90 protein-coding genes, 2 tRNA genes and 2 riboswitches are annotated in these 95,828 nt (G+C 43.6%); of the genes, 71 read left to right on the forward strand and 21 right to left on the reverse strand.

Features of this window, described 5'->3' with window-relative positions; translation table 11 throughout:
* Window positions 1–43: 43 nt before the first annotated feature.
* From D4N35_RS05475 to D4N35_RS18365, 4 genes are all read left to right on the forward strand, one after another.
* Window positions 44–1,348, forward strand: a complete 1,305-nt coding sequence (locus D4N35_RS05475) for a type III PLP-dependent enzyme domain-containing protein (RefSeq protein ID WP_120071234.1) — start codon at window positions 44–46, stop codon at window positions 1,346–1,348.
* A 23-nt stretch (window positions 1,349–1,371) separates the two neighbouring features.
* Window positions 1,372–2,328 carry an ATP-grasp domain-containing protein gene (locus D4N35_RS05480; RefSeq protein WP_120071236.1) on the forward strand — a complete coding sequence of 319 codons (957 nt, stop codon included), beginning with the start codon at window positions 1,372–1,374 and terminating at the stop codon, window positions 2,326–2,328.
* 43 nt (window positions 2,329–2,371) lie between these two features.
* Entirely contained in the window at window positions 2,372–2,704 is a 333-nt protein-coding gene (locus D4N35_RS05485; RefSeq protein WP_120071239.1) for a helix-turn-helix domain-containing protein, read from the forward strand.
* A gap of 498 nt (window positions 2,705–3,202) precedes the next feature.
* Window positions 3,203–3,439 (forward strand): Uma2 family endonuclease, encoded by a 237-nt coding sequence (locus D4N35_RS18365; RefSeq protein ID WP_235870303.1) that lies wholly within the window; start codon window positions 3,203–3,205, stop codon window positions 3,437–3,439.
* A 158-nt stretch (window positions 3,440–3,597) separates the two neighbouring features.
* On the opposite strand, the gene D4N35_RS05495 is transcribed toward D4N35_RS18365, so the two are convergent.
* A complete protein-coding gene (locus D4N35_RS05495) occupies window positions 3,598–4,557 on the reverse strand; it encodes an MBL fold metallo-hydrolase (RefSeq protein ID WP_430722742.1) in 960 nt (319 codons plus the stop codon).
* Between the two features lie 141 nt (window positions 4,558–4,698).
* On the opposite strand from D4N35_RS05495, the gene D4N35_RS05500 reads away from it, so the two are divergent.
* The 7 genes from D4N35_RS05500 to D4N35_RS05530 all read left to right on the forward strand — a co-directional run bounded on the left by D4N35_RS05500 (window position 4,699) and on the right by D4N35_RS05530 (window position 12,205).
* Entirely contained in the window at window positions 4,699–6,573 is a 1,875-nt protein-coding gene (locus D4N35_RS05500) for a glycosyltransferase (RefSeq protein WP_120071241.1), read from the forward strand.
* Between the two features lie 67 nt (window positions 6,574–6,640).
* On the forward strand, window positions 6,641–7,015 hold the full coding sequence (locus tag D4N35_RS05505) for a cytochrome-c oxidase (RefSeq protein WP_120071243.1): 375 nt from the start codon (window positions 6,641–6,643) through the stop codon (window positions 7,013–7,015).
* A gap of 352 nt (window positions 7,016–7,367) precedes the next feature.
* Window positions 7,368–8,426, forward strand: a complete 1,059-nt coding sequence (locus tag D4N35_RS05510) for a YeeE/YedE family protein (protein WP_120071406.1) — start codon at window positions 7,368–7,370, stop codon at window positions 8,424–8,426.
* A gap of 12 nt (window positions 8,427–8,438) precedes the next feature.
* Complete coding sequence (locus tag D4N35_RS05515) at window positions 8,439–8,663, forward strand: sulfurtransferase TusA family protein (RefSeq protein ID WP_120071245.1); 225 nt, start codon at window positions 8,439–8,441, stop codon at window positions 8,661–8,663.
* A gap of 143 nt (window positions 8,664–8,806) precedes the next feature.
* Window positions 8,807–9,382: a Uma2 family endonuclease gene (locus D4N35_RS05520; protein ID WP_120071247.1), complete on the forward strand. Its 576-nt coding sequence runs from the start codon at window positions 8,807–8,809 to the stop codon at window positions 9,380–9,382.
* A 326-nt stretch (window positions 9,383–9,708) separates the two neighbouring features.
* Complete coding sequence (ltaS, locus tag D4N35_RS05525) at window positions 9,709–11,652, forward strand: lipoteichoic acid synthase (protein ID WP_120071249.1); 1,944 nt, start codon at window positions 9,709–9,711, stop codon at window positions 11,650–11,652.
* A 139-nt stretch (window positions 11,653–11,791) separates the two neighbouring features.
* Window positions 11,792–12,205 carry a VOC family protein gene (locus D4N35_RS05530; RefSeq protein ID WP_120071251.1) on the forward strand — a complete coding sequence of 138 codons (414 nt, stop codon included), beginning with the start codon at window positions 11,792–11,794 and terminating at the stop codon, window positions 12,203–12,205.
* 53 nt (window positions 12,206–12,258) lie between these two features.
* On the opposite strand, the gene D4N35_RS05535 is transcribed toward D4N35_RS05530, so the two are convergent.
* Entirely contained in the window at window positions 12,259–14,340 is a 2,082-nt protein-coding gene (locus tag D4N35_RS05535; protein ID WP_120071253.1) for a molybdopterin oxidoreductase family protein, read from the reverse strand.
* Window positions 14,341–15,226: 886 nt separating this feature from the next.
* Between D4N35_RS05535 and D4N35_RS05540 the strand changes: the two genes are divergently transcribed.
* From D4N35_RS05540 to D4N35_RS05595, 12 genes are all read left to right on the forward strand, one after another.
* Window positions 15,227–15,613 carry a DUF4870 domain-containing protein gene (locus D4N35_RS05540; RefSeq protein ID WP_235870298.1) on the forward strand — a complete coding sequence of 129 codons (387 nt, stop codon included), beginning with the start codon at window positions 15,227–15,229 and terminating at the stop codon, window positions 15,611–15,613.
* A gap of 108 nt (window positions 15,614–15,721) precedes the next feature.
* Window positions 15,722–15,840: riboswitch (SAM riboswitch) on the forward strand.
* Window positions 15,841–16,193: 353 nt separating this feature from the next.
* Complete coding sequence (locus D4N35_RS05545; RefSeq protein WP_120071255.1) at window positions 16,194–16,343, forward strand: YezD family protein; 150 nt, start codon at window positions 16,194–16,196, stop codon at window positions 16,341–16,343.
* 183 nt (window positions 16,344–16,526) lie between these two features.
* Entirely contained in the window at window positions 16,527–17,066 is a 540-nt protein-coding gene (gene msrA, locus D4N35_RS05550; RefSeq protein ID WP_164876295.1) for a peptide-methionine (S)-S-oxide reductase MsrA, read from the forward strand.
* Window positions 17,067–17,083: 17 nt separating this feature from the next.
* Complete coding sequence (locus tag D4N35_RS05555; protein ID WP_120071257.1) at window positions 17,084–17,914, forward strand: MetQ/NlpA family ABC transporter substrate-binding protein; 831 nt, start codon at window positions 17,084–17,086, stop codon at window positions 17,912–17,914.
* Window positions 17,915–18,916 (forward strand): methionine ABC transporter ATP-binding protein, encoded by a 1,002-nt coding sequence (locus D4N35_RS05560; protein WP_120071259.1) that lies wholly within the window; start codon window positions 17,915–17,917, stop codon window positions 18,914–18,916.
* Window position 18,917: 1 nt separating this feature from the next.
* Window positions 18,918–19,559, forward strand: coding sequence for a methionine ABC transporter permease (locus D4N35_RS05565; RefSeq protein WP_120071412.1), 642 nt, complete (start codon window positions 18,918–18,920; stop codon window positions 19,557–19,559).
* Between the two features lie 26 nt (window positions 19,560–19,585).
* Window positions 19,586–20,611, forward strand: a complete 1,026-nt coding sequence (locus tag D4N35_RS05570) for a CoA transferase subunit A (protein WP_120071262.1) — start codon at window positions 19,586–19,588, stop codon at window positions 20,609–20,611.
* A 3-nt stretch (window positions 20,612–20,614) separates the two neighbouring features.
* Window positions 20,615–21,373 carry a CoA-transferase subunit beta gene (locus D4N35_RS05575; protein WP_120071264.1) on the forward strand — a complete coding sequence of 253 codons (759 nt, stop codon included), beginning with the start codon at window positions 20,615–20,617 and terminating at the stop codon, window positions 21,371–21,373.
* Between the two features lie 18 nt (window positions 21,374–21,391).
* On the forward strand, window positions 21,392–22,192 hold the full coding sequence (locus D4N35_RS05580) for a CoA transferase subunit A (protein WP_164876296.1): 801 nt from the start codon (window positions 21,392–21,394) through the stop codon (window positions 22,190–22,192).
* A complete protein-coding gene (locus tag D4N35_RS05585; protein WP_120071268.1) occupies window positions 22,170–22,901 on the forward strand; it encodes a CoA-transferase subunit beta in 732 nt (243 codons plus the stop codon). The genes D4N35_RS05580 and D4N35_RS05585 overlap by 23 nt, the downstream gene beginning before the upstream one ends.
* Window positions 22,902–22,920: 19 nt before the next feature.
* Complete coding sequence (locus D4N35_RS05590; protein WP_120071270.1) at window positions 22,921–23,373, forward strand: OsmC family protein; 453 nt, start codon at window positions 22,921–22,923, stop codon at window positions 23,371–23,373.
* Between the two features lie 173 nt (window positions 23,374–23,546).
* Window positions 23,547–23,759, forward strand: coding sequence for a YjzC family protein (locus D4N35_RS05595; RefSeq protein ID WP_120071272.1), 213 nt, complete (start codon window positions 23,547–23,549; stop codon window positions 23,757–23,759).
* Window positions 23,760–23,931: 172 nt separating this feature from the next.
* Here D4N35_RS05595 and D4N35_RS05600 read toward each other — a convergent pair whose 3' ends face one another.
* A complete protein-coding gene (locus tag D4N35_RS05600) occupies window positions 23,932–25,323 on the reverse strand; it encodes an NAD-dependent succinate-semialdehyde dehydrogenase (protein ID WP_120071274.1) in 1,392 nt (463 codons plus the stop codon).
* Between the two features lie 249 nt (window positions 25,324–25,572).
* On the opposite strand from D4N35_RS05600, the gene D4N35_RS05605 reads away from it, so the two are divergent.
* On the forward strand, window positions 25,573–26,259 hold the full coding sequence (locus tag D4N35_RS05605) for a M23 family metallopeptidase (protein WP_164876297.1): 687 nt from the start codon (window positions 25,573–25,575) through the stop codon (window positions 26,257–26,259).
* 181 nt (window positions 26,260–26,440) lie between these two features.
* On the opposite strand, the gene D4N35_RS05610 is transcribed toward D4N35_RS05605, so the two are convergent.
* Window positions 26,441–27,400: a LysR family transcriptional regulator gene (locus D4N35_RS05610; protein WP_120071278.1), complete on the reverse strand. Its 960-nt coding sequence runs from the start codon at window positions 27,398–27,400 to the stop codon at window positions 26,441–26,443.
* 144 nt (window positions 27,401–27,544) lie between these two features.
* Here D4N35_RS05610 and D4N35_RS05615 point away from each other — a divergent pair, with 144 nt between their 5' ends.
* The 7 genes from D4N35_RS05615 (at window position 27,545) to D4N35_RS05645 (ending at window position 34,939) form a co-directional block, all read left to right on the forward strand.
* Window positions 27,545–28,861 (forward strand): flavin monoamine oxidase family protein, encoded by a 1,317-nt coding sequence (locus tag D4N35_RS05615; RefSeq protein WP_120071279.1) that lies wholly within the window; start codon window positions 27,545–27,547, stop codon window positions 28,859–28,861.
* Window positions 28,862–28,946: 85 nt separating this feature from the next.
* Window positions 28,947–29,585 (forward strand): GNAT family N-acetyltransferase, encoded by a 639-nt coding sequence (locus D4N35_RS05620; protein ID WP_120071281.1) that lies wholly within the window; start codon window positions 28,947–28,949, stop codon window positions 29,583–29,585.
* Between the two features lie 63 nt (window positions 29,586–29,648).
* Entirely contained in the window at window positions 29,649–31,010 is a 1,362-nt protein-coding gene (locus D4N35_RS05625; RefSeq protein WP_235870300.1) for an APC family permease, read from the forward strand.
* 143 nt (window positions 31,011–31,153) lie between these two features.
* Window positions 31,154–31,624, forward strand: a complete 471-nt coding sequence (locus D4N35_RS05630) for a DUF2935 domain-containing protein (protein ID WP_120071283.1) — start codon at window positions 31,154–31,156, stop codon at window positions 31,622–31,624.
* Between the two features lie 172 nt (window positions 31,625–31,796).
* The gene (locus D4N35_RS05635; RefSeq protein WP_120071285.1) at window positions 31,797–32,714 is read left to right on the forward strand and encodes a DMT family transporter; all 918 of its coding nucleotides are present in this window, start codon (window positions 31,797–31,799) and stop codon (window positions 32,712–32,714) included.
* Window positions 32,715–32,916: 202 nt separating this feature from the next.
* The gene (locus D4N35_RS05640; protein ID WP_120071287.1) at window positions 32,917–33,879 is read left to right on the forward strand and encodes a 2-hydroxyacid dehydrogenase; all 963 of its coding nucleotides are present in this window, start codon (window positions 32,917–32,919) and stop codon (window positions 33,877–33,879) included.
* Between the two features lie 232 nt (window positions 33,880–34,111).
* Window positions 34,112–34,939, forward strand: coding sequence for an STAS domain-containing protein (locus tag D4N35_RS05645; RefSeq protein ID WP_235870301.1), 828 nt, complete (start codon window positions 34,112–34,114; stop codon window positions 34,937–34,939).
* Window positions 34,940–34,973: 34 nt separating this feature from the next.
* On the opposite strand, the gene D4N35_RS05650 is transcribed toward D4N35_RS05645, so the two are convergent.
* Window positions 34,974–35,462 (reverse strand): QueT transporter family protein, encoded by a 489-nt coding sequence (locus D4N35_RS05650; RefSeq protein ID WP_120071289.1) that lies wholly within the window; start codon window positions 35,460–35,462, stop codon window positions 34,974–34,976.
* 7 nt (window positions 35,463–35,469) lie between these two features.
* A riboswitch (PreQ1 riboswitch) is annotated at window positions 35,470–35,514 on the reverse strand.
* A 141-nt stretch (window positions 35,515–35,655) separates the two neighbouring features.
* Here D4N35_RS05650 and D4N35_RS05655 point away from each other — a divergent pair.
* Entirely contained in the window at window positions 35,656–36,903 is a 1,248-nt protein-coding gene (locus D4N35_RS05655; RefSeq protein ID WP_120071291.1) for an MFS transporter, read from the forward strand.
* Window positions 36,904–37,083: 180 nt separating this feature from the next.
* Window positions 37,084–37,293 carry a Fur-regulated basic protein FbpA gene (locus D4N35_RS05660; RefSeq protein WP_120071293.1) on the forward strand — a complete coding sequence of 70 codons (210 nt, stop codon included), beginning with the start codon at window positions 37,084–37,086 and terminating at the stop codon, window positions 37,291–37,293.
* A gap of 212 nt (window positions 37,294–37,505) precedes the next feature.
* Here D4N35_RS05660 and D4N35_RS05665 read toward each other — a convergent pair whose 3' ends face one another.
* Window positions 37,506–38,975 carry an alanine/glycine:cation symporter family protein gene (locus tag D4N35_RS05665; protein WP_120071295.1) on the reverse strand — a complete coding sequence of 490 codons (1,470 nt, stop codon included), beginning with the start codon at window positions 38,973–38,975 and terminating at the stop codon, window positions 37,506–37,508.
* 309 nt (window positions 38,976–39,284) lie between these two features.
* Window positions 39,285–40,621 (reverse strand): IS3 family transposase gene (locus D4N35_RS05670; RefSeq protein WP_235870302.1). Its coding sequence is split into 2 segments (ribosomal slippage): window positions 39,285–40,249 and window positions 40,249–40,621, totalling 1,338 coding nucleotides; the frame shifts between segments, so codons are not numbered across the junction.
* A gap of 255 nt (window positions 40,622–40,876) precedes the next feature.
* Between D4N35_RS05670 and D4N35_RS05675 the strand changes: the two genes are divergently transcribed.
* Window positions 40,877–40,987 carry a DUF2332 family protein gene (locus tag D4N35_RS05675; RefSeq protein ID WP_120071297.1) on the forward strand — a complete coding sequence of 37 codons (111 nt, stop codon included), beginning with the start codon at window positions 40,877–40,879 and terminating at the stop codon, window positions 40,985–40,987.
* A gap of 67 nt (window positions 40,988–41,054) precedes the next feature.
* Here D4N35_RS05675 and D4N35_RS05680 read toward each other — a convergent pair whose 3' ends face one another.
* On the reverse strand, window positions 41,055–41,279 hold the full coding sequence (locus D4N35_RS05680; RefSeq protein ID WP_120071300.1) for a hypothetical protein: 225 nt from the start codon (window positions 41,277–41,279) through the stop codon (window positions 41,055–41,057).
* Between the two features lie 230 nt (window positions 41,280–41,509).
* On the opposite strand from D4N35_RS05680, the gene D4N35_RS05685 reads away from it, so the two are divergent.
* The 8 genes from D4N35_RS05685 (at window position 41,510) to D4N35_RS05720 (ending at window position 52,830) form a co-directional block, all read left to right on the forward strand.
* Window positions 41,510–43,165 (forward strand): AMP-binding protein, encoded by a 1,656-nt coding sequence (locus D4N35_RS05685; RefSeq protein WP_120071302.1) that lies wholly within the window; start codon window positions 41,510–41,512, stop codon window positions 43,163–43,165.
* A 780-nt stretch (window positions 43,166–43,945) separates the two neighbouring features.
* A complete protein-coding gene (locus tag D4N35_RS05690; RefSeq protein WP_120071306.1) occupies window positions 43,946–45,319 on the forward strand; it encodes an NAD(P)-dependent oxidoreductase in 1,374 nt (457 codons plus the stop codon).
* 30 nt (window positions 45,320–45,349) lie between these two features.
* Complete coding sequence (gene preA / locus D4N35_RS05695) at window positions 45,350–46,618, forward strand: NAD-dependent dihydropyrimidine dehydrogenase subunit PreA (protein ID WP_120071308.1); 1,269 nt, start codon at window positions 45,350–45,352, stop codon at window positions 46,616–46,618.
* An 80-nt stretch (window positions 46,619–46,698) separates the two neighbouring features.
* Window positions 46,699–48,126: a dihydropyrimidinase gene (gene hydA, locus D4N35_RS05700; protein ID WP_120071310.1), complete on the forward strand. Its 1,428-nt coding sequence runs from the start codon at window positions 46,699–46,701 to the stop codon at window positions 48,124–48,126.
* 73 nt (window positions 48,127–48,199) lie between these two features.
* Window positions 48,200–49,669, forward strand: coding sequence for an NCS1 family transporter (locus D4N35_RS05705; RefSeq protein ID WP_120071313.1), 1,470 nt, complete (start codon window positions 48,200–48,202; stop codon window positions 49,667–49,669).
* A 29-nt stretch (window positions 49,670–49,698) separates the two neighbouring features.
* Window positions 49,699–49,923 (forward strand): hypothetical protein, encoded by a 225-nt coding sequence (locus tag D4N35_RS05710; RefSeq protein ID WP_120071315.1) that lies wholly within the window; start codon window positions 49,699–49,701, stop codon window positions 49,921–49,923.
* Between the two features lie 390 nt (window positions 49,924–50,313).
* Window positions 50,314–51,555: a Zn-dependent hydrolase gene (locus D4N35_RS05715; RefSeq protein WP_120071419.1), complete on the forward strand. Its 1,242-nt coding sequence runs from the start codon at window positions 50,314–50,316 to the stop codon at window positions 51,553–51,555.
* Between the two features lie 132 nt (window positions 51,556–51,687).
* Complete coding sequence (locus tag D4N35_RS05720) at window positions 51,688–52,830, forward strand: HAD family hydrolase (protein WP_120071318.1); 1,143 nt, start codon at window positions 51,688–51,690, stop codon at window positions 52,828–52,830.
* A gap of 58 nt (window positions 52,831–52,888) precedes the next feature.
* Here the strand turns inward: D4N35_RS05720 and serA are convergent, their stop codons facing one another.
* A complete protein-coding gene (gene serA, locus D4N35_RS05725) occupies window positions 52,889–54,502 on the reverse strand; it encodes a phosphoglycerate dehydrogenase (RefSeq protein ID WP_120071320.1) in 1,614 nt (537 codons plus the stop codon).
* On the reverse strand, window positions 54,495–55,652 hold the full coding sequence (locus D4N35_RS05730; RefSeq protein WP_120071323.1) for a pyridoxal-phosphate-dependent aminotransferase family protein: 1,158 nt from the start codon (window positions 55,650–55,652) through the stop codon (window positions 54,495–54,497). The genes serA and D4N35_RS05730 overlap by 8 nt, the downstream gene beginning before the upstream one ends.
* 472 nt (window positions 55,653–56,124) lie before the next feature.
* On the opposite strand from D4N35_RS05730, the gene D4N35_RS05735 reads away from it, so the two are divergent.
* Together D4N35_RS05735 and mgsA are read left to right on the forward strand one after the other, a co-directional pair.
* Window positions 56,125–58,863, forward strand: a complete 2,739-nt coding sequence (locus D4N35_RS05735; RefSeq protein ID WP_120071325.1) for a GTP-binding protein — start codon at window positions 56,125–56,127, stop codon at window positions 58,861–58,863.
* A 16-nt stretch (window positions 58,864–58,879) separates the two neighbouring features.
* Window positions 58,880–59,287, forward strand: coding sequence for a methylglyoxal synthase (gene mgsA, locus D4N35_RS05740; RefSeq protein WP_120071328.1), 408 nt, complete (start codon window positions 58,880–58,882; stop codon window positions 59,285–59,287).
* 609 nt (window positions 59,288–59,896) lie between these two features.
* Here the strand turns inward: mgsA and D4N35_RS05745 are convergent.
* The gene (locus D4N35_RS05745; protein WP_120071330.1) at window positions 59,897–60,808 is read right to left on the reverse strand and encodes a nuclease-related domain-containing protein; all 912 of its coding nucleotides are present in this window, start codon (window positions 60,806–60,808) and stop codon (window positions 59,897–59,899) included.
* A 251-nt stretch (window positions 60,809–61,059) separates the two neighbouring features.
* On the opposite strand from D4N35_RS05745, the gene D4N35_RS05750 reads away from it, so the two are divergent.
* The 5 genes from D4N35_RS05750 to D4N35_RS05770 all read left to right on the forward strand — a co-directional run bounded on the left by D4N35_RS05750 (window position 61,060) and on the right by D4N35_RS05770 (window position 67,307).
* Window positions 61,060–62,787 carry an AAA family ATPase gene (locus D4N35_RS05750; protein ID WP_120071332.1) on the forward strand — a complete coding sequence of 576 codons (1,728 nt, stop codon included), beginning with the start codon at window positions 61,060–61,062 and terminating at the stop codon, window positions 62,785–62,787.
* Window positions 62,788–63,433: 646 nt separating this feature from the next.
* Window positions 63,434–64,399 carry a LolA-like protein gene (locus D4N35_RS05755; RefSeq protein ID WP_120071334.1) on the forward strand — a complete coding sequence of 322 codons (966 nt, stop codon included), beginning with the start codon at window positions 63,434–63,436 and terminating at the stop codon, window positions 64,397–64,399.
* Window positions 64,399–65,073: a response regulator transcription factor gene (locus D4N35_RS05760; protein ID WP_120071336.1), complete on the forward strand. Its 675-nt coding sequence runs from the start codon at window positions 64,399–64,401 to the stop codon at window positions 65,071–65,073. The genes D4N35_RS05755 and D4N35_RS05760 overlap by 1 nt, the downstream gene beginning before the upstream one ends.
* Complete coding sequence (locus tag D4N35_RS05765) at window positions 65,070–66,473, forward strand: sensor histidine kinase (RefSeq protein ID WP_120071338.1); 1,404 nt, start codon at window positions 65,070–65,072, stop codon at window positions 66,471–66,473. The genes D4N35_RS05760 and D4N35_RS05765 overlap by 4 nt, the downstream gene beginning before the upstream one ends.
* 84 nt (window positions 66,474–66,557) lie before the next feature.
* Entirely contained in the window at window positions 66,558–67,307 is a 750-nt protein-coding gene (locus D4N35_RS05770) for a FixH family protein (protein WP_120071340.1), read from the forward strand.
* Between the two features lie 54 nt (window positions 67,308–67,361).
* Here the strand turns inward: D4N35_RS05770 and D4N35_RS05775 are convergent.
* The 5 genes from D4N35_RS05775 to D4N35_RS05795 form a co-directional block, all read right to left on the reverse strand.
* Window positions 67,362–67,451: transfer RNA gene (locus D4N35_RS05775), tRNA-Ser, on the reverse strand.
* A 39-nt stretch (window positions 67,452–67,490) separates the two neighbouring features.
* Window positions 67,491–67,563: transfer RNA gene (locus D4N35_RS05780), tRNA-Thr, on the reverse strand.
* 136 nt (window positions 67,564–67,699) lie between these two features.
* On the reverse strand, window positions 67,700–68,611 hold the full coding sequence (gene thrB / locus D4N35_RS05785) for a homoserine kinase (protein WP_120071342.1): 912 nt from the start codon (window positions 68,609–68,611) through the stop codon (window positions 67,700–67,702).
* Window positions 68,608–69,669: a threonine synthase gene (gene thrC, locus D4N35_RS05790; protein WP_120071344.1), complete on the reverse strand. Its 1,062-nt coding sequence runs from the start codon at window positions 69,667–69,669 to the stop codon at window positions 68,608–68,610. Before thrC ends, thrB begins: the two co-directional genes overlap by 4 nt.
* On the reverse strand, window positions 69,666–70,970 hold the full coding sequence (locus tag D4N35_RS05795) for a homoserine dehydrogenase (protein WP_120071347.1): 1,305 nt from the start codon (window positions 70,968–70,970) through the stop codon (window positions 69,666–69,668). The genes thrC and D4N35_RS05795 overlap by 4 nt, the downstream gene beginning before the upstream one ends.
* Before the next feature lie 196 nt (window positions 70,971–71,166).
* Here D4N35_RS05795 and D4N35_RS05800 point away from each other — a divergent pair, with 196 nt between their 5' ends.
* From D4N35_RS05800 to hisIE, 21 genes are all read left to right on the forward strand, one after another.
* Window positions 71,167–72,135: an alpha/beta hydrolase gene (locus D4N35_RS05800; protein WP_120071349.1), complete on the forward strand. Its 969-nt coding sequence runs from the start codon at window positions 71,167–71,169 to the stop codon at window positions 72,133–72,135.
* 17 nt (window positions 72,136–72,152) lie between these two features.
* A complete protein-coding gene (locus D4N35_RS05805) occupies window positions 72,153–72,425 on the forward strand; it encodes a YmzC family protein (RefSeq protein WP_120071351.1) in 273 nt (90 codons plus the stop codon).
* Between the two features lie 22 nt (window positions 72,426–72,447).
* Window positions 72,448–73,044 carry a DNA-3-methyladenine glycosylase gene (locus D4N35_RS05810; protein WP_120071353.1) on the forward strand — a complete coding sequence of 199 codons (597 nt, stop codon included), beginning with the start codon at window positions 72,448–72,450 and terminating at the stop codon, window positions 73,042–73,044.
* 567 nt (window positions 73,045–73,611) lie between these two features.
* Window positions 73,612–74,394 carry a hypothetical protein gene (locus D4N35_RS05815; RefSeq protein ID WP_120071355.1) on the forward strand — a complete coding sequence of 261 codons (783 nt, stop codon included), beginning with the start codon at window positions 73,612–73,614 and terminating at the stop codon, window positions 74,392–74,394.
* Window positions 74,395–74,396: 2 nt separating this feature from the next.
* A complete protein-coding gene (locus D4N35_RS05820; RefSeq protein ID WP_120071358.1) occupies window positions 74,397–74,777 on the forward strand; it encodes a GntR family transcriptional regulator in 381 nt (126 codons plus the stop codon).
* On the forward strand, window positions 74,767–75,477 hold the full coding sequence (locus tag D4N35_RS05825) for an ABC transporter ATP-binding protein (protein ID WP_120071360.1): 711 nt from the start codon (window positions 74,767–74,769) through the stop codon (window positions 75,475–75,477). The genes D4N35_RS05820 and D4N35_RS05825 overlap by 11 nt, the downstream gene beginning before the upstream one ends.
* Before the next feature lie 5 nt (window positions 75,478–75,482).
* Window positions 75,483–76,406 carry an ABC transporter ATP-binding protein gene (locus D4N35_RS05830; protein WP_120071421.1) on the forward strand — a complete coding sequence of 308 codons (924 nt, stop codon included), beginning with the start codon at window positions 75,483–75,485 and terminating at the stop codon, window positions 76,404–76,406.
* Window positions 76,399–77,355: an ABC transporter permease gene (locus tag D4N35_RS05835; RefSeq protein ID WP_120071362.1), complete on the forward strand. Its 957-nt coding sequence runs from the start codon at window positions 76,399–76,401 to the stop codon at window positions 77,353–77,355. The genes D4N35_RS05830 and D4N35_RS05835 overlap by 8 nt, the downstream gene beginning before the upstream one ends.
* Window positions 77,356–77,567: 212 nt before the next feature.
* Window positions 77,568–79,238: a peptide ABC transporter substrate-binding protein gene (locus tag D4N35_RS05840; RefSeq protein ID WP_120071364.1), complete on the forward strand. Its 1,671-nt coding sequence runs from the start codon at window positions 77,568–77,570 to the stop codon at window positions 79,236–79,238.
* A gap of 112 nt (window positions 79,239–79,350) precedes the next feature.
* Complete coding sequence (locus D4N35_RS05845) at window positions 79,351–80,280, forward strand: ABC transporter permease (RefSeq protein ID WP_120071366.1); 930 nt, start codon at window positions 79,351–79,353, stop codon at window positions 80,278–80,280.
* Complete coding sequence (locus D4N35_RS05850; RefSeq protein WP_120071368.1) at window positions 80,280–81,212, forward strand: ABC transporter permease; 933 nt, start codon at window positions 80,280–80,282, stop codon at window positions 81,210–81,212. Before D4N35_RS05845 ends, D4N35_RS05850 begins: the two co-directional genes overlap by 1 nt.
* A gap of 17 nt (window positions 81,213–81,229) precedes the next feature.
* The gene (locus D4N35_RS05855; RefSeq protein WP_120071370.1) at window positions 81,230–82,225 is read left to right on the forward strand and encodes an ABC transporter ATP-binding protein; all 996 of its coding nucleotides are present in this window, start codon (window positions 81,230–81,232) and stop codon (window positions 82,223–82,225) included.
* A gap of 14 nt (window positions 82,226–82,239) precedes the next feature.
* Window positions 82,240–83,232, forward strand: coding sequence for an ABC transporter ATP-binding protein (locus D4N35_RS05860; protein WP_120071372.1), 993 nt, complete (start codon window positions 82,240–82,242; stop codon window positions 83,230–83,232).
* A 250-nt stretch (window positions 83,233–83,482) separates the two neighbouring features.
* Window positions 83,483–84,607: an ATP phosphoribosyltransferase regulatory subunit gene (locus D4N35_RS05865; protein ID WP_120071374.1), complete on the forward strand. Its 1,125-nt coding sequence runs from the start codon at window positions 83,483–83,485 to the stop codon at window positions 84,605–84,607.
* Window positions 84,604–85,224, forward strand: a complete 621-nt coding sequence (gene hisG / locus D4N35_RS05870) for an ATP phosphoribosyltransferase (RefSeq protein ID WP_120071376.1) — start codon at window positions 84,604–84,606, stop codon at window positions 85,222–85,224. The genes D4N35_RS05865 and hisG overlap by 4 nt, the downstream gene beginning before the upstream one ends.
* Window positions 85,221–86,504, forward strand: coding sequence for a histidinol dehydrogenase (gene hisD / locus D4N35_RS05875; protein ID WP_120071378.1), 1,284 nt, complete (start codon window positions 85,221–85,223; stop codon window positions 86,502–86,504). The genes hisG and hisD overlap by 4 nt, the downstream gene beginning before the upstream one ends.
* Complete coding sequence (locus D4N35_RS05880; RefSeq protein WP_164876298.1) at window positions 86,501–87,574, forward strand: pyridoxal phosphate-dependent aminotransferase; 1,074 nt, start codon at window positions 86,501–86,503, stop codon at window positions 87,572–87,574. Before hisD ends, D4N35_RS05880 begins: the two co-directional genes overlap by 4 nt.
* Window positions 87,558–88,145, forward strand: coding sequence for an imidazoleglycerol-phosphate dehydratase HisB (hisB, locus tag D4N35_RS05885; RefSeq protein ID WP_120071382.1), 588 nt, complete (start codon window positions 87,558–87,560; stop codon window positions 88,143–88,145). Before D4N35_RS05880 ends, hisB begins: the two co-directional genes overlap by 17 nt.
* A 33-nt stretch (window positions 88,146–88,178) precedes the next feature.
* Window positions 88,179–88,877 carry a 1-(5-phosphoribosyl)-5-[(5-phosphoribosylamino)methylideneamino]imidazole-4-carboxamide isomerase gene (hisA, locus tag D4N35_RS05890; protein WP_120071384.1) on the forward strand — a complete coding sequence of 233 codons (699 nt, stop codon included), beginning with the start codon at window positions 88,179–88,181 and terminating at the stop codon, window positions 88,875–88,877.
* Window positions 88,878–88,880: 3 nt separating this feature from the next.
* On the forward strand, window positions 88,881–89,636 hold the full coding sequence (hisF, locus tag D4N35_RS05895) for an imidazole glycerol phosphate synthase subunit HisF (protein WP_120071386.1): 756 nt from the start codon (window positions 88,881–88,883) through the stop codon (window positions 89,634–89,636).
* Window positions 89,626–90,276, forward strand: coding sequence for a bifunctional phosphoribosyl-AMP cyclohydrolase/phosphoribosyl-ATP diphosphatase HisIE (hisIE, locus tag D4N35_RS05900; RefSeq protein WP_120071389.1), 651 nt, complete (start codon window positions 89,626–89,628; stop codon window positions 90,274–90,276). The genes hisF and hisIE overlap by 11 nt, the downstream gene beginning before the upstream one ends.
* A gap of 503 nt (window positions 90,277–90,779) precedes the next feature.
* Here hisIE and D4N35_RS05905 read toward each other — a convergent pair.
* On the reverse strand, window positions 90,780–91,046 hold the full coding sequence (locus tag D4N35_RS05905; RefSeq protein WP_120071393.1) for a hypothetical protein: 267 nt from the start codon (window positions 91,044–91,046) through the stop codon (window positions 90,780–90,782).
* 144 nt (window positions 91,047–91,190) lie between these two features.
* A complete protein-coding gene (locus D4N35_RS05910; protein ID WP_120071395.1) occupies window positions 91,191–92,324 on the reverse strand; it encodes a zinc-dependent alcohol dehydrogenase in 1,134 nt (377 codons plus the stop codon).
* A 119-nt stretch (window positions 92,325–92,443) separates the two neighbouring features.
* Between D4N35_RS05910 and D4N35_RS05915 the strand changes: the two genes are divergently transcribed.
* Complete coding sequence (locus D4N35_RS05915; protein WP_120071423.1) at window positions 92,444–93,034, forward strand: DUF421 domain-containing protein; 591 nt, start codon at window positions 92,444–92,446, stop codon at window positions 93,032–93,034.
* A gap of 81 nt (window positions 93,035–93,115) precedes the next feature.
* On the opposite strand, the gene D4N35_RS05920 is transcribed toward D4N35_RS05915, so the two are convergent.
* The 3 genes from D4N35_RS05920 to D4N35_RS05930 form a co-directional block, all read right to left on the reverse strand.
* Window positions 93,116–94,006, reverse strand: coding sequence for a YitT family protein (locus D4N35_RS05920; RefSeq protein WP_120071398.1), 891 nt, complete (start codon window positions 94,004–94,006; stop codon window positions 93,116–93,118).
* Between the two features lie 688 nt (window positions 94,007–94,694).
* Window positions 94,695–95,075, reverse strand: a complete 381-nt coding sequence (locus tag D4N35_RS05925) for a VOC family protein (RefSeq protein WP_120071400.1) — start codon at window positions 95,073–95,075, stop codon at window positions 94,695–94,697.
* A gap of 24 nt (window positions 95,076–95,099) precedes the next feature.
* Window positions 95,100–95,828, reverse strand: a 729-nt coding sequence (locus D4N35_RS05930) for an AlkZ-related protein (RefSeq protein ID WP_328591064.1), incomplete at its 5' end; no start/stop codon positions are given.

The following is a 95,828-nucleotide window of genomic DNA, read 5'->3' on the forward strand; positions in this document are numbered from 1 at the left end:
AGTAAATTTACTTTCGTAATTTGGGATAATTGGAGGTAATTTTGTGGAAAGGTTAAATGCATGTACAGTCACAGATGCCCCGGGCTTGGAACATGTACTTTTGAAACACGATCAAATTCAGCGGCTGGAGGCTGAATTTGGCTCTTCTTTCTATATATTGGATGTCAACAAATTAAGGGAAAATTACAGAAAAATTAATACGGCTTTTAAAAGCAGGTATGAAAATTTTATCATCGGTTACTCCTATAAAACGAATTATCTTCCCTATTTATGCAAGGAGTTATCAAACCTGGGGGCATACGCTGAAGTCGTGTCACGCCTGGAATATGATTTGGCCCTGAAAATAGGAGAAGATCCAAAAAGAATCATATTTAACGGCCCTTTAAAAACGATGGATGATATCAATTTGGCATTGACAAATAATAGCATTCTCAATATTGATTCATTGTATGAAATAGACTTTGTCAAAAGATTTGCTTCAAAAAATCCGGAAGTTGAAGTGCCCGTAGGGTTAAGAGTGAACTTTGAGATTTCCCAAAATGGTGTCAGCGCTCTCCAGGAAGGCTATAAATACAGCAGGTTTGGAATATGTGTCAACAATGGGAACCTGGAACACGCTTTAACGGAATTAAGGTCAATGGAGAATATACGGATTGTAGGGTTGCACGGACACTTTTCAACGAAAAATAGAAGTTTGGAATCGTATAAAATCATTACCCAAAATCTCTGTACGCTGGCTAAAGAAAATATTTTGGACAGTCTGGAGTACATTGACATTGGCGGCGGAATATACGGAGAATTGCCGAAACCTTATGATATGCTTGTTCCGGCATTTGACGACTATGCTGAAACGATATGTGGAATCATGAATACAGAATTCGGAGATTTTCACAAAAAGCCGTTATTGATATTGGAACCGGGAGTAGCAATGGTTGCCAATGTTTTTTTATTTGCAGCAAAAGTGATTGAAAGTAAAAGAATCAGGAATGACTATTTTGTATTGGTTGACGGAAGTGTTCATAATGTAAAACCGACCATGCACAAAAACAATCTGCCGATGAAGATTGTGAGGCAAGAACATGATCCAAGCGAAGAAAAGCAAACTTTTCATATCGTTGGATATACATGTATGGAGAAGGATTACCTGGCCTCTGAAATAAAAGGCAGGCTGCCCATGAAAGACGACTATATTATTTTTGAAAATGTCGGCGCCTATACAATCGTTTTTAATCCGCCGTTCATTAAAGAACGCCCCGGCATTGTAGCCATGGATCATCCGGAATTTACTGCAGCCCGGAAAAAAGAGACGATCCGGCAGTTTTTCAACGAAGAGATTTATGTTTTTTAAGAATTTTATAGAAGGAGATGTTTATGAACATATTAATTTGCAGTGTCGGACGCAGGGTTAAGCTGATCCAATATTTTAAAGAGGAACTTCATAAAGTTGGAGGAAAAGTCATCGCGGCAGACTGCGATGAGACAGCAGCAGCCCTTTACCACGCAGATATGTACGAGGTGGCGCCTCGTATAGACCATCCTGACTACATTCCATATATAAAAAAATTGTGTGAAAAATACAGCATCAAAGGCGTTTTGTCTTTGATTGATCCTGAATTATCGCTGCTGACCGGCGTCAAGGAAGAGTTTAAAAAGGATGGCATCATGGTCATTGTAAGTGATAAAAACGTGGTCGATATCTGTTTTGACAAATATTCAACATATGCATTCCTTCAGGCCAATAACATACCGTCAGTTCCTACCTATATTGATATGGACGCGGCACTGATGGACCTGAATAAAAACCAGCTGAAATTCCCTCTGATCATAAAGCCGAGAAACGGCAGTGCAAGTATGGGAATCAATAAAGTGAATAATTTAAAAGAGCTGGAACCGTTTAAGGCAGGATACCAAGATTATATTATCCAGCCTTATATGGATTGCGAGGAGTATGGTGCTGATTGTTATATAGATGTAATTTCGAAGGAGACTATAAATATTTTTCTAAAAAGAAAAGTAAAAATGAGGGCAGGTGAAACGGATAAATCCATCGCTGTAAAAGATCCAATGTTCAAACAGGTCGTCGAAAAATTAATTGGTGCATTAAATCCTTTGGGGCCAATCGATATTGACTGCTTTAAAACGGAAAACGGCTATGCGGTATCGGAAATTAATCCAAGATTTGGGGGAGGATACTTGCACGCACATGAAATGGGTCAGAATTTCGTAAAAAACATCATTAATAATATCCAGGGAGCAACGAATGCTGCCGGAGGTGACTATGAAGAAGGAACGACCATGGTAAAGTATGACCATGTCATGGTGATTTAAGCAAAGTCTCCCCAAAATTTATAGAACATTGAGGTATTGATCTATGATAGGAAAAAAAATTGCCGAAATACGAAGAAAAAGAGGAATGTCGCTGTCCGAACTGGCAGAAAGAGCAAATGTTTCAAAGTCATATATAAGCGGACTTGAAAGAAGTATTAACGAAAACCCGTCCATTCAGGTGATCAATAGAATAGCGGATATATTGGAAGTGAATGTAACCACGCTTATCAGAGCAGAGAGAGAACCTGAGGAGTGTCCGGAAAAAGAGTGGCAGGAATTTGTCAGTGAACTGAAGGAAACAGGAATTGACAAGGAGCAAATTGGGGAATATAGAACTTTAATTGAATTCATTAAATGGCAAAAAGAAAAGAATTAAAAGATAAGTGGTGAAGGAATGATGATCTGGGGGCATCTCAAAAGTCCCGTTTATTGATCTGTGGTTTCAATAAGATGTTATATAATGAATACAATAAGACCGGAAATAGACCGGTTGTTTGCTGGAGTCCCAATCGAAAACAGGCAAGGGGGAGGAAAGCAATAGCATTGTCAGAAGAAAACAATTCTTTAACATATGCTGAATACTTGAAATTAGATGACGATGTTCAGTATGAGGTGATTGATGGTCAAATTTATAATATGTCCCCATCCCCCCCAGTGTAAAACATCAATCAATTGCCACGGACCTTTTAACTGAGTTTAACATATATTTACGAAATAAATCCTATAGAGTTCTGGCTGAGATTGATGTTTGTTTTAGTGAGGAAAAAGATGCCGCTAAAGTGAATGATTGGTTGAAACCAAATATTGTGATTATATGTGATATAGATAAAATGCAAAAAATTATATTGCAGGCTCCCCAGACTTAATTGTTGAAATATTATCAAAATCTACTGCAAAAACGGACAAAATGATTAAATTTAACCGATATCAAAGAGCAGGTGTAAAGGAGTATTGGATTGTCGACCCATCCCACGAAATAATAGATGTTTATTTATTAGAAAATGGATTTTACAAACATGGTGGCGCGTATGCGAACGATGAAGCTGTTAAAGTCAATATTTTTGATGATTTGTCCATTGATCTTAAAAATATTTTCAGAGATGAATTATAGACCCATGTCCGAAACTTGAGTTAATAAAAGTTGAATAAGCAGCGACATACGCAAATTGAGCGAATTATGCGATCTGGTGGTTGAATAGCCCGGTACTTGTTAAACAAATAAAGTCTTACCAGTAGTCATCCTCCAAATGGATGGCTTTTGAATTAAGATCATGTTGATCTATACTCCAAAACTCCCTCCTTGAACTCTCCTCTAATTCGCCCCCTCTCCTCCAAATAATCCAAATGCCCAATCACTTTTGACATAACAAGTGAAAATTGCTTCGCATATGTATCCTTATAATAAGCCTGCGCAACATCGCTTGCAGTTTCATATCCATCCTCAATCAAACGCAGGAACTTCTCCGCCTTCCTCTCAATTCCTGCAATTCTTTTTTCAATCAATTCATGAGGATTTTCAATCAAAATTCCATGTCCGGAAAATACAGTATTCATTGGAATGGACAGGCATTTTTTTAATGAATCGACATGGGCAGGGAGCGATCGGATTCTTTTTCCGTTTTCGTCCGGCTCAACCAAGGCATTGCTAGATATATGGCTGATCAACAGATCACCTGAAAAAAGCCATTTTTTGTTCGGGAGGAAAAGGGCTATTTGGTCCGGCGTGTGCCCCGGAACCTCAATGACTTTCAAATTTTCAAATTGGCCTGGTGTCAACTCTTTCAGGTCACATTCAATTTTTTGTGATTCATTTTCTTCAGCTGCTCTTCTTAGATGCTCCACCTGCTTTCTCCCGGATTCTCCGCACCCCATTTCATTGTAAAGTTCTTCAAAGAACTCAATTCTCATTTGAATAAATTCCGGGTCCCTTTTTAAACGAGGAAAAGAGAGCGGGTGGGCGAATACTGGAACCGGATTTGCCGACACCACTCTGTTTACAAGCCCGGCATGATCGATATGATGATGTGTCAGGATCATATGGGTGATATCGTTTATGCCAAATTTATTTTTATTTAATGTATCGTTCAAAGCGTTCCAGCAATCGTCATTGTTTAAGCCTGCATCTATTAACATGAGGGATTGATTTGTTTTGAGCAAGTAAAAATTGATACTTTTTAAGGATGATTTGACTGGAACGATGATTGGAAATACTTCTGACAAACCTGTCACTCCCACAGCTCTGATAACTATATGATAGCAAAAATCTGGTTTAATCTGCTCGCTTTTTAAGTATATTTTTTCCAAAACTGTTTAATCGCGTAGTCATTTGGCCATCCCTATAAAAGAAAGAAGCCAAAAGGGTGAACTGCTTTGAATGATTACGCGGTTTATTTCATGCTGCATTCTATTGAAAAAGCAAGGGGCGGGTTGACGAGAGCAGCGATACAGCGGGCCGACATGTTAAGTCGGCTTTATCATGATATTGGTTTGATCACCTTTGATTTTAATCCGGATTACGATCATGTGATAAAACATTATCAAGGGACAGGGCTTTGGAGTGATAAAATCAAGCATTTTAATGTATATGAATTTCTGATGAATCAACAGGAAACCGAGAAAACGGATGAATCCATACGCCCCTTCTATCACGATGGCTCCCTCCATCAGCATATTCTCTTTGACCTCGAAGGCCGGCCAAGAAAAGTGACGCAGTATGATCAAAAGAATGGGAAAGCAATAAAGGAGCAATTGCTTACGAAAGAAGGGAAGTGCTTTTTTGAAAGGTGCTTCCAGTCGGGAAAGTACAATCTGCTCGACCGAAATGGCAATATGGTTAAATCATTTAAAACAGTGAAAGCCTATCGCCGGCATTTTATTCAATCGCTTTTTGAGAACAAGGAAGCAATTTTGTTGTCCGACAGCCGCTTTACAGACAAAATACTTATGGGAATCAAGAATGAACAGGCAGTTAAAATCGCTGTTTTACATAGCAACCATCTGCAGTCGCCGTATGAATACGGCAGTACGCTTGTAAAAAGAAATGAATTATTATTTGATCGAATGAACCAGCTTGATGCAGTTGTAACTTTAACGGAGAGCCAGGCGAAAGATATCGCCAGCCGCTTTGGCCGCAGGTCTACAATTCATACCGTTGGCCATCCGGCTTTTAAACGGGGCGACAGTGCGGAAGAACATGATCCGTACACAGCCGTCATGCTTGTAAGGTATGAAGGAATCAAGCAAATCCATCATGCCATTAAAGCATTTAAAAGAGTGGTTAAAAAAGTGCCGGAAGCGAAGCTTGAGATTTGGGGATTTGGAAGGGAAGAAGAGCGATACAGAAGGCTTATCAAGCGTTTAAGGATCGAAAATCATGTTTTTATAAAAGGATTTACCCATGACGTTGAAAATACTTTCCGGAGGGCTGCCTTTTCATTGATTACATCCAAATCCGAAGCTTTCGGCATGTCCATTATTGAAAGCATGAGTGTTGGAACGCCTGTAATTTGCTATGCCTGCAAATATGGACCGACTGATATCATCACACACGAAAAAAATGGGCTCCTCATTGAACCAGGGGATATAAAAGCTTTGGCCGATGCGATGACTGATCTTTTCTCGGATAAAGAGAAGCGGCGGGCTTTAAGCAAGGAAGCAAAGAAGATTACTGAAGTGTTCGGGGATAAAAAGTTGGAGGAAAGGTGGAAGGCCATTTTTGATGAGGCAAGAAAACAAAGCAGGCAAAGGGTTCATCTTGAAGGGATCTTAGCGGATATTACCAATATGGCATTAGATGGGGAAGCAGGCATTAGAGTAGAAGGCAGGGTCTCATTTAAAAAAATGGAGCCGGTTTTCCGGCACAGGATTGTTCTTTTTTTACAGCTGCGCAGACGAAAGGAGATGGAGGATGTATATGCTCCGCTGTCAATTAGATGGGAAAATCCAAGCACCTTGATATTTAAGGGCAGGTTCTCTGATGTTTCAAAGCTCTATAAGGGCCGCTGGGACGTGAAATTGAGCGTTTCCTGTTTGAATTTCCATCAATTTGTCCAACCGATGCCGGCATGTGCCAAGGTTGGAGGGCGAACTACTGACCTGAAAATATGCGCAAGAGGACAGCGGATTTTTGTGAAGGTCTATCGGCCAAAGAAAAAAAGGCCAATCAATTTATATTTTTTTCTTGAAAAATCTAAAGCAAAAATCAGGGACAGGGTCCGGATCCTCAGGAATTGGCGAGAAAATTAATTTTTCGGCCAACGTATACATGATATACGCCCCTCATATATTTATTAACGAAAAGAGGGGGGTTTTTATGGGGATTAAACTGATCAAAATAGCTGTCGTGTATTTCCTGATTGGCATCTCCCTTGGTCTGTATATGTCGGTTACGCATAAGTTTGTTTTGTCGACAGTTCATGTGCACATGAACTTGCTTGGCTGGGTGTCGCTTGTAATTGCCGGTATTTTATATTTGTTATTTCCCCATTTACCATTGACATCCGCCGCAAAGGCCCATTTTTGGCTTCATAATATCGGCCTGCCCATTATGATGATCAGTATTGCACTCGCCATTTTAGAAGTCAGTCCTGTGTTCTTCCCGATTGCAACGCTGGGCGGAGCCGTTACAGTCTTGGGGGTTTTCTGTTTTGGGTACAATGTTTTAAAGAATTTAAGGGCGAAAGCATAGTTCTTCAGTGTGAAAAAAATGACTTGCAATACAACGAGTGCAGCGGGATATCCGCTGCACTCGTTTTTAAATGTTATTTTTTTGTTTTTTTGAATTGGTTGGAGGCTTTTGGGTTTTCCCTTTTTGCGGCGTCCCGTTTAAATAATTCCCTTGCTTTAACGAAAATATTGCTCAATTTCAGCGCCTCCTTTCATGTTGTTATTATTCCTTTTTCCGCTTTTCATTAAATAAAACTTAAATTTTATACCAGAACATTCTCCCCTTGACGACGGTATATGAAACATTTAAAATAAGTTTATAAAACCAATGAGTTTACTGTGGTTTAAAAGGAGTGGATAAAGGAATGTTTCAAATGATCGTCACGGGTCTTTTATGCGGAGCGCTGCTCGGTTTTGTCATGCAGAGAGGCCGCTTTTGTTTAACCGGCGGATTCCGTGATATGTATATTGCGAAAGATTACCGCATGTTCTATGCGTTGTTGATCGCCATTGCTGTCCAAAGCATCGGCGTCTATACATTGATCCAGTTCGGGGCCATTGAGTTTACGGCAGGAGGATTTTCCTGGATGGCCACCATTATCGGATCTTTCATTTTTGGAATCGGGATTGTGCTTGCAGGAGGCTGTGCGACAGGAACGTGGTACCGTGCGGGAGAGGGGCTGCTTGGCAGCTGGATCGCTTTGTTCGGTTATATGTTCATGAGCGCTGTGATGAAGTCAGGAGTCCTGGTTCCCATCGATCAATCGATGAAGTCTGTTCAAACAAAGACGAACTCTATTGCAGAGTCGACTGGAATTTCCGTTTGGGTTTATATCGCTATATTTACTGCAATTGTCCTTTGGCTCATTATAAGGGAGTTGAAAAAACCTAAAATTGCCATTCCGACAATGAAGCCCAAAAGGACAGGATTGAGCCATTTACTTTTTGAAAAACGCTGGCATCCATTTTTTACAGCCCTTCTCATCGGGGGAATTGCCATTTTGGCCTGGCCGCTCAGTGAAGCGACCGGAAGAATGTCCGGCTTGGGAATTACAACGCCGTCCGCGAATATTCTTCAATTTCTTGTGAGTGGTGACCAGCAATATATTAACTGGGGCGTGTTCCTTGTTCTGGGAATCTTTTTGGGCTCTTTTGCTGCGGCCAAAGGAAGCAGGGAATTCCGTTTCAGAATGCCTGACGTAAAAACAGGGATATCCAGCTTTATCGGCGGTAACCTGATGGGATTCGGCGCAAGCCTTGCAGGTGGATGCTCCATTGGAAACGGACTTGTTATGACCGCCATGATGACATGGCAGGGCTGGGTCTCGCTATTATTCATCATTTTAGGAACTTGGACAGCATCGTACTTTGTCTTTGTCCGTCCAAAAGCCAAAAAGAATACAGTTGTCGCCGATACAACTGTAACAGCATAGGAGGATGTTAAAATGACTACAACATTGGATGTAATGGGGCAGGTTTGCCCATTTCCGTTAGTGGAAGCAAAAGACGCAATCGAGAAAATTTCCGCAGGCGACGAGTTGATCATCAATTTTGACTGCACGCAGGCGACAGAAAGCATTCCGCGCTGGGCGGCTGAATCCGGGCATGAAGTCACCAATTTCGAACAGCTCGGCGAAGCAGCGTGGACGATTACTATAAAAAAGAAATGAGCATCAATTTGTAGACATGGTCAAAGCATTTGCTTCGATCATGTCTTTTTTTGACACCAGGGAATTATAAAGCGTTTAAGTGGTTAAGGGAAGGGTCTGGATAAATGGTATACTATAGTAAAGAGTTCGGGGGGAATTTGATCATGCATTTATATGTAAAAGGAATTCACTCATTAGAACAGTACTGGCAAATTCGCGAAAACAATGACTCGTTATTGGAGTATATCGATGGATTTATATACATGTCTCCATCGCCTTCGACCAAACATCAAAGGGTTTCACGCAAGCTGGGGAGAGCATTTGAGGAATTTCTCGATGGAAAAACATGCGAGTTATTTTATGCTCCTTATGATATTGAATTAAATAGCAAAAAAATGGAAGGCACAAGAGTTGTGATTCCGGATATCACGGTTATTTGCGATCCAAGTGGTTTTACAGATGCAAGATATGTAGGTGTTCCAGATTTGATTGTGGAAATTCTCAGTCCCACTAACCAGTCGCTTGATCTAGTCACAAAGCTTAATCTCTACATGGATTATGGGGTAAAAGAATATTGGATTGCAAACCCTATGCTTGATACAATAACGGTCTATACTTTGAATGAAAAAGGAATGTATGAGCAGCATGATAACCGGAGAGATACTGGTCCCATCACCTCCAAGCTTTTCGATGGTTTCCAGGTGGACTTGATAGATATTTTTAAAATTGAAAAAGCGTAAGGGAGCTCCCTGCGAAAAAAAATCGACAATCGCTTTATATGGGCCAAGCATTGATTATTGGGGGGCTAAGTGGCAGCTGCATCCAAGCTTCCGCGTTCTTTCCTTATATTTCCACAATTTTATTTTACATGGGAACGGTTCCATTTTGCCTTTTGGGTTTACTGTTTGGCAAACATGTGGTTTAATAATTAAGTATCAATTTTCAATAACGAGTTTCATATAAAGTAAAGTGAACCAGTTAACAACTCCAAGGCAGAATATTCGGTATCTCTGTTTTGGGTTATTTTTTGTAAATTGACAGCCCTAGAATATTTGAGGTGAGAATGATGAAGAAATTCTTGAGTACAAAAACGGGCTTTTTTATAGTGATGGTATTTTTCTTCTGGATTAAAACGTATATTATCTATCAAACTGAATTCAACCTGGGAGTCAAAAATGGATTACAGCAATTTCTGCTTTTCTTTAACCCGCTGAATTCCGCACTGATTTTTCTTGGCTTGGCCTTGTTTGCAAAAGGAAAACGGATGGGCGTATGGTTGATTTCGATTTATACTGCGCTAAGTTTCCTATTATATGCCAATGTAGTTTTCTACCGCTTTAACAGTGACTTTATAACGATCCCGACTTTGACCCAGACAAGCAATTTTGGAAGTCTCGGAGGAAGCATTGCTAATCTGGTAGCTTGGCACGATATTTTTTATGCACTGGATATTATCATCATGATCGTCTTTTTTATAAAAGCAAAAGGAAATTGGTCCGCGGATCGAATCAAGCTTCGCAAGCCTTTGATGGTTTTGACATCAGGCGTTATATTGTTTGTTGTGAACCTTGGACTTGCCGAAATTGACCGTCCGCAGTTATTGCAGCGGACTTTTGACCGAAATTATATTGTCAAATATCTTGGAGCCTACAACTTTACCATTTATGATGCTGTCCAAAGCGTAAAATCTTCGAAACAGCGGGTAATGGCATCAAGTGATGATATGACGGAAGTTGAAAATTACACGAAGAGCAAGTATGCCCAGCCAAATCCTGAATACTTCGGCAAAGCGAAAGGGAAAAATATCATTAAAATACATTTGGAATCTTTCCAAACGTTCTTAATAGATTATAAGCTTCACGGGGAAGAGGTCACTCCTTTTCTGAATTCATTAGTGCGCGATCCTGAATTTACGTATTTTGATAACTTTTTCCATCAAACCGAGCAGGGTAAAACGGCCGATGCAGAATTGATTATGGACAATTCTTTATATGGATTGCCGCAAGGTTCCGCGTTTGTCATGAAAGGGAATAACACATATCAGGCATTGCCTGCGATTTTGCATCAGCATGGATATACAAGCGCGGTACTGCATGGCGATTATAAATCATTCTGGAACCGCGATGAAATTTATAAAGAGTTTGGCGTAGACGAATTCTTCGATGCCAGCTATTATAATATGTCCGATGAAAATGTGATCGGCTATGGCTTGAAGGATAAACCGTTCTTTGAAGAGTCCATTCCGATGCTGAAATCCTTGAAACAGCCGTTTTATGCCCACCTCATTTCGGTGACCCATCACCATCCATATTTGATTGATGATGAGGATGCAACGATTGCACCTGCCGAAACGGGTGATGCATCAGTGGACAGATATTTCCAGACAGCTCGCTACCTGGATGAAGCTTTGGAACAGTTTGTTAACGATTTGAAGGCAGAAGGCTTATACGATGATTCTGTCATCTTGATTTATGGCGACCATTACGGTATTTCCGATAACCATAACCGGGCAATGGAGGAACTGATCGGAGAGGAAATCACTCCGTTGAAACACGCTGAATTGCAGCGTGTACCATTGATGATCAGAGTGCCTGGTGTAAAAGGCCAAGGCGTGAACCATGAGTACGCAGGACAAGTCGACGTCATGCCGACATTGCTGCACTTGCAAGGCATCAAAGCACAGGATTATATCCAAATGGGTACTGACCTTTTTTCAAAAGATCATAAAGCGTATGTACCGTTTAGAAACGGCGACTTCATGACTGAGAAGTTCAGCAAAATCGATGGTGTATATTACGACAATTCGACGAAAGAAAAGATTGAAGAACCAACGAAAGAAATGCTGGAAGTCAATGAGTCCGTCATCCGTGACCTTCAGTTATCCGATAAGGTGATGTACGGAGACTTATTGAGGTTCTATACACCTAACAAGGACTGGACTCCTGTAGACCCGAAACAATATACGTATGGAAAACAGGAACAGGAAAGGCTTCATGAGAAAGGGAAATAAATAAGTGCTGAAATCCAGGCGAAAGGAAACTATATGTTACCTTTCGCTTTTTTTTGTGTTCGTTTTGAACCGGTTCTTTTTTGTGCTGAGAAAATGAATGGTATATAATTTGTCTAACAATTGAAAGGGAGTGGTTCACGTGGCTGTTGATGTTTATCTTATGTTTAATGGAAATTGCAGGGAAGCGGTGGAATTTTATGCTGAGGCATTTCAAACCGAAACACCGCATATTATGACATTTGGAGACGCTCCATTGAATCCGGAGCACGCTGTTCCCGAAGAAGCCAAGGACAGGGTTATTCATGCACGGTTGAATATTGAAGGGAGCAATGTAATGTTCTCGGATACTTTCCCGGGGAGTGAGGTAGAAAACGGGAGCAATATCACACTTGCTTTTGTCAGTAAGAATATGGATGATGTAAAGTCCACTTTTCATAAACTGAGTGAAGGCGGGACTGTAGAAATGGAGCTTCAGGAAACGCTCTTCAGCAAATGCTACGGTAAACTGACGGACAAGTTCGGCATTGGCTGGCAGTTCAGCCACGAAGAATAGGGCAGTGAAAAAGCGGAGACCCATGAGGTTACATAAGTCTCCGCTTAACCATTTTATTTGACTGCAGCAGCTTCCTTCCCAGTTTCCGCAGAGCTTTTATTTGCCAGCTCCACATTTACCCTTCCTGAGAAAAATACTGCTCCGCCTCCCATGTCAGCTACCCTGTCAGGGGTAAGGGAATTGACGAGGTGCTTGTTTCCAAATTGATCGGACCAAAGCCCTTGGCTGACAACAACACCCGGCAGGACATGCTCGCCGACAGAAGCGGCCATTTCACATTCGCCCCGGCCGTTCCATATGCGGACGGACGAGCCGTTTTCGATTCCGAGTTTTTCAGCATCCAATCGGTTCATGAACAATTGGGGAGCCTTTTCGAGCTTTGCATGCTTTTCATTATTTGAAAATGTCGAGTTCAAAAAGTTATGGTTCGGCCCAGGGACAAACAGAAATGGGCAATCGTTATCTTCCACAAGCGATATATGCGTTGGAAGAGCAGGGTATCCGGCCAGTTCCATTTGCTTCGAATATAATTCGATTTTCCCGCTTGGTGTGTTTAAATTTTTCCAGTAGCCGTCTTTATTCTTTGCCTTAACAAATCGCTCTTTCTTCAATTGGTCAAGATCGGTATCAGGGAAGTATGGATTTGCCACATCACTTATAGCCTGCTCGATCAGTTCTTCATCGCTATCCTTAAGTTCAGGATCCTCAAAACCCATTGCCTCCGCAAGCAGCCTGAAAACATCGGAATTTGACTTGCTTTCCCCATAGGGAGGAATGACCGGCTCCTGTAAGTGGAGATACTGATGCCAATAAGATGTATAAAAATCAGTATTTTCATAGGATGAAGTTGCCGGCAATACAATATCCGCATATTTTGCGGTTTCTGTCAGAAACAGGTCGTGTACAACTGTAAAAAGATCTTCCCGTTCCAGGCCTTTGCGAACTTTTCCGGCACTTGGAGCAACGACGGCAGGGTTGCTGCAATATACGAAGAGCGAACGGATTGGCTGCTCCGATTCGTGCAGGGCATCAGCCAATTGAATCATATTGATGGTCCGAGCCTGTTTTTTTCGAAGTTCAGGCCGCTGCAGCGCCCTTGTGTTAAAAGCCAAATATCCGCTGTTTGATTTGACGGCACCGCCGCCTTTCAGCGGCCATTGCCCTGTAAGGGCAGGGAGGCAGGAAATGGTACGGACAATCATTCCGCCGTTGTCATGATGCTGCAGCCCGTTCCCAATCCGGATCATGGAAGGGGAAATTTCGCCATACATGCGTGCGAGTTTATAAATATCATCAACGGGTACTCCCGTAATCTCCGACACTGTTTTTGGGTCATAAGATTTCACATGATTTTCAAGCTCCTCATAACCGACTGTATATTCCTTTAAAAATTCACGGTCCACCAGGTTTTCTTCAAATAAAATATGCATAATTCCGAGTGCAAGAGCGCTGTCTGTTCCCGGAAGGATCGGAATGAACCAATCCGCCATGCGCCCGGTCTGATTTTTATGAACATCAATGACAACGAGCTTTGCTCCTGTTTTCCGAGCTTTTTGGGCAATCATTACCTGGTGCATGTTTGTGCTGGCGGCATTGATTCCCCAGAAAATGAAAAGCTTTGTTTCCGTCATATCCTCAGGGTCAGTACCAAAGCCGCCGCCCATTGTGTAGTTGTAACCGACGCTTCCTGCCGAAGAGCAGATCGTCTGCTCAAGCTGGCTGGCGCCGAGGCGGTTGAAGAAACGCCTGTCCATACCTTCTGATTGGATCCTGCCCATGTTCCCATAAAAGCTGTATGGAAGAATGGATTCTGCCCCTTCTGCGGAAATCAATTGTTTCCAGCGGCCTGCAATCGTTTCAATCGCTTCGTCCCAGCTGATTGGTTCGAATTTGCCATCTCCTTTGGGGCCCACTCGTTTTAACGGTGTCTTCAAACGGCTTGAATCATACAGGCGTTCAGTCATATTCCGAACCTTGTTGCAAATGCTCCCTTTTGTCACAGGGTGATCCGGATCTCCGTCGATTTTTACAATTTTTCCGTCCTTTTTATGGACAAGCAGTCCGCACTGATCGGGACAGTCCAAAGAACATACGGAAGGGACCACACCGTCTTTTATATTGATCCATGACTCCATTTTCCAGCAACCCCTTGCAATAAAAATAATTTCATAGATTATAACATAATCAATCGTTCTCCGTCTTTGTTTAAAGGAAAGGAAGCATAAGTTTTTTCAAAGATATTCGTATAAAATTATTGTGCTTTGTTCAGCTCCAGCGCCCAGCGACTCCAAACTTCGCACTCCTTTCCTCGAAAAAGCTTCGCTTTTTCTGCATGGATATTTATTCGAGGAAGAGGGCTCAGAGCACTACGATAAGTCAACATCGGCTCCGCCGCACAGGATGTGCTAGTGCAGGCGAAGCGACAGGAGGTCGCGACCTGAGCCTGCCTTCGTCGCCGTGTTGTCCGGCTGCGAGTGCCATCGGTGCAAGGATTAAGCCAATCGCTGCTGAAGGCAAACTACGCCTTCTTCAGCGCTTGTCTAGCTTTGCGCCGATAAGCAGGCACTCTCGCACTTCCTTATCCTTTATCTCATTGCGGAGTGCTCCAGTGTCTAGCTTCAGACGGCAGGGGCTCGAGGTCGCTTCGGTCAATCCAATGAAGTCAAAGAACGACTTCATTGGATTGCCCTCCGACGGACAGGATGTCCTAGTGCCACCGACGCCACAGGATGTGGCGTTTGTCGGCGGCCAGCGCTTGTCGCCCCTAAACAGCCGTCTTCCGCATTTCTGTTTGTACGTCGCTAAACGGGCGCTTGCACTTTTCTTAAAGGAAAATTATTGAGACAATTGCCCCTTTTTATGAAAGCTTTCGTTTTGATTCTCATTTCAATGGTTTTGTCAGCCACCTGCCATTTTTTGCAAAAGGGGAAGCAATTAGAAATTCAGGTCTGACTTTTCTTAGTTTTCGATCGTCCGATTTGTTATACTCAAAGCAAATGAAGCTAGAAAGGAGGAAGGAATTTGGACGATAAACATGAAATCGAATCCAGTGGAAACGAAGTGCCGCCAAAATCATCCACTGGCCTGGATGAGAATATTGCGGGGCTGCTATGCTACCTTGGAACGTTTGTCACAGGCATCATTTTCTTTGTATTGGAAAAGAAAAGTACTTTTGTAAAATTCCATGCAATGCAGTCAATTGTCCTTTTTGTCTCGCTGTGGATTCTTGGTTTGGGAGTCGGCTATGTTCCGTTTGTCGGCTGGCTATTGAAGTCGCTTATTTCTTTGACAACATTCATCTTGTGGATTGTGCTAATGGTCAAAGCTTATCAGCGGGAACGGATAAAGCTTCCGGTTGTGGGGGATATTGCCGAGAATCTGATGGGAAACTTTGATGATCATCCCTGATGGATACATGACCAATGTCCTGATTTGAGAAATCGCCAAAATACGGTTGACAATTCATTCCATTCCGAATAGAATAGGTTTTACATTTACAAATTCATATTTTCATAACTCTTATGCAGAGAGGTGGAGGGACTGGCCCAGTGAAGCCTCGGCAACCATTGAATATTTTTTCATATTCAAACGGTGCCAATTCCAGCAGATTTTTTTACAAATCTGATATATAAGAGGCAAAGCTTGATTTATATTCTTAAAAAGCGGAGACCTCTTATTGTTAAGGGGTCTTTTTCTTTTGTCTGGCTCCAGCGCCTATCGACTAGCAGACTTCGCGCCTGGTGTGCTCCTGCGGCGTAGCTTATTCGAGGATGTTTGGCGAACATCATAGCAAAGCTGCACGACGCCAACTCGAGGAAGCATCACACGAGGCCATTTCAAGTAGTAGCTTTCCTACGATAAGTCAACATCGGCTCCTTCGTCGCCGTGTTTCCTTTATCTCGTCGGAGGCACTCCAGTCTGTACGCCGATGAACAGGCGCTTCCGCTTTTCTTGTATATCGGAACTACTTTCAAAGGAGATGAGGGGAATGAGTGTTAAAGAAAAAGTGGACGATGAAAAGCTGAAAGTGATTGTGGAAGCACTAAGCAATTTGCGTTTCGGTGAATTGCAGATCACAGTGCATGAAGGGAAGATCGTTCAGATCAACCGGATTGAAAAACAGCGGTTTCCGGCATGATACATAAGGAAAGTCAACACGGTCCTTTAGCGCTGGATGCCATACGTCACTTAAAAAAACTTTATATACGGAAGCTGACCGGACAACCGGAGGCCTCTTGATTTCAACGCAACTTTGCTTGTTTGTTCAGGCATTTATGCGTTGATCAAGGGGCCTTTTTTATTGAAAAAAGGAGAAATGAACATGTCAAAACTTGAATGGGCAACATTTGCGGGAGGATGCTTCTGGTGCATGATCGAACCATTTGACTCACAGCCTGGAATTGAGCAAGTCATTTCCGGCTATACCGGCGGGAAGAGTGTGAACCCGACGTACGAAGAGGTTTGCACCGGAACAACCGGCCACGTGGAAGCAGTACAAATTTCGTTTGATTCCCGATTATTTCCATATGAAAAGTTATTAAATTTATATTGGCAGCAGATTGATCCTACAGATGCCGGAGGCCAATTCAGAAGCAGGGGACCTTCCTATCAAACTGCCATTTTTTATCATACGGAAAAGCAAAGGCACCTTGCAGAAGAATCAAAAAGAAGGTTGGAAGCAAGCGGGAAATTCAATCGTCCGATTGTCACTCAGATCCTGCCCGCTGCTGCATTCTTCCCGGCGGAAGAGGAGCATCAGAATTATTACAAGAAAAATCCGGATGCTTATGCAGCCTTTAAAGAAGAATCGGGGAGAGCACCTTTCATCCGAAAATATTGGAAAGAAAAAACACATCGTTAAAAAAGGAGAATGGAGACATGAAGAAAACATTGCTTTATATCACTTTAATTCTTAGCTTATTCGTTTTAGGGGCTTGCGGAGGCACTTCGTCGGCAAGTGGGGAAAAGAAAGAAATTACAATTGGGGCAACAGCGGGACCATACAGTGACCAGTTAAAAGAAGGGGTCATTCCGATTCTTGAAAAAGAGGGCTACAAAGTGAAAATCGTCGAGTTCAACGATTACATTCAGCCAAACATTGCTCTAAACGAAGGCGAAATTGATGCTAACCTGTTCCAAAACAGAAATTACCTGAAGCAGTTCAATAAAGACCACGATATGGACTTAGTGGCTCCATATGCAGTGCCAACTGCACCAATTGGTCTTTATTCTGAAAAGCATACATCCCTGGATGATATCAAAGAAGGTACGACAATTGCTACGCCGAATGATCCGACCAACCTGGCAAGATCGCTTAACATGCTTGAGGATTTTGGGCTGATTAAAATAAATGAAGATGCCGAGCCAACAACGGTCTCAGAGAAAGATATTATCGATAATAAGCTTAATTTAAAAATCAAACCGGTTGATCCGGCACAAACGCCGCGTTCATTGGGAGATACCGACTTTGCTTTCATTAACGGAAACTATGCACTGGCTTCGGGGTTGAAATTGGATGAAGCTGTAGAAATTGAAAAAACACCTGAGAGCTATTTAATTTATGTGACTTTGAGAAAAGAAGATGTAGATAAACCATTCGCAAAAGCCTTGGAAAAGGCCTATAGGTCCGACGAATTTTTGGACTACACGAACAAGAATGCTAAAGGGTATGTGAAACCTCCATATCAATTGGAGAAGGAGGGCAAATAAATGATCGACATTCAGCATGTCACAAAGCGATACAAAGATGTGACAGCGGTGGATGATGTGAACTTCACCATCCGCCAAGGAGAGATTTTCGGCATTATCGGCTACAGCGGCGCAGGTAAAAGTACGTTGCTCCGATGCTTGAATTTGCTGGAAAGGCCGACAGAAGGGAAGATCCTCATTGATGGAAAAGATTTAACTTCTCTTTCGGACAAAGAAGTGCGTAAAGAGCGCCAAAAAATAGGAATGATTTTTCAACATTTTCATTTAGTCAGTTCCAAGACGGTTTTTGATAATGTGGCCTTTTCTTTAAAAGCAGCCGGAAAAACGAAAGAGGAAATTCAAAAACGGGTGCCGGAGCTTTTAGAAATGGTCGGGCTTTCTGATCGGAGCAGGCACTATCCAGCCCAGCTTTCCGGAGGACAGAAACAGCGGGTCGGCATCGCCAGGGCACTTGCCAACGACCCGAAGGTCCTCCTATGTGATGAAGCGACATCGGCTCTGGATCCGACGACAACAAAGTCAATTTTACAGCTGTTGAAAAAAATCAATGAGAACCTTGGAATTACCGTTGTGCTGATCACCCATGAAATGGAAGTTGTACAGGACGTTTGCCACCGGGTGGCTGTCATGGAAAATGGAAAAGTTGTTGAGCTTGGCGAAGTGTATGACATTTTTGCTGCTCCCAAAACCGCATTGGCCAAACAATTTGTCCGAACCGTCCATTCGCTGGAGCTGCCTGAAAGACTATTGGCGGGAAGGAAAGGCCCAATTGTACAAATCACTTTCCAGGGAGAATCTGCCGAGGAAGCAGTCATCTCCGAGACATTGAAACAATTCAACGTGAGTGCCAATATCCTTCATGGACAAATTTCCTATATCCAGGACCGTCCCCTTGGAACGCTGATCATTGAAATGATCGGCTCTAATGCAGACGTCCAGCAGTCGATTGACTACATTACGAAACGGACTAACCAATTGGAGGTGCTTGCCGGTGTTGCCTGAGATGATAAATGAATTTGGAAAAGCGTTCGTGGAAACGTCCTGGATGATGGGGATTGCCGTCGCCTTTGCGGTGGTCATCGGAGTCCCTTTAGGGATAGCCCTCTTTGTCACAAGCGAAGGGATGTTTTGGCAAAACCGCTTCATGCAAAATGTGGCAGGAACCATTATTAATATCATCCGTTCCATTCCCTTCATTATATTGCTTGTTGTCCTTATACCATTGACTAAACTGATTCTTGGAACAACGATGGGGCCGGCTGCAGCCAGTGTTTCGCTTACTGTAGCTGCCATCCCTTTTTATGCAAGGCTGGTTGAAACATCCTTAAGGGAAATCGACAAAGGCGTAATCGAAGCGGCCGAATCATGCGGCGCTTCACCATGGTTGGTCATAAAAGATGTTCTTTTGCCAGAGGCAAGATCCGGAATGATTGCAGGGCTCACTGTTACTGTGATCAGTCTATTAAGCTACTCGGCCATGGCCGGAATCGTTGGAGGCGGAGGAATAGGAGACTTGGCCATCCGATTCGGATATTACCGTTTCCAAAATGATGTCATGATCGCTACGGTTATCATTTTGGTCATACTTGTCCAGTTGATCCAATTTGCCGGAGACCGTGCGGCCAGGGCCGTGGATAAAAGATAAGAAGAACTGTTGAGGAGGAAAATGAAATGTCTCAAACGATTATAAAAGAAGAGGTATCTTCCAAGCTTTACGGATGGGAACACCCGGACAAAATCAGGGAATTTCGAGGAGAAAATAAATCCTTTGCTAAAAAAGATAAACGAACCACGTTAAAAGAAGCGGTATCCCGTGGTGTCAAAGAAGGCGACTATATTGTCTTTGGCGGTATGGGTTCTGTACGGAACCCGATTGCTGCTGTTCATGAAATCATCCGCCAAAAAACAGGAAATCTCACAATTGGAACAAAAGGTTCCCAGCACGACTGGCAGTTGCTTGCGGCCGCCGGGAACATCACAAAGGCGGAAGTCTCTTATGGTTTTGCAGATGAAGTTCGCGGATTGTCACTCCCCACAAGAAGGGCGGTCGAATCCGGTCGTCTGAAAGTTTTATCTGAAACAACCAATGCAGGATTCCAATGGCGTTTTACTGCGGCGATGAAGGGTCTTTCTTTTTACCCGACAAGGTCTTCCCTTGGAACGGATACGCTGCATTACAGCGGATCCAAAACAATCATCGATCCGTTTACAAATGAACCGGTTGAGCTGTTGCCTGCCTGTTATCCGGATGTAGCCATCATTCATGTTCATCGGGCAGACAAATACGGCAACTGCCAGATCGACGGGAATATCGCCGAAGATGTCGAGCTGGCCCATGCAGCAAAATTTGTGTTGATCACCGCCGAAGAAATTGTCCATGATGAGGTGTTCACAAGCCGTCCGGACCTGACAAAGATTCCTTATTTTGTTGTCGATGCAGTTGTAGAAGTGCCGTACGGTTCTCATCCAAATCAAGTACCCACCCTGTATTCCTTTGATGAGGATCATTGGCAAATTTGGCTGGATGCCTCTGTCAGCGAAGATAGTGTGAAGGAGTACCTGCGGGAGTATGTGTACGGAAGCAAAGACCATTATCACTACCTTGAAAAAATCGGCGGCGTCCGTGTCCTGAAGCAATTGGAAAAAATAGAAAATAAATTGGCGCCATATCCAAAAGTGGCCAGAAGGAGAGGGTAAAACATGGCAAACGATACGGAAAAAATGATTATTACTGCTTCACGGCTGTTGCCCCAAGATACTGCTGTTTACGTTGGAACAGGAATGCCGCTGCTCGCTTCTGTGCTTGCATTGAACACACATGCACCGGACTTGCTGCTTGTCTATGAAGGCGGCGGTGTTGGCGGGAAGCCGACAGGGCGGCTTCCTATTCAGGTCAGTGAATCGTTGACCTATGAAAACGGCGTAACGGTGGGCTCCATGGATTATGTCATGAGTTTGGCACAGGCGGGATGGATCCAGTATGGCTTCCTTGGCGGCGCCCAAATTGATCAATATGGAAACCTGAATACGACTGTCATCGGGGATTGGGAGAAACCGAAGGTGAGACTTCCCGGATCCGGCGGAGGAGCGGATATCGCTTCTTTATGTGAACGGACAATCATCATTATGGGACAGGATAAAAGGAAATTCGTTGAGAGGCTCGACTTTTTAACAAGTCCTGGATATTTCGATGGGCCGGAAGGACGGGCGAAAGCAGGACTCCCTGCTAATACGGGGCCTTATCGTGTCATTACTCAGATCGGAGTATACGGATTTGATGAAGAAACACGGAAAATGACGTTGCTTCATCTGTTTGAAGGGTACACATTGGAAGATGTTCAAGCAAACAGCAGCTTCCCAATCGCGGTTTCCGAGGATTGGTCCTATATTGAGCCGCCTTCTGCGGAAGAGTTGGAAACCTTGCGTTCACTTGATCCGGATGGTGTGGTTATAGCGTAAAAAAGGAGGAGACGACTGTTGTCAAAACAAATTAATTTGCGGGAAGCCGCTTCCAACGTTTCAGATGGAGCCTTGCTGGCACTTGGAGGAAATGCGCTTCACCGCTCCCCCATCGCTTTTGTACATGAGCTGATTCGCCAAGGGAAGAAGAATTTGTCCGTCATTAAGACTGCTGGTGCATTAGACGTCGATCTGTTGGCGGCCGCCAACTCTCTTGATTCTGTATACGGCGGCTATATCGGCTTTGAAATGTTTGGTTTGGCCCAAAATTACCGAAAAGGGGTACAGAAACAAGAGATTGTTGCCCATGAACATGCATGTGCCAGTGTCATTGCCGGCTTGCGGGCAAGCATTTACGGAGTTCCCTTTCAGCCGATCAACGGATTCCAGGGCAGTGAGCTGCCTGAACTGACTGGACAGGTAAAATATGTGGACTGCCCTTTTACAGGGAAAAGGACAGCTGTCGTTCCCGCACTTCGTCCAGATTACACCGTCATCCATGTAAACATTGCCGATGAGAAGGGAAATGCCTACATTGAGGGTGCGGTATTTGAGGATCTGATCATGGCAAGGGCAGCGGAAAAAGTCATTGTGACCGCTGAAAAAGTGATCTCATCCGAGAGCTGGGCCGTCAGGCCTCAAGTACCGGGTTTTCTGGTGGAAAGTGTGGTTTTGGCTGAACAAGGTGCATCTCCGGGAAGCTGTGCACCGTTCTACTCTATCGATAAAAAGGCGTTATTGGATTATTTGAAAAACCCGGAAGAATATTTAGAGGAAGTAAGGGAGGCTGGGGTACATGTCCAACACACAAGCGGCTGATTATATTACGGTGGCAATGGCCCGCCTCATTCAGGACGGCGAGCGGGTTTTTCACGGGGTTGCCTCCCCGATGCCTGCCGCCGCTATTCAATTGGCAAAAAAGCTTCATGCAAAAAATGCCGTCTATTTAAGCATACCGGGTGGTGTAGATGCGGAGCCAACTTCATTTTCCGGCTATTCCAGCGCTGATCCAGCTTTAAGAGAAGGTTCGATCTCTGATTTTCCACTATCAGATATCTTTGACTTATCTGCCCGTGGAGCTCTTGATGTAGCATTTTTAAGCGGAGCCCAGATTGACGGATACGGGAGACTGAACTTAAGTGCGATCGGATCTTACGACAAACCGAAGGTTCGCTTGCCGGGCGGTGCTGGAAGTGCAGCATTGCTCCCTACTGTTAAAAGAGGGATTTTATGGAAGACGAGTCATGACAGGCGTAGTCTTGTAGACAAGCTTGATATCATTACAGCTGCTGGGAATACGGAATTTGTTATCACCCCGCTTGGTATTTTTAAGAGGGGGGAGAATGATGGGCACTTGCGTCTTTATGCAGTGTTTCCAAATAGCTCGGTAGAGGAGATTATAGATAATACGGGATTTGAAGTAGAAAAACACGAAGAGTATACCGAATTCCCGCCTATTACGGATCAGGAATTTGAGTTATTGAAAATGATTGATCGAGATGAAACCAGGTACAGTGAATTCCAATAATAAAATGGAGTGATTAGTAATGACAACAGCTCAACTAATTAAAGTAGCTACAGAAGGAAAATGGGAAAAGGGATTGCAGACTTCTATAAATATCAGGGAATTTGAACCGATTATTGTAGATGAACCCAAATCACTTGGCGGGACAGACAAAGGCCCGAATCCGGTTGAATTGGTTCTGGCTGGTCTGTCAAGCTGTGCATCCGTTATGATCGCATTGATAGCCAAGGAACAAGATTTTTCCTACACGGATGTGAAGTTTAAAAATGAAGGCACGCTTGATTTAAGGGGCCTTCAGGGAGTGGAAGGCGTGTCACCGCATTTCCAATCAGTCACATTCGATGTAATTTTCGCTACGGAGGAAAGCAAAGAAAGAATCGATGCGCTGAAAGAAGAAGTGGAAAGAAGATGCCCTGTTCTCAACCTTTTGGCAGATGCCGGAATCAAAGTCGAGGGTAACTGGGTGAAAGCATAATTTTACTATCCAATGGATGGGCAAGAAGGTCCTTTATTTTTTGGAAAGCCGGGTTGTATGCGGGTTGCCTGTGAAAAACATTAGTTTTTTTTGCTGTAATGTCCCACACAGCGTGTTTTTTTGTTATAATGATTTTTGTGTATTTGTAATTTACTTAAGGAGAGATATTTCATATGAGCAATTTTGTTAAATCAGGCGAAGCAGCTCCAGTTGCAGGCACTTATGTTGAAGCGGGGCACGGCGGCGGCAAAGTGAAAGGCGGCCAGCGCGTTCAGGTTGAACAAGGTGAAGCATTGCCAGAGCTTAAACCTTATACTGTGACAATCACTCATAAAGGTGAAGAAAAAACAAGAGAACGCCAGCACGTATGGTTGTTGGAAAAGTAATAATGTAAAAGGCGCTTGGAATTCAATGAATTCTGGGGGCCTTTTATTTTTTATCGGGAGTGCCGGAACGGCACTCCCGATAAAATACCCGCGGATAGCGAAAAATACCCGCGGATAAAGAAAAAAATCCGGCTGACCGCAAAAAAGGGTCAGCCGGATTTTTTCTTCCTTCTTACAGCCCACCGATAGAAACATATTTTGTTTCCAAGTATGGCTCGATACCTTCGATACCGCCTTCGCGTCCTAGTCCGCTCTCTTTCATACCGCCAAATGGCACGTGAGCTGCAGATGGTGCACCGTCGTTCCAGCCGACAATACCGAAGTTAAGGTTTTCGTGAAGGTATGTTCCGGTTTTAATGTCATTTGTGAAGAAGTAAGCCGCAAGTCCGTATGGAGTGTTGTTTGCAATTTCAACTGCTTCTTCCAAAGTTTTGAATGTAACGATTGGAGCTACAGGTCCGAATGTTTCTTCCTGCATGATGTCCATGTCGTGTGTCACGTTTTTAAGGACAGTTGGATAAACGAAGTAAGAACCTTTTTCTTCATCTACATCAAACTGGTTTCCAGCAAGTACTTCCGCGCCTTTTTCGATCGCGTCATTGATTTGGAAAGCAATTTTTTCATAGCCTTTTTTGTTGATGACCGGTCCTACATCAGTACCGGCATCCAAGCCGTTTCCAACTTTAAGCTGTTTTGCACGCTCAGCAAATTTTTCGGCGAATTGGTCAGCAATGCTTTCATGAACTAGCAGGCGGTTCGCACATACGCAAGTTTGGCCGGCGTTTCTGAATTTGGTTAACATTGACTGTTCAACAGCAATATCAAGATCTGCATCTTCCGCAACGATCAATGGGGCGTGTCCGCCAAGTTCCATCGTTACGTGTTGTACGTTATTTGCGGAATCTCTGATCAAAGATTTTCCAACTGGAGTGGAACCAGTGAAAGTGATTTTTCTAACATGCTTGCTGCTTGTGAAAAGTTCACCCATCATGCGTCCGCTTCCGTTGACCACTTGAACAGCGTCTTCAGGAATTCCTGCTTCGTGCGCAAGTTCAATCAGGCGGATTGTTGTCAATGGTGTTTCAACTGCAGGCTTTACGATAAAAGTACATCCGGCTGCAAGAGCAGGAGCCGCTTTTCTTGTCATCATTGCTGCAGGGAAATTCCATGGTGTGATCGCAGCGACAAGGCCAATTGGCTGTCTAGTAACCAGAATTCTCTTAGATTCGGTTGATGCAGGAACAGTGCGTCCGTAAATGCGCTTTGCTTCTTCTGCATACCAAAGGACATAGCTTACTGCGTAATCTACTTCACCCAAAGATTCATGGAGTGGCTTTCCATTCTCTTTCGTCATGACCTCCGCGATGCTTTCTTTATGCTCCTTGATTTTATCTGCCCATTTAAAAAGTAATTCAGATCTTTTGTGGGCATTTACTTGAGACCATTTTTTAAAAGCCTCGTGGCCTTTTTCAAGCTTTTTATTTACTTCCTCGGCTGTATCGACCTTCACTTCTTGGATGACTTCGCCTGTAGCCGGGTTTTTTACCTGAAATGTTTCTGCCATGATCAAAACTCCTTTATGTAAAATTATTTCCAATCATTTTGTAACAGGAGGTTCCTGTTGACAAACGATGAAAACGAAAATAGGTAAACCTTATATTATTTTAACACAAACTCTTCAAACTACCACTTACAAAAATATGTACTTTTAAATAATGGTATCCAGATTTGAAATGGGAGCTATATAAAAAGGCAGGGACTTATTTTATAAACCGGTCCAAATACACATTCATGATATGAAGGAGTGATCATAGTGAAAGTTTTTGATGGTTATCGAATTTCGTCCCCTTATGGATGGAGGGTGGATCCCTTTAGGGGCGGAAGGGAATTCCACGCGGGGATTGATTTGGTAAAAGCAGATCAGGCCCCCATTCATGCTTTTATGGAAGGCTCCGTTTTATTTGCCGGTATGGGGCGGGCAGGAACAGGGTTGGGCGGATATGGGAATGTTGTTGTTATCAAAGACAAAAACGGTCGTGCCCATCTTTATGCTCATCTTTCAAGAACTGCGGTAACAAAAGGCGCGATTGTGAAAAAGGGCCAAACCATCGGCTGGCAGGGAGCAACAGGAAGGGTGACAGGGTCGCATTTACATTATGAGATTAGAAAAAAGACGACCCCAAAATACGGCTGGACGGTCAATCAAGGATTATCGACTATGGATCCAACGGCCTATCTGCAATCGTATGTTCTAAAGCCGCGGCCAAAGAAACGGCAAAAACTGATTTTACCTTCGCTATCTTCATCCTGGCGTGTATACCCAACGAATAAAAAGCCGGTCAAAGGAAATGAAACCGGGTTTCTGAATCCAAAAAAATTTGGCGGATTACAGTATGACATCATCGGAAACCCACAGAAAGATGTTTATACCATTCAAACGAAGGATTTCGGCGAGGTCAATATCTATGCGGCGCCGTCTACCGGGGCGAAAATCAAATAACCATGTAAGCTTCGAGAAATGAAAAAGACAAGTATTCATTGTCAAAAAAGTCCCAACCATTGTGACGGCTGGGACTTTTGACGTGAATCAATAGATGAACATCTATCGATTCTATTAAAAATATATATTTAACAATAATTAAATATTATAATAAAATATATACACAGTTTCACAATTATCGCTATTTTTCTACAAGTTGTAAGGGCTTTCCTTGTTCGTGGATATCGGGTAAATCATCTCCACTGCCGAATTTCTTGGTCAGCTCAACAACCTGTTGCAAAAACATGTCTGTCGCTTTACTTCTAAACCGGCCTTTCAATGTGATAAGTTCCAGGCTGGTTGTTAATTCGGGCGAATCAATTTTTCTGAAGACTGGCAGTCCTCCGCAAAAAGGCAGATATTTAAAGGATTCAGGCAAGAACGTGACCCCGACGCCTTTACTAGCTAATATGGCCATAGGCAGTCCCTGGCTTCCCCAGTACTTAACATTGGGAGTAAAACCTGCTTCTTTACATTTTTTGATCACGTAGTCGGACAAGCCGGAACCCGTTGTGGTTGTATTTAACAGGAAGTTTTCATCGGCAAAGTCTTTCAGGGTTAAATGTTCTTTTTGGGCGAGCGGGTGCTCTTTGTGCATGCAGGCTACAACCGGCTCCGTAATGATGGAGTATGTATCAAATATATCCTGCGTAAAGGTTGTTCGTACAATGGCAGCATCGAGCTGATGTGAGACCATTTGTTCACAAATATATTTGGTGTCCCCTTCAATGACACGGATTGAAACATGGGGAGCGGCCTTTTGCAGGTTCTCGACAATGTTGGGAATGATGATCAAATTGGCAGCTGTTGAGCATCCGATTTTAATTTCGCCCCGCAGTCCCTTTTTCGCTTCATTCAGTTCGGTGACCATATCGTTCATCGAAACTAAAATATTTTTAGATCTTTTATATAAAAGTTCTCCGACATCAGTCAGAATCATGGTTTTATTTTCCCTTGTGAAAAGTAAGGCATCAAGCTCCTGTTCAAGCTTTTTGATCATAATGCTTAAGGAAGGCTGGGAAATATTGAGTTTTTTGGCAGCAGCTGTAATCCCGTTCTCCTCAACAACAGCTACAAAATATTTTAGGCGATTGGTATCCATATATGCTGTCTCCCTTCGAAGTTGATCGCCAATTTAATAATATTCAAAAAATATAGAGTGGGTTAACTGTGAATATTTAACTATCATTGTAACATAGGCAGGTTCAATTAAATGGAATCGTGATTTTTCATGGAGGTTTTATCAATGCAAAAACAAAATCAAACAACAGACTTTGATGTCATTATTGTAGGGGGCGGTTTTGCTGGTCTTACTGCAGCACGGGAGTTGAATATGCTGGGCCGCAAGGTCCTGCTGCTGGAAGGGAAGGATCGATTGGGAGGCCGCACTTGGACAGATCACCGATTAGGCTGCGATCTTGAGATGGGTGGCACCTATGTTCACTGGTATCACCCGCATACATGGGCGGAAATTTCCCGTTATGGATTGGAAATTAGTGAGGCTCCAGGGGCCAAAGAGGCGTATTGGATCACTGACGGACAGGCGTATTCCGGAACTCCCGCTGAATTGAATTCTATCGTTAAAGAAAGCTTTGAATACTTTTTAACGAAAGCCTATGAATATCTACCTCAGCCGTTCAATCCATTGCAATCCTCTTCATTCACGGAGATGGACGGAAAGTCAGTTTATGATTTCTTGAATGACTTTTCTTTTACAAATGAGCAAAAAGACTTTTTAAGCAGTTTGCTTGCGATTGATTTCAATGGAGATCCAAAAGAAGGGGCCATTACCCAGATGTTCCGCTGGTGGGCTTTTTCCGGCGGTAACCGCTATGTTTTTGCGGATACGGTGGCAAGATACAAAATTAAAACAGGGACAAAGTCTTTGGTTGAAGCGATTGCATCAGATGTGAAGGCAGAAATAAAAATGTCCGCTATTGTGGATTCCGTTGAAAGCGGTAACGGTTCGGTCCGGGTAACGACCCGAGACGGAGAGTCTTACCGTGCGACAGCAGCCATTGTTACGGCACCGCTTTCAACTTTGGACAAAATTGATTTTCAACCGCCGCTGTCAAAAACCAAGCGGGCTTTTATGCAAGAAAAGCAGGTGGCCAAGGGAATTAAAGTATGGGCGCGCATCAAAGGAAAGGTCGAACCGTTTGTTTCCTATGCGCCCGAAGGGTACCCGCTGAATTCCGTTCATTTGGACAATTATGTTGATGGAGACAGCATCATCGTGGGATTCGGCTCTGATGCCGGGCGTTTGGATGCGAATGACCCGAAGGCAGTGGAAGCGGCATTAAGGCATTGGCGTACAGATCTGGAGGTCATTGATAGTACCGGACATGATTGGGCGGCGGATGAACTGGCACAGGAAACATGGCCAATGCTGAAACCGAATCAATTGACCAACTATATAGAGGAAATGAAACGCCCGGAACAGGGAGTGTTTTTGGCCGGGACAACCTACGCCAATGGATGGGGCGGCTTTATTGACGGCGCTATCGAAAATGCAATCAAAACAAGCCGAAAAGTCCATGAATACCTTGGCGATTGTAAGTAAATCGGGGGCCTGACCCTCTTTAATGTGCTAAAGAGGGTCTGACCCCCGATCGACTAATCCGTTGCAAAGAAAGGGGAATACGCGCATGGCAGCTATAAGTCATCGAGAAGTGAATATTCAAAATATTGGACCTAATGATATCGAGGAAGTTGTTGAGCTTTCAAAAATCGTCTACGATCCAGGTATTGCCTACGAAAGAGACCATTTGGAGAGCCAATTGGACATTTTTCCTCAAGGTCAATTATGTATCAGGTATAAAGGCAAGGTGGTAGCTGGCTGTTCAAGCTTGATGATAAACATTGAAGATTATGGTGAGAGCCACTCTTTCGATGAAATCACAGATGAAGGTTATATACGCAATCATGATCCAAATGGGTTAACTCTGTATGGCTTTGATGTGACCGTTCATCCTGATTTCAGAGGGATGCACCTAGGTCGGAGGTTGTATGATGCGCGCAGGGATATATGCCGGAACTTGAATTTGAAGAATATCATGTTTGGCGGCAGAATCCCCCATTTTTATAAATATGCTGACAAACTATCAGTCAATGATTATATTGATCAAGTGGTGGAAGGGGGAATTTACGACCCGGTGCTTACCTTTCAATTGAAAAACGGTTTTACCGTTAAAACGGTCATGGAAAACTACCTTCCCGATGATAAAGAATCCCTGTCCTATGGAACATTGATGGAGTGGAAAAACGATCAATATGTTTCCAAATAGATTAATAACATGGAAGAAGGAAGCGGCTGCTGCCGCTCCTTTGCTTAAAGGAGAAAGAGCTTATTGGCATCAAATGATTTTTCCCTGAAAAGGACGCTGAAGCTGAGACACATTGTTATCCTTGGACTGGCATATATGTCACCTTATGCCATTTTCGATACATTCGGCATCATTACCGAATTGACCGATGGACATGTCCCGGCTTCTTATATACTTGTCATGATTGCGGTGCTCTTCACAGTCTTCAGTTATAGAAAAATGGCCCGTGTATATCCTACGTCAGGTTCGGCCTATACGTATACAAAAAAGACGATGAGTTCAGGATTAGGATTCCTTATCGGATGGATTGTGCTATTAGACTATCTTTTTCTTCCAATGATTAACGCAATGTTCACTAAGATTTATCTTTCGGCCGTCTTTCCTTCCGTTCCGGGATGGATCTGGATTGTGGGTATGATCATCCTTATAACAGGCATGAATGTTGCCGGTGTAAAAGTGGCGGTTTCTGCAAACATGCTGATGGTTGCCTTCCAATTCCTGATTGCAGCCATTTTCGTTATCTTGACACTCAGAACAACCATTACGGGGGAAGTGGGATACTTCTCATTGGATCCGTTCTACTCCGTATCAATGGACTTTTCTACCGTTTTCGCGGGGGCATCCATATTAATGCTTTCTTTCCTCGGATTTGATGCGGTCACGACTTTATCCGACGAGACGGAAAATCCAAAAAAAGATATTCCGCGAGCTATTTTTCTAGTTGCTTTCCTTGGCGGTATTTTCTTCTTGGCTGTTTCATATATTATGCAAAGTCTGTTCCCGGATTTATCTGCACTTGCTGTAGTTTCGCCGGATCTTGAAGAAGCGTCGCCAAACATTGCCCTTTATATAGGGGGAACATTATTTCAAGCGATTTTCCTTGCTGGGGCTTTAACAGCGTGTATCGCATCTGGATTAGCAGGACAAACAAGCGGTTCCCGGTTACTCTATGCCATGGGAAGGGACGGCGTATTAACTAAAAAGATATTCGGGTTTGTTCATCCGCGGTATGCGACGCCTGTCTATAACGTTATCTTGACTGGATTATTGGCATGTTCCGCATTGTTTCTCAGCCTTCATGCAGCGACATCTTTGATTAATTTTGGAGCTTTTACCGCCTTTTCCTTTGTAAATTTGTCGGTGATCTTTTACTTCTTACGGGTCAAAAAAGACAAAACTTATACAGTTGGTTCTGTAATCGGTTACATGATTGTTCCGTTTATAGGTTTCCTGTTTAATGCCTATTTGTGGCTCAATCTTGACTCTTCGGCTATGACGCTTGGGCTCTGCTGGTCCGCCGCGGGTCTCGCTTACCTGATTTATCTTACGAAAGGGTTTACAAAGGCTCCGCCTGAAATTGATTTTAGCGAATCGGAGGCGAGCTGATTGAAGAGGCTGAAGTGGGCAGGCGGCCCCTTTTTAGCCCAACATAGGAAAACAAGAAGCTTGCCGTGCCCTCGAGAGGCTATTATCATATCCTTGTCCCCCTGGCCATATATTTAAAATAGATTGATGATGGGGGGAGACAAATGCAGTTTTATTATGGGCATCAGATGCCGCTGCGGATTTTGGATGAGGCCGAGTTCTGGAAACACCAGGAAGAGGAACATACAGTCGTTATTAGGGAATTGGTAACCGGGTTGGAAAAGGAATATGTTGACGCCTTGCACGAGTGGGAAAAAGCATTGGCAAAGACCCATCAGCAGGTGGTCAGTTTTATAGAAACGGTCATTCGATCCAATTATTATCTTCATTACCAGCTCTATCAGCAGGTCATGCAGCTTATCTCTTTTTGCCTTGAGGAAAGTGAACGGTTTATCGAATTGTGCAGACAGATTAAAGATGAGAGCAAGGTTGTCAGTAAAAACCAGACAGCGAAGGTGGTCATTGTTCATATCATCCGTGAATCTGAATATTTCATAGGGATCGCAAGAGCACTTCTCTCTCAAAGTTACGGGCAAAGTTACGGGAACATGGCGGTTCCTCCGCAGCAAAGCTAAGGGCTCCTTGATCAGGAGGCTCTTTTTTTTAAAACACTTAGCCGAGCCTCTGGAGTCACTGCTCATCAAGCAGGCTCTGTTCCCAAGATTACTTTAAGTTGGTCATGGGAGGTCCAAACCATGATATGATAAAGTAAAGGAAGGGAGATTGTCATTAAAAGGAGAGCCCCATATGTACGCATACATCATCATGATTTTTGTAGTGATCTTTTATGCCGGAAATATCCTGGTAGGCAAAGCCATCAATGAGCTTCCGCCTTTGACAATGTCGTTTTTCAGGCTGCTAATAGCATTCGTACTTTTGCTTCCCGTCGGCTTTCGAAGTGCTTGGACGCAGCGGTCAACCTTTTGGGAATATAAAAAGCCGTTGCTAGTCATGACTTTTACGGGTATTTGCTTTTTTAATGTCTTTTTGTACGGTGCCTTGCAATTTACGAGCACTACCAAAGTATCTGTGCTGGAAGCAGTAATTCCTGTTGTGACGGTTTTGTTAAGCTCCTTTTTGTTAAAAGAAAAATTGGGAGGCACACAATGGACAGGCATTCTTTTATCTTTGGCCGGCGCAGTTTGGGTAATTATGGATGGCAAGGTCCTGCAGCTGGCGGGCAGTGGCTGGAATATGGGAGATGCCATCATGCTCGGAGCCATTATAACGTGGTCTGTCTACTCTATAGCTGTTAAACAATACATGCACCTATTTCCAGATTATGGAGCGGTGATGGTGATGTCGGGCATTTCGGTTATCGCTTTGTTTCCTGCCGTATTATTGGAGTGGTACTTTATAGGAGTACCATCATTAAACGGCCTTAATGTGGCGGGGCTCTTCTACTTGGGGGCTTTCCCGTCGGTTGTTGCATTGGTCCTGTATAATCGGGGAGTAGATCTTCTCGGCCCGTCAAGAGCATCTGTATTTTTGAATTTTCTTCCTGTTGCCACGATGGCCGGTGCCTATCTGTTACTTGGGGAATCCATTTCGATCAAGCAGGTGTTGGGGGCTTTGGTTGTTATATGCGGTGTCATTTTGACAACCCGCCCTTCCCGGCAGCCGCTGGCGGAAAAAGTTAATTTGAATGAGGGAAAGTGCTCGTAGTTGGATTGCAGCCGGTTACCGGATTTTTTTCGGTTATCCTCAATATGATTCCTCCTGCAGTAAATGCTTTCGTCGGCAGATGCATGATCTGGAAACATCCATATTTGGGGGGTTGCCTCTATTGTCATTTTCCCTTTGAAAGCGGTACAATGAGAGACGTGTAAACGATTCAGAATATACTGCAGCAGAGGAGGAACCGGCAATGAAACCGAAAGTTTACGTGTCCCAGCCAATATGCCAGGAAGCAAGAGATTATTTGGCACAGTATTGCGATTTTAAGGTATGGGAGCAGGGGGAACCAATTAAAAGGGAGGAACTTTTAAAGAAAATTGCGGATGTGGACGGGTTGATCACATCTGGAAGAAGAATCACGGAAAACCTTTTGAATCACGCGCCCAAACTGAAAGTGGTCAGCAATTTGTCCGTAGGATACAATAACTTTGATCTGGAAGTGATGAAAAAGCGGAATGTGATTGGAACCAATACACCGGGGGTATTGGATGAAACGGTAGCAGACCTTGCTTTTGGGCTTATTTTGGCTTCAGCGAGACGGATAGCAGAACTGGACCAATTTGTAAAAGCAGGCAAATGGGATCAGGCTTCAGGCGACGATCCATTTATTGGAATAGATGTACATAGTGCAACGCTCGGCATTATCGGCATGGGAAGAATTGGTGAGGCGATTGCAAGGAGAGGGAAGCTTGGATTTAATATGGATGTCCTTTACTACAACCGGAATCGTAAGCCCGAAGCGGAGGAAGAGCTGGGAGTGGAGTACAGGGACTTGGAGTCACTTTTAAAACAATCCGATTTTGTGTTGTTGATGACGCCGCTTACTCCGGAAACAGAGGGGATGATCGGTGAGAAAGAGTTCAAGCTCATGAAAAAGTCAGCCATTTTCATCAATGTGTCACGCGGCCAGACAATTGACGAGCAGGCTCTTATTCAGGCGCTTGAAAAAAAGGAAATTTATGGCGCTGCCTTGGATGTATTCGAGCAGGAGCCGGTAAACAAGGATAATCCGCTTTTAAAAATGCCGAATGTGGTGACAACTCCACACATTGGGTCGGCCACCAGGAAAACTACTGATGCCATGGCCATGAAGGCCGCTAAAAACATGGTGGCTGCATTAACAGGGGAAGAGCCTGAGAATCGGGTAGTATAAGGGAAGTGAGAGCAGGATCCAAACAAAAGGATACCCTGCTCTTTCTATTTTACCTGGACATTATGGGTCGGGATAAATTACGAATTCGGCTCCTTTGAAGGAAAGTGCGAATCCCCAAGTTGAACCAGTTTACCGTTAGTAGGGATTTTGATACGATAGAAGCGGATGAATTCATTTCAAATTTTCAGTGATCTTTTATAATTCCAATTCTATTATAAGTGGGTGATGTTTTTTGGATATTGTCTACAAACCAAATATGAGTTTGAAAGATTTTTTTAAACAAAATAAAGACTCGTTTGAAGAAAGATTGTTACAAGAAGCTGTAACTGTACGCGATAAAATAGAAGAGATACGGATAATCGGAAATATTAATCTATTGGATAATGCACATAAACTTGTCATGTATGTAATAGAGGAACGTGAAAAGGAGCTGGTAGACTTTGCCGCCCAGGAAGGGAAGGCCTGGGCCATGCATTCTTTGACACTGGCTTTCAAATTGGAATGGGTGCAGGCGATTCGGCGGACACTATGGGCTTTTCTCCACTTTTATGACAGCAAAAGCGGAGAAGTCGATCATGTAGAGAGGTTTTACCCCCTGGAAAAATCCATCAACCAGGGAGTTGATCAGTTTCTGAACACCTTCTTCCTCAGCTATTCCAAGTATAAAGATGAATTGATTGAAGCTCAAAGAGAGATCGTTGAAAATCTTTCCGTACCGATCATACCGATTAATTCAACCATCTGCGTTCTTCCTTTAATTGGTGAAATTGATGAGTCAAGGGCCTTAAGAGTAGAAGAGAAGGCGTTGAAGGAAATTTCCAAGCTGAGAATTCGGACATTGATAGTGGATTTGTCGGGAGTCGCCAATATGGAGCCGGAGGTCATTGACCGGTTCTTAAAAATTATCGATGGCATCAAATTGATGGGATGTGAAGCCGTTCTGACAGGCCTTCACCCTATCATTGTGAGAAAAATGATCAATCTCGGCGTTTCTTTCGGAAACAGAGCCATCATGAAAGGGACTTTGCAGCTGGCGTTAAAAGATTATTTGACTGAATGAAATAAGCTGCCGTTCATTGAAACGGCAGCTTTCCTTATGATATAAGCCGGTCAAAGCGGATTCGCTTGTTCAAGTAATAGACAACAGGGGCGCCCGCAGCCATGACAACAAATTCGCCGACAGCTACCGTAAACCATGTGAGGAAAAACGGAAAGCCAAGAGCCAATTTTAACTCGAAGGCAATGATGAACATTGTAAAAGTGAAAACGATGGTATTAAAAACCATTCTTGGCCAAATATTTTTAATGAACTTGGCTGAGGCGATTGTGATCAAAAGGGCGATTCCCGACTGGGCTACACCAAAAACAAGGTCATATACGCCAAGCGGCGAAAAAAGTAAATTCGTTAAAAATACCCCGATGACAATTCCGAAAATGTATTTTTTGTTAAAGACAACCAAATGGTTGAACATTTCCGAAACCCGGAACTGGATATTTGTGAAGCCGAATGGCTGCACAAAAAAAGAAACGGCAATGTACAATGCTGCTAAAATGCCGTTTACAGCAAGCGTTCTGATCTTCATGATGAATCTCTCCCTAGTTTTTTTTCGTGGGATGGTCTCGAACCACGTCTTACCTAGCCTATCATACCAGTGTTTGCATACGTTTGTAAAACATGTGTAAAGTGTTTTACATTATTTTAAATGTTTTTTCTTCATCTTGTTTTCGAATTATTAAAGGATGATATCAGAGTTGCAATTTGGGGGGTTTCCTATAATGAAAAACTTGAAAGACTGGAAAGATCCAGCAATATTACTCTCATCAATTGGGATTTCGAGTATTGGAGACTTCATTTATCTGGTTTCAATTAACATTATTGTGTATCAACTTACGGGATCTGCAGCAGCAGTAGCTGGACTATGGATAATCGGACCATTAACAAATATTGTAACGAAGTTTTGGACAGGAAGCTTTATTGATTATCGAAGCAAGAGAAGGGTAATGATCGTAACGTACATACTAAGAGCTGTGTTCATCTGCTTAATTCCATTCGCACCAAACATGACAGTAATCTATGTGATTCTTATTGTTTTGAGTGCCGCAAAAGCGTTTTTTAATCCGTCATCAATGACCTATGTTGCCATTCTTGTTCCAAAAGAAAAAAGAAAGCGTTTTAATTCAATTCGTTCATTTGCGGATTCTGGAGCGTTTATCATCGGGCCTGCAATTGGGGGATCGCTAATCCTATTAACTTCCATCGAAGCTACGCTATGGATGAATGCAATATTCTTTGTAATCTCAGCCATAATGTTATTATTTCTTCCTGAAAAAGAAAACATTGATAAAAAAACGATTCCAGCATTAACTTTTTCACAAGTGATTAGTGACTTTACGGTTGTACAAAAATTCATTTCCAGTAATAAATATGTGTCTTTTATTTACCTTGGTTTCATTATGATCATGATTTTTTCATTTGCCATGGATGCGCAAGAAGTAGTTTTCACACAACAAGTGATCGGTCTTTCTGAATTTGATTACAGCTTATTAATTAGTATTACAGGAATCGGATCTGTTATGGGCGCTGCTTTATTGTCGTTATTTTCAAATAAGCTATCGCTTCGTTATATGATTGTGATCGGTCTGAATATGATGACGGTTGGTTATGTAATTTACGCATTTTCTTGGTCTTTTACATCGATTGTAGTCGGATTTGTCCTCTTGGGGTTCTTTAATACATTCCTAAACGCAGGGATCATGACCTTCTACCAAAACAATGTACCTGTAGATGTGATGGGAAGAGTAACTAGCATTTTTCAACTTATCCAAAGTGCAATTCAAGTTGTATTTATTCTGGCGATTGGTATTACAGCAGATTTGGTTTCCTTGCGGCTAACCATTGTTGTTTTGGCACTTTTCATGTTGATATCGGCTATAATATTTTCAATTTCAGTATTGGGTGCAAATAAAAAATCATTTTATCGTGAAGGCGAGAATAATGAGGAATTAAATATAACAATAAAATAAAACTCTTGAACCCAGCAGCCCCTTGCAGAATTATCTGGAGTTCCAAAATCAACAATAGGCAGATGTGCAAAATATGCTAAAGAAATTTTAATTCATAGTTGACTTATAGGGATTATATGTTTTAATGTATGTATAAGATATAGATCGGATTAAGTTCATCAATGAGAGGAGAGAAGACGGTTGAGCCAATTAACACAGACAGTTGAAAACAGGCGGAAAGAATTGATTGATAAACTTGTAATTATGGGAGTATACAAGCATGGGGAAAAACATCTTTTTGAATTATCATTAAGGGAATTAGAGTATAAATATCGTAGAGTTAAATCAAACTGCCATCCACACAGTCAAACGGGTTCCATTCGTTGGGTGGGAAAAAAGATTAACGTATAGTGAGTGTGTTTTTGTTGAGCGCCCACGCTGGACGCTCAACAAAAAAAGGGGTGTCCAGAAAGTCATTTTTTTGACTTTTGGACCTCCCTTTTCATATTCTAAAAACCTTGATATATCAGCATTTTTAATTATTGAGTATTAGGGGATTTCCACTTTTTCGAACAGCCCCTTTTCTAATTAAGTGTGATTTCCAAACGGATGCCCGTTTCACATTATGAAATGTTCTTTTCTTTCTCTTTTGTTTTTTCATACCCATTTACCCAGAAATCAGCATTCTTAATTCCATATTTAGATGAATTGAATTCTGGATCTTTACCTTGCTTGAGCTGCTCTTCGTAATCCTTTAAAGCAATATTCGCTGGTTTAAATAACAATAGAATCGCGATTAAGTTCAGCCATACCATAATTCCGAGTCCGATATCGGCCATTGCCCATGCTGTTGTTGCGGTTTTTACTGCCCCATAGAAAATGGCAGCCAAAAAGATGATTTTAATGGCAACAAAAGCAAAGCCCCTGATTTTACCACGTAACAAGTATGCAAGGTTTGTTTCTGAAATATAGTAATAAGCATAAATGGTTGTAAAGGCAAATAAGAATATGGCAATGGCAACAAATCCCGAACCGAATCCCGGGAGAAGCGTATCAACGGCCGCTTGGGTGTAGCCGGCTCCCGGTTCGACTCCTGCAATGTTTTCAGTTATGAGTTCACCGGTTTTTTCATTTATGACATTGTATTGATTTGTAAACAAAATCATCAATGCAGTCGCTGTAACAACCAAGAATACATCCAAATAAATGGAAAACGCCTGTACAAGCCCTTGCTTTGCCGGATGGGATACCTCGGCAGCTCCTGCATGGTGAGCACCGGTACCCTGTCCGGCTTCATTCGCATAAAGACCGCGTTTTACTCCCCACATAACGGCTGAGCCAATAATGCCGCCAAACAATTCTTCAGAGCCAAAAGCGCTTTTAAAAATGAGCCCAAATACCGCCGGAATATTTTCAAAATTAATCATTATGATTGCAAGTGCAATTAACACATAACCGGCTGCCATAAAAGGCACGATAATTTCAGCAGTTCTAGCGATACGCTTAACACCGCCAAATATAGTAAAACCAACAAGTGCAATAACGATTAAACCAGTGATGGTATGGTTAACGCCAAAAGCATTATGAACGCTGTCTGCAATTGCATTAGCCTGTATCCCCGGCATTAAAACAGCCATAGCGAGCAGTGTTGCCACCGCGAAAACAACAGCAAACCATTTCCATCCAAGCCCCTTTTCTATATAGAAGGCAGGACCACCCCGATACTGTCCATCCTGCTTTTCCTTATAGATTTGAGCAAGAGTCGACTCCACATAAGCCGAGGCTGCGCCGATAAAGGTTATGACCCACATCCAAAATACGGCACCTGGCCCTCCATAAGCAATACCTGTTGCGGTTCCTGCGATATTTCCTACTCCGATACGGCCTGATAAAGACATTGCCAATGCCTGGAACGAAGAAACCCCCGCATCGGAACCCTTCCCTGAGAATATTAGTTTAACCATTTCCTTAAAGTGACGGATCTGCATGAATCTGGTGCGGAAACTAAAATATAAACCGCAAAAAACGATGAATGCAACCAATACAGGGCTCCACAGCCACCCGTTAACGGTATTTACAATTTGATCTAACACAAAAATCCCCCTTTTAAAGTTTATTTATTAGACGAATTTTAATAGAGACAAATTTCTGCAAGAATCAAATAATATTACTTGACTCTTGCAGTTTATGGAAAGCGCCCCTAAAAAAAGCCGAACTAAAGAAGTTCTGTACTCTACACAATTTTTAGACGAATTTCGATATGACAGTTTTTTGCAAAATAAGTAATATTACTATATTAATATACACGCAAGCGCTTACAAAAGAATTATATATCGGTTAAAAAAATAAAACAATACTTATTGCATAAACTGTACCCTTTGTAAAGGACAATCATAAAAAAGCTAGGCAGACTTAAGAAGGTGATCTCTGTATTGAATAGGGGTCATCTTTTTTAGGTTCCATTGATATCTGTAACGGTTATAGTAAATCATGTATTCCTTAATTTCTTGTTTGAGTTCCTCAAGTGTTTCACATGGCTTGATATACGCCTCATCCTTGAAATGGCCAAAAAAGGACTCCTGCGGGGCGTTGTCCCAACAATTTCCTCTCCTGGACATAGATTGGCCCAATCCCATTTGCCTTACCCTTTTCTGATATTTCGGACTTGTGTAATGACCACCCTGGTCGGAGTGGATAAATGCACCTTTAACTACCTTGAATCTTCGATTCCGCTTCAGGTTTTTTAGCGTATCTGTAGCGATATCAAGGGTGACACGGTCTGAAACCTGGTAGGCCAGAATTTCATTTGTCGAAGCATCTTTAATTGTTGATAAATAAGCCTTTTTCCCATTTCCATAAAACAGATAGGTAATATCAGTAAGCAGGACTTTAAACGGTGTTTCCTGCTTGAATTCCCTGTTTAGGAGATTCGGTAAAACCTTATGTTCTTGTGTGGCTTTCATAATGCGTTTGTACGGATTTGCCTTGCGGATAGGGCAGAGGATACCATATTTTTTCATGATCCTTCTAATACGTTTGAGGTTGTAGACAACATTAAATTGACCTGCCAAAGTCATCTTAATCTGGCGGGCTCCTTTCTTGCGGTTTTTGAATTTGAATGCCTTCAGTATGACATCTCGAAGGGCTTCGTCCTTCTTTTCGTTTTGTATTCTCTGTTTAGTGGCCTTCTCTGAAAAATAGTTATAGTAACCGGAACGAGAAACTCCGGTTACTGCACATAGATAGCTAACCATATTCTTAAGCCCGTATTTTTCAATGACAGAACGGATCAGTACATATTTTTGGTTGGGTGATAATATTATTTTTCCTTCCTTAGCCCCCTCTCGGCAAATCGTATCTTTTTTAACAGTTCGTTCTCGGCTTTCAATAGGTTTATCTCTGCGAGAAGCCTTGCATTTGTTTCTTCAGCTGTCAGCTCCCGTTCACGAGGTCTCCCGGAATTTCCAGCCCTGGTATCACGCAGCCCTAATATTCCATCTTTTTGGTAGCCATTCCGCCATCTATTTGATGCAGAATGAATGCGTTGTATTCCTACTACCTCTACATCAAACCCACAATCTTCAAAGATATGCTTTGGAAACTTTCCGGCTTCATATTGCTTTATAAAGATTTCCTTAAACTCATCCGTATAGGTAATCCCTTTAGGACTAACGGATTTTACATAAGGATTTTTGGATAACTCTTTTACCTCTGTCTCTGTGAATATTTTTTTACTCATAGGCTTGTTCTCCCGTTCCGTTTTCTTAAGTGTACACAAAAAGACCCTGTAGGGTAGTCTTTTTTAAGTGTCTACTCTACAGGGTACAGTTTAGCAAATCCTGTATTTTTTAATTTTATAGAGACATGTTCAAAAAAACTCTTATTCTTCATTAAAATATAGTACGTCCTGCTATAATTTTCGTTTTGGATTGGAGGATAACAATGGGAAATCAATTATTTCTGATCGATTTATAAACTCCTTTGCAATTAAAGAATGAAAACAAGTGCCGGGCTACATCTATTTTGGGATAAGTATTGTTACTCTTACGGAACTGGCGAGATTTACGGGAACCACAACTCGGATGTACATATAAAATCCGTATAAAAGGTGAAAGGATCTCATTTTTATTACCAACAGCCCTTCCCAATTCGGGAAAGGGCTGTTCGTAAAATCAACTTTTATCCAATGCGTCCCCGCGCAGCAACTTCTCGAATTCTTCCATGTCCTTATTTTTTGTTTTGGACAGTTGGAAAGGATTTTGCTCCCTTGCTTCATTATCGATGAATACACCCGTTTGCGGACTTTCCGTTGCCGTCGGGTCGTTGATCACACTTTCATATTTTCCGTCGGAGTGGGGAGTGGCGTTTGAATGGACATCTTCGGTTTTTCTTGGCACAAAATCATCTCCTTTTTTATATCTTTGGAAAAACGAAGGATTTTATGTGTCAAATATTCCAATGGTATTAGTCATTTGAAAACAACGCATTTAAAATTTTTCGAAAATATTGATTTTGCCGGCCGATCCCCTATATAATAAAACGTAAAATAAAGGAAATTATTTTGTAAGCGCTTTAATAAGGAGGGTGCTCGGAAACGGCCGCCAATAAAGATTTAAAGGAGGAAAGCATGCCTGATTTAATGAACAAAACCATTGGTCAGTTGTTGGAGGAGGTTGCCGGAAAATATCCAAATAACGATGCAGTTGTATTTCCCGGCCGGAATCTTCGTTATTCCTACGAAGCCTTTGATCGACATTGCCGGCAAGTGGCGAAAGGCTTGATGAAGCTCGGAATAGAAAAAGGGGACCATCTTGCCGTATGGACATCCAATCAGCCCGAATGGCTGTCCGCTCAGTTCGCTACAGGCAAAATGGGGGCCGTACTTGTTACGGTAAATACTAATTTTCAAACAAGTGAACTCGAATATCTGCTGTCCCATTCAGATGCCACAACACTTATTTTGATGGAATCATATAAAGGAACTTCGTATGTGGATATGCTATATACAATTGTTCCCGAACTCAAAACATCCGAGCCAGGAAAACTCCGGTCCGAATCATTGCCCTATTTGAGAAATGTCATCATTTTGGGGGAAAAGCGTTTTCCGGGAATGTTCCTATGGTCGGACATACTGAAACTTGGACTCGAAGAGGATGATCAAAAACTGGATAAAAGACAGTCGGAACTGCATCCGGATGATGTGATCAATATGCAGTACACTTCAGGAACAACAGGTTATCCCAAAGGAGTAATGCTCAGCCATTATAACCTGATCAATAATGCAAATAGCATTTCGGCCTGCATGAAATTAACTGAAAAAGATCGTTTGTGCATTCCGGTCCCTTTTTTTCACACATTCGGCTGTGTCCTTGGTACGCTGACAAGTGTGACGGCAGGCACGACAATGGTAGTCATAGAAGAATTTCATGCCAAACAAGTGCTGGAAGCGGTTGAAGCAGAAAAATGCACTGCCCTTCATGGTGTTCCAACGATGTTTATCGCAGAATTGAATCATCCTGATTTTGAAAAATATGATTTGAGTTCGCTGCGGACCGGAATAATGGCAGGCTCAACGTGCCCGATTGAAGTGATGAGGGCGGTAACAGATAAGATGGGGGCAAAAGAGATTACAATAGCCTACGGGCAAACAGAATCCTCTCCTGTCATCACACAGACAAGGACAAATGATCCACTGGATATCCGTGTTGCCACTGTTGGAAGGGCCTTGCCGAATGTGGAAGTGAAAATTGTTGAACCGGGGACGAATCGCGAAGTTCCCAGAAATGTGGAAGGGGAGCTGTGTACAAGAGGGTATCATGTGATGAAAGGATATTACAAAAACGAAAAAGAAACAGCGGAAGCAATCGATGCTGAAGGCTGGCTCCATACCGGAGATTTGGCGGTCATGGATGAAAATGGATACTGCCGGATTGTCGGCCGGCTCAAAGATATGATCATCAGGGGCGGTGAAAACATTTATCCCCGTGAAATCGAGGAATATTTCTACCAGCATCCGAAAGTGTTGGACGTTCAAGTAGTCGGTATTCCGGATGAATTTTTTGGTGAAGAGGTAATGGCCTGGGTGAAATTAAAGGAAAATCAAACAGCTTCAGAAGAGGAGATGAGAGAGTATTTCAAAAACAGAATTTCCCGTCAAAAAATTCCTCGGTACATTCAATTTTGTGAGGAATTTCCGATGACTGCATCCGGAAAAATTCAAAAATACAAGCTGCGTCAAAAGGGTATTGAATTAATGAAAGGCCCCAATGTGAAAAGCAGATAGAATTCCATCCCTATTCAACAACCTTTTTCACATGTTCATATTGAAAGGACGAAAAAGGGCTATGTCAAAGTTCTTAAATGTTTCCATTATGGGTTTAATTACTGTAATGATTCTTCTTTGCTTTATTATTCCGTTTATATTGTTTTGCGTGTTTATCTATTTCCTTCCAGAGGCCGGAACGCCATCTTTTATCTCAAAAGAAGAAGCTCCGTTATTGATACGTTGGCTAATCCCATGAGAATGTTATCCGGAATGGTAACCGTATTAATGCTACGAAATGTAAAAAGCTATGGAGGATATCTTACAATTAAAAGACAGCATCCTGCATTTTCAATTGAGTTTAAAGCCATAAGGCTTTTTTTTATTGAATTTAAATATATAGGATATGCAGATATTGTTTTTAATTGGAGAATTCTCGAGAATTCGGGCAAGCGGATGAATTTCTTTGGCAATTAAATTTTTCGGGCTAGATGTGGTACAAGATACATATTATTTAACTGGAAGAAAAACTTTGAAGACCTCTTTGCCGCTCAAGACGAAATAACTAATCGGAATGATGTATTTGTTACATAATATTCATTGATTAAATAATTCCAAATATTTATAATAGTAAATACAATATTATTTGGATAAGCCCGCTCATATGAATATCAGGGGGTGATTTTCCGGGTTTAGGTTGTGCAGACACAGATACGAAAAAAGATTGGGGCGGAAAAATGGAATACGGTTTTTTAAACAGCATTGATTTTCTTATACTGAAACCCTGAAGGAGGCTTATCATTGGAAAATTTATTACAAAATTTGTTGTCACCTGAGGAACTGGCGAAAAATTTTGAGGAGTCCAAGCCCAGTTTTAATGCACAGGAAGCGTTAGATGAAGCGAATCGCTGTCTCTATTGTTATGATGCACCCTGTATAAAAGCCTGCCCTACCGGAATCAATATTCCGGGTTTTATCAAGAAAATCGCATCGGGGAACTTAAAAGGATCTGCCAAAATGATCATGGAAGAAAACCCCATAGGAGCAAGCTGTGCCCGTGTTTGTCCGACCGAGGAATTGTGCGAAGGGGCGTGTGTACTGAACCATTCCACAACCCCCATTTTGATTGGTGATTTGCAGCGCTATGCCACTGATTGGGCTATCAAAAATGAACAGGTACTATTCAAAGCAGGGGAGAGGAACGGAAAGAAGATTGCCATTGTAGGCAGCGGTCCTGCCGGTCTGTCGGCGGCCCGGGAACTTGGACGGTTAGGGTATGAGGTGACGATATTTGAACGTAAACAGGAAGCCGGCGGCTTGGACACGCATGGAATTGTCCCATTTCGCCTTCCAAAAAATATATCCTTATGGGAAGTGCAGCAAGTAGAAAGCTTGGGGGTTTCAATTCGTACAAATATAGAAATCGGCAAAGACATTTCTGCGCGTGATCTAATAAAGGATTATGATGCTGTTTTACTTGCTGTGGGAATGTCGAAAGTTCCGATGCTTCAAATAGAAGGAGAAGATTTAATAGGCGTTTATGATGCAATCGATCTGATAGAGGAGACGAAGCATGAAAATTATCCATCCGAATTTGCCGGGAAACGTGTAGCTGTCATCGGGGCAGGGAATACGGCGATCGATGGTGCCACTACATCCATAAGGCTGGGGGCAGACAATGTCAAGATTCTTTATCGGAGAACACAAGCGGAAATGACGGCTTACGACTTTGAATATGAGTTCGCTAAACAAGATGGAGTTGAATTCAGATGGCTTACCGCACCCAAACGTCTCATCGGCGACAGCAGCGGCCGGTTGAAACAGATGGAGTGTGTCCGGATGGAGCTGAAAGAAACGGGAACCGACGGACGTCCGCGGCCGGTTGAAATAAAAGGGTCTGAATTTTTGATCGATGTTGACATAGTGGTGAAGGCAATTGGTCAGACGCGCCATCGTCGACTGATTGAGGAATTCGGTTTGGAACACCACGGTGGTGTGGTGAAGGTGGACAATGAAACATATCTCACCTCCAATCCAAAGGTATATGCTGCGGGTGATGTGATTTTTGGAAAAGGGCTGGGGGAAGCTATGGTAGTCACTGCTGCACAGCAGGGAAAAGAGACGGCATACGCCATACATCAGCAATTAAAAAAGCCTGTGAAAGAGAACGTGTAAAATTTCAATAGATAAGATGGGAGGATCAACATGGCTGATATAAGTATTCGTTTTGCTGGGATTCATTCTCCTAATCCATACTGGCTTGCATCCGCACCACCGACAAATACGGGGTACCAGGTACAGCGGGCATTCGAAGCCGGGTGGGGCGGGGCAGTATGGAAGACGCTTGGTGAGCCGATATTGAACGTGACCTCTCGTTTCGGTGCACATCACTTCAATGGCCGGCGGGTGGCCGGTTTTAGCAATATTGAATTAATCTCTGATCGGCCGATTGAGGATAACTTAAAAGAAATTTATGAAACGAAAAAGCTTTTTCCCGATCGTCCCATTATCGCTTCATTAATGGTTGAACCGAAGCGGGAAAAATGGCATGAAATCGTTAAAAGAGTTCAGGATGCAGGGGTCGATGGTTTTGAATTGAATCTCGGCTGCCCGCACGGAATGTCTGAAAGAGGGATGGGTTCGGCGGTTGGCCAGCATCCGGATTTGGTGGAAAAGACAACCCTGTATGCAAAGGAAGCGGCAGAAGTCCCGGTGATCACCAAATTAACACCGAATATTACAGATATCACTGCGACCGCAAGAGCTGCACAGCGGGGCGGAGCAGATGCAATCAGCATGATCAATACAATTAACAGTTTAATGGGGGTAGATTTGGATACATGGAATACGATCCCGAATGTGAATGGATTAGGGGCGCACGGAGGCTATAGCGGCCCGGCGGTAAAACCCATTGCCCTGAATATGATCGGAGAATGTGCCAGACAGACGGATATTACCATTCCAATTTCAGGGATAGGAGGCGTTTCAACCTGGCAAGACACCGTGGAGTTCATGCTCATGGGAGCCGGAGGTGTACAAATTTGTACAGCTGCCATGCATCACGGGTTCAGCATTATCGATGACTTGACAGAAGGGCTGAGTCATTATCTGGATGAGAAAGGGATTGCCTCTGTAAGTGACATCATCGGTGCCTCTGTAGAAAAATATACAGATTGGGGCAACCTGGATTTAAATCATAAGATAGTTGCCCGAATTAATAATGATATCTGTATTAATTGCAATAAGTGCCACATTGCCTGCGAAGATACTTCCCATCAGTGTATCGATATGCTGACAGATGAAAATGGCCATGATTACTTGAAGGTCAGGGAAGAAGATTGTGTCGGGTGTAACCTTTGCTCCATCGTTTGTCCGGTTGAAGGGGCAATCGACATGGTCGAACTTGTACCGACTGAACCGCCAATGTCATGGAATGAGCGCCAAGCGGCGCTGCAAATGCTCAATGCTGATTAGCTGCGCCATATGAAAAATGCAGATGGGCTATGGCGACATTCGTTTATATTTTTAAAAATACCGGGAGGGTCTGGGTAGCAATGAAAAAAATTATTAAAAATGGAACAATTGTAACTGCAACAGATATTTATTCCGCAGATGTTTTGATTGATGGTGAAAAAATTCAGGCTATCGGCCAAAATCTAAGCGATATATATGCAGAGGTGATTGATGCATCCGGCTGTTATGTTATGCCGGGAGGCATCGACCCGCATACGCATATGGATATGCCGTTTGGCGGAACTGTTACAGCGGATAACTTTGAAACTGGCACTATCGCTGCGGCACACGGCGGAACAACGACAATCATTGATTTTTGCTTGACGGAAAAAGGAAAATCATTAAAGAGCGCCTTGGAAAAATGGCATGCCAAATCAGCGGGAAAGGCCGCGATCGATTACGGATTTCACTTGCAGATTGCGGAAGCAAATGAAGAGGTATTTAAGGAAATGCCACAGATTATTGAAGAAGAAGGAGTTACTTCTTTTAAAATATTTATGGCGTACAAAGATGTATTGCAAGCTGATGATGAAACCCTTTTCCAGACATTGATCACGGCCAGGGAGCATGGTGGTTTGGTGATGGTTCATGCGGAAAATGGGGATGTGATTAACTATTTGACAATAGAAGCATTAAAAGAAGGAAACACGGAGCCCATCTACCATGCCTTAACCCGTCCGCCGGAACTGGAGGGAGAAGCTACCGGACGTGCTGCAAGGCTCACTGCGCTGGCTGACTCCCAATTGTATGTGGTCCATGTGACGTGTAAGGAAGCAGTTGAACAAATTGCCGAAGCACGCAGCAGGGGATATCGTGTTTTTGGGGAAACGTGCCCACAATATCTTGTTCTTGACCAAACTTATTTGGAAAAACCGGAATTTGAGGGAGCTAAATATGTATGGTCGCCGCCATTACGGGATCGTTCAAACCAGGAAATTTTATGGAATGCATTGAAAAGCGGGGAATTACAGACCGTCGGTTCTGACCATTGCTCTTTTAATTTCAGAGGCCAAAAGGAACTGGGGAAAAATGATTTTTCAAAGATACCTAACGGCGGCCCTTTTGTCGAGGACCGGTTTAGTGTCTTATTTTCAGAAGGTGTGAAAAAAGGCAGGATTTCACTTAACGAATTCGTCAATATCATTTCGACACAGGCAGCCAAGCTGTTTGGGCTGTTTCCAAGAAAGGGGACGATTGCACCGGGCAGTGATGCAGACATTGTTTTATTTGATCCGGAGGTTGAACGGACAATTTCTGTTGAAACCCATCATATGAATGTGGATTATAGTGCCCTTGAAGGGTTTAAGGTCATAGGAGAACCGATTACAGTGCTGTCGCGGGGGGATTTTGTAATTAAGGATAGACAGTTCGTGGGCAACCCCGGGAAAGGGAAATTTTTAAAATGCGGCAAATTCAACCACGATTCCCATAAGGAAACCGGTAAGGCGGAGGACTTAATAAACCGATGAAAAATTAAGGTGCAGGGCTGCTTTCAATCTTTAAATGAAGCAGCCTTGTCATACGAAAATGAGGGGATGGACGATGGGAAAGACGAATAATAACACCTCGTATCTAAAGTCGCCGGATTTGCTTCCAATTAGTTATGAAGGGCGGAAGATAGGGATCAGGGGCTTTTTTGCCATGTGGGTCGGGATGGCCATACTTTTGGCAACTTTTGATATTGGAGCTTCCGGAGTACGGAGCATTTCCTTGCCGTGGGTAGTGCTGGCTACTTTAATAGGATGTATTGCGATTGGTATTTTCATTTCCATAGTCGGTGATATCGGGGTTGAACATGGCTTGTCTTTTCCAGTCTATATGCGGGCGCCTTTTGGCACAGTTGGTACCCATATCCCCTCGATCACCCGGGCAGTTACAGCATCATTTTGGTTTGGGTTAAATACGTATTTCGGTTCAACCGCTATCAATTCCATCATCCATACAATCAATCCCGGATTTGATAACTGGCTGCTGTGTTATTTAATATTTGCCCTTGTCCAGCTGATCAATACCGCTTCAGGGATTAAATGGGTCGAACGCTTTGCAGACCTGGCTGCTCCAATTATCATTATTCTATCTTTAATTATTTATAATACCTTGACAGCAGATATCGCCGAACAGGGAAAAAGTGTATGGGCTTGGGCGGAAAGCCCGGTTACAGGGGGAGCTGCATTTACAGCATTCATTATCGTCATTTTTGCGAATATGGGCTTTTGGGCGACGCTCGGCTGCGATATACCGACAATATCCCGGTTTTTTAAAGCGCCGAGGAATGAACGGAATTGGTTTAAACGAAATAGAACAAATTTAATCGGCAGTTTAATTGCCCTGCCATTAACTCAGACATTTATGATTATGATTGGTGCTGCCGCCTTAATGGTGGCCGGTACTTCCAATCCGGTTACTGCTCTCCAGGAGACGGCCTCCGGCTGGATGTTGGCCATGCTGCTTTTAATGATTGTATTGACACAATGGTCAACGAATACAGCCGCTAATATTGTCCCGGCTGCTGCTGTATTTTCGAATGTGCTGGGACCCAAAGTGTCGAATGCGATTGCGGTGTTTATTGTCGGTATTGTCGGCACAGTTATTCAGCCATGGAGTGTGTATGAAATATTGACACAGGCACTCTTATTCATTGGAGCCATTTTGTCGGCGATAAGCGGGATCCTTATTGTAGATTACTATCTGTTGAGAAAAAGAAGAGTAAATGTGAAAGACCTCTACAGAAATAATGGGCAATATAAGTTTCATGGCGGAGTGAACGTTGTGGGTTTCATTGCTTGGGGGATGGGCGGTATCACAGCGATTCTATTAATGGACTTTTCGTTTGTTGTAGGCTTGGTTGTGGCCGGAGTTGTGTACTATGTACTGGCAAAATATTGGTATTTTAAAAAGTTTCCGCAGGCAGAAATAGAAGACCCGAGTGACGATAAATATCTTGGAATCACTGTTGGCCGCGATTGGAACATTGACGAAGATGAAGAAAGCCGGACAGAAGTGGTAGGGTAAACTTTTTTGATTGAAAGAGGGGGATATCATTGTCGAACTATGATGCTTTTCTTGAAGAGAAATTTAAAATTGACGATCTATTGAACAGAGGTTATACAATGATCGGTGCACGTGGAACGCTCGATGGGGATATTCTTGAATTTGAGAATAAAGGGAAAACCTCAGACAAGGAGACTGTTTTATTAAAAAATCCGGGCAGCCGGAAGTATTTCACAACACTATACATTAAGCAGCGAAAGAGATTGATAGAATAAAAGATTAACGGGCGTGCAGCGGCTATTCAAAAGGGGACTAAATAATAAGCGGTGAACGACAGGCCGGCTAAAGCGAATCCAAGCCTCAGCTATGGTGATTTGGGACTCCGTTTAAGCTAAAGGTAATAATTATCCTAAATGACCACCCAGTCGGTTGGAGCCAGTGCCCGCGCAATAGGCAAATCGTTAAACGCGGTCACTGGAGGGCGTCTCCAGTGCCCGTGCAAGAGACAAATCGTCAAACGCAGTCACTGGTCGGCGTCCCCAGTGCCCGTACAATAGGCAAAACGTCAAACACGGTTACTGGAGGGCGTCTCCTGTTCGCAGGAGGTGCCTTTGGATTTTTTTGAATTGTGTTGGGTCCAAACATTATGTGGAGGTGGCTTATATATGAAAAAACAAAAAGTGCTGATCAATGGGAATAGGCTAAAGGATACAATAGAAGAATTCGCCGATTTTGGCAGGACTGAAAAGAATGGGGTTACCCGATTGGCGCTATCTGATGCCGATGTTAAAGCAAGGGGGCATTTCCGAACCTTATGTGAACAGCTTGGCATGTCGGTAGTGTGGGATGATATGGGGAACATGTATGCAACACTGCCGGGAATTGATAATAATCAGCCTCCGGTGGTGATCGGATCCCATTTGGATTCGGTGAAAAAGGGAGGCCGGTTTGACGGCGCGCTTGGTGTGCTGGCCGGTCTTGAAGTTGTCAGGACGATAGTCGAAAATGGCATCAAGCCTAAGGTTCCTGTCGTCGTTGCTAATATTACGAACGAAGAAGGTGCGCGATTTGAACCTTCCTTGATGGCTTCCGGTGTTCTTTCCGGACGTTTTGATAAAGCATCCATGCTGAAGTCAACAGATGCTGATGGAATCACATTTGCAGAAGCCCTTAAACACAGCGGATATGAAGGAAAAGAAGAGAATCGTTTAAAAGAAGCGGCTGCTTTTTTGGAATTACATATTGAACAGGGGCCTGTTTTGGAAAGTGAGACCATTCAGATTGGTATAGTTGAGTGTGTTGTTGGCATGGTCTGTTATGAAATAGAAGTAATTGGAGAATCTGACCATGCAGGCACTACACCAATGTCGATGCGAAAAGATGCTTTATTTGCAGCTAATCATTTGATATCGGAAATACGCCGGAAAATGGATCAGTTAGATGATCAGCTCGTATACACGATTGGAAGAATGAATGTCAGCCCAAACATCCATACAGTTATACCCAATAAGGTTGTGTTCACTTTAGAGGCAAGACATCAGGATGAAAAAACAATACAGCTGGTGGAAGAAATTATTCAAGAGCTTCCGGATTCTTCCGGAAAAGAAAACTGCAAAGTGGCAACAACCAAATTATGGGATCGACATACGGTATGGTTTGATGAAAAAATTGTGAATTCATTGGAGCAATCGGCAAAAAGCCTCGGATATTCCTATAAGCGTATGGTAAGCGGCGCGGGCCATGATGCACAGTTTATCGCAACGTATATACCGACAGCGATGGTCTTTGTGCCCAGTGTAAACGGCAAAAGTCATGCCGAAGACGAGCTGACAGCGTGGGAAGACTGTGAAAACGGAGTGAATGTTATTTTGCAGACGGTTTTGGATTTAACAACGGATAAGGGCTAAATCCAAAATGTGTTGGGACGGATATCCATAGCAGCAAGCAAAAATAGTTTAAAAATTCATGGTATGAGAAGAAATAACCCGCTTCCTATGTTACACTAAAGTAAAAAAGCAGCCAGGAAAAGGAGATAACGCATGGTAAAGACTGTTTTGTTTGATGTGGATGGTGTGTTATTAAGCGAAGAGCGCTATTTTGATATGTCGGCGCTTGCTGTATGGGAAGTACTGGTCAGCCCCAAATATTTGGGACTCGATCCCGAACAATTTAAAACAGACCTGACTGATACAGAAATTGAAAAAATACGGAGCGAAATTTTTGTTGATGATCGTGTATTGAAATTTTTAAAAGCAGGCGGGCTGAATGCCAACTGGGATATGATCTATTTGACCGCCGGTTATCAGCTCCTCCATTTATTGGAACAGGTAAAGGATGAACTTAAAGAGAGCACCACAAAGTGGCTGACGAACGAAATTGACCGGAAGGTTTTAATGGAAATAGGCGAAGCCTTGGGTGGAAGAAAATTGACTTTTGACTTTCCAAAGTTTCTTGATGATTTTCAAAGCGCCATGCCGACGCCGCAAGGGCTGATGGATCATCTGGACTATCTGTCAAAAGAAAAGCTCGGTGTCGAAACGAGGATGTTCGGGAAGGCGGATCAGCTTTGGTCGACATGTGAGCTTGTTTCCCAAGAGTGGTATGTAGGGGATGAACATGTGCTTGAATCAACTGGAAGGCCATCAGTCCAAACCGGAAAAGCCGGTTTCATGTCCGATGAAAAAGTGCTGGCGGATAAAGAAAAGATTGCCGGGCTTTTTGACGCATTGACAAACAGCGGTGTCAGGGTCGGAATTGGAACGGGACGCCCGGAACTTGAAACGATCGAACCATTCAAAGCCTTAGGTTGGATTCAACATTTCGATACAAATTATATTGTTACAGCGGATGACGTGTTAAGGGCGGAACGTGCATACCCTGAGGGACCTTCCCTTTCAAAGCCTCACCCGTTCACCTATATAAAGGCATTGTCAGGCAAGACAAAGACAGACGAAGAATGTTTAGCAGAAAAACTGCCTGTCGAAAATGGCAATGAGACGCTTATCGTGGGTGACTCCCTGGCAGATCTATTGGCCGCAAGGGAGATGGGCTGCTTGTTCGCAGCGGTCCTAACCGGACTATCCGGCCAGGATGCACGCGCTGAATTTGAAGAGCACCATGCAGACTATATTTTAGACGGAGTCCTTGATGTGAAGGATCTCGTTCTTTCCTTGGTAAAATAGCATTAAAAAGAGATCCTGCACTTTAATTGAGCAGGATCTCTTGTTGTGAAAAGTTTATTTATGCATTATATACTGGTACATTACCGTTTGGAAGCTCCAGGAACTGAACAGCTCTTAAACCGTCCATTTTCACCAATTCTTGGGCAACGTCATCGCCGACTTGTTTATCAAGTGTAAGAACCATGATGGCCTCCCCGCCGGCTTCGGCTCTTCCCACCTGCATTGTTCCGATGTTGATCTGATGGTTTCCGAGGATGGAGCCGACTTGTCCGATCATTCCCGGTACATCATTGTGTTCGATATACAGCATATAGCGTTCAGGACGGACATCCACTCTGTACTCATTCATTTTCACGATGCGTGCACCGTAACCGTTGAGAATGGTCCCCCCGACAATTGCTTTGTCATTTTCATTATACAAAGTAAGTTCCATATAGCTTGCGAACCCTTTGCTTGCCGGGCTTTTGGTGACGTTGAATGATACGCCCTGGTCATTCAGGAGATGAAGGGCATTGACCATATTGACAGAGTCGCTCAAATGATATGACAAAATACCTTTGATCATCGTTCTTGTCAATAGGTCGTTATCTTCTTTTGCAAGTTCGCCAAAGTAGTTGATTTCGATTTTATCAGGGGCATGCTTCAATAATTGAATGGCAAGTATTCCGATTTGCTCGCCCAGATCGATAAAAGGCTGAAGCTTCTTCTGTTTCTCGCCGGAAACTTGCGGCATATTGATCGCATGGCGAATGGATTCAGTTTCAAAAATATCGATGATTTCTTCACTGACTTCTTGGGCAACTTTTTCCTGGGCTTCTACTGTTGATGCTCCCAAATGCGGTGTGACAATGGCATTTGGGTGGCTGAGAAGTTCTTGGTTGGATGCAGGCTCAGTTTCGAATACATCGATGGCTGCACCTGCAACCTGGCCGGAATTTAATCCGCGTACCAAAGCAGCCTCGTCAATGATGCCGCCGCGTGCACAGTTGATGATCCGGACGCCTTTTTTCGTTTTGGCCAGATAGTCGTCATTAATCAAGCCTTTTGTATCTTTTGTAAGCGGCGTATGGACTGTAATGAAGTCTGCGGCTTCCGCAATTTCATCCAATGTAGCTTTCGTGATTCCCATCATATTTGCGCGTTCTTCAGTCAAATAGGGATCGTAGCCCAGAATCGTCATGCCGAATTTTTTCGCTCTTTTTGCGACTTCAGCTCCAATTTTACCCATCCCAATGATACCAAGGGTTTTTTCGTACAATTCAACTCCCTTGAAAGCATTGCGGTCCCAATTTCCGGCAGATGTTGACATATGCGCATGAGGAATTCTGCGTGCCAAAGAAAGCATCATGGCCATTGTATGTTCTGCTGCGGCAATCGTATTCCCGCCAGGTGCGTTGATGACGAGGATCCCTTTTTTTGTTGCGGCATTGATATCGATATTATCTACACCAACTCCAGCACGGGCAACGACGCGGAGATGATCAGCGGAATTCAGAATATCTTCCGTCACCTGTGTCTGGCTTCTTACAATCAATGCATCGTAGTCTTTAATGATTTCCTTTATCTCTTCAGGGGACAACCCTGATTTTTTTTCCACGGTAAAATTCGGATGATCATATAGTGCCTTTAATCCGGAATCGCTGATTGAATCTGTTACTAACACTTTATACATGTTCAGCCCAAACCTCCTGTGCTCTCTTAGTCGCAAGGCCGAGTACGTCTCTGCCTTCGATTGCCTTGACGGTCATTTCAAGTGCGCTTAATACAGTCAGTACATCAAATGGTGTGCAGTATCCCATGTGGCCGATCCGGAAAATTTCTCCGGATAACTTTTGCTGTCCGCCGGCAAGTGAAATTCTGTATTGATCCAGCATCATTTTTTTCATCTCATTCGCTTTTCCATTCTCCGGTTTTACAGCTGTGACGGTAGGAGAAGCGACCTCATCAGATGTCAAAAGCGGGATATCCAATGCTTTGACCCCTTCGCGGGTCATTGTTTTTAAAAGCTCATGGCGTTTGATGACATTTTCCAATCCTTCTTCTTCAATCATCCGGCAAACTTCCTGGGCCCCGTAAATAAGCGAGACCGCCGGGGTAAACGGTGTGGATTTTTTTTGGTCATAAGCATCAAAATAACGGTTCAAGTCAAAGAAAAAGCGGTTGGATTTGTTGTTTTTAATTACAGCTTTTGCATGGTCATTGACAGCTACGAAAGCGAGCCCTGGCGGAAGCATCAATGCTTTTTGTGATCCGGAAACCAAAATATCGATATTCCAGCCTGCCATATCAGCAGGAACGCCGCCGATACAGCTGACCCCATCGACGATGAACAGGGCATCAGATACACGCTTTGTCACTTCGCCGAGTTGTTTGATCGGATGAATTACAGCTGTGGAAGTTTCGCAGTAAGTGGCAAAAACTGCCTTGAAATTTTTATTGGCAGATTTGATAAAATCCTCAAGCTGTTCCGGCTGGCACGCCTTGCCCCACTCCACTTCGAGCCTATGAACATTGGCTCCGTGAGCTTCGCATATTTTGGCAAAACGATCGCCAAATGCTCCGCCGACGATGACGACAACATCATCGCCCGGTTCGATTGTATTTACTGCGGCTGCTTCCAAAGCTCCTGTTCCGCTTCCTGAGATGATGCAAACTGGATTGTCCGATCCGAAAACCGGCTGAAGCCTAGTAGATACATCTTCCAGCAATACAGGGAATGCCGCGCTGCGGTGGCCGATCATCGGCTTGCTCATCGCGATATTCACCCGGTCGGGAATCGGAGTAGGCCCTGGTGTAAACAGAAACTCTTTGTCTAAAAACACTGATTATTCATCCTTTCAAAATAAAATTAAATGAAAAACCCCTCATAACAGACATGGATGCCTTGTTATGAGGGACGTAATATCCGTGGTGCCACCCTCGTTCACTATTTTAAGAAATTCCATTTTTTAAAAATAGTCTCGAGAAGATAACGGCATATGGCCGGGCGCAAAACGCCAGTTCCGGAGTGCTGGGCTGTTTGAGGCAAAATCATCGGTTTCCACCAGCCACCGACTCTCTCAAGATTTCACTTCATGCCTTCTCCGTCATTACATATTGATGATTCAATTATAGGAAACATTTTAGCACAACAAAGTGTCAATAAAAAGGGGAAAAGTTAAGAAAATAAGTTAAAAATGTTAAAAGTGGCTGTCTCCGTCTGCAAAAAGTGTTGTTAATTAAAAGTGATTCGTACATAAAAATATAGTAATATGTATAAAAGCGATTATCTAAACAGACGGGCGGGTGAAGACAGTGAAAAATGAAGACTGCTTGGTAAAAAAAGCGTATTACGAGGAAAAGTTCTTGCAAGGGGACTTGGATGATCATCCCATTCGCCAGCTGGGAGAGCTTTATTTAGAAGAACAAAAAAAGGATATGGCCGACCTTTCCTATATTCGGTTTGCCCAAGGTGAAGTATATTTTCATAACTGTGATTACGAGGCAGCCATTTTCAAATGGGAAAACATACATAATGAGCTGGAGCCATGGGCAAAAAAGAATATTGCAGATGCGTACTTTGAGCTTGGCTTTCTACGTACAGCGGAGGATATTTACAAGGCGATTACAGCGGAATCTCTAATCCTCAATACAGAAGTGGCTTTGCAGTTGTTCACACTTTATTTGGAACAGGGTAAAAATGAAGAAGCTGACCAAATGATCAAAAACGCCGTTGCTATTCATCCAGATTACCAGAATGTGACGGAGCTGGCATGCGCCTTTTTTGAAGAACGCGGGGATTGGAACAGTGCAGTGGAGCTTGCCGTCAACGAAGCGGTGCGGACAAAATCACCTGAATGGTTTCAAAAGCTTCATTCTTTCATAGAGAATGGCCATACCCAACTCCATGGGGCATCCCATTTTGTGCCGATTCTATATTTGGCGCAAAAGGTGGATCCGGCCTTATTTGAAAAATTGATGGCTGCCCTTTGGAAAAGCCATGAACAACGTGAAGATTATCTGTTATGGATTACGGAAGCGACCATCATTTTACTTGATTCGGATTTGCATACGTATAAATGGAAGTCATTGCCTGAGCTTATGAATAACACCTTTATTCAATTGCTTTCGAGCAAATATTATTTGACAGACCTGACAGAGATCATGCCAAATCTTTTAACGGCATGGCTGAAAATTGCGGATTTCAAAACTGCTCCCTTGGCGGCAGCAGGTGTTTTGGCATGGAACGATGTTTTTCCTTCGCAAATGAATCAGAAGGTAGTCAGCTCAGCGGAAGAAAGCCTGGCGGAGTCGACTAACGAGGGAATGCTGATGGAAAAAATAGCGGGACTGGCCCACGCTATTCGAAACTGGGCAGATGAACAAGGCTTGAATCTTCATAAAAGATTTGAATGGAGCTTGCAGCAGCTTGAGGATTTAAATTCACGAAGGGTCATGATTGCAGGCAAGTCTGCGGGTGAGAAATCTTCATTTGTTCATTTAATGCTGAAGCAGCACAGCAGCAATATTGATGTCTCCCTTCCCGTTTTATTTAAGGACGGGGAAGAGACTGAATTTCAGCTCGTAACTGATGAAGGAACTTCAACCGTTACAACAAGCAAGGAGATCATCGAGGCGGAGAATCTTCATGACGCAATGCTTGTCTATTCAGGGCCGAATGCTTTTTTGCATGGCCGTGATGTTGCCGTTATCGACTACCCTGAAATGGATGGGCTGAATGAGAATAACCGCCATTTTCTGGAATATGTACGGATGAGCGACAGTCTATTATTTGTCCTGAATACGATTGAACCATTTTCTGCAGAGGAATGTGAGTTTTTATTGGAAGTAACGGAAAAAATTCCGCTTTGCCCTGTACATTTCGTGTTGAAAAAGAGTGGACTGCTGACCCCTGACAAGATTGACGACATCGGAAAAAGGATTAAAAACTATTTTCCGGATGCAGAATTGATCACCTTCTCTGCAGATGGGGACGATGAGAAGCAGCAGGAGGCATTTTCTCGTTTTATTGATCAGCAACTTCGCAAGGTGCGGAATGACAGGCTTCGTACCGGAAACATGTTGTTTTTTATCCGGGAAACAATCAAACATTTATTGCAGCAGCAAGTGAAAGTGGAGGAGGAACTGCACGGATCCATCCAATTCGAGGAGGATCTGCTCTCAAAGCTTCAGGGTGCCATCCATCAGCTTTATGATGTGGAAGAAGAAAAGACAAAAGTGATTCAGAATGCCTACCGGTCGCTTAAAGATGAAATCCGCTCGGATCTGTTAAAGACGATTCCAAAATTGATTAAGGAATCCGCGGATATTCTTCGTGAGGACAGTGATTTTGGCAATATCCATCATGTGCTCAATGATGAGATGAACAAAAGGATTGACGAGTATTTGCAATATACCGTCCATCCAACGTACATCAGCTCTTTGCAGGATTGGATCAGTTTTGCGGAAGGTGAGTTGAATGAAGCGCAGGAACTGCTGATTGGATGGAATGACAGTTTCAATGAGCTGATGGGAGAGGAGCAAATCCGCCTGGAATGTGATTTTCAGATTCTGGCAGATTGGCAGAGGGATGCCGACAGGATGACGGGAGCTATCCAAATTGATAAGGAAAATATTTTGCTGAAGAGAACCCCTTCACAGGTACTGTTGAAAAGTGCCGGGAAGATATTTGGTGTCATTCCGGCCAATAACTCAATGATGTATAATAGGTATAAAAGCTTCATCGAAAATGAAGACTACAGTGAAACAGCGGAATCGATTGCAAATAAGTTTTTCCGTCAATTTGAACTTCTTGAAAAAGCGATCCCTCGGGATATTTCCCTGTTTTTTAGGGAACCTTTTAAAGCTTTGAAAAAATCCGCTGCCTCTTATCAAGAGCAAGTTGATAAAAACAAAGCGGCGCTATCTAAAATGAAATCACATCCGGAAACTTTCCGGGATCCGGTAAAACTGTTTGATGTACGGCTGCGTCAACTGGAATGGCTTGAATTTCAGGAGAAAAGCAGCTGGCAGGCAGGCCTTCGAATTAAATGAAGAAAGAGGGAAAACTGTGAATCTAGCTTTGATTGCCCACGATAAGAAAAAAGATGACATAGTTCAATTCGCAATGGCCTACCGCCATATTCTGAAGAATCACAGGCTGTACGCAACCGGAACGACCGGTACCAGAATTCAGGAAGCGACCGGCTTGGACATACAGCGGTTTAAGTCCGGGCCGCTTGGGGGAGACCAGCAGATTGGTGCACTTGTCGCCCAAAATCAAATAGACATGATTATTTTTCTCCGGGATCCCCTGACTGCCCAGCCGCATGAACCGGATGTATCCGCGCTTATGAGGCTGAGCGATGTGTACGGGGTTCCGCTTGCTACCAATATGGGCACGGCCGAACTATTGATTCGGGGATTGGAACGCGGGGACCTTGAATGGAGATCCATCATTCACAGTGAATTGCATTGATTTACGATTTGCGCTTAAAAGAGGCATCCTTGTATGGGTGCCTTTTTATATTGGAATTAGCCGGAGCGGCAGATGATGGGATGCACATTGTGGAAATGATAAGGCATCCGTATGATTCCTTCCCGAATGAGGTTTCGCATTTCGAAAACGGTAACGAATCAGTGTGATACCTTCCCGAATGAAGGTTCACCTTTCGAAAAGGGTAACGAATCCGCGTGATACCTTCCCGAATGAGGTTTCGCATTTCGAAAAGGGTAACGAATCCGCGTGATACCTTCCCGAACGAGGTTTCGCATTTCGAAAAGGGTAACGAATCCGCGTGATACCTTCCCGAACGAGGGTTCACCTTTCGAAAAGGGTAACGAATCGGCGTGATACCTTCCCGAACGAGGGTTCGCATTTCGAAAAGGGTAACGAATCGGCGTGATACCTTCCCGAATCAAGGTCCACCTTTCGAAAACGGTAACGAATCAGAGTGATACCTTCCCGAATGAGGCCTCAATTCGGAAAAACAGTAACGAATCCGTACTCTTGTCCTCCGAATAGGCCTGTGCTTCATGCATATTAATTTTAACCCGACTATAAGGGTATAAATTGAAAGAGCAACTATTACCCATTTGAATCCACATAATACGTATTCTTACCCTGCCATTTCATTTTAAAATAGCTTCCAAGAATTCTCCTAATTGTTTTATCTGAACCGATTCCGCACCATTCTTGAATAATATTCGTTGTAATCTTTTTATCTGGAAAAAGTAGCTGGAATTGTTGGATACTTCTCCTTATCGAAGTGTCCACATTCTCTTCGCTTCCACAATGATCACATACCACCCGCCTGCCCATTAAAGAAGTCGTTAAGGAGTTGCACGACATACATACGATCCCTTTTTTCAATTGATCGTAGTGGTAATGGGGTAATCTGTGGTAGGAGCGATCATCTAAGTGGCTGCTTACTAACTTATCGGCAAGACTTATATGATTGTTATTCGGTTTTGGAGAATTCGCATTAAGTTGGTTCAAAAAGCGATTTAGTTGGGTTGGGAGTATAATGGGCAGATGGAGTGGGGCTTGGTACAAAGTGAACTCGGAATTAATAAAGATGACATTTCCTTTAATAGGAAAATTAAATCCGGATTTTTGAAGAAACTGCCGAAGTAAAGATTCGCAGCGGCTTAACTGAAGCAGGGGATTTTTGATTTCCTTACCTGACCCTGTATACCAGATGTCTGATTCTATGTAGAAGTCACCCTCAAAATTTTTTACCTCAAAAAGATGGATAGTCTTGTGTTTAAGCAATAGCGCATCGATTTGAAAGATATTATTATCACATTCGAGTAATAAATCGTGCATGATGATCAAATTTGATAAGTTCTCCAACAGTGATGCAAATTTACGTTCACCTTCGTGGCCTTTTTCCAGATAAATGTAATCATGTTTCTCTTTTGGTGATAATTCATAACGAGGAATTAAACAACGCATCATTTGTAACGGCAACGGTACATTATAAGGTTTAAGGATCATCTTCCACTACCTTTCTCTCTTAATATAAAATTGTTATTGTTCCCTCCATTGTATGTAGGTTATAATATTCATTCACTTCTGTCAATTTAAAATAGGGCCATTCTCCGTTGAAAGGTAGGATCAGCATACTTATCTCTTCCGCTTCCCTCTTTGCCGTTGTCACACAGCTGCCATAATATGACTTATAGCCTATTTAACTGTCAGGTGTTATACTATTTAATAGATTTATATCATTTAAGGGAGCTGGAACGGTGAAAACTAATTCCAAATTCACAACGAAGATTGTTCCTCTAGCCATCGGTCTCATTGTCATCGCAGCATGCATTGTGTGGGCGGTTCAAACAATGGATAAAGGAACCGTCATTCCATTTTCTGAGATGGAGTCCACAATCCAGGCTCAAAATGGCGAATTGGTTTCACTCAAGGAAACGTCCGATGGGACGTTATATCTCAAGACTCCAAATGGTAAGTTCATCTCCCACGTAAGGCCAAACAGCCAAATGGTTGAAAAACTTGTTGAAACTTACCATATTAGTTATAAATATTCGAACGGCAGCCAGGCAGGGAATTGGGTCGTCGGGGGCCTGATTGTTCTCATGGCTGGCGCAGCGTTCGTTTTGCATAAAAAAGGAAAAATAGGCGTTACAGCAATGAAGAACAGCACGTCAAAAGAAACGCCGCTTCCTTCCATCACTCTTGACGATGTCGGAGGATTGCCTGAAGAAATGAAAGAGGAAATCCTTCAGACGCTGGAAATTATCAAAGATCCCGACAGGTCAGCCAAGGTAGGCATTGAGGCCCCAAAAGGAATTTTATTGTACGGGCCGCCTGGAACAGGTAAAACATTGCTGGCACAGGCCATCGCCCGAGAAATCGGCGCTTCTTTCTTCTCGTCTTCAGGTTCCGCTTTTACCGAGCTTTTTGTCGGTGTCGGCGCTTCACGGGTACGCTCCTTATTCGAAAACGCCCGGAAACAAAAGCCGTCAGTTATTTTTATCGATGAAGTTGACGCTCTTGCCGGCAAGCGTAAAGCGCATGGCGGAGAAGAAACGGAAAAAACATTGACGGAACTGCTTGTACAGCTTGATGGCGGGCATGATAATGACGGGATTCTGTTCATTGCCGCCACCAACCGGAAAGACATGTTGGATGATGCTTTCCTGCGGCCAGGAAGAATCGACTTTACATTCAATGTTCCTTTGCCTGATACAAAAGGCAGAAGGGAAATCATCGATATTCATACAAAAGGTAAGAACCTCGCGCAGGATGTCGCGGCTTCCCTTGGCACACTGGCCGAAAGCACATCCGGTTTTTCCGGAGCGGAAATCAGCTCACTGTTTGAATCGGCAAGCAGAAGGGCCATCCGTGAAGGAAGAGAACAGATCAATAAGAAAGACCTTGATTATGCGATTGACCGGACGATTCTAGGCAGCACCTCCCGCGCCTTAAACGATCCGGAGACGAAGAGGCGTGTAGCCATCCATGAAGCTGGACATGCTCTCGTTCAGGCGGTCACCAAGCCGGGCACTGTAAGAAAAGCGACAATCATTCCGCGTGGCCAGGCACTTGGCTATGTGGCTCCTATCCAAAAGGAACTGCACCTTTCAACAGCAAGCGAACTCCTTGACCAGGTAAGCATGATTCTTGCCGGAGGCGTCGCTGAACGCCTTTACCTTGGCGAACACAGCATCGGCGTCAGCGGTGATGTCCAACAGGCAAAAAATCTTTTGGAGCAAATGGTCGATACGGGCATGCTTCAAGACGGTTTTACACTCACTTTCCAAAAGCAGGAGAAAGAAGCGAAAATGCAGGAACTGTTCAATAATGCTTTGGAAAAAACGGAGCTTATCATCAAAGCTCATCAAACGGAGTATGAAAACCTTGTCGAAGCGTTAATGCACCAGGAAACGCTCGACGGCACTGAAGTTCAGGAGATTGTAAACGGAACAGGAATTAATACGTATGCGAACAACGCTTAAAGATTCTTATAAACATGTTTATATGCAGCTTTATCCCCGTTTAAAATGGAGATAAAGCTGCATATTTTTTCAGCCAAGAACACAGCTCACTTACTGGATATTTTTGTGTAAATATGCCCAGAATTAAAAAGATATATCTTATTTTCTTTGGAGTTGCCGGCATGTTTATGCCAACTCCCCTTTCCTCAATCATTGGTTTTGGCCCAAAATAGATTTCTATTAAATCTTACAAATCTATTATAACAGTGAATGTTAAAGAGGTATCTACAAGGATGATTGAACTCTAATATTAAAAAATAAAAAATCCCGTATAGGGATTGGGATTTTTATCATAAGTAATTCATTTATTTTCATGGGAGTAAGACTCCCACCTCAAAACATTAGATGAACTGCCCGTAAAAGCCCGATTCGTTCAACTAACAATCAGTGGGGGATGAAGAAAACCCCACTGATTGAAATTTCACTTTATAAGAATCTTACCACCCCTGTCTATACAGTTCATAAAAAGTTAATCTGAGGACATGTTTCTTATATATCGAGCCTAGACTGACTGTCTTTGATTAAACATACTTATTTCATCAAAAGCACACAATTTTAGGTTATGCTTATGATAAGACCCACCATGTTTGAAAACGAAGGTGAGACGATGGGAAAACTCCGCTTGATTTTTATCTGCCTGGCATGTTTTTTCATTCTGTCAGGCTGCCAGGAAAAGAAACAGCAGCCGATTGATGAAAGGGAATCATTTGCGGCCACTTTGAATGTGGGAGATTTCAGTATAGATTTTTTAAATGCGGCCGGTGAGAAGTTTGCACGATGGGAATTGAAGAAGCCGTATACTGGCGCGACTCTCCTGCCTGATGGAGATACATTGATCCTATATGGTCCGGAAATTGAGGAGGTTAACTTTTACTCCCTTAAAAACGGGTCTTTAAAAAAGAGCTTTAAGTGCGGAAAGGGCATATCAAATGTTCTTTATCTGGAACCGGACGCTGAATTCGCTTTTGCTGACAAAATCCAGAACAAGGTCCGATTTTTTGATGAAAATGGTAAAGAAACAAACAGTGTAAAAACACCGGATTATCCGATGGCCATGGAGACGGATGGGAAGAAGCTTTATGTAGCTTCATTCAAAGGAGCCAAGCTTTCGGTCATCAACCTAAGGAGTCATGAAACCGAAAATGAGTTCAATATTCCCGCATCCACGGCAGGGATGCTGCTGAGGGAAAAGGAACTATGGATTGGCGGGCATGGAAAAGGGGATAAACCCCAATCGGCCATTTCAATTTACTCTTTAGAAACGGGTACGTTAAAAGAGGAACTTCCCGCCCCTTTGATGCCGGTTGATTTTTTTGAAAATGAAAAGGGAATATATGCATTAAGCCATGGAACAAATATGCTGTATCATTATAATGTCCATTATGAGCTGATGAACGAAGCCGAAATCGGGGCCAATCCTTTTGCGATTGATTCATTAGGCGGAAAGCTTGTAGTGGCAGGATTTGACAGTGAAAAAATGTATTGGATCAACCCGGATACACTTGATATTGAGGAGACTGCCGATGTCGGCAAAGGGCCATTCGTTATTTTTACGCGTGAGAAGGTGAAATGATGGTACACGTGTTGATCGTGGATGATGAAGAAGAAATGAGAGACCTGATCTCCATGTACTTGCAAAATTCGGGATATCGGACATCTGAAGCTGATGGATATGAACAGCTCCAAGATGAATTTTTAAAAGAAGAGCCGGACCTTGTATTGCTTGATATCATGCTTCCCGGCATGGACGGGTTTGAAATATGCGAAGAAATCCGTGAAAAGAGCAATATTCCCATCATTTTTTTATCAGCAAAGGGAGAGGAATGGGATAAGGTAAAGGGACTGAGGCTGGGAGCGGATGATTACATAGTCAAGCCGTTTTCCCCAGGTGAGCTTGTGGCAAGGATTGATGCTGTATTAAGAAGATCTGCATTCCATCAAAACAAGGCAGTCATGGAGCATGGCTGGTTTATGATGGATGAAGATCAGAGAAAGCTCATCGTGAAAGGCGATAAAATCCAATTGACCTTCAAAGAATTTGAACTCCTTAAAGTCATGATGAAACATCCCGGTAAGGTGTTCTCACGTGAGGATCTGCTTGAAAAAGTATGGGACATTGCCTACCAAGGCGGATTGCGTACCGTAGATACTCATATAAAAACACTTCGAATGAAGATAGGAGAGGAAGCGGGACGCTACATTCAAACAGTTTGGGGATGCGGCTATAAATTCGAGGTTCCGAAATGAAAATCGGCTTGTCCCGGAAAATGTCCATTGCCCTGGTGCTCGCTTTTACCGTATCAACTGTATATGCCACATTATTCTCTTACTTTTTATATGAGAGGTTGTATGTAAACAGCCTCAAAACGGAGATGCTTGAAACGGGGAGACGGCTTGCCAACTCTTATAATGGAGGGTCGGTATCCGGATCCTTTATAGATGATGTGAACTGGTTTGGGGAGAAATCCCAATTTGAAGTATTTGCTGTAAAAAACCCTCGGGAACTGAGCATGTGTCTTCCATTTGAAGTCGATTACCAAGCATTGATCAGCGGCGAGGATCGGGAAACGCTTTTAAAAGGCGAAACGGTTTATAAAAAGGGGCATGTGGAGCGATTGAACCGTGATGTTATTTCGGTCGTCATTCCCCTTTTGGATGGAAAAAGACTGGAAGGTGTCATTTACTTATATTATCCTTTGGCCAATTTGAGTGAAATGATCTTCCGTTATTCCATTTATTGGATTGGGGGCGCTGTTTTATTTCTGCTTATTGCCTTGACAGTGGGAAATAAGTGGTTAAAAAGGGCGATTTATCCATTGAAAGAGATGCAAACTGCGGCCAGGGATTTATCGGACGGCAATCTGTCTGTACGGGTGGCGGACTATCCTGATGATGAAATTGGCCGGCTTGCCCATACATTCAATGAAATGGCTGAATCCATCGAAAAGGAAGATGAGAAGAAAAAAGAATTCCTTGCGAATGTTTCGCACGAGCTTAGAACACCGCTAAGTTATATTAAAGGGTATACGGAAGCCATTCAGACGGGGTTGGCTCCGCCCGAAGACAAAGAAAAATTCAACCGGATCATTTTACGTGAAGCTAAAAGAATGGAGCGTCTTGTTGAAGACCTGTTGGATTTGGCAAAATTTGAGTCCAAGGAATTTTCTCTGAAAAAGCTGCCTGTTCCGCTTGCGCAAATCATTGAGGAATCGATAGAAAAAGTGAAACAGCGGGTCCTCCAAAAAGGGATTCATCTGGAGTTCCGGCTGAACTATGATCTGATTGCCGAAGTGGATGAAGAGCGCCTGGAGCAGATGCTTTTGAACTTGCTTGATAATGCGATCAGGCATACCGAAAAGGGCGGAACCATTACAGTTTCCTTGACATTGAAGGATCAAGCATTCGGTTTGATTACAATTGCAGATACCGGTCACGGGATACCTGCTGAAGATTTAAATAAAATCACGGAACGTTTCTACCGGGTGAATAAGGCGAGAACGAGGAAAGAAGGGGGGACGGGACTGGGTCTCCCTATCGTGGAAAGCTTAGCAAAATTGCATGGCGGAACATTCCATATTGAAAGCGAAATTGGAAAAGGTACAACTGCTTCCATCAGCCTTCCAATTATTTCTGCTTCTTTTCAATAATTGGATACGCTGATTTCACATGTTTCACACAATCCGGGTGTACAGTTGAAAATAGGAAATTTCTAGTTTTTGGAGGGGACATGAATGAAAAAAAGACTATGGCCACTTGTGATTGGGCTGTTCGTTCTTGCATTGGCTGCCTGCGGAAATACAGGAACTGAGGATTCGGAAGATGATATTCCAAAACCTCTTGATGTGGAATTGGAGGTGCAGGAGACAGCAGATATAGGTGAAACTGTACCTTTTAAAGCGACTGTCACGCAAGGTGACGAAAAAATAAAAGATGCTGACGAGGTCGAATTTGAAATATGGGAAGAAGGAAAAAAAGAAGACAGTGAAATGATCAAAGCGAAAAATAACAAAGACGGCACATACGAAGCTGAGAAGTCTTTTGATGCCAATGGCGTGTACATTGTGCAGGTACATGTGACAGCAAGAGGATTGCACAACATGCCGAAAAAATCAGTGACAGTTGGGGAAGGGGCTGCTGAAGAAGAGGACGGCCATCATCATGGGGACCATGGCCACCACCATCAAACTGAGGGTTTTAGCATGCACTTCATGGAACCAAGAAACGTAAAAGCGGGAAAGAAAGCCGAGCTTATGGCTCATCTTGAACTTAAGAACAAGCCTATGGAAGCTGCACGTGTCCGCTTTGAAATTTGGACTGATGGTTCCGATAAACACGAGTTTGTGGATGCGAAAGAGTCCAAACCTGGAGAATATACAGGACACTATGATTTTAAAAAGCCCGGAATGTACAAAATTCAGGTGCATGTCGAAAATGATGAAGGTTTGCATGAGCATGAAGAGCATGAAATAGAAGTGAAATAAAAAAAGGAACGTTCACACCAAGGGAGTGGGCGTTCCTTTTTCTTTGTTTTACCACGGAGAAGGTGGGATTCGAACCCACGCGGCGGTTGCCCGCCCTAATGCATTTCGAGTGCATCCCCTTCAGCCGGACTTGGGTACTTCTCCAAATGTGAAAACGACCTTTCGCATCATCGGCCGTTCGAATGCTGGTGACAGGACTTGAACCTGCGACCCCATCATTACGAGTGATGTGCACTACCATCTGTGCTACACCAGCGCAGAAAAATTATAAGAGAATAATAATATATATGGATTGTTTTTTCAAGAATTTGTTCTTGGATGGGGTTCCATACTCTGCTAAAGATAATAAACGGCCCAAGTGCTCATCACTCGGGCCGCAGGCGATTCGTTCATTATTTACAATCCTGGAATTTCTCAACACGAAGTCCGTTTCGGTCGGCTTCCATCAATTCAATGGAGTAATTTGGCAGTACTGCCTGCATACCCTTCACGATTGATTCCCCGGTTCCTTTTGGAGCAAAGGATATCATTGTCGGTCCTGCACCGCTTATCACTGTTCCGAATGCTCCCATTTCCCTTGCAGCCTGGCGGATCTCATCGTAGTTTGGAATCAACGAAGCACGATAAGGCTCATGGAAGAGGTCGGCTTCCATCATTCTGCCGGCAAGCCCATAATCCCCTGATAGCAGTCCTGCAATCATGACATTCCCAATTCCGCTTGCAGCCGTTGCATCCGCTCGGCTGAACGTTTCAGGAAGAACTTTCCTGGCAGTTTCTGTCTTCAATTCGAAATTTGGAATATATAGGACAAGGTCCATGTTTAGATCGTCTGTTTGAAAATACTCCACTTTGTCTGTCCGCTTTGTTTCTGCCGTGACAATCAATCCGCCGAGCAGGGCCGGAGCGACATTATCCGGATGGCCTTCAAATTTTGTGGCCCATTCCAATTTTTCCTCCGGAGTTAATTCCAACTGGCAAAGCTGGTTGGCAAGTTCTATTCCGGCTACGACTGCTGAGGCGCTGCTTCCCATACCGCGGGCCAAAGGGATTTCACTTTCAACAACCACTTTACAAGGAGGAAGGACGGCTTCACATTCCGAAGCCATCCTTTCCGCCATTTGGTAAATAAAATGTTCTTGGGCTGCATCAGCAGGGGGGAGATGCTCTGAGCGGTGCTCAAATACCCATTCGTCACTTCTTTGAACGTGTAATGTCAAATAACGGTTCAGTGCCATTCCGACAGAATCGAATCCCGGGCCGATATTTGCGGTGCTTGCCGGAACAGAGATAGTGAAGCCGTTCATTCATTAACCACGCCTTTAATATAGTCTATAATGACATTTTCATCATTTGGAAGGACGACAGGATTGTACTCAATTTGAGATATGGCAGTTTGCGGGTCTTTCAGTCCGTTACCTGTCAATACAGCGACAACCTTGCTTCCTTTTTTGATGCTGCCGTTTTTCACCTGCTGAAGTACACCAGCAATAGATGCGCATGAACCAGGCTCGGCGAACACGCCTTCCTTACGTGCAATCAATTGGAATGCTTCTAGAATTTCTGCATCCGTTACAGACTCGATTTTACCTTCGGACTCATCTCTTGCTGCTGTCGCAAGGTTCCAGCTTGCAGGGTTTCCAATCCGGATGGCAGTTGCTACAGTTTCGGGATTTGCAATAGGCTCACCTTTCACAATCGCAGCTGCACCTTCCGCTTCGAAACCGTACATCTTAGGAAGTCCTGTCTGCTTCTCTTCGTTATATTCCTTGAATCCTTTCCAATAAGCGCTGATGTTTCCGGCATTCCCTACAGGGATGGCCAAAACGTCCGGAGCAGCGCCAAGCTGGTCGCAAATTTCAAACGCAGCTGTTTTCTGCCCTTCAATCCGGTAAGGATTGACAGAGTTTACAAGAGTAACAGGTGCTGTCTCACTGATTTTACGGACCATTGCCAAGGCTTCATCAAAGTTGCCTTCTATTTCAACGATTTCTGCTCCGTACATTATTGCCTGCGCCAATTTGCCAAGTGCGACCTTTCCGTTCGGAATAACGATGATCGCCCTGATTCCGGCTTTGGCGGCATAAGCCGCAGCAGCAGCAGATGTATTTCCTGTTGAGGCGCAAATGATCGATTTGCTGCCATCCTCAACAGCTTTTGCCACAGCCATGACCATTCCGCGGTCTTTAAATGAGCCGGTAGGGTTGGCTCCTTCCACTTTTGCGTACAATTCAATTCCCAGGTCTTTAGATAAATGGGCCAGATGTACTAAAGGTGTGTTACCTTCCTGAAGTGTTAATCTTGGTGTTTTTTCTGTCACAGGCAAATAAGGTTGATAATGCGAGATCAGGCCCGGCCAGTTCATTTTTCTCCATTCCCCTCTACACGATAATAACTGATTACGTCTTTTACAACGGACAAATCCCTAAGCTTCATTAAGGCCTCTTGGAAGTTTTCCAAGGAAACTGTATGTGTAACAATGATGATTTCAGCCAGTTCCCCTTTATTGAGCGGAGTTTGCAGGATTTTTTCAAAACTGATACCCAACTCGTTGAACAAAGTAGTGATTTGTGAAAATGCTCCAACTTCGTCAGCCAAATGAAGCCTGAAATAGAATTGTCCAAAACGCTCCTTAGGAGATTTTAACACACTTTCATATCTTGGGGCTACAGCGCTTTTTCCATTCACGCCAAGAAGCAGGTTTTTAATGACGGCAACAACGTCAGCCATGACGGCAGTGGCTGTCGGCAGGCTTCCTGCACCCGGTCCGTAGAACATTGTTTCACCGACTGCTTCACCTTGCACATAAATGGCGTTATACTCATTTTTGACAGAGGAGAGCGGATGGCTCTTGGATAAAAATGTCGGCTGGACGCTCACTTCCACTTTATGGTCGTCGACTTGGGCAAATCCGATCAGCTTCATGGAATAACCAAGTTTTTGCCCATAATGCAGGTCTTCAAGGGATAGCTTGCTGATACCTTCCACTTCCACATCATCAAGAGCAACGCTTGTGGAAAAGGCGAGTCTTGCAAGGATTGCCATTTTTCTGGCAGCATCCAGCCCTTCAACGTCAGCAGTAGGGTCCGCTTCGGCAAATCCGAGTTCCTGCGCCTTTTTCAGGGCATTTTCATAGGACTGACCTTCCTCTTCCATTTTTGTTAAAATATAATTAGTTGTACCGTTGACGATCCCCATCACTTTTTTCAGGCGGTCGGATACCAAACCTTCGGTCAATCCACGCAAAATAGGGATACCGCCGCCGACACTCGCTTCGTAAAACAGGTCAACGCCGTTTTCAACAGCCGCTTTTTGCAATTCGGGCCCATGGAGTGCAATCAGATCCTTATTAGCCGTAACGACATGTTTTTTCGCCTGGATTGCTTTTGTTATATGTTCTCTGGCTTCTTCAATTCCGCCCATCACTTCAACGACAAGATCGATTTCTGGGTCTTGAAGCACATCATCCGGGTTGGAGGTGAGGAATGTCTGGCCAATTTGAATGTCTCTTTCTTTCTCTGTGTTCCGTACAAGAATGCTTTTTACTTTGACACCGCAGCCGAGTTGGTGAACCAGCTCATCCTGGTGGTTTTCAACCAGCTGTACTACACCGGAACCAACAGTTCCCAAACCTAATAATCCGATAGATACATAGTCTTTCTTCATTAAAAATTCCTCACCTTTCTGTCTGTCTATAAAGTACATTTGTTTTTATATAGTAGACATTTAAGTTTTAAAAGTCAAGGTGTTTTTTTAATGCTTTTAGCTTCTTTTGAACAGAATGTGTCAAAGGGAAAAGAGGAATTCAAATATTTTTCTCGAAATAATATTTGTTAGATGGTAAAACATGAGGAGGAATCCGATGATGCTGGAACCGACGAACAGCTCACCTGTCCTAAGAAAAAGGCCAGGCACTTGGAATAAAAAGAAAATCGCGTGGATTGCCGGAATCATTATCATTTTATTGGCCTTTTCCGCTTGTATCGGAGTTTCCGTATATGTCGGGACGAATTTGACAAAGCCTGCAAAAAAAGCGATTGAGGTACTGCCAAGCGATTATGAGATGGAATATAAAGATATTGAGTTTATGAGCAAGGATGAAAAGACGAAGCTTTCCGGATGGGTGCTCGAGCCGCCGGGCCCGGCGAAAATGAATGTTGTTTTCGCACATGGCTACAAAGGGAACCGCTATGAAGAGAATATTCCGTTCTTGCCGCTGGCCAGCAACCTGCTTGCTGACGGCTATCGTGTCATCATGTTCGATTTCCGCCATGCGGGAGAATCGGATGGGGAGATGACAACGGTCGGGGTAAAAGAAAAGCTTGATTTGCTTGGTGCCATTGACTGGACGGCCGAAAATTATGAAGAGCCTGTCGGGTTATTGGGTATTTCAATGGGGGCTGCCACTTCAATATTGGCCGCGGCTGACTCGGAAGATGTCATTGCTGTTGTTGCCGACAGTCCTTTCAGCGACCTGCACGACTATTTGAAGGTGAACATGCCGGTGTGGACTGGCTTGCCGAACTTTCCGTTTACGCCTTTAATTTTGACCATCATACCAATGATGGCGGACATTGACCTTGATGAAGCAAGTCCCATCAGTGTATTGGACAGAGTAGCCCCGAGGCCGGTTCTTTTTATTCATAATAAAGGAGATGGGTCAATCCCTTATACGGAAAGCGAAATGATGGCGAAGAAGGATCCGGAGCATTTTACCTTATGGCTCACGGAAGGGGAGGGCCATGTCAAATCCTTTGAGCAGAATTCTGAGGAATATGTTGAAAAGGTGAAGGGGTTTTTTGACGGAGCGCTGGCAGAAGTGAAAAAATAAAGAAATGAGTGAACATATTGGAAGAGCAGGCAAGGGAATTAAGGCGAATTCGGATTACGTTAATTTTTTTGGTGATTGTCACGCTTATTAGCGGGGGCAATTCGGATGTCAGTGTGGACTATCTTGGTGATGACAATGAAATGGAGATTTCACAGCAAAATGTCGTTCCATTGGGAGATGGCCGTTTCGGCGTAATTGAATATAACTATTTGGAAATATACGAGTATGATTCTGAACATAATAAAGTAAAGAAAGTGAAAGAAGTTTCACTCGATGAATTAAATGAATGATTGCGGAGCGGGTGTTTAGACAGTGAGTGAAAACATTTCAATAGAACCACTGAACGAAAAGTTTTTTCAACAGCCGACGCTCGAACTGGCCCGGTCGCTTCTGGGCTGCCTGCTTGTGAAAGAGACGGAGGAGGGGCTCACCGCAGGCTATATAGTGGAAACGGAAAGCTATAGGGGACCGCATGACCGTGCTGCACATAGCTTCGGAAACAGAAGGACGAAGCGGACGGAAATCATGTTTGGGCAGGCGGGACTTGTTTATACTTATACGATGCATACGCATTGCCTGATCAATGTGGTTAGTGCAGGTGTTGATGAACCCGAAGCCGTTCTGATCCGTGCGTTGGAACCTTCTAAAGGGATTGAGTTGATGAAGCGGAGGCGTCCAGTCGACCAAATGAAAAATTTGACGAACGGCCCCGGAAAATTGACCAAAGCGATGGGGATTACAATGGAAGATTACGGACGAAAATTTTTCGAGCGGCCGCTGTTCATCAGTGAAGGAATTTCCCCTGATGAGATTGAACAGGGAACAAGGATCGGGATTCAGAATACGGGCGAGGCGCGTTTTTATCCGTGGCGTTTTTGGATTAAGGGAAATCAATATGTATCAAAGTAAAAGAACTTCCAATTTTGGAGGTTCTTTTTGTATGAAAAAAAACGCTTGGATTAGAAAGTGAGCAAGATGATCTAAAACGCGGCTGGCTCAAATGTCGGTAACTGGGCGCAGTCTCCAGTTGCCCGCGCAAGGGGTTTATCGCCGACCGCGGTAACTGGGCGTCGTCTCCAATGCCCGCGCAAGGGATTTATCGCCGACCGCGGTAACTGGGCGTCGTCTCCAATGCCCGCGCAAGGGATTTATCGCCGACCGCGGTAACTGGGCGTCGTCTCCAATGCCCGCGCAAGGGATTTATCGCCGACCGCGGTAACTGGGCGTCGTCTCCAGTGCCCGCGCAATAGGCTTATCACCGACCGCGGTCACTGCGCAGGAAAGATGCACGCAACCGCTGTGCTGCTCCAAAACCCGTCTGCCCCAACTAAAACGACTTACGTTCGATGACGTGAATCCGCACAATAAATTCCTCCCACACCAGCCTTTTTTCAAAAATAGGTTTGACATGTATGTTTGTATTAGTGTACTATCTAATTAATACACTGGTACAAAAAGCAAACGGAGGGAAATATAATGAGGGCATTTATAGGATTATTGAGAAAAGACTTGACCATTATAAGGAACTGGTATCTGACATGGTTTGCTTTCATGCTTGTAGGGATGGTTGGAATATATGTTTTTTCCGTCTATGTTTCTGAACCGAGCATTCCTGTCCCATTCCTTGTGATGATGGCCAGTTTGCATCTGCTCTTGGCACCACTGACGATGCTGACGGCTCTTAATTTGGAGGGCAAGACACAATTATGGCTCTATAACCCGCAGAGCAGCGCGAAACTGCTGCTGTCAAAACTCAGTGCAGCCGCTGTTATTCAGTTGCTTGCGCAATTTTTCATTTTGCTGTATGCCTTCTTTGTCATGAAAATCCTGCTTGCTAACGGCCTGATTGACAGCTACAACAGTTTTCTTCCTGTAAAGCAAGGGCTTTTCATGCAACTCGGAATTTTTGCGGTTGCCATATATTTTTCGGTATGGGTTATTTTCCTTTGGACGCTTTATCACTTGCTCGGCAAATATCCGGCCATTAAAAATTTCCGCTGGCTTGCAGTCCTTCTTGTCTGGTTCGCATTCGGATTTCTGGAAACCCTACTATCCAAGACGAAGCTGTTTAAAAAAGAAATGTTTTTCTCTGTCAACATCAATATTTCACCCAAAATGGACTATGGGACGCACAACAGCTGGAATATCGTCTATACCGATGCTCACATTCCGCTGCTAATAATCGGTCTGTACGCTGTTGTGGCGATCATCGTTTTCCTCTTATCCAGCTGGCTTCTTGACAGGAAAGTCGAGGTGTAATCATGGCAAAAGATTTTGAAGCATCCAAACCCATTTATATACAGATCACTGAAAAGATTTTTCAAAGGATTATTCGCGGTGAATTAAAGCCTGGGGAAAAATTGCCTTCCGTAAGGGAAATGGCTGTACAGTCGGGTGTCAACCCAAATACGGTACAAAGGTCATATGCGGAAATGGAAAGGATGGGTGTTGTGGAGACAAAGCGCGGGCAGGGAACATTTGTCATTGAGAGGGAAAGTATCGTGGATGAATTGAAGCACTCCATGCAAATAGAAGTGATCGGCCAATTTGTAAAAAGCATGGAAGAATTGGGATTTACGAAACAGCAAATGGTGAGCGGATTGAAAAATTTCTTGGAAGAAGGTGAACAGGGTGAGCATTGAGTTAAACGGCGTCACGAAAAAGTATGGGAAAGAAAAGGCTTTGAACAACGTTACATTGCATTTTGAGTCCGGTAAAATTTACGGACTGCTCGGCCCGAACGGCAGTGGAAAGTCCACCACCCTGAAATTGATCACGGGCTTGGTCTATCCAAACAGCGGAACTGTTTCAGTTTTACAGGAAAAAGTGACGAGAAGGATCAGTAAACATGTTGCATACTTGACGGAACTGGACATGTTCTACGATTCTTTTACCGGAGGAAAAATGATTGATTTCTATGACTCTCAATTTCCTGACTTTGACAGGGAAAAGGCCTTTCAGCTTCTTCAGGAGATGGAGCTTTCAGCGGATAAGAAAATTAAACAGCTTTCCAAAGGGAACAGGGGAAGATTGAAGCTTGTGCTGACATTGGCGAGGGATGTTCCTGTTGTATTGCTTGATGAACCATTTTCCGGCTTGGACCCCATGGTGAGAGATTCGATTGTCAAAAGCCTGCTGGCTTATATCAATTTTGAAAAACAGACAGTCATCATCGCCACCCACGAAATTGACGAGATCGAACCGATTATGGATGAGGTCGTTGCCATTTACAACGGAGATATTATCGGCCATAAAAATGTGGAAACCCTGCGCGAAGAACAAGGATTATCCGTCCTAGATTGGTTTAAATCAACAATGGCAAACAAGAGAAAGGAGGTGTAATGGCGATGGGAGCAGTTGTTGAGCTTGAAAATGTGACGAAAACGATTAAGGGAAGAAAAATCATCGATAATCTAAGCTTTAGTGTAAATGCCGGGGAGGTGTTCGGTTTTTTAGGGCCGAACGGCGCAGGTAAAACAACAACAATCAGAATGATCGTCGGACTGATCGGCATGACGTCTGGAGAAATAAAAATCTGCGCCAGCAGCGTCAGGAAAGAATACGAGAACGCTATCAGCCATGTAGGGGCCATCGTTGAAAATCCTGAACTGTATAAATTTTTGTCCGGCTATCAGAACCTTCAGCAGGCCGCACGCTTAAGCAAAGGAGTAACGAAAGAAAAAATTGACGAGATTGCTGCGCTTGTCGGATTGACGGATAGAATACATGACAAAGTCAAAACTTATTCCTTGGGTATGAGGCAAAGATTAGGGATTGCCCAAAGCCTCCTGCATGACCCGAAAATCCTCATTCTGGATGAGCCGACCAACGGACTCGATCCTGCCGGAATCAGAGAGATCAGGGACTATTTAAGAAGATTGGCCGAAAAAAAGAATCTGGCCATTATCGTATCCAGCCATCTGCTGTCCGAAATGGAAATGATGTGCGACCGGATCGCCATTATACAAAAAGGAAAGCTTATCAACATTCAAAATGTGTCAAGCGATGAGACGGAATCAGACAAAAAAACCTATTTCTGTGATGTGGATAACCGAAATAAGGCAATCAAAGTGTTATCCAAAAACGGCATCCAGGCTGTAAAGCATGATAAAGGCGTCCAGATCTATTTGGAAACAAGCGAGGTTCCGGATGCATTGCGTCTGCTCCTGGAGAATGATTTGCTTGTTTTTGAGATGCGTCCTGTCAAGAAATCTCTTGAGGAAAAATTTTTGGAAATAACCAATCATTCGGAGGTGGCAGCCCATGTTTAATTTAGTTCGAAATGAATGGGAGAAGATTTTTAGGCAAAAAAGCACCTTTATCATGATTGGATTCCTCATTCTGATTGTATTTGTCAATGCCGGCATAACCAAATATCTTGAAGGAAAAGAAAGACCGTCAGGAAATAACTGGAAGCAGGAACTGATGGCGGAAAATGAATCGCTGAAGCAGGAGTCTGACGGCGTGCAAATCATGACTCCGTCCATGAAGGAATTTATCCATAAACAGGTGGCTGTCAATGAATATCGGATAAAAAATGACCTGCCCCCAGTTTCCAAAAGCACAGTTTGGACATTCATCAATGATTCCGCTGGACTGATTCCTTTTGCCGGGTTGTTCGTGTTGATCATCGCCGCAGGAATTGTGGCCAACGAGTTTTCATGGGGAACCATCAAAGTACTGCTTGTAAAGCCGTATAAGCGATGGAAGATCCTGCTTTCCAAATATATTGCCGTCAATCTTTTCCTGCTGTTGATGCTCATTGTATTGTTTGTTTTTTCGGGGATTGCCGGAGCTGTACTATTCGGGACAGGGGAAGCGGCAGCAAATGTCCACCTGGCGTATGTAAACGGCCGGGTCGAGGAGCAAAGCCTGTTCTTGTATTTGATTAAATCCTATGCGTTCAGCTCTTTAAGCATCTTTTTGCTTGTCGCCATGGCTTTTATGATATCGGCGGTGTTCAGAAGCAGCGCACTTGCAATAGGCCTTTCAGTATTCCTGCTTTTTACAGGGGGAACGATCACGAATTTGTTGGCGAGCAAATTTGAATGGGCCAAATACAGCCTGTTCGCAAATACAAACTTGATGCAATATGTCGACGGATTGCCAATGGTCGAAAGTATGACGATGAAGTTTTCCGTAATAATTTTATTGATCTATTTTTCCTTATTTCACATCTCGGCATTTGCTTTTTTTACAAGGCGGGATATTGCGGCATAGCCGTGTAAAGTGCAAAAATGAATCCATATTCCCGTTACGGATTATCTTCGGAAAATAATTTGATAGAATAATAATATATTGGATATTCTCTCCCTTTTTGGTATATTAGTGTTGTAACGAAAAAGCAAATGAATTGCAATTGGCATCATAGAATGATAGAGGAGGCAATTGTTTGCTTACCGTTGCAAAAATACCAAAAAGGGGGAATTAGTTTGAAGAAGAAGCGATTTGCTTTATTGAGTTTTGCAACCGCATTCATGCTGCTGCTCGGAGGCTGTTTCAGCGGAGAAACCGAGTCGAAGCCGGATTCTTCTGATGGAGAAAAATCCGGTGAAGAACAGTCCGATGGCAAAAAGGTATTAAACCTGAACAACAAAGAAGAGCCGGGATCACTGCATCCGGGGACAGCCCAGGGAACCCACGATTCATGGGTCTTGGAGCATGTTTTTGAAGGATTGACAAAGAAAACTCCTGAAGGGGAAATTGTTCCCGGAATGGCAGAAGATTGGGAGGTCAGTGATGACGGCATCACCTGGACATTCAATCTGAAAGATGACGTGGTATGGTCCAACGGCGATCCGGTAACTGCCCATGACTTTGAATATGCGTGGAAATATGTACTCAATCCTGAAACCGCTTCCGAATACGCTTACCAGATGTATTATCTTGCGGGAGGGGAAGAGTACAACAGCTCCGAAAACAAGGATGAATATGCTGAGTTGGAAGAAAAAGTCGGAGTAAAAGCTTTAGACGACCATACGCTTGAAGTCAAGCTTGCTGAGCCGACGCCTTATTTCCTTGATTTGACATCTTTTTATACGTATTATCCTGTGAACAAAAAGGTTCAGGAAGAAAACCCCGACTGGGCACTGGAAGCAGACAGCTACGTATCTAACGGTGCATTTAAGCTGGCTGAATGGAAACATAAAGAAAGTTTGAAATTGGAGAAAAGCGAAAACTATTATGACAAGGACAAAATTAACTTGGATGAAGTCAATTTTGTCATGATTGCCAATGAAGATACTGCCTGGCAAATGTATCAGGCGGATGAACTTGATTTAGTCTACCCATTGCCGCAGGATGTCACGGGTGAACTGAACAGTAAAGATGATCCAGAGTTTGAAATAGCTCCGGATTTGTCTGTTTACTATTATAATTTAAACAACGAGGTAAAACCGTTCAATAATGCAAAGGTCAGAAAAGCCCTCTCGATGGCGATTGACCGGAAGGCGCTTGTTGAACATGTAGCGCAGGGGGGCCAGAAGCCGGCATATGGTATAGTCCCGCCGGGAATCCCTGATGTTGAAGGAGATTTCCAGGAAAACTCCGGAGAACTATTTAAAGAAGATGTGGAAGAAGCCAAAAAGCTTTTAAAAGAAGGGCTCGCTGAAGAAGGCTTGGATAAAATGCCGAAATTTACATTTACTTATAACACGGATGAGGGACATAAGAAAATAGGCGAGGCTGTACAAGAAATGTGGCGTAAAAACCTGGGTATTGATGTGACATTGGAAAATGTCGAATTCCAGGTCAAGCTTGACCGCGAAAAAGCAGGAGATTATGAAATTTCCCGTGCCGGCTGGGTTGGAGACTATGTCGACCCGATGACATTCGTAGATCTATGGGTATCCGGAGGCTCTTTCAACGATGCCAACTGGAGCAACGAAGAATATGACAAGAATGTCAAGCTTGCCAAAACATCCATGGATCCAAAAGAACGCATGGAAGCCATGCACAAAGCCGAGGAAATTTTAATGGATGAGATGCCAATCATCCCGCTTTATTTCTACACAAAGCCTTTTACTGTCAAACCGCATGTAAAAGGTGTCTTTACACCGATCAACCGATACCCGCAGTTCATTTATGCTGATATTGAAAAATAACCATGCATTCCAAAATCGAGGTATGCCATTTTTGGCATACCTGGTTTTGCTGCATTATGGGGTTAGCGGTCTAGTCAACCAAGAAAAAAGCACTATGAAAGAGGTGTAAAAGATGTGGAAATACACGTTGAATCGATTATTCTGGGCAATTATTACTGTGTGGGTCATCATCACCCTCACCTTTATCATTATGAAAATTATTCCGGGGAATCCATTTGCAAGAGAAGGTGCCATGCCCCCGGCTGTATATAACAACCTGCAGCGCCATTATAATTTGGACAAGCCAGAAATTGTCCAATATGGCCATTATTTAAAATCTGTTCTCCAATTCGATTTCGGGCCATCCATGAAAACAAAATCCATATCAGTCAATGATTATATTAAAAAAGGGTTTCCCGTTTCTCTTCACCTGGGTCTCCAGGCACTATTGATAGCGGTTGCTTTCGGTTTGATCCTGGGAGTCATCGCGGCATTGTACAGAAATCGATGGCCTGACTATAGTTCGATGGTACTTGCCATTATAGGCCTGTCGGTCCCGAATTTTGTCTTTGCAACCTTCTTGATCTACTATGTTGCAGTCCAGTGGGAATTGCTGCCGGTTGCCACATGGAAGTCGTGGGCGCATACAATTCTGCCTTCCATCGCACTTGCCATGATGCCGATGGCCTTTATCGCCAGGCTTATGAGATCCAGCATGCTGGAAGTGATGAGCCAGGATTATATTTTAACTGCCAAGGCAAAAGGGTTGGCCAGAAGTGTCATCATTTTAAAGCATGCGATCCGGAATGCCATTCTGCCTGTTGTGACGGTTCTCGGAATCCTGACTGCCAATCTGGTGACCGGAAGTTTTATCGTTGAGTTTATTTTCGGTATACCAGGCATGGGGGAAATGTTTGTAAAAAGTATCTTCAACCGTGATTACCCGGTCATCTTAGGGTCTACGATCTTCTACAGCATCATTCTTATTGGATTGATCTTTATTGTAGATATCGCCTATACATGGATTGATCCGAGAATCAAGATTACAAGGGAGAGCAGCTGATGAGCAAGCAGGAACTGAAATTGACGGAAGAGATGTTTTTGCCCGCGGAAGACAATTATAAAGAAGCCGAGAAAATTGCCAGGCCTTCTGTTTCCTACTGGTCAGATGTATGGCGGAGACTGGTTGAAAACAAGCTTGCGATGCTCGGATTGATTGTCATTATTTTATTGACCATCATGGCGATTATCGGCCCGCATTTGAACGAATACACGTATTACGAACAAGACTTTACAAAAAAGAATGTGAAGCCGAATGCTGAACATTGGTTCGGAACGGACACAGCAGGCAGAGACCTGTTCACCCGCAGCTGGTACGGCGCAAGAATTTCTCTGTTTATCGGAGTGATGGCTGCGCTGATCGACTTTTTGATTGGTGTTACGTACGGCGGTATTTCAGCCATTAAAGGCGGGCGCGTGGACAACGCTATGATGAGGATTGCCGAAATTCTTTATGCCATTCCTTATTTGCTTGTTGTTATTTTAGTCATGATTGTCATGGAAAAAGGAATTTGGCCGATCATTATCGCTTTGTCGATCACTGGCTGGATTCAAATGGCCAGACTGGTAAGAGGCCAGGTTTTACAATTGAAAGAGCAGGAATTCGTTCAGGCTTCCAACGCAATGGGTGCGAAAATGGGCTGGATTTTGCGAAAGCATATGATACCGAATACGCTTGGTCCCATCCTAGTGAATATTACCCTTACCGTTCCGACGGCAATTTTTGCAGAGGCGACCCTAAGCTTCCTTGGGTTGGGCGTCCAGGCACCGCAGGCGAGCTGGGGAACACTCGTCAGCGATTCGCTTGGGAGCATTCACGTTGGGAATTTTTACCAGCTTTTCATACCTGCGATATTAATCTCTTTAACAATGCTAGCCTTTAACGTATTTGGCGACGGACTCAGGGATGCGCTCGATCCCAAATTGCGGGATTAAGAAAGGTGGGGATCGATATGAAGAACGTACTGGAAGTAAAAGACTTGCATGTATCCTTTCACACACACGCCGGGGAAGTAAAAGCTGTCCGCGGTGTCAATTTCAATGTGGGACAGGGTGAGACGGTAGCCATTGTTGGAGAATCAGGCTGTGGAAAAAGTGTGACAGCCAAATCGATTATGAAGCTGCTGCCTTCGCCTCCGGTACAATATAAGCAGGGATCGATTGAATTTCAAGGGAAAAACTTGTTTGAAGTCTCCGAAAAAGAAATGCAGCGCATCCGCGGAAATCAAATCAGCATGATTTTCCAGGATCCGATGACATCTTTGAATCCGACAAGCAAGGTCGGAAGCCAAATTATGGAAGCAATTTTAAAGCATAATGACATCAACAAAAAAGCGGCTATTGAAAAAGCGATTGATATGCTGAAACTTGTTGGGATTCCGCAGCCGGACAAGCGGGTCAATCAATACCCCCATGAATTTTCCGGGGGAATGCGCCAAAGGGCCATGATTGCGATGGCGCTTGCATGCAACCCACGCCTGCTGATCGCGGACGAGCCGACAACAGCGCTTGATGTAACCATCCAGGCGCAAATACTGGAATTAATGAAGAAAATCCAGAAGGAGACCGGAACATCCATTATTTTAATCACACATGACCTGGGGGTCGTAGCGGAAGTGGCTGACCGGGTGGTCGTCATGTACGCCGGCCAGGTGGTTGAAACCGGAACGGTGAAGGAGCTGTTTGCCAATCCTCAGCATCCGTACACGATGGGATTATTGAATTCGATCCCGCGTCTGGATATGGATAAAACACAGCCGCTGTCGCCGATTATCGGGACACCGCCCGATTTGATCGAGCCTCCTGAAGGCTGCCCGTTTTATGCCAGATGCCAATATGCCATGCGTGTTTGTAAAGGCAATGATCCGGAGCTCGAGGAAGTGAGGACAAACCAATTTGCCGCTTGCTGGCTTCATCATCCTATGGCCCAAAAGAGAGCAAGTGTGTGACAAGGAGGAAGCAGATGGCGCCGCAACTGAAAGAAAGACAATCTTTTGAACAGGAAAGCTCTTCTTCACCATTGATTCAGGTGAAGGATTTGAAAAAATATTTTACGGTAGGTAATAAAAAATTGAAAGCGGTCGACGGACTGAACCTGGATATTTACCCGGGGGAAACCGTAGGACTTGTCGGCGAAAGCGGCTGCGGCAAATCCACAGCCGGGAGAACAATCATCAGATTGTACGAACCGACGTCCGGTGAAGTTTTATATAACGGAAAAAATATATATGGAAATAATGAACGGGAAATGTCCAAACTGCGAAGGGAAATCCAGATGGTGTTTCAAGATCCATATGCATCATTGAATCCGCGGATGACAGTAGAGGAAATCATCGGAGAGCCGTTTGCGATTCACCATGCATTGGGCGGGAAAAAGAAAAAGGAGCGCATCAAAGAACTTCTTCGGCTTGTCGGACTGAATACCGATCATATAAGCCGCTTCCCGCACGAATTCAGCGGCGGGCAGCGCCAGCGGATCGGGATTGCCCGGGCACTTGCCCTGGACCCGAAGTTCATTGTATGTGACGAGCCGATTTCTGCATTGGACGTTTCAATCCAGGCACAGGTCGTGAACCTGCTGAAGGAATTGCAGCGGAAAATGGGCTTGACTTACTTGTTTATCGCACATGACTTGTCCATGGTCAAATATATATCTGATCGGATCCTTGTCATGTATCTTGGTAAAATGGTCGAGCTGGCGGACAGCGAAGAACTGTATGAAGATCCGTTGCATCCGTATACCAAGGCATTGTTGTCATCAGTCCCGATACCTGATCCGGAATTGAGGCGCGAGCGGATCATCCTCAAAGGGGATGTGCCAAGCCCGATCGATCCGCCAAGCGGCTGCGTATTCCGGACACGCTGCCCGGCAGCCATGGATGTGTGTGCCAAGGCAGTGCCCGAGTGGCAGGAAGTGAAGCCGGGCCACTTTACAGCGTGTCATTTATATCAATAATGCAGGGTGGGTTGCCCAACAGCCGGATGGCCTGTCGGGCAACCGTACCCGCGGATAATAAAAAATACCCGTGGATAACCTCTCCTCCTCTTTTTGCGAAGACCCTCCCCATTTTTACTATTTCAGACAAGTTTATTTTAAAATGATAATTGACGAGCAATTATTTTTTATGGTAAAGTAATACCAATTTACAGAAATCCTTTAGTTCGCTAGAGAATTAAAGAATCATAGATTCGGGAAGTGACTTATTATGTTTTTGCCAGCAGGAAGCAGGGATGAGATGGGGCGAGCCGTCAGCAATCGCTTTTCTGTCATGGAAAAGTTCAGGGAAGTGGCTGTGTTGCGCGGCTATGAGCAAATTTCTACACCCGTGGTTGAATATGCATCGACTTTTACAAATGAATATGTGGGTATGAACCTTCAAAATATGCTGAAATGGTTCAATTCGGAAGGAGAAATTGAAGTTCTCCGCCCGGATTGGACAACATCCATTGCACGCGCCCTTTCTTCACAGGAGCACAAGCCGCAGAAATGGGCTTATCAGGGGTCCGTCTTTAAGACTGACAGGCCGGGCATGGAAGACCATCAGGCCGGGATTGAAATCCTTCATATGCCATCGTTGGTGGGCGAGATCGAAAGTCTTCTGATGGCCGGCTCTTTTTTAAAAAGCCTTGGCATTACAGATTATGTAATCGAACTTGGCCATACTGAATTGTATGAAAGCCTTGTTCAGGAGCTTGATTTGAAAAACGATGATGCGGAACGGCTCCGCCAGGCCATGCATGATAAAAGACAGGATGAGGTATTCGAAATCGCGCTTCACCATGGTAACAAGGAAACGGCGAAGGAGCTGGCAGCCCTCGTTGATGCATACGGCGGCATAGAAGTGCTCGCTGATTATCAAGAACGGTGGAAGGACAGGAAAGACCTGCTCGACATGCTTGCCCAAATGAAAAAGACTGCCAAGATTTTAAGCGAATCGGGCAGCGGCGAAATTCTTGTGGATTTGGGCAGGGTAAAGAACCTTCCTTACTATTCAGGAATGTTATACAGAGGCTTTTTGAAAAAGACAGGTGCTGTCTGCTTCTCCGGAGGACGTTACGACAAACTGTATGACCGGTATGGAGGCAATGTATCCGCAGCAGGCCTTGCGTTCGATGTGAATGTTCTTGCTGAACTTTACCAGGAAGAATCCCCTTTGGAAAAAATCTGCATCATTGCAAATCTTGATTCGCTTGTTTACGCGGAAAAACTAAGGCATTCATATGAAGGCTGCATTGTCGATGTCCGGACGGAAGCGGCTGATCCGGACAATTATGATAAAATAGTTGAAATAAAACTTATTGACGGAAAATATGAGGTGTTGGAAAAGTGAAACCGACGATCGCTCTGACAAAAGGGAGATTGGAAAAGCAATTTCTCGCATTCTTACAATCTAAAGGCTATGATATCGCGCCTTTGACCGATAAAGGAAGAAAACTTCAAATTGAGACGGACGATTTTTTTGCTGTATTTGCGAAGGGAGTGGATGTGGCGACATACGTTGAACATGGAATTGCCGACCTCGGTATTGTCGGGGAAGATATTCTCCTTGAATTCGAGCCGGATGTCTATGATCTGTTGCCGCTTCCATTCGGAAAATGCCGTCTCGCCATAGCAGGGGAACCGGAAGGGCCCCGCTCATTCGGCAAGCAGCGGATTGCAACGAAGTTCCCGAACATCACAACGAAATATTTCAGGGAGCGCGGCAAATCCGTTGACATTGTAAAACTGGAAGGTTCCGTTGAATTGGCTCCGCTTTTGGGCCTGGCGGATAATATCGTGGATATCGTCGAAACGGGCAATACATTAAAAGAAAACGGGCTCGTAGTCAAAGAGGAAATGATGTCCATTTCCGCACGCTGCATCGCAAACCGTAATTCTTTGAAACTGAAAAAATCTGTATTGGCACCGCTTATCGACTCATTCCGAATCGAGGAGGCTGCCATATGATTCCGACATATACTGTCAACCAGTTCAGAGATTCATTCATTTCTGCAAAAACGAAAAAGCAGCCTTTTGACGATGAAGTTTTAGAAACGGTAAAAAAAATCCTTGAAGACATCCGCACCCGCGGGGACAAAGCGTTGCAAGAGTACACGGAAAAATTTGACGGGTACAGCGGCGATAATTGGGAAGTGACGAAAGAAGAGAGAAAAGCGGCCTGGAAGGAAGTATCTTCTGAAGTGATCGAGTCGCTTGAAAGGGCAGCAGCAAATATCAATAGCTTTCATTCCAAGCAGCTTCAGCAGTCGCGAATGATGGAAATGACGGACGATATTATCTCCGGCCAGCTTTTCCGGCCGATTGAACGCGCCGGAATTTACGTTCCAGGCGGAAAGGCTTGCTATCCATCCACCGTATTGATGAATGCCATCCCGGCGAGCCTTGCAGGCGTACAGGAAATCGTCATGGTGACACCTGTCAGGGGCGGAGACAGCATTCCTGCAGTTTTATCAGTCGCCGCGGATATAGCCGGAGTGGATACGATTTATAAAATTGGCGGGAGCCAGGCGATTGTAGCGCTTGCGTATGGAACGGGTAAAATCCCTTCTGTCGATAAAATTGTCGGCCCGGGGAATGCCTATGTGGCAGCTGCAAAATCCCTTGTATTCGGCGATGTGGGCATTGACATGATCGCGGGTCCATCCGAAGTCGCCATCATTGCGGACGAAACGGCCACCCCGTCGTTCGTTGCGGCCGATTTGATTGCTCAGGCTGAACACGACGAAAAAGCGCGCTCCTTTCTTTTTACGACTTCAAAAAAACTCATTGACGAAACGTTAGTTGAATTAAAGAAGCAATGTGGGGAACTTCCGAGAAAAGATATTGCGGAGGCTTCCCTCACAAATGAAGGTGCCATTGTTTTAGTGGATTCTGTAGAGGAAGCTTTTGAATTAGTGAATGCTCTTGCCCCGGAGCATCTGGAAATCCAGGTTGAAAATGCTCTGCAGCATTTGAGCAAAGTGAAAAATGCCGGTTCGGTATTCATCGGGCATTACACACCTGAAGCGGTCGGCGATTATTTTGCCGGACCGAACCATGTTTTGCCGACAGTGGGAACGGCCCGTTTTTCATCGGGTCTGTCTGTAGATGATTTCGTCAAAAAGACAACGTACGTTTATTATTCTGAAAAAGCATTGCGCAAAGCGGCCCCTTATGTGGAAACGTTGGCAGCGAAGGAAGAATTGGACGGCCATGCGCGTGCAGTGAAAGTGAGGCTGGAACCGTGAGAAAGACACTCGAAGGATTGATCCCGTATAAAGTGACGTCTGAACAGGCTGATGTGATCCGGCTTGACAACAATGAAGCATACACAAGCCTGCTATCCTATGTTGATTTTTCCGGGCTGGAACAAACGCTGTTGAACCGTTATCCGGCAGAAAGCACGGAAGCGTTGATCGAAGCATACAGCGGGTTTTCGGGTTTTCCTGCCGGAAATATATTGGCGGGAAACGGCTCTGATGAATGCATCACACTCATCTCCCAATATGCCCTTGATCCGGGGGATCAGGTCATCGTATTGGAACCCGATTTTTCCATGTATGAAAAAAATGCCCGCGTCATGGGCGCAGCAGTGACAACGATCCAATTGAACGAAGATTTCTCATTGCCGCTGGATAAAACCAAGGCTGAAATAGAACGCCTGAAACCAAAGTTATTATTCTTATCGAATCCAAACAATCCTACAGGCAGATTATATGAAAATGGGGAAATCGAAGCGTTGATCGATTCCATGAAGCAGGCGGGCGGAATCCTTATTCTGGATGAAGCTTATATCGATTTCGCCGGTGAATCAGCTTTTTCCAAAAAAGTGCTTGATTATGATAATCTCATTATTTTAAGAACAGCTTCAAAAGCATTGGGCATGGCGGCGCTCCGTCTTGGCTTTATTGTTGCCAACGACCGGATTATTGAAGGAATCACAGCGATTAAACCGCCGTATAACGTCAATACCGTTTCCGCACAAATCGGAACGCAGCTTTTGAAAAAGCCGGAGCTTTTGGACCAATTTTTAATTATGCAGCTTGCACAAATTGCCGAGCTCGAAGAAATTTTGAAAGAATTTGCCGGCAGGTTGCCGGGATCCGTATTATACCCGAGCAGCACCAACTTCTATTTAATGAAAATGGAAGGCGCCAAAGATTTGGCAGATTTTTTATATGAAAGAAAAATGAAAATCCGCCTTTTCCACAAAGGTTCTTTTGAAGCTGTCCGGATTTCTGCTGGGGCAAAGGAAGAACATGCGAAGCTGAAAGAGGCATTGATGAATTGGAGTGACAGTCATGCGCCAGGCGTCTAGTAAAAGGGAGACAAGTGAAACAAGGATAGAGCTTGCTGTTAATCTAGATGACCCGACAGAGGTGAATATCCATACGGGGGTCGGATTTTTTGATCATATGCTGACTGCTTTTGCACGGCACGGCAGATTTGGACTGAAGGCGGCCGTGGAAGGCGATTTGCATATCGACAGCCATCATACAGTGGAGGATACGGGGATTGTCCTTGGAAAAGCGATCAGGGAAGCGCTTGGCGACAAGCAGGGGATCGTCCGATTCGGCACTTCCTATGTCCCTATGGATGATGCACTAGGATTTGTTTCGCTTGATATAAGCGGACGCCCGTTCCTGTATTTTGAAGGTGATTTTAAAATGCAGTCATTGGGCAATTTCGATACGGAGCTTGTGAGGGAATTTTTCCAGGCGTTTGCCTTTAACGCCGGCATTACGCTGCACGCCCGGGTTTTATACGGGGAAAATACCCACCATAAAATCGAGGCACTTTTTAAAGCTCTTGGACGGGCTTTAAGAGAAGCGGTCAATATTGATCCTGAAATAAAAGGGGTTCTTTCAACGAAGGGTCTCTTGGAATAGTAAATATAAGCAAAACGATTGCAGGAGGAACCAATGAAAATTTTACCGGCGATGGACTTGATTGATGGAAAGTGCGTCAGGCTTTATCAGGGAGATTTCAACCAAACGACACAGGTGGGGAGCGATCCGGAATCTCAGCTTCAAACATTTATCGAAGATGGGGCGGAAATCGTCCATATCGTTGATTTGGACGGGGCCCGTTCGGGGAAGCCCGACCAGCTTGAATTGATTTCAAAGCTTTGTGCCAAATCGACTGTGCCTATCCAGATTGGAGGCGGTATCCGCAACCTTGAAACCGTCAAGGCATACGTTGAAGCAGGTGCCGAGCGTGTCGTTATTGGTACGGCAGCAGTCGAGGATGAAGATTTTTTAAAAGAAGCATTGAAAGATTACAAGAAAAACATCGTCATCGGAATTGATGCCCGCAATGAAAAGGTGGCTGTATCCGGGTGGGAAACTGAGACGGAAGTGGATTACATCGAGTTCGCCAAAAAGATGGAGGAGCTCGGAATAGAAACGATCGTTTTCACAGATATTTCAAAGGACGGCACGATGCAGGGCCCGAATCTCGAACAGTTGAAAAAGATCAACGATGCAGTCGGATGTAAAATTGTCGCTTCAGGAGGAATCAGAAACGAGGCTGACCTCGATGCGGTTGCACAACTTGGCATTGAGGAAGCGATTGTCGGAAAGGCAATGTATGAAGGCACGGTAAAATTAAGGAGGTCATGAAAGATGAAAAAAATTATTCCTTGTTTAGACGTAAAAGATGGGCAAGTGGTGAAAGGAATCAATTTTGAAGGGCTTCGCCTAATGGGCGACCCGGTGGAGATGGCCTCGAATTATTCGAAAAATGGTGCAGATGAATTGGTGCTTTTGGATATTTCGGCTACGACCGAAGGAAGAGATACGATGGTGGATGTTGTAAAAAGGGTGGCTGAAAACATTTCGATTCCTTTTGCCGTCGGCGGCGGGATCAAAACATTGGATGATATCTCCCGGGTTCTCGGTGCAGGTGCGGATAAAGTAGGGATCAATTCGGCTGCCGTGGACCGTCCTGAACTGATCAAGGAAGCGGCGGAAAAATTCGGTTCCGAAAAGATCGTCGCGGCAGTGGATGCCAAGCAATTCCCGGATGGCTCATGGCATGTTATGACCCACGGCGGCATGAAGGATGCCGGACTGGATGCCGTGCAGTGGTCCAAAATGCTTGAAGAGCTGGGAGCAGGTGAAATTTTACTGACGAGTGTTGATCGTGATGGCATGAAAGACGGGTATGATTTGGAATTGACAAAAGCGATTGTCGATGCGGTTGACATTCCGGTTACGGCTTCCGGCGGCTGCGGCAATGCAGGGCACATCGTCGAAGTGTTTGAAAAGACGGACTGCGCCTCGGCATTGGCGGCCTCCATTTTTCACGAAAATACCGTCAGCATTTCCGAAGTGAAAAAGCTGTGCAGCGAGCAGGGAGTGAACGTCAGTGACTCCTGATTTTTCCAAGGGGCTGCTTCCGGCAATCGTCGTTGATGACAAGAGCGGTGAAGTACTAATGCTCGCCTACATGGACGAGACAGCTTTTAACAAAACAGTGGAAACAAAGGAAACGTGGTTTTATTCCAGATCCCGCAAGGAATATTGGAATAAAGGTGCGACATCCGGAAACAAGCAGCGGGTCAAATCCATCCAGGCGGATTGCGACGGTGATACTTTGCTGGTCAGGGTTGACCCGCTCGGCCCTGCCTGCCATACAGGTGAAAAATCATGCTTCTTTGACACAATTGAAGGCGATCATGAAGAACTGCCTTTGTCATCGGTGCTTTTCTCTCTTGATGAAGAAATAAAAGACAGAAAAGCAGAGCCTGTTGAAGGATCATATACCGCTTATTTATTTGAAAAAGGCACAGATAAAATCGCCAAGAAGCTAATTGAAGAAGCAGGCGAAGTCATTATAGCAGCTAAAAACAAGGACAAAGAAGAGCTTGTCAATGAATTTGGCGATCTTTTTTACCATTGCCTCGTTCTGATGGCGGATCAAAATGTGCCGCTTGAAGCTGTATTGGCAGAACTGCGGAACCGCTCATCCAAAAAAGGGAACTTAAAAAAAGAGCGGCGAGAAATTGAAAACTGGTAAATGGAACAGGTGAGGGAACCACTGACTCCTTCACCTGATTTTTTGGGGTATTCGGATGATCGGGTGGAATCACATGGTTGATTGGAATATTATACTAACTTTAAATGGTTAGTAGATGGTATCATTTAACGATAAACGGGCGTTTGTGGATTCAATTAAAACTTTGAATCTATTTTATCCGCTTTCGCTTTGAACGTGCAGGCAGAATGTTAATGACATCAACGTCACCATCATCTTCATAAACCACATAAAAAATCACATAATTTAACATTCGGTGTCGACTTTTTCCGTAGGTAAGACAACGAAAACATTTAAAATCTCCCTGCTCAACTAACCTTCCTGCATACGGAAAAGAAGATAACAGTCGATCAATTTCATCGATCATGTTATCTTCTTTAGTAAACCACCATTCAAGTACATCTTCTCCTTGCTCCGCAAAGAAGGCTTGGATTTGATCCAGACACCTGTTAAATTCTTTTGTAAAATGAACCGAAAACCTCCGGTTACCTTCTTTGGTTATGCCGCAACTCCTTTAACTCTTTCGCGGTATAACGTTTCATATCTGGATTGTTAAGATAACGTTGTAGTGATTCCTTTAATTCTGGGTATTCTTCGATTTCCTGAGCCAGGTTGTTGGGGTTTTCATCTATGGAAGGCGTATCATGTGCCTCCAAAGAGAATAGTTTTCCATCGGCAACAAACATTGCCGAATTTTTATCATTCAAGGCGTTTGCGATTTCTTCTTTCGCATTCTTGCTTAATGCGCACATTATTCATCACCTCGAAAGTTTCGTTTTTTATTTTCTTTATTATAACACAGTAGGGGAGCATCCCGAACATCATCAAATCATTTTGGGCCCTTTCACATAAAAAGCCCCCCAATGACCAGCTCATCATTGAGGGGAGACTCCTATTTATGGTTTCAATACCACTTTTATACAATCATCCTCATGGTCATTGAATATTTGGTACGCATGCGGAGCCTCTTCAAGCGGGAGCTTGTGCGTAATGATTTCCGTTGGATCGAATTGTTCATCCATGATTTTTTCATATAGCTCCGGCATGAGGTGGACGACAGGAGCCTGTCCCATTTTTAATGAGATATTTCTTGAGAAAAAATCGCCTAATGGAAACATGTTATAGTTCATGCCGTAGACTCCCGTGAGCTGGATCGTACCAAATTTCCGGACGGCTTTCGCAGCGATTTGGATTGCGCCCATCGTACCGCCTTGCAGCATCAATTTCTGGCCGATTTTTTCAAGGGGAGACTTCTTACCGTCCATCCCGACACAATCGATGATAACGTCAGCACCGCCCCCGGTCAGCTCCTTCAATTCAAGCCCCATGTCATCATGAGCTGTAAAATCAAAACCTTCAACGTTATTTGTTTTTTTGGCATGTTCAAGACGGTAGGGCACATGATCGACTGCAATGACCCGGCCGGCTCCCTCCATCCATGCGAATTTCTGTGTCATTAAACCGACAGGCCCACACCCGAGTACAACAACTGTATCCCCTTTTTTAACACCGGCATTTTTCACGCTCCAATAGGCGGTTGGCAGCACATCTGATAAAAAGAGCAATGATTCATCTTCAAGCTCGCATGACTCCGGAACGGCAAAGGGGAGAAAGTTTCCAAAAGGCACACGCAGCATTTCCGCCTGGCCGCCGGCATAATCACCGAACCATTCGGAGTATCCAAAATAGCCGCCTGTATCTTCGATGTCATTTACGTTATCGCATTGGCTTTCCATATTATTTTTGCAATAAAAACAGGTGCCGCAGGCAACTGTAAACGGAATGATCACCCGGTCCCCTTTTTTCACCTTTGTCACTTCAGGACCGGCCTCTTCCACAATCCCCATCGGTTCATGCCCAACGATGTAATCATCCCTCAGCTTGATGTTGCCCAGGTAAAGATGGAGGTCCGATCCGCATATGGCCGTGGACGTTATTCGTACGATGATATCGTCCGGCCTTTCTATCTTGGGATCTTCCACGTTTTTGACTTTCATATTTTTGATGCCCTGGTAAGTTACGGCCTTCAATCGCTACACACCCTTTTAAAAATTTATGCTTAGGATGCCCAATTGGTAACAGAACATGTGAATGGATGCATGTTTCCATTGCCAATACAAATAATAATTTCAGGAATGGAGTTGATGGAATGAATCTGATTTGGGAGCCGCTCGTAATTCTTATTGGCGGATTGTTTTTACTGAAAATTACGGGAAGAAAAGCGATTGCCCAAATGACCATGCCTCAGTTGATTGTCATGCTTTCATTAGGAACGATCCTTGTTCAGCCCATTGCGCATAAGGGGGTCGTACGTACGCTGGTGGTTGTCGGTATATTCGTTGTCACTCTATTTTTGCTTGAATACCTTCAGGTAAAAATAAATGGCGCTGAAAAAATTTTCACGGGGAAATCCAAAGTGGTGATTGAAAATGGAACCATCAATGTGTCTGAACTTCAAAAGCTCCGATTGAGCGTTGATCAACTGGAAATGAGATTGAGATTGAACGGCATCAGCAAAGTGGATGATATAAAAACAGCAACGATTGAGCCGAACGGAGAGCTCGGATATGAATTGAAGGACGAAGCCAAACCGCTCACAAAGAAAGATTTTCAAAAGCTGATGGATGAGTATATGCTTGGTATCAAGGAATCTCAATCAATGGAGCAGCAAAATAGTGCGTCAAACATTTTCACCGAAATACAGGGGGAGCAAAAGAGTAACCCGAAATATTTGCAATAGAGTATTTGCCAATAAAAAATCAGGAAGGGATTTTTTTCCTTTGCCTGATTGGATGTAATGATGGCAGCCTGGGTTTCCTTTTCAATGAATACGCTTCTTCCTTGTCCGGCCGCCGCGCACTTCGGAAATGTTTCCTATTGCAAGAAAAGCGGCGGGATCGTATTCATCGACGATGGATTTGAGTTTCGATTCCTCCAAACGGGTGATGACACAAAAAATGACCGCTTTATCATTGCCTGTAAAGGCTCCTTCACCTTTCAGATAAGTGACACCCCGCCCAAGCCTTGCCATGATGGAGATGCCGATTTCCTCAGCCTTCTCGCTGATGATCCAAGCCGATTTTGATTCATTGAAGCCTTCAACAACCAAATCAATCACTTTTGAAGCGATATAATAGGTGATAATTGAATACATCGCGCGATCCCAGCTGAAAATGAAACCGGCAGTAGCAAATATGAAGAAATTGAAGAACATGACAACTTCTCCGACAGAAAATGGAAGTTTTTGGCTCATCAAAATCGAGAGAACTTCCGTACCATCTAGAGAACCGCCGGCACGAATCACAATGCCTACGCCTGTCCCTAAAATGATCCCGCCAAACACAGTATCGAGCAATAAATCATCTGTGACAACATACGCGTTGTGAAGCAGAACTGAAGTTAATGAAAGGACGAATATTCCGTAAAGAGTGGCAATTGCAAATGTTTTTCCGATTTGTTTATAACCGAGGTAGACAAACGGGAGGTTTAATACGAAAAGAATAAACCCGACTCTCCAATCTGTTAAATAACTGATAATAATCGAAATGCCGGTGATTCCTCCATCCAAAATATTGTTGGGGATTAAGAAAAGTTCAAGCGCAACAGCCATTAGTACGGCTCCGATTGTCACGAAAATAACTCTCCAAAAAATCGCTCTTTTCGTAAGCTTCCTATGCTGAGTCGTATTCAAAGCAGGATCAACAGTCACCATACCATCAACCTTCCAATAAATTAAATTCAAGTCTATATAAGTTGGGTTATATATTTTTCATACTTTTTAGCCACCGTTGATTTCCGTTCCAGGCGGACGCTTTCCGCGGGCGTGGCTTGAGCCTCCTCGGACGCTTTGCGTTCTGTGGGGTCTCAAGGCTCACGTTTATCCCGCAGGAGTCGCCGCCTTCCACTACAATCAACAAGATCTCTTTCCATCACATAGAGCGGCCTAAAACAATGTAAAAAAATTAACTCAACTTATATAGAAGCGGACCGTTTTCTCACTTACTTGTCCTACCAAATACGGAGCAAGAAACGCGGTAATCCAATTCTGCCTACATATCTTTATTTATTAATTTTGAAAAACTTTCTTCTTGAATGCAACCTTTTTTTACCTTTTTCCATAATAAAAAAACAATTATGCCGACCAAAGTGTTAGATCGAAGAAAATATAAAATTAAAAAAACGGTGCCAAACAGCACCGACGGTATCGTAATAATGTTGAGTGACAATAAAGTCATTTAATTTCTTGTACAATTAATGAATAGGAACTTGTGAAGTTAACAATAAAGTCGTTTGAAAATCAAATCTTTATGCCACAATCGCGCCCGATTGCTGAAGATCTTTTTTGGATTAAAGCATCAGTTATGATTAGTGACTCTTAAAGAATCGCATCATTATTAAAATTATCCAATACTCTCATAGATTTCAATTAGCGACCCATCAGGATCTCTAAAATGAGCTACTTTAATTCCCCATCTTTCTTGTGCAGTAGGCTTTGTTATGAATTCAACCTTTTCTTTTAATTCCTTATATTTCTCTTCAACATTATCGACCTTGAAAATTAAAGCAATTCTATCAGACTTATGAATATGAGATACCTGTGCACCTATAGTTTCAAGCATTTGTTTCCGTTCAAATAGCCCTAAAGAACAACCACTGAACTTGAATTCTGCATATAAAGTTTCTTCGTCTCCCCACGATACTTCGAAACCTAAAACATCTCTATAAAATAAGAAACATTCTTTATAATTGTCTACTAATAAACGGGTGTGTGTTAGCTCCAAACGAAATCACTCCATTTCATCTCTTTACTTGAATATTTTTTCAAATTTCTTTACCGATTCATTACTGCATAAATTTGAAAAATGAGTTATAAGAAATTTCTTTGCTTCTTTTTTATCTGTATTAAAAGTGTCTATTCTATTTCTTCTTGCCCAAGAATCATAAGTCTCAAAAGCTGTACTGCTCCAACCGTTCTTTTCACCATTGTCATTTTTTTTCTCCTTTATGCCTGAAATTACAATATCCATTGATCCTTGCAATTCTAATAATGCGTTCTCAAATATCCTTTTTTTATCACTTTCCTTTAGGCCTGCTTTTATTCTTAATGCCCTTGTGTCTATCCCTTCCTCTTGGGTAATTGTTTTGTATATATCAAATGCTTCTTTCGATATGTTTCCATTAAAATAGCGTTCCTCAACGGACTCAGCATAGCCTAAAACCCTTTTTACATATGGAAGAAGCTGACGGGAAACCAACACTGATTTTTTCTTAATGAATTTACCGTATCCCGCAACTCCGTCAGTTGAAAATTTTGTCCTCCAAATCCAAGGATCAAACTCTGTTTCTGAATGCCAATGCTCTGATAAAGTTATGGTATTTAAAGAAGGGAAATCAGGTATTAATGGGGCAAGAGGAAGTAAACCAATCTCTTCTAATACACCTATGGCTTCCTCATATGTTTTCACTTTATATTCCTTCAATTTGTTATCTCCTTTATAAAAATTGACCACTAGCATTGCATTAATTGAAATTAG

Origin of the sequence: Siminovitchia fortis (assembly GCF_003605365.2) — a bacterium.
Classification (GTDB): Bacteria; Bacillota; Bacilli; order Bacillales; family Bacillaceae_C; genus Siminovitchia; species Siminovitchia fortis.

Excerpts from the sequence above, each read along its gene's own strand:
- D4N35_RS05480 (WP_120071236.1), top strand. The coding sequence starts at position 1,372 with ATGAACATATTAATTTGCAGTGTCGGACGCAGGGTTAAGCTGATCCAA.
- D4N35_RS05485 (WP_120071239.1), top strand. The coding sequence starts at position 2,372 with ATGATAGGAAAAAAAATTGCCGAAATACGAAGAAAAAGAGGAATGTCG.
- D4N35_RS05505 (WP_120071243.1), top strand. The coding sequence starts at position 6,641 with ATGGGGATTAAACTGATCAAAATAGCTGTCGTGTATTTCCTGATTGGC.
- D4N35_RS05510 (WP_120071406.1), top strand. The coding sequence starts at position 7,368 with ATGATCGTCACGGGTCTTTTATGCGGAGCGCTGCTCGGTTTTGTCATG.
- D4N35_RS05515 (WP_120071245.1), top strand. The coding sequence starts at position 8,439 with ATGACTACAACATTGGATGTAATGGGGCAGGTTTGCCCATTTCCGTTA.
- D4N35_RS05520 (WP_120071247.1), top strand. The coding sequence starts at position 8,807 with ATGCATTTATATGTAAAAGGAATTCACTCATTAGAACAGTACTGGCAA.
- ltaS (WP_120071249.1), top strand. The coding sequence starts at position 9,709 with ATGAAGAAATTCTTGAGTACAAAAACGGGCTTTTTTATAGTGATGGTA.
- D4N35_RS05535 (WP_120071253.1), bottom strand. The coding sequence starts at position 14,340 with ATGGAGTCATGGATCAATATAAAAGACGGTGTGGTCCCTTCCGTATGT.
- D4N35_RS05545 (WP_120071255.1), top strand. The coding sequence starts at position 16,194 with ATGAGTGTTAAAGAAAAAGTGGACGATGAAAAGCTGAAAGTGATTGTG.
- msrA (WP_164876295.1), top strand. The coding sequence starts at position 16,527 with ATGTCAAAACTTGAATGGGCAACATTTGCGGGAGGATGCTTCTGGTGC.
- D4N35_RS05555 (WP_120071257.1), top strand. The coding sequence starts at position 17,084 with ATGAAGAAAACATTGCTTTATATCACTTTAATTCTTAGCTTATTCGTT.
- D4N35_RS05560 (WP_120071259.1), top strand. The coding sequence starts at position 17,915 with ATGATCGACATTCAGCATGTCACAAAGCGATACAAAGATGTGACAGCG.
- D4N35_RS05565 (WP_120071412.1), top strand. The coding sequence starts at position 18,918 with ATGATAAATGAATTTGGAAAAGCGTTCGTGGAAACGTCCTGGATGATG.
- D4N35_RS05570 (WP_120071262.1), top strand. The coding sequence starts at position 19,586 with ATGTCTCAAACGATTATAAAAGAAGAGGTATCTTCCAAGCTTTACGGA.
- D4N35_RS05575 (WP_120071264.1), top strand. The coding sequence starts at position 20,615 with ATGGCAAACGATACGGAAAAAATGATTATTACTGCTTCACGGCTGTTG.
- D4N35_RS05585 (WP_120071268.1), top strand. The coding sequence starts at position 22,170 with ATGTCCAACACACAAGCGGCTGATTATATTACGGTGGCAATGGCCCGC.
- D4N35_RS05590 (WP_120071270.1), top strand. The coding sequence starts at position 22,921 with ATGACAACAGCTCAACTAATTAAAGTAGCTACAGAAGGAAAATGGGAA.
- D4N35_RS05595 (WP_120071272.1), top strand. The coding sequence starts at position 23,547 with ATGAGCAATTTTGTTAAATCAGGCGAAGCAGCTCCAGTTGCAGGCACT.
- D4N35_RS05600 (WP_120071274.1), bottom strand. The coding sequence starts at position 25,323 with ATGGCAGAAACATTTCAGGTAAAAAACCCGGCTACAGGCGAAGTCATC.
- D4N35_RS05610 (WP_120071278.1), bottom strand. The coding sequence starts at position 27,400 with ATGGATACCAATCGCCTAAAATATTTTGTAGCTGTTGTTGAGGAGAAC.
- D4N35_RS05615 (WP_120071279.1), top strand. The coding sequence starts at position 27,545 with ATGCAAAAACAAAATCAAACAACAGACTTTGATGTCATTATTGTAGGG.
- D4N35_RS05620 (WP_120071281.1), top strand. The coding sequence starts at position 28,947 with ATGGCAGCTATAAGTCATCGAGAAGTGAATATTCAAAATATTGGACCT.
- D4N35_RS05630 (WP_120071283.1), top strand. The coding sequence starts at position 31,154 with ATGCAGTTTTATTATGGGCATCAGATGCCGCTGCGGATTTTGGATGAG.
- D4N35_RS05635 (WP_120071285.1), top strand. The coding sequence starts at position 31,797 with ATGTACGCATACATCATCATGATTTTTGTAGTGATCTTTTATGCCGGA.
- D4N35_RS05640 (WP_120071287.1), top strand. The coding sequence starts at position 32,917 with ATGAAACCGAAAGTTTACGTGTCCCAGCCAATATGCCAGGAAGCAAGA.
- D4N35_RS05650 (WP_120071289.1), bottom strand. The coding sequence starts at position 35,462 with ATGAAGATCAGAACGCTTGCTGTAAACGGCATTTTAGCAGCATTGTAC.
- D4N35_RS05655 (WP_120071291.1), top strand. The coding sequence starts at position 35,656 with ATGAAAAACTTGAAAGACTGGAAAGATCCAGCAATATTACTCTCATCA.
- D4N35_RS05675 (WP_120071297.1), top strand. The coding sequence starts at position 40,877 with ATGAAAACAAGTGCCGGGCTACATCTATTTTGGGATAAGTATTGTTAC.
- D4N35_RS05685 (WP_120071302.1), top strand. The coding sequence starts at position 41,510 with ATGCCTGATTTAATGAACAAAACCATTGGTCAGTTGTTGGAGGAGGTT.
- preA (WP_120071308.1), top strand. The coding sequence starts at position 45,350 with ATGGCTGATATAAGTATTCGTTTTGCTGGGATTCATTCTCCTAATCCA.
- hydA (WP_120071310.1), top strand. The coding sequence starts at position 46,699 with ATGAAAAAAATTATTAAAAATGGAACAATTGTAACTGCAACAGATATT.
- D4N35_RS05705 (WP_120071313.1), top strand. The coding sequence starts at position 48,200 with ATGGGAAAGACGAATAATAACACCTCGTATCTAAAGTCGCCGGATTTG.
- D4N35_RS05715 (WP_120071419.1), top strand. The coding sequence starts at position 50,314 with ATGAAAAAACAAAAAGTGCTGATCAATGGGAATAGGCTAAAGGATACA.
- D4N35_RS05720 (WP_120071318.1), top strand. The coding sequence starts at position 51,688 with ATGGTAAAGACTGTTTTGTTTGATGTGGATGGTGTGTTATTAAGCGAA.
- serA (WP_120071320.1), bottom strand. The coding sequence starts at position 54,502 with ATGTATAAAGTGTTAGTAACAGATTCAATCAGCGATTCCGGATTAAAG.
- D4N35_RS05745 (WP_120071330.1), bottom strand. The coding sequence starts at position 60,808 with ATGATCCTTAAACCTTATAATGTACCGTTGCCGTTACAAATGATGCGT.
- D4N35_RS05755 (WP_120071334.1), top strand. The coding sequence starts at position 63,434 with ATGGGAAAACTCCGCTTGATTTTTATCTGCCTGGCATGTTTTTTCATT.
- D4N35_RS05760 (WP_120071336.1), top strand. The coding sequence starts at position 64,399 with ATGGTACACGTGTTGATCGTGGATGATGAAGAAGAAATGAGAGACCTG.
- D4N35_RS05765 (WP_120071338.1), top strand. The coding sequence starts at position 65,070 with ATGAAAATCGGCTTGTCCCGGAAAATGTCCATTGCCCTGGTGCTCGCT.
- D4N35_RS05770 (WP_120071340.1), top strand. The coding sequence starts at position 66,558 with ATGAAAAAAAGACTATGGCCACTTGTGATTGGGCTGTTCGTTCTTGCA.
- thrB (WP_120071342.1), bottom strand. The coding sequence starts at position 68,611 with ATGAACGGCTTCACTATCTCTGTTCCGGCAAGCACCGCAAATATCGGC.
- thrC (WP_120071344.1), bottom strand. The coding sequence starts at position 69,669 with ATGAACTGGCCGGGCCTGATCTCGCATTATCAACCTTATTTGCCTGTG.
- D4N35_RS05795 (WP_120071347.1), bottom strand. The coding sequence starts at position 70,970 with ATGAAGAAAGACTATGTATCTATCGGATTATTAGGTTTGGGAACTGTT.
- D4N35_RS05800 (WP_120071349.1), top strand. The coding sequence starts at position 71,167 with ATGATGCTGGAACCGACGAACAGCTCACCTGTCCTAAGAAAAAGGCCA.
- D4N35_RS05815 (WP_120071355.1), top strand. The coding sequence starts at position 73,612 with ATGAGGGCATTTATAGGATTATTGAGAAAAGACTTGACCATTATAAGG.
- D4N35_RS05820 (WP_120071358.1), top strand. The coding sequence starts at position 74,397 with ATGGCAAAAGATTTTGAAGCATCCAAACCCATTTATATACAGATCACT.
- D4N35_RS05830 (WP_120071421.1), top strand. The coding sequence starts at position 75,483 with ATGGGAGCAGTTGTTGAGCTTGAAAATGTGACGAAAACGATTAAGGGA.
- D4N35_RS05835 (WP_120071362.1), top strand. The coding sequence starts at position 76,399 with ATGTTTAATTTAGTTCGAAATGAATGGGAGAAGATTTTTAGGCAAAAA.
- D4N35_RS05845 (WP_120071366.1), top strand. The coding sequence starts at position 79,351 with ATGTGGAAATACACGTTGAATCGATTATTCTGGGCAATTATTACTGTG.
- D4N35_RS05850 (WP_120071368.1), top strand. The coding sequence starts at position 80,280 with ATGAGCAAGCAGGAACTGAAATTGACGGAAGAGATGTTTTTGCCCGCG.
- D4N35_RS05855 (WP_120071370.1), top strand. The coding sequence starts at position 81,230 with ATGAAGAACGTACTGGAAGTAAAAGACTTGCATGTATCCTTTCACACA.
- D4N35_RS05860 (WP_120071372.1), top strand. The coding sequence starts at position 82,240 with ATGGCGCCGCAACTGAAAGAAAGACAATCTTTTGAACAGGAAAGCTCT.
- D4N35_RS05865 (WP_120071374.1), top strand. The coding sequence starts at position 83,483 with ATGTTTTTGCCAGCAGGAAGCAGGGATGAGATGGGGCGAGCCGTCAGC.
- hisD (WP_120071378.1), top strand. The coding sequence starts at position 85,221 with ATGATTCCGACATATACTGTCAACCAGTTCAGAGATTCATTCATTTCT.
- hisB (WP_120071382.1), top strand. The coding sequence starts at position 87,558 with ATGCGCCAGGCGTCTAGTAAAAGGGAGACAAGTGAAACAAGGATAGAG.
- hisA (WP_120071384.1), top strand. The coding sequence starts at position 88,179 with ATGAAAATTTTACCGGCGATGGACTTGATTGATGGAAAGTGCGTCAGG.
- hisF (WP_120071386.1), top strand. The coding sequence starts at position 88,881 with ATGAAAAAAATTATTCCTTGTTTAGACGTAAAAGATGGGCAAGTGGTG.
- D4N35_RS05905 (WP_120071393.1), bottom strand. The coding sequence starts at position 91,046 with ATGTGCGCATTAAGCAAGAATGCGAAAGAAGAAATCGCAAACGCCTTG.
- D4N35_RS05915 (WP_120071423.1), top strand. The coding sequence starts at position 92,444 with ATGAATCTGATTTGGGAGCCGCTCGTAATTCTTATTGGCGGATTGTTT.
- D4N35_RS05920 (WP_120071398.1), bottom strand. The coding sequence starts at position 94,006 with ATGGTGACTGTTGATCCTGCTTTGAATACGACTCAGCATAGGAAGCTT.